The organism is Bacillus sp. L75, assembly GCF_003676355.1.
In the GTDB taxonomy this organism is placed as follows: Bacteria; Bacillota; Bacilli; order Bacillales; family Bacillaceae; genus Bacillus; species Bacillus velezensis.
This window is the reverse complement of the sequence record NZ_ML064903.1, coordinates 230355-345697: the sequence shown is the minus strand read 5'-3', so window position 1 is coordinate 345697 and position 115343 is coordinate 230355. Positions and strand designations below refer to the sequence as shown.

The following is a 115343-nucleotide window of genomic DNA, read 5'->3' as shown; positions in this document are numbered from 1 at the left end:
AAGTTGAAAAAGAAAATGACGGTGCTTGAAGAAGAATTGCTGGAAACCAACCTCGTGATCCGCAAAGCCAAAAGCAGCGGCATTAACCAAAAAATCGCCAAACAAATCATTTCAAAATATAACAACGGAATGTCTGCGGAAGCCATCGCAAAAGCGGAGCACGTGTCTGTCGAGGACGTCAATACCATTATTAAAGATAATGAGAAGGTGCTCGTATGACAAAACGGGGCATTCAGGCTTTTGCAGCAGGCATGATTTTAGCGACGGCCGTTCTCGCTGCTGTCTTCTATTTGACTGACCATGACCAGGCAGCCGCCGTTAAAACCGAAAAAACAGCATTGACAGAGAAAGAAGTAAACAGCTACCTCGACGATCAGCAAAAAGTCTCCGTCAACCGGGATGACTATCAAAAACTGCTTGATTCTAAAGAAAAATCGTTAAACAACGACCAAAACACAGACGCCAAAAAGAAAAAAGTAACATACAAACTGACGATTAAAGACGGAATGAGCACTGCTGATGTGTCATCCATTCTTGAAAAAGAAGGGATTATTCCTTCAGCGAAGGACTTTAATGATTACGTCATTGACGCAGGTTACCATAAAGAAATCCGCGCCGGCCATTTCAAAGTCGACTCAGATATGAGCTTTAAAAAAATCGTCAAAACATTAACCCGCTAAAAAAGCTTGCAGGCATCGTCCATTCAGATGGATATGGCCGGCAGGCTTTTTTAATAGGCAGTATAAAACGGACCCGGTCAATGGCCGGGCCCGTTTTTTTCATCCGAATTTTCCGGTGATATAATCATGTGTTTTTTGATGATCCGGTTGAGAAAATATTTTGCCCGTATCCCCCCACTCTACCAGTTCGCCCATATAGAAAAACGCGGTTTGATCAGAGACCCTCGCAGCCTGCTGCATGTTGTGCGTCACAATGACGATTGTATACTTTTCTTTCAATGTCAAAATCAGCTCTTCTATTTTCCGCGTGGACACGGGATCAAGAGCGGACGTCGGTTCATCCATCAGAAGGACGTCCGGTTTTGTGGCGAGCGCCCTTGCGATGCACAGCCGCTGCTGCTGACCGCCTGACAGTGAAAGCGCCTGCTGGTGAAGGCGATCTTTCACTTCATCCCAGAGCGCGGCGGCCTTTAAAGATTCCTCGGCGATTTCAAGCAGTTTCTTTTTATTTTTTTCGCCGTGAATTCTCGGACCGTACACGACATTCTCAAATATCGACTGCGGAAACGGATTGCCTTTTTGAAACACCATACCGATCTGTTTTCTTAATTCTGCCGCATCCGTCTTTTCTTTCAGCAGATTGCGTCCGTTATAGATCATGTCGCCTGTCACTTTGACATTCGGGGCCATTTGCAGCATTAAGTTTAATGTTTTAATAAAAGTGGATTTCCCGCAGCCGGACGGACCGATGATCGCAGTTACCTTCCGCTCCTCAAAACCGATCGTAATGTCTTTTAAAGCCTGGTGGGCTCCGTACCATACGTTCATGCCGTGAATATCAAATAAATTCTGTGTGTGCACCGCTTCCTTCACAAGGCTCACAGTCCTTCCCCCTATCCGAACTTTCCGTTAATGTAGTCATCTGTCTTTTGCGCTTTAGGACTCGTGAAAATTTGTTCTGTCTGCCCGTATTCCACCACTTCCCCGTTTAAAAAGAAAGCCGTTCGGTCAGACACCCTCAGCGCCTGCTGCATGTTATGCGTAACGATAATAATCGAATAATCTTTTTTCAGTTCTGTCAAAAGCGTCTCGATTCTGGCGTTTGAAATAGGGTCCAGAGCTGAGGCCGGTTCATCTAAAAGAAGTACGGCAGGTTTCATCGCAAGCGTACGGGCGATACAAAGACGCTGCTGCTGGCCGCCTGATAACGAAAGAGCCGATGAATGAAGCCGGTCTTTAACTTCATCCCAAAGCGCCGCCTTCGTTAAGCTTTCCTCGACCGCATCATCCAAAACGGCTTTCCTGCGTTCCCCCGCATACTTCAGCGCATGTGTGATGTTATTGTAAATGGATTTCGGGAACAGATTCGGTTTTTGAAACACCATACCGATCTCCCGTCTGAGAGACACGACATTAATCGCTTCCCCCAAAATATTCAGCCCCTCATAAAGGATCTCTCCCTCGCTTCTTGCAAAAGGGATGGCATCGTTCATTCTGTTAATCTGTCTCAAAAATGTTGATTTCCCGCAGCCGGACGGACCGATCAGAGCCGTCACCGCATGTTTTTCAATATCCATGTTTACATCTTTAACCGCTTGTTTGTCACCGTAATAAATTGATAAATGCTTCACTTCCAAAATTGAAGACTCCGGCGAACGCTTTGTCTGTTCCGCTTGTTCCCTGATGATGTGATCAATCATGTTTTCGCCTCTTTCCGATTAATTTGCCGTAAGCTTTTTATAAATGACAGATCCGAGCCATCTTGCACAAAGGTTAAACAAGAGCACCGAAATCACCAGCACCGCGGAGCCGCCGTTTGCAATCGCTTCGGCGTCAGGGATGATTCCCTGCGTATTGACACTCCATATATGAACCGCCAGCGTCTCAGCCGGCCTGAAAATGTTGAAAGGAGATGATTCAGAAAACGGGTTCAAATCCGTAAAATTCAGCCGCGGCGTTGTCAGTCCCGCTGTAAATAACAATGCGGCCGCTTCTCCGAATACTCTTCCTGATGCGAGAATGGCTCCGGTTAAAATCGAAGGAATCGCACTCGGAATCAGCACCGTTTTGACGGTATGCCATCTCGATACGCCTAAAGCGAGAGAAGCTTCTTTCAGCTCCTTAGGAACTGCAGTGAGCGCGCCTTCTGTCACCCGGACCATAACGGGAAGGTTAAAGACCGTTAATGCGAGCGCGCCTCCGATAATCGTGTAGCCCCATCCGGTCAGGTTTACAAACATCAGCATGCCGAACATCCCGATGACAATGGACGGAAGCGAAGACAGAACCTCAATACACGTTCTGATAAAATCAGTGATTTTATTTTGGGGCGCATATTCAGCCATAAAGACGCCGCCCCCCACACCAAGCGGTATCGTGATCAGCATGGTGATAAACAGAATGTAAAAGGAATTAAAAAGCTGATCCCGTATTCCGCCGCCTGACGCAATGGCGCTCGATTTTGACGTAAGAAAATGCAAGGAGATTTCAGAGACGCCGTGAATAAGAATGTACAAAAACAATCCTGCCAAAATCGCCGCAATTACAGCGGCGCATAACCCGAATACACCGGTGGCCAATTTATCCGTTATTTTCCGGTTCATTACACTTTCCTCCTAGACGACAAGTAGCGTATGAGCAATATAAACAGAAACGACATGATGAGAAGAACAAGCCCCATAGACCATAACGTATTATTTTCAATACTGCCGTATGTGGTATGGCCCATGTTTAACGTAATAATCGTCGTTAATGTTCCCGCCGTATCAAGCAGGCTTTCCGGCAGAAGCTTTGTATTTCCGATAACCATCTGTACGGCGAGTGCTTCTCCGAACGCTCTTGCCATCCCGAGCACGACAGCGGTCAGCAATGTCGGAAACGCCGCCGGGATAAGCACCTTTCTGATTGTCTGCCACCTCGTCGCACCAAGCGCATATGAACCGTCGCGAAGGTGTTTCGGAAGTGACGCAAGCGCATCAGCGGAAATCGATGTAACAGTCGGCAGAATCATTACCGAGAGTACGATCGTCCCCGCCAGAAGGCTGTGACCCGTTCCGCTTGATTTAAAAGAGCCGATAAACGGAACCAATACTGTAAGACCTATGAATCCATAAACGACGGACGGAATGCCGACAAGCAGCTCAATTACCGGCTGCAGCACCTTTTTTCCCCAAGTCGGCGCAATTTCCGTCATAAACACGGCACCCGCAATACCGAGGGGCGCTGCGATCAGAGCGGACAGAACCGTGACCGCAAATGATCCGAAAATAAAAGGCAGCGCGCCGAACTCAGGTTTTGCCTGGGTTGGATTCCAATTCAGACTTGTTAAGAACTCAATCGGGCTTACACCATTTACAAAAAAAGATTGCAGCCCCTTTATGCCGAGAAAAATTGTGATCGCCGCTGATGCCGCAATGATAATCGCGGCACACACAGACACAATCACCCTTCCGCGGACTTCATCCATTTGCCTGTTTTGTTTTGAGCTTATTAAGCGTTCGCTTACAGACTCTTTTTCTCTGTGATTTATCATTTGTTTACACTCCTATAAGGAAGAAGAGGCGGGGAGCCCGCCCTCCCCTCAGCTTTGCTTGCCGTTTGCGTCACGTGTGACTTTCATATCAGAGATCGGAATGTAACCTTGATCTTTTACGATACTTTTCTGTACTTCATCGCTGTTCATATAGTCAAGAAACGTTTTTGTAAGGCCTGACGCTTCACCTTTCGTATAAGAGTGCTCGTAAGCCCAAATCGGATACTCGCCTGTGACGACGTTTTTCTCTTCCGGTTTGATGCCTCCGATCGATAAAGGCGTTACTTTGTCATCGTTTATATAAGAGAATGCCAGATAACCGATTGCTCCCGGCGTTTCCGCAATGATTTTTTTGACTGTATTGGAGGAATCCTCTGTAATGCCCTCAGCAGGATCTGCTCCGTCAAGCGCGTATTTGACGAACGTAGCGCGTGTTCCTGATGAATCAGGACGGTTCACGAGTGTAATTTTTTGATCTTTACCGCCAAGCTCTTTCCAGTTTTTAATTTTTCCTGTAAAGACGTCTGTCAGCTGTTTTTTGGTTATATCCTTTACGCCCGCACCGGGGTTGACCGCAGCCGCCATCGCCACTACCGCTACTCGGTGGTCTTTTAGGGCTTTTGCATCAATGCCTTCTTTTTCTTCAGCAAAGACATCTGAGTTGCCGATTTGCACTGCCCCTTCAGACACTTGCGAAAGACCTGTTCCTGAACCTCCCGCTTGCACCTGCACATCAGCATCCGGATGTTTTTCCATAAACTTTTCCGCCGCTGCCAGTACTAACGGCTGCATGGCTGATGAACCAGAAATGGTTAAAGAACCTGATGCTTTTTTATCCGCACTTGCAGATTGACTGTCTGTCTTGCCGCTTTCCTTTGCATTTCCGCATGCTGCAGCAACAATCATAACAGCAGCCATCAGAAGCATAAGCATCCATTTGTTTTTTTTCATTTCCTGAATTCCCCCTGCATTTAATGTGTAATTTGTCCTACAGGTCTAGAGTAAAGGGTTCTTGTAAAATGCGTATAAATCAAGTGTTAAGGTTTTGTAAATCCGGATGTTTTTTTGTATAAAAAAAACGCTCACAGATTGTGAGCGTTTTTCTATTAGTTGTTTGTATTGCCGTTTTCAGCGTCTTCCTGAATTTTATCTTCGTTTTTCTGCTTCGTATTATTATCTTCTTGCTTCTTTTTCAGCTCAAAGTATTTGTCCAGAGCTGCTCTTCCTATATCATCCGTAATCGAATATCGATCGCTGTAATTAATATAGGCCCAAGGAACGACTACAGAAATAGCCACTTCCGGATTATCAGCAGGTGCATACGCGACAAGAGTCGTGTTATATGTTGCTTCACCCGTCTCTGATTTGTCAGGACCGTCATAGAAAGATTGCGCGGTACCCGTTTTACCGGCAGGACTGTAAGTCGCAGTCGCAAAATCAGTTGCGGCTGTCCCTTTTGTCATGACGCGTCTGAAACCTGCCTGCACTTCTTTAATGTCTGCATTATTCATATCAATCTTGTTCAGCACTTGGGGCTGAACAGACTCTACAACGGCTCCGATTCCTTTTTTCGAATCAGGCTGCCTGACCTCTTTTACAAGCTGAGGCTTCAAACGATAGCCTCCATTGGCGATTGTAGATACATACTGCGCCATTTGCAGCGGTGTAAACGTATCATACTGTCCGATGGCAAAGTCTAACAGAAGACCGGAAATTCGCTGTGACCCTTGGTACCCGGTCGCTTCATTCGGAAGATCAATCCCCGTCTTAACTCCGAGTCCGAACTGATTGAAGTAGTATCTGAAAGTATCGAATGCCTTCATATCAAGCGGCAGGGACTGGCCTTTTTTGTACTCCCCTTTACCGACGGCAATCGCCGTTTTGAACATGAACACGTTTGATGATTCCTGAAGCGCTTTTTGGATATCTACGGGACCTAAATTCGTCCATGATTTTTTCGGGTTTTTACTTCCCTTGAAATACATAGGTTCATCCTGGAAAACGGTGTTCAAATTAATCGCGCCCGTCTGCAGTCCGGTCAACACCGTCGCTCCTTTGACCGCCGATCCCATTGCGTAGGAGGAAGTCATTGCGCCGAGGGCATAATCATTAATTTTGTACTTTCCATGGTCATTCGTAATCTGTTTGCCGGCCATCGTCAGCACTTCTCCGTTTTTCGGGTTCATCATGACGACGAAGGCCCGATCAAGAAGCTTCGTGCTCGGTCTCGCTTTTGCCGATTTTAAATTTTTCTCAATGATTTTTTCAACGGATTTCTGCAGGTCCATATCAATGGATAAAACAAGGTCTTTGCCGGCCTGTCCTTTTGAAATCACTTTGCTGCCCGTGACATTTCCGGATGAGTCGGTTAAGTTCTGCACTTTCTCTTTTTGCCCCTGCAGCAGGCTTTCATATTGATATTCTAAATAGCTTTTTCCGACCCTGTCATTCCGGCTGTAGCCAAGTGACAGATAGTGATCCAGCAGGTTGGACGGAAGACCTTCGTTCGAACTGGATACACTGCCGAGCAATGTCCGGATCAGGCTTTTATAAGGATAAGACCGTTCCCAGTCAGACGTCACGTCAACTCCCGGCAGTTCATCCAAATGTTCGCTGACGACGGCCATTTCTTTTGCCGACACCCCTTCATTTTTGATGTATTGAGGCGTCAGTGAGTAGCCTGAATCCATCTGCCTTTTGATCGCAAGGATCTGCATATCTTTTGAAGTGAGCTCATTCAGCTGTTTGTCTGTGATACGTTTCAGCTGAAGCTGATATAAATCATCGTCAGACAGTTTTTTGTCTTCAGCTTTTTGCTTTTCTTCGGCCGTAATCAGTTTTTTCGCTTCATCAGGCCTCGTTAACATCCAATAGTCTTTTTTATCCCGCTCAGTCACCTTTTTGGTGCTTACCTTAATCATACCCGACAGTTTTTTTGCGATTTTCAAACGCTGCGCCTGGGTGGTTGAGGCTGAACGTGTATATGTAATCGCATTTAATGCTTTATTCGTTACGATGGGATTTAGGTTCCGGTCGTAAATTTTCCCTCTCGGAACCGCCGTGCTGACATCAGACTCCTCCTGCTTATTAGCGGCGTTTTTATAATCATCACCCTGAACGATCTGCTTGATGCCAAGCTCGACGATAATCCAAGTGAAAATAAGAAACGCAGCCAAAAACAAAAAATTAAGCCGGATCGGCAGTGATTTTTTCTTTTCTTTGTTTACAGCTATTTTCTTTTTATTTCTCCTCATGACATCACCTTTTCTTATTTACAGAAAGAAATGACACCTTCTGTTCAGGTGCCATTTTTCATTCTAAAGGTTTTTTCGATATTTTTCTACAGATAACCCTTTTATCTTTCTCCTTTTATAAAATTCGGTTCCGCCGCCCGTTTTTGTCGGTCTTCTTCCACTGTTTCATCAGAAGTTTCCGTGTCCAGTTTGATGTCTTTTATAAAGTAATAAATCAGCGGATGCCCGGCTCCGAGCAGCACGAGCGCCGCCGGTATTCCCACTTTTTCCTTGAACAATGTAACGATGACAAGGAAACAAAGGATGGAAACGATCCGGCCCGCATTTAAAAATAACTCCCTGAGCACAATGTATTCAATTCTGGCTTTTCTGGCAAGCCGCGCCCGGCCTATCACATCGTATGTAAGCGAGACATACGGCACGAGAAGAACTGGATAGCCGATCGCAATAAACACTCCGTACAAAAGGAGCGTCGTGAAGCTCATTTTAAAAATGATGAGAAACAGGGCGCCGTACAAGATCAATCCGCCGATAAGAATCGCCTTTTTCCGCGCTCTTTTTTTGATGAGCCTTGATGCAAAATAATAGGCAAAAAAAGAAACCGCGGAATTGACGAGACCGAATGTTCCGAGCGCCAGCTCACTGTTTGTCGCAATGAATACAAATACGCTGATTAAAAAAACAAAAATCCCTTCTCTCAAGCCTTGAAAAAAGTGCGCGTTGGTAATCCGGCGCCAATTCAGATTCGTGTGGCGCTCATCAAAAACTTTTTTCAGCATAAACCGGCCTTTCGACTCCCTCCGCTTCAGAAAAAAGCTCATGACCACGGCAAGGGCAAATAAGCCGAGCGACAGGCTGAAAATGATTGTATAACCCGTATTGTTTTCAAGTCTTGAAATGACATATCCGGCCACAATTGGACCGATCATGCCCGCCGATGAAGACAAAATGCCTAAAAACCCGTTAAAAAAATCTCTCGTTTCCGGTTCCGTGATTTCGAAAGTCAGCACATTAAAAGCCAGCCAGTAAAAGCCGTATCCAACTCCGAGCACGGCCCCTATCAAAACGAGACGGGAAGCCGCAGTTTCTCCGGCAAGCAGCACACTTAAATAAAAAGCGGCCAAAAAGATAACGCCGAACCTTAGAATAAACACCCTGTCAATTTTTTTAGCCAGCCGGCCCGCCAGCAGAAAGGTAACCGGCTGCATCGTTACGACCGACAAATTGTATATGGCCAAATCAATAAATTTTCCCGACTGCTTCCACAAATACACGTTGACAAATGTATTTGACAGCGCGATGCCCAATGAGTAAAGGCCGCCAATCGTCAATAACAGCAGCAGCCCTTTATTTATTTCGATGTCGCCGATAATTTTTTTTATTTTGCTCATCATTGACTCCCCTTTACTACACATTAGTTTGTCTCACTCAAACTGAGATATGTAAAAGGAATCAAAGTCAATAAAAAAACAAGGCCTCCCGCGGGAGACCTTGTGATCATTCAACTCAATTATTTTGCTTCGCTGTAAAGACGGGCAACTTCATCCCAGTTCACAACATTCCAGAAAGCTGAAATGTAATCAGGACGGCGGTTTTGGTAGTTCAGGTAGTACGCGTGCTCCCAAACATCAAGACCGAGAACAGGTGTTTTACCTTCTGAAAGCGGTGAATCTTGGTTTGGCGTGCTTGTAATTTCAAGTTTGCCGTTGTTTACAACGAGCCAAGCCCAGCCTGAACCGAAACGGCCTGCAGCTGCTGCGGCGAATTTTTCTTTAAATTGATCGAAGCTTCCGAACGTGCTTTTGATCTCTTCAGCAAGCTCACCAGTCGGTTCGCCTCCGCCGTTCGGAGATAAAAGAGTCCAGAATAAAGAGTGGTTTGCATGTCCGCCGCCATTGTTGCGGACTGCCGTGCGGATGTCCTCCGGCACTGCGTTCAAATCAGCAACAAGCTCATCTACAGATTTCTCTGCAAGCGCAGATCCTTCGATCGCTTTGTTGAGGTTTGTCACGTATGTGTTATGGTGCTTCGTATGGTGAATCGTCATCGTTTCCTTATCGATATGAGGTTCTAAAGCATCATAAGCGTAAGGCAATTCTGGAAGTTTGTAAGCCATAATTTTTTCCTCCTTTAAATATATGTACTGAAATGCCGCTTAACGCGAACTTTTCTAATCTCAATGTAACAAAAGAAAGCGTGGTAATCAATGAAAAAGCTCACAATCCGGCGATTCCAGCAGACATATTACACTTTATCCGTTCACGGCCGAAATTAAACCTTTCTAAAGCACCGTCCATAAGAAATACCCGATCATAAAGAGCTGAATGACGCCTTTTGCCGCCACGCTTGTTAAAAAGCCGATTAACGAGCCGAGCCCCACTTTTGCCGCGGACTTGATATCCTTTTGATGAACAAACACCTCAGCGCAGAGAGCACCGATAAACGGGCCTAATATAATGCCTGCCACGGGAATAACGAAGGGTCCGATCAATAATCCGATCGTGCTTCCCCAGATTGCCGCCCTGCTTCCTCCGTACCTTTTAACGCCAAGTAAATTTGACACATAGTCAGCTGCGAATAAAACGGCCGCAAATACCGCCTCAATGAGCCAAAACAGGTAAGAATAAGGACTGAAGGAAAACAAAAATCCGTAGAGAAGAAAACCGGCCACAATAAAAATAACGCTTGGAATCACCGGATATACAAGCCCGATAAAAGCAATGACGAAGACCGCAATGATAATCAGCCAATACAAAACACTCATGAAAAAAACACCCTCCTTTGTTTTGCGGGCGATCACCGCTTCCCGCTTTATCTTATTATGTATGATTCCTTATCACCGCTTTAAATACTCTCACTTGTGTTCATCCCCTGTGAACGATACAATAAGCAACATATACCAGTTTAGGCTAGGAAGTGAAGATGTTGAACATATTTACGGCTTTATTGAAAAGTACATACTCTCCGGCGGATATTGCAAAAACACGTTTTCAGGGGATAGGAAAAGCGATCCTTTATGTATTTTTGCTGTCTGTCCTTTTTACGCTGCCAAGCGCTTATTACCTTTCCTCAGGCACCGTAAACTCAATGAACGGTTTCAAAACCGTGTTAAAGAAAGATTTCCCTGATTTCAGCATTTCAAACGGAGAATTGCAGACGAAAGCATCCGCCTCTAAGGAAACGGAAGCGAACGGGTTCGTCATCGTGTTTGATCCGACAGATGCTTACGGCGCGAAACAAATAGCGGCGAAACAAAATGCGATCGGCATTTTGAAAAATAAAATGGTGCTTGCTGTAGACGGACAGGCGACAGAAATGAATTATTCGCTGATGCCAGCTGATATCACAAAAAAAGAAATCATATCAGCATTAAACCAAAATAAAACAATGATCGTCACTGTCCTGTCCATTTTGCTGTTCATCATGACAGCGGCCGGAAAATTCATTGAAGTATCATTTCTCGCCGTCATCGGCCTGATATTGAAAAATGCGCAAAGAAAGACATTGAATTACCAGCAGCTCTGGAAGCTTTCGGCTTATTCCATTACACTTTCGACCATATTCTTTACGATCATGCGCGCGCTTGTTATTACGGTGCCGAGTGAATTTTTAGTGAATTGGTTTGTAAACTTTATCATCCTTTTCCTCGTCTTAAAAGAGATACCGCCAAGAAAAACAGCTGTGTAACAAAGACTGCCCCCGGCGGTCTTCTTTTTTGTCATGAACAAAATGGGACAAGCATACAATGAAGTAAAAATGTATGCGGGAGGCGGTTGGAATGAAGCGGCTTACTTTTGTATTCGGCAGTTTATTTGTGATATTCATTATCTTTTACGATCTTAAAATCGGCACGATCCCTTCTCAAGACCTTCCAGCATACGCAGCGGCAGCACAGCCAGCCCGACAGGAATCTTCATACAGAACGGTTACGGTCAAAAAAGGCGATACGGTGATGTCGATAGTCGGCGCACATAAAGCGCCAGATGATATTGCGCAAGATTTTGAAGCGCTGAATCCGAATGTAAAAGCAAACGCAATTCAGGCAGGCACCGCTTATAAATTCCCCGTCTACCGCAATTAAACGTTAATTTCTTGTCAGTTCGGCAAATACACTGTTACAATATAACATGTAAATAGAAGTTGCCTGACATGTAAAAGGCTCAGCCTGCAAAAGCGGTAACTACAATTAAGGAGCGATTGACAAGTGAGTGAAATCACACATCGTACAAAAACGCGTCCCGTCAAAGTGGGACCTTTAACAATAGGCGGAAATAACGAAGTCGTCATTCAGAGTATGACGACGACCAAAACACACGACGTAGAAGCAACAGTTGCGGAAATCAACCGTTTAGCCGAAGCCGGCTGCCAAATTGTCCGGGTGGCATGTCCGGACGAACGCGCCGCTAACGCGATTGCCGACATCAAAAAACAAATTTCCATCCCTCTCGTTGTCGATATTCATTTTGACTACAAGCTTGCATTAAAAGCAATTGAGGGCGGGGCCGACAAAATCAGAATCAACCCGGGAAACATCGGCCGCCGCGAAAAAGTGGAAGCCGTCGTAAAAGCAGCGAAAGAAAAAGGAATTCCGATCCGGATCGGCGTAAACGCGGGTTCTTTGGAAAAACGCATTTTAGAAAAATACGGCTATCCGACTGCTGACGGAATGGTTGAGAGTGCGCTTCATCATATCAAAATCCTGGAAGACCTTGACTTTCACGACATCATCGTCAGCATGAAAGCGTCTGACGTCAATCTAGCCATAGAAGCATACGAAAAAGCATCAAAAGCATTTGATTATCCGCTCCACCTCGGAATTACAGAATCGGGCACGCTGTTTGCCGGAACGGTAAAAAGCGCGGCCGGACTCGGAGCGATTTTAAGCAAAGGAATCGGAAACACGCTCCGGATCTCTCTGAGCGCCGACCCGGTTGAAGAAGTAAAAGTAGCCAGAGAACTGCTGAAATCATTCGGTCTCGCTTCAAACGCGGCTACGCTTATTTCATGCCCGACATGCGGACGGATCGAAATTGATCTCATCAGCATCGCAAATGAAGTGGAAGAATACATTTCTAAAGTCAAAGCGCCGATTAAAGTAGCCGTTCTCGGATGTGCCGTTAACGGACCGGGCGAAGCAAGAGAAGCTGATATCGGGATTGCCGGCGCGCGCGGCGAAGGACTTCTTTTCCGCAAAGGCCAAATCGTCCGCAAAGTCCCTGAAGAAACCATGGTCGAAGAGCTGAAAAAAGAAATCGACAAGCTGGCAGAAGAACACTACGCAAAGCTTGAAGCGGAAAAAGCAAAAGCAGAACAAGAAACACAAAAAGCTTGACGGATATTCCGCCAAGCTTTTTTTGCGTTGTGTTAAAAAAACGGTGTAATGAAGATGCCGAGCACAAGGGAAACAATACCGATTCCCATCGCCCATCCGCCTAAAGCGCCTGCTCCTCTTCTTCTGGCGATATAGCCGACGATAATGCCGCATGCCCCTAATAAAACAGGGAGCACAAACAGGGAAATGATAGAAATAGCCAATGCTGCATACCCTATCCCCCGGCCTTCACTTACTCCGTCCCGATTATCATCACGGTCTGCTGCCCGGTCAGAAGCACGATATGGCTCTGAAATTTCGGCCGCTGTTTCTTCTGAATAAACATCACGCGTGATATCGGTTCCTTCCGATCCATGATCCACGTAGTAGTCGTTGCCTTTTCGATTTTCGTAATCGTATGCCACCTTCAATTCCCCCTTTTTCTTTTATGAAAGGAGCTTTTTTAGTTTCCGCGTTTTTTACGAATTCATGTTTGCTAAACTTTTCTGGTATTGTTAATTGTTTATGTTACACTTGAAGGGATGAATTTATAGGAGTGTGGACATGTTACGGTTAGGTATAGATATTGACGGCACAGTTACGGCACAGGATACATTTGTCCCTTATTTAAACCGCTCATTTCATCTTTCCATTACCTTGGATGATATGACTGATTATGATCTGACGAAGCTTTTGAACATTACAGACGAGGAATTTTGGGAATGGATGAACGTTCATGAAGCAGCCATATATAAAGAAGCGAAGCTCGCGGAATTTGCCAAGCAGGCACTGGACGGACTGAAAGAAGAGCACCGCCTGATCTACATTACGGCAAGACGCGGCCACTTAGAAGATGTTACGCTGGACTGGTTTGCAAACCGGGACATTCATTACGATCACATTGAGCTTGTCGGAGGCCATCACAAAGTGGAAGCCGTCAAAAAACACGGCATTGATTTATTTTTCGAAGATCACCACGGCAATGCGACAATGATCGCAAAAGAAGCAGGCATTCCGGTTATCCTTTTTAACTCCCCATATAATCAGCTCCCCATCGATTCCAATATTATCAGGGTGCAGAATTGGCTTGAAGCCGTCGCCTGGATTAATAAAAACAAACATAGCTTTCAGCATGTCAAAAGCTGAAAAAACCTCCTGTATAAGCAGGAGGTTTTTTATCGGCACGCCGGACAGGTGCCGTAAATTTCAAACTTATGGCCGCTGATTTCATACCCTTCCAAATCATCGTGCAGCTTATCCATCGGACAGGACTCAATTTCCTTCGTTTTCCCGCAGGTTAAACAGATAAAATGGTGATGATGATGGGTATAAGAGCATGTAAAACGGAACAGTTTTTCTCCGGAAAGCTCCGTCGTTTCCAAAATGCCGAGTTCTTCATATAACGAAAGATTTCTGTATATGGTATCAAAGCTCAGACCCGGATAGTCGTCATTTAATGCGGCAAGCACGTTTTTGGCGGTCAGATATTTATCAGAATCAGCAAAAAGCTGCAGCATGTCTTCTCGCTTACTCGTATATTTATACCCTTTTTCTTTCAGCAGGTTCAACGCTTCTTGTACGTTCATGAGGACCTCCCCTTTACAACACGGTATCGCTCCAAAAAGAAAATGGCAGCTGTCTGAACAGCAGGCCATTTTCTTATGATGTATCAAATTATACCTATAAAATGATGAAAAGTAAATGAAAGCCTAGTGAATCGCGGTTTTGAACTTACCGCCCCTCGTTTCATGGGTATTCATGATTGTAATAAAGGCGTTTTTATCAATTTCAAACACAATGGATTTCAATTTAGTCACTTCAAGCCTTGTCACGACCGCGTAAATGACTTCTTTGGTTTCATCCGTATATCCGCCTTTTCCCTGAAGCTTAGTGGTTCCCCGTCCAAGCCGGTGCAATATTGCATCTGAGATCTCAGCATATTGCTCTGCAACAATAATGACCGCTTTTGTTTCATCAAGCCCCTGGATGACCGCGTCAATCGTTTTCATGGCAATATAATAAGTCATGAAAGAATACATTGCCTGCTCCGGACCGAACACAAAACCGGCCCAAATGAAAATAAACACATTGATGAGCATAACGAATTCCCCGACTGAAAAGGGCAGCTTTTTCGTGAGAAGGATACCGAGGATTTCAGTACCGTCCATCGAGCCTCCGTTTCGGATGACAAGGCCTACCCCGAAACCGAGCAAAAGCCCCCCGAATACCGTCGCCAAAATAGGCTGGGTCGTAATGGCCTCCACATGGTGCAATGAGGATTCAATCAGCGCTAAACCGACGATTCCGATAACAGTAGAGATGAGAAATGTTTTTCCGATATATTTATATCCGAAAATCATAAATGGAATGTTGAGTAACACAACGAATAAGGCAAAATTGAGGAGGGGATTGGACATAAAGAGGTGGTCTAAAATTAATGAAACACCGATAATGCCTCCGTCGATAAAATTATTAGGGACCAGAAACAATTCAATACTTACGGCGGCTGAACCCGCCCCGATCAGAATCATAATGACCCTGAAGATAAAGTGTAAAAATGATTCTCTTTTATGCTGTTTATTTGGGGTCATAAAATCTCCTTTCCTATAATAACTATTTTAAACAGTAAGCAACTTTATTTTACCATTAAAAGCTGTAACATTTTAATGATCTGCTCAATACATTATGTCTAAAGAGGTGAAAGTATCGATGATTTTAATACAAAGAATTATTTTGCAGCGGCTCAATCAAGTCACTGCGGACGATCTGCTGAAATATTCCAAGCAATACGGGATCAGCATTACAAGAAGTCAAGCGGCTGAGGTAGCGGCTCTGATGCACGGAAAAAACATCAATATTTTTGATGAACAGGAGCGGCTGCGCCTGCTGAAAAAAGTGGAAACGATAACTTCAAAAGAAACGGCGCGGAAAGTTGACGAACTTTTCAATCAATTCTCAGGGTAAAAAAGGAGGGACACCCGCCCCTCCTTTCTTTCTTATTGAGCTGATATTTTTTCAAGAAGCTCCTTATCAAACTGCTTTTCTTTCAGCATTTCGATTTCAAAACGGTACGGCGGCTTCTTATTTTTCTTGTCTTCGCCTACATACGGTGTTTCGAGGATTTTCGGGATATCGGCAAGCTGCTCGTGATGAACGATGTACTGCAGAGCGTCAAAACCGATCTCTCCGAACCCGATATTTTCATGGCGGTCTTTCCGGGCGCCTTTGACATTTTTACTGTCGTTAACATGAAGGACTTTTATCCGATCGATGCCGACGATTTTATCAAACTCGTTAAGAACACCGTCAAAATCATTAGCGACATCATACCCGGCGTCATGGGTGTGGCAAGTGTCAAAGCAGACGGATAGATGTTCATTATGCGTGACTCCCGCAATGATCTCGGCCAGCTCTTCAAAGCTTCTCCCGCATTCTGATCCTTTGCCCGCCATTGTCTCCAGCGCAATCTGCACGTTTTGCCCGGGAACAATCACTTCGTTTAAACCTTCAATGATTTTTTTGATGCCCGTCTCAGCCCCGGCTCCGACATGCGCCCCTGGATGAAGCACGATCTGTCTCGCGCCGATCGCTGCCGTTCTTTCAATTTCAGAACGCAGAAAATCAACGCCCAGCTCAAATGTTGCCGGATTTGTCGTATTTCCAATGTTAATGATGTACGGCGCATGCACGACAATCTCATCGATGCCGTTTTCCTTCATATGGGCGCGGCCCTCTTCGATATTCAAGTCTTCAATTTTTTTGCGGCGCGTGTTTTGGGGAGCGCCTGTATAGATCATAAATGTATTCGCCCCGTACGAAACAGCTTCCTTGCTTGCGGCAAGGAGCATATGTTTTCCGCTCATTGAGACGTGTGAACCTATTTTCAGCAACCCGATTCCCCTACTTTCCTTTGTTAGATTTGTTTCTTCTCTGCTTTCTTTTTATCTTTTCCATTTCGTAGCTCATTTTCTTTTTATAGCCCGGCTTCACTTTTTTCGGTTTTTTCACGAGGCGCTTCGCCATTTGGTCAGCCTCATTCTCCGATTTTTTGCGTTTTTTGCGGCGGTGGCGGTCATCGCCTTTCTTCCATTCGCCGTTTACAAGCTCCGCATAGTCAAACACAATACCCATCTTTTCGAGTCTTACGAGCGCATCTTCGTCAGAAAGCTCATAAATGGTCAGTGCTTGGCCTGATGAACCCGCGCGTGCGGTTCTCCCGACGCGGTGAACATAAAAATCCAGATCGTCCGGAAGCTCATAGTTGATGACGTGGCTTACGCCTTTAATGTCAATTCCTCTTGCCGCAAGGTCTGTCGCAATGACATAAGTGAATTCCAGATCATTAATCTGCTTCATTACCTTCTTACGCTCACGCGGCGTTAATCCCCCGTGCAGAAGACCGATCCTCATGCCCTTTTCAGTCAGGTATTTCGCAATATGGTCAGCCGTGTTTTTCGTATTTGCAAACACAATGCCCAGATAAGGGTTCAGATGAGACATCATATCAAAAAGCAGTTTGTCTTTATCACGCTGTTTAGAAGGAACCAAAACATGTTCAATCTTTTCGGCTGTGATTCTTTTCGGCTCAACATGCGCGTACTTCGGATTTTCCATATACTTTTTCAAAAACGGCTTCAGCTTTTCCGGAATCGTAGCTGAGAACACAAGCATCTGAAGTTCTTCCGGCATACGCGATCCGATGTAATCAACGTCTTCTAAAAAGCCCATGTCAAGCATCAGATCAGCTTCGTCAATGACGAGAGACTGCGCTTTATAGACGTTCAATGCCTGCGCCTTAATCAGATCCGCGATCCGGCCCGGCGTTCCGACGACGAGATGAGGCTGTGTTTTCAGCTTATCAATTGATTTTTGCTTGTCCGTCCCGCCGATGAAGCATTTTGTCCGGATCGGCTCATCTTCCGCACCCTGTGTGATTTTGAGTGCTTCCTGATGAATCTGATTGGCAAGCTCTCTCGTCGGCGCCGTGATAACAGCCTGTACCGTATCAGAACCCGGATCAATCCGATTCAAAATTGGCAATAAATAGGCGTGGGTTTTCCCCGTCCCCGTCTGGGACTGCCCGATCACGCTTTCGTTTTTCAGTACGGCAGGTATCAGACGCTTTTGAATATCTGTCGGTTCATAAAAACCAAGGCGGTGAACTGCATCTATAATAAACGGTTTTAAGTTGTATCCATCAAATTTAGTTTCTTTCATTTTTCCCAGCTCCTTAAAGCGGCACATTCTGTGTCCATCATCACATTATAACCGATTTTACTTAAAAACACCATGTCTTGGGGGAATCCTGTTTTCGAGACAGAAAAGCAAATGCCCCCTCCGATGCATATTGTAATAGCAGAGAGACAGAAAGGAGGTACAAGTATGTTTCCACAGCAGCCGATGAGAAATATGGCGCAGCAGGGACGGCCGTTTATGAATCCGCGTATGATGATGGGAGGAAGACCGTCATTGCCGGGACGGCAGCTAATGCAGCAGGGCCGGCAGCTTTTCCCTCAGCAGCAGATTGCCGGAGCGGGCCTGAGAAACGCAGGCACGGGCGGCGGAGGGGGCTTAAAAGGTATGCTTTCCCGTTTTTTACCCGGTTCAGGAGGAGGAAGCGCTGCCGCGTCGGCACCGGCGGCGGCCAGCGGAGGAGCAGGTGCAGGACTGCAGGGAATACAGAACCTGGCAAGTCCGGCATCCCTGTCGAACATGCTCGGCAACGTTCAGAAGGTGCTCGGCGTGGCGCAGCAGGTTACGCCGATGATCCAGCAGTACGGTCCTTTAGTACGGAGTCTGCCCGCCATGATGAAGCTTTACAGCCAATTAAGCAGCAGTGATGACGAGAATGAATCTGACGAGACGAAAGAAACAGACGAACAGGACAAAAAGGATGAAGCTGAAAAAACAGATGAAACAGAAGATGAAAACAAATCAGACGCCTCATCCAAAACATCAAAGAAGACGTCTGAAAAAGCATCCGCTTCAAAAGAAAAAGACGCCGCACAGGCAGACTCAGCGGAACAGCCGCGTCCAAAAAGAACATCGGGCAGATCAAAGCCGAAATTATATATTTAACATTCTTTGATATCTCACGAAAGATTAGCTATAATGAGATCAGAAGAATGCAAGATTTGAGCCGTTTAACTACGGCTTTTTATATTGCCTCTACACTCACTTTTGATAGGAGGACATCTACATTGGACGTTATCAAAATATCGCCGCGCGGCTACTGTTACGGCGTTGTTGATGCCATGGTCATAGCCAAAAACGCGTCACTCGATAAAACACTGCCAAGACCTATATATATACTCGGAATGATTGTTCATAATAAGCATGTCACAGATGCGTTTGAGGAAGACGGCATTTACACGCTTGACGGCACAAACCGTCTGGAGATTTTAAAGCAGGTGGAAAAAGGAACCGTTATTTTCACGGCTCACGGGGTATCTCCGGAAGTAAGAAAAGCCGCTGAGGAAAAAGGGCTTGTTACGATTGACGCCACATGCCCGGACGTCACGAAAACACATGACTTAATCCGGAAAGTAAAAGCTGAAGGTTATCACGTCATATACATCGGTAAAAAAGGCCACCCCGAGCCTGAAGGAGCTGTCGGCGTCGCTCCTGAAATCGTTCATCTCGTTGAAACAGAGGAAGACGTGAGAAATCTCGATATTCAGGCTGAGAAATTAATCGTTACAAACCAAACGACAATGTCCCAGTGGGACGTCCACGATATTATGGAATCAGTCAAAGAAAAGTACCCGTACGTGGAATACCATCAGGAAATCTGCCTGGCCACACAGGTTCGTCAAGAAGCTGTATCAGAGCAGGCAAAAAAAGCGGACTTAACCATTGTTGTCGGTGATCCGAAAAGCAATAACTCCAACAGACTGGCGCAAGTGTCAGAAGAAATCGCCGGAACAAAAGCCTACCGAATCGGAGACATCAGTGAACTGAAGCTCGAATGGCTGAAAGACGTCAATACCGTCGCCGTTACCGCAGGCGCATCAACACCGACACCGATTACAAAGGAAGTCATCCGCTTTTTAGAGCAGTTTGACCACAACGATGAATCGACATGGCAGCTTGAACACAGTGTGCCGCTTAAAAAAATCCTTCCGAAAGTAAAAATAAAAGACTGAGGCCCGGGGCCTCAGTTTTTTTATAAGAAGGTAAATGGGTTTGTATCTGTTTCGGAAGCGAAAATGCGCACATCATAGTTTTTCTCTCCTGCCATTGCCGTAAGCTTCTCAGCCGTGCCTTTTCTCATGATCTTTTCAGCATAATGCCCCGGATCCACAACGTTTAATCCCATCATCATCGCATCATGCGCTACATGGAAATAAAGATCGCCCGTCACGTAAACATCTGCACCTTTCCGCTTTGCCTGATAAATATATTTATTTCCGTCACCGCCAAGAACCGCGACTTTTTTCACCTTGCTGTTTCGCTCTCCGACCATCCGGACTCCGTTAACGTCAAACTTTTCTTTCACAAACAGAGCAAACTCTTCAAGCGTCATGTCTTGCTGAAGTTTTCCGATGCGGCCGAGTCCTTTTTCAAGCGGAGACTGCTCCACCGGATAAATATCATATGCCACCTCTTCATACGGATGGCTTTTTTTCAGCGCTTTTACGACGGTTTTCTCCATACTTGCCGGAAAAACGGTCTCAAGTCTCACTTCATGGACGAGCTCCAGTTCTCCCGTCTGTCCGATAAACGGTTCTGCCCCGTCCAGCGGCTTAAAGCTGCCGATTCCCTCAGAGGAGAACGCGCAATGGCTGTAATTGCCGATATGTCCCGCTCCGGCGTTGCCAAGTGCGGTTCTTACAGCTTCTTCATAGTCTTTCGGAACATAGACGGCAAGCTTTTTCATCGGGTCCGAATATGTCGGGACAAGCACTTCTGTGTCTGTCAGGCCGAGAGCTTCGGCAAGCAGATCATTCACACCGCCGTCCGCCACATCAAGATTCGTATGAGCCGCATATACGGCAATATCATGCTTTATACATTTCTCAATCAGTCTTCCGCCAGGCTGATCAGTGGTGATCTGTTTAAGCGGCCGAAAAATCGGCGGATGGTGGGCGATAATTAAGTCAACTTTTTTCTCAATGGCTTCATCTACCGTTTGTTCCAGAACATCCAGTGTCACCATGACATTTTTCACCGGCTTATTCAATGTACCGATCTGCAGGCCGATTTTATCTCCTTCCACCGCAAAAGCCTTCGGTGAAAATTGTTCAAACAGCTGGATGATTTCCTGTCCGTTTACATGTTTAGGCATGTCCGATTACCTCCTTCAGCAGAGAAATCCGCTCTTTCAATTCAGCTAATTTTTCATGACTTTCATGCTTTGCGCTGCGGCTGATCTGTTCATAAATTTGTTCAGTATGCTTAAGTTCCTGGCTCCATTTCCGAAGAAACACTTCATTCCTCTCTTTTAATAAAAACGGACCCGCAAGCATTCCGGCAGCCATCGGCACGTCCCGATACGGCGCATCACGGTCGCCAGTTTCCGCAACGAGGATTTCATAACACTTTCCGTCTTCTTCGAGAATCACTTCATCAATCAGTTCATAGCCTTCCTGATACAGCCACTCTCTTATATGAACGGCATGAATATTCGGCTGCAGAATCAGCCGTTCACGCCCCGTCAATTTCGTTTTTCCGGACTCCAAAATATGAGCGATCAGCGCTCCGCCCATGCCAGCGATTGTAATGGCGCCGGCTTCTCCTTTTTCAAGGACGCTCAGCCCGTCACCTTTCCTTACGGAGATAAGAGTGCTTAAGTCCAGTTTTTCCACCTGCTGTTTGGCGGATAGAAACGGTCCGTCTGTAATTTCACCGGCGATTGCCCGGCTTGCCAAATGATTCAAAACGGCATAGCAAGGAAGATACGCGTGGTCCGACCCGATATCAGCAACCAGGGCACCCGGAGGGATATATTCCGCCACAGACTGCAATCTTTTAGATAACTTCATTTCATTCACAATATCACAACTTTTCTCAGGTTCTTTTTCCTTTACTATCATATAAAAAAACCGCCCGGAATCCAAGCGGCGGATAGAGTTTTTCATATGTCTTTTATATAGGGACCGGTAAAGCTTTATTTAATGTCAGAAACCCATTTTGCCATGTCATCCAGCTTTTCGGCCGGCACAAGGCCCGCGGGCATCCCGTTGCCGCCTTTTTCAATTTTTGTTTTAATCTCAGCGACATCTTTTCTTTTGCCGACGCCTTTTAAGTTCGGCCCTGATACACCTTCATAGTTTTCCCCGTGACAGGTGATGCAGTTCGCTTTATAAATCTCTTCAGGTGAAGCGTTTGCAGTTTCCTTCTCGGCATTTTTGCTTTCACCGCCGCTTGCGATCTGATGCGCATCTCCATTGCCTTTTACAGCTAAAAAGAAAGTCAGCCCTATTCCCAGCACTGCAATGAGCAAAAAAGGAATCAGCGGATTCCACTTCATATCTCCATCCCCCTTTTTCATTCTCCCCCTATGTAAACACTTCTAATTCTAACTTATTTTTACAAAAAGTAAATGGTCTTGCTCAGCAATTTCATTGATTTCACAATTTATACAAAAAGCAAAAATAACTGTTTTGTTTATCACAAAATTATCTTTATTCTATTGTATAATGAATTGTATACGCTTACAATAAAGAATATAAATAAACTTATCTCATTTTCCCCCTTTCAGGACATGCCGCATTTTTTCCAAACTCATTTGCAAAACATATGCTTATCCAGTAAAATAAAGGTATATTATCCATATATCTTATACATAAAAAAGAACGGATCAAAAAGACCCGTTCCATTCTATTCGAGAAAATCCTTCAGACGTTTGCTTCTGCTCGGATGTCTCAATTTGCGAAGCGCTTTTGCTTCAATTTGGCGAATACGCTCTCTCGTTACTCCAAACACTTTGCCTACTTCTTCCAAAGTTCTTGTGCGTCCGTCATCCAGACCGAAACGGAGACGCAGCACGTTTTCTTCACGATCTGTCAACGTATCCAGCACATCTTCCAGCTGTTCTTTTAAAAGCTCATATGCCGCATGATCCGACGGAGATGTCGCTTCCTGGTCTTCGATGAAATCACCGAGATGTGAGTCGTCCTCTTCACCGATCGGCGTTTCTAAAGAAACAGGCTCTTGAGCAATTTTTAATATTTCACGGACTTTTTCAGGCGTAAGATCCATGTCTTCAGCAATCTCTTCCGGTGTCGGCTCTCTGCCAAGATCCTGAAGAAGCTGACGCTGCACCCGGATTAATTTGTTGATGGTTTCCACCATGTGAACCGGGATACGGATTGTTCTCGCCTGGTCAGCGATGGCGCGTGTAATCGCCTGTCTGATCCACCAAGTCGCATACGTACTGAATTTATATCCTTTACGGTAGTCAAACTTCTCGACGGCTTTCATGAGACCCATGTTTCCTTCTTGGATCAAGTCTAAGAAAAGCATGCCGCGGCCGACATACCGTTTAGCAATGCTGACAACTAAACGAAGGTTTGCTTCAGCCAGTCTGCGTTTAGATTCCTCGTCACCCTCTTCAATTTTTTGAGCGTAGGTGATTTCTTCTTTAGCAGAAAGAAGATTTACCCGTCCGATTTCCTTAAGGTACATGCGGACTGGATCATTGATCTTTACGCCAGGCGGTACGCTGAGGTCATTAAGGTCAAATTCTTCTTCGGCTTTGGCAAGCTGTTGAATATTAGGATCTTCCGTTTCTTCATTTTCACTAATTAATTCAACACCTTGTTCTCCTAAAAATTCATAATACTCATCCATTTGGTCTGATTCAATTTCAAAGCTGGACATGCGTTCAGCAATTTCTTCATATGTTAAAACGCCACGTTTTTTTCCAGTTTCAGTAAGCTGCTCTTTTACCTGGTCTAATGTAAGTTCTGTTTCTGTTTCGTGGGTTTGTTTATCAGCCATTATGGATCCCTCCTTCCAAAGCTTGCAACGAATTCTAAAAGCGGTATGTTTCTTATCCGACCCGGAAGCCTTCTCTCTTTTTCAGCATGCAGGGCTGCGGATAATAAATGACAATTCATGATGAGGTTAAGCGATCTATTTGCTCCTCCGCAAGGAATCATTGCCAATCAGAACGCAAGCCTCTTTGTGGTGTTACTTTAATGATCGGTTCAATGCAACAATTTCTTGAGCCAGAGACGCAGCTTTCACGAAGTCTTTCTGCCTCTCCGCATCCGCTCTTTCTGCTTCTTTTTCCTTTATCATTGACCATTTTCGGTGATCCAACACTTTTTTTACGTAATCGGATAACTCGGCCTCTGAGAGCTCCTCGTTTACTTGGAGCATCCCTATATCTGAAAGCAGCTGGCTGATTTCCTCATCCTGCATTCTCGCCATAAGATGCTGCGGCGTCATGTCAGCGCCCTCTTCATAAACAGCGTACAGGTATGCTGCCAGCGCACGATGTCCGTCAATGTTAAATTCAAAGCCGACACGCTCAATCACTTTCTTTATGACGTTTCGGTCTCTCAGCATATGAGCGAGCAGAAGTCTTTCCGCGTTCTCATAGGCGGGACGGAGACGGCGCCGTTTCGCTTTTGTCGTCACCCGGGCCCGTCTTGTCTGCGGTTCGGCGTTTTTGTCGCCGGGGGCGTTTTGTCTGGCGTAGATGGAAAGCTGTTCAGTCAAAGATTCTACCGAAAGAGAAAATTCTGAGGCGAGCTGCTTCACATACATTTCCTGCTCAAGCGACCCGGAAAGAGCGCTGATTTCTTTCAGCACTTCTTTCATGTAAGCGAGCCGGTCTCCTTCGTCAGATAAGTTTTTCCCTTTGCGGAAATACTGCATTTTAAAAGCCATGACCGTAACGCTTGCATCAATGATATCGGTCCGGAATTTTTCTCCGCCCCGGGTTCTGATATAATCATCAGGATCAAGCCCGTCAGGCAGCATGCTTACTCTTACCTTACAATCGGCTTTCTGGAGCAGGCCGGCCGCTTTCAGCGTAGCTTCGTACCCGGCTTTATCCGAATCGTAGCAGAGAATGACCTCCTGAACATTTCTCCTGAGGATTTTCACATGTTCTTCGGTGAGCGACGTCCCCATTGTGGCGATACTTTCTTTTACGCCTGAGCTGACGGCGGATATGACGTCAGCGAAGCCTTCAAACAGAACGGCTCTCTCCTCTTTCCTGATCGGCAGGCGCGCCTTATGAAAGTTATACAGCAGCTTAGATTTATGAAACAGCGGCGTTTCCGGGCTGTTCATATATTTCGGCTGCTGGCTTCCGAGCGCCCTTCCTGAAAAAGCCGCCACGGCTCCGTGGTGATCATGAATGGGAAACATAATTCTGTTTCTGAAACGGTCAAAATACCCGCTGCCGTCTTCCCTTCTGATCAGCAGACCCGCTTTTTCCATCAGTTCTTCCTCAAAACCGCGCTTTTTCAAGAATTTCGTCATGAAATCCCAGGAATCCAGCGCGTAGCCGATTTCAAACTCATCTATGAGCTCTTTCGTAAAACCCCTTGATAAAAGGTAATCTAACGCTTCCTGGCCTTCCTTTGTATTTATTAGCAAATGATGGTAAAATTTCTTCAGAAGCTCGTGGGCTTCCGCCATCTTCTGCTCTCCGGAAGATTCCGGCCTGGATGCAGAGTGAATCGTTATATCATCAGGGAAATCAATCTGATATTTATCCGCAAGGTGAGAAACAGCTTCCGTAAATGAATAACCTTCCATCTGCCGTAAGAAAGAGAAAACGTTCCCGCCCGCACCGCATCCGAAGCAATGAAAGATCTGCTTATCGCTGGAGACGGAAAACGAGGGCGTGTTTTCCCCGTGAAACGGACAGAGCCCAAAGTAGTTGCGGCCTTGCTTTTTCAATTGGACATAATCACCTATGACTTCAACAATGTCTGCTGACTGCTGCACCTGATTAACTACTTCATCTGGTATGCGGTTTCCCATCTTATAACACTCCGTCGTACATTATTCGATGTTTTGATTTGAAATCCCTTCATCATTCGACAGGATTTTTTTAAGCAGGGTAACAAATCGATTCCGATCTTCTTTATTTAATTTTTTAGGTCCTTTGGAATGAATGCCGCTTCTTCTCATTTTGCCTGACATATGACGGCTCATCAGAGCGAAGTCAATCGTGTCTTCAGTATAAGAACGGCCCCTTTCCGATAAGACGGCAATATTTCTGTTCAGCAAAAGAGAGGCTAAACCGATATCCTGCGTGACTACGACGTCTCCCGATCTCACATAGTTTGCGATATATAAGTCTGCCGCTTCTTTATGAGGATCAACGTATACCCAGTTCTCGTCTTTGCTTCTGGAAAGCTGGTAGTGTTCAAATGATGCGACGAAAATAACCCGAACGCTGTATTGCGATGCAATGAGCATTATTTCCTCTTTTACGGGGCATGCGTCTGCATCGACAAAAATCGTCTTTTCTTTTTCATTTAGAAGACTAATTCTCCATCCCTCCATCAATCTCCTGCATAAAAACAAGCGAAATCGCATATGCTCCATGACTGCGGATCTATTTTGAGCTTTGTCGAAAAATTTCCGGGAGTTATTCTTGACATCTTACCCATAATAGTTTATTCGTATCACACGAAGCTTAAACCTAAAAATAAACATTTTATCACAATTTTTTATTATAATACAAACTTCGCAAAGATGCCATCCTTTTTGTTTATTCCCTATTTGCATACCCAAAAACCCAGGATAAAGCGTCCTGAGTTATCGGCCCTTTGTTTTGAGATGATGAATGATGTTCGCTGTTTCCTCGACCGCTTTATTCGAAACGTCAACGACTTGGCAGCCGATCCGGTCCACGATTTTCTCAAAATACTCCAGCTCTTCTTTAATTCTGTTGATATTGGCGTAAATGGCTTTGTCATTTAAGCCGAGAGATTTTAACCGTTCTTTTCGTATATGGTTCAGTTTATCAGGGCTGATTTTTAAGCCGATGCATTTTTTCGGATCAACGCTGAACAGTTCTTCCGGCGGATCGACCTCAGGAACGATCGGCACATTGGCCACTTTCAGACGCTTATGGGCAAGATATTGTGATAATGGGGTTTTAGACGTTCTGGATACTCCGAGCAGGATGATATCGGCTTTTAAAATGCCTCTTGGATCTCTGCCATCGTCATATTTGACGGCAAACTCGATCGCCTCGACCTTTTTGAAATAATCTTCATCAAGCTGGCGGACGCGGCCCGGTTCATATTTAGCGGTCAGACCGTAAGCCGATTCCATTTTATCGATGAGCGGACCGATAATATCGTAATACAGCACATTCGCTTTTTCCGCTTGTTCAACCAGGTATTTGCGCATTTCAGGAACAACGAGCGTAAAACAAATAATGCCGCCGTCCGCTTTGGCGAGAGACACGACTTCATTAATGGTGCCGATATCTTCCACATAAGGTATTCTTCTGATATGCGTATCATCGGCTGAGCCGTTAAACTGGCTGAGCGAGGCTTTTACAACGAGTTCGGCGGTTTCTCCGACTGAGTCTGATACTACATAAATGATGCGATTGTCCATGTTATCCCCCCGTTAGTTTTCAAGCTTATATGATTTCATTTTCTGATAAACTGACAAGTATCTTAGTCATATTCGTTTTGGTAAACCGGCCGATGACCTCAAAGCCTTTATCCGTATCTTTAATAACGGGCAGGGCATCGATCTGTTTTTCAATTAAATACTTGGCGATGTCCATCACATAATCGTCACGCCGGCAGACGGCGATATTCGGCATTCTTGTCATGATAATATGAACCGGTATTGAGGCAAGTTCCTGCTGGCCGATGCTCGCCCGCAGCAAATCTTTGCGTGACAGCACACCGACTAAGACAGCATCACGATCTACGACAAATAACGTGCCGACATCTTCTAAAAACATGGTGCAGATGGCATCGTATACCGAGACATTCTCATTGATGACAACAGGGATCGATTGAAAATCTTTCACTTGCAGCTTTTTCAATTTATCCGCAAGCAGCTGATTTCCCGTTTTCCCCGTATAAAAATAACCGACCCGCGGACGGGCCTCTAAGAAGCCTGACATGGTGAGTATGGCCAAGTCCGGCCGCAGCGTGGCCCTCGTTAAATTGAGCTGTTCTGCGATATGCTCTCCGGTAATCGGGCCGTTTTCCTTTACAATCTGTAAAATTTGTTCTTGCCGTTTATTTAATTCGATCGTACTCACCACCTTTATGGAAGGGTTTCTTTATCTATGTTTTCATTCTGTGATGTTTATGTAAAAGGGGAAAAGACGATTGCCGATCACACAGCAACCGTCTTTTTCTTTATTTTACAATAAGATGATTCATATTAGCAAAAGACTTGATCACATCTGCAAGAGCGGTCATTTGCGCTAAACGGTTGGTTTTTAATGCTTCATCGTCCGCATTTACCATCGTGTGATTAAAGTAGTCTTCAATCGGCTCCTTTAATCCGCTGAGCACGGCAAGCGCCTGTTCATAGTTTTTGGAGGCAAAGCTTTCCGCGACACTGTCTTTTGTTTTTTGATAAGCGTCATACAGCTTTTTCTCCTGTTCATTTTCAAACAGATCCGGCTTGACATCGCGGCTCTCGCCTTTTTTGCTGATGGAGATGACCCGGCCGAGTGATTCAGCCGTTTCTTTAAAGCCGGGTGTGCCGAGGTGCTTCTCAAGCACTCTTGCCTTATGAACGGCTGCATACGGCTCAAGCTCTGTGCTGTCCAGAACGGCTTCAATAACGTCATGACGGATGTCTTCAGCGTTTAAGACGTATTTCAGACGCTGTGTAAAGAAATCGAGGAGCTCATTTTCTTTTTCCGTTTCTGTCAATGACAGCAGCTCTTTAAACGAAATGCCCCAATTGCGGTCGATCAGAATGGAAACGATGCCGCTTGCCTGACGGCGCAATCCGTACGGATCCTGAGAACCTGTCGGAATTACGTCAATGCTGAAGAAGGAAGCAATCGTGTCCAGTTTATCAGCTAACGCCACGACCGCGCCGGTAAAGGTTGAAGGCACTTCTCCCCCGGCCGCTCTCGGCATATAGTGCTCATTGACAGCGGCAGCGACGGCATCATCTTCACCGAGCATGCGCGCATATTTTTCTCCCATTACGCCCTGAAGCTCAGGGAACTCATAGATCATATGTGTAACCAGGTCAAATTTAGAAATCTCTGCGGCGCGCTTCACAAGGTTTTGCGTCTGTTCATCCGCTTTCAGGCGGACGGCAAGTTTGCCCGCAATGGCGGCCGCTCTTCTTACTTTATCTTCAAGGGAGCCGAGCTCTTCATGGAAAACGATATTTTCCAGTTTCTTCACGTTTTCATCAATGTTCAGCTTTTGGTCTTCTTTGTAGAAGAACGCAGCATCTGAAAGCCTTGCTCTCAGCACTTTCTCGTTTCCGCGGGCAACATTTTCAATTGCATGGCTGTTCCCGTTTCTTACCGTAATAAAATGAGGCAGCAGATTCCCGTTTTCATCTTTTACCGGGAAGTAGCGCTGATGCTCTTTCATTGTTGTTACAAGTACTTCTTCAGGGATAGAAAGAAACTCGGATTCAAAAGATCCGTAAAGCGCCGTCGGGTATTCCACCAGATGGTTGACTTCGTTCAGCAGGTCCTCATCGATCGGAATGTTCCATTTCTTCTCGGCCGCAAGCGCGTCCAGCTGGCTTTGGATCATTTGTTTGCGTTCTTTCGGGTCAGCAATGACGCTTTGTTCTTTCAGCAGCTTTTCGTATGATGACGGTGCATCAACAGATACTTCTTGGCCGAGAAAGCGGTGTCCCTGCGTGTTCCGGCCCGTCTCGACATTTGTGATTTCAAACGGAATGACGTCTTTCCCAAAGAGAGCGATAATCCATTTGATCGGACGGATATAGCGCAGATCCTGCGTGCCCCAGCGCATGTTTTTCGGAAAATGCATTCCGGCAATCAAATTTTCCAGCTGCGGTAAAAGTGTCTTCGTCTCTTGTCCCGCCTGGAATTTTTGAACGAAGACATATTCCGTGCCGTTTACATCTTTTATATACAGATCATCCACTCCGGCGCCTTGGCCTTTTGAAAATCCGATAGCGGCTTTTGTCCAGTTTCCGTCAGCATCCAGAGCGATTTTTTTCGCAGGGCCTTTTGCTTCTTCCTGAATATCAGCCTGTTTTTCTGCTACGTCTTTTATATATACTGCCAGACGTCTCGGCGTATTAAAAAGTTTCACTTCGCCATGGGCGATATTTTTTTCAGCCAGCCAGTCGGTCAGCTTTTCACCGAGCTGCACCATGCTGTCATGTAAAAACCGCGCCGGCATTTCCTCGAGTCCGATCTCTAAAAGCAAGTCTTGTTTACTCATGGGAAGAGCCCTCCTCTTTAAGCATTGGGAACCCTAATTTTTCCCGTTCTTCATAATACGTTTTTGCCACTTTTCTCGCTAAGTTGCGGACACGGCCGATATAACCCGTCCGCTCCGTCACCGAGATCGCGCCTTTTGCATCGAGCAGATTAAATGTGTGAGAGCATTTCAGCACATAATCATAGGCCGGATGCACGAGCCCGTTATCCATTTGTCTGATCGCTTCTTTTTCATAGGTGCTGAACAAATGGAAAAGCATATCCACGTCAGATGTTTCAAAAGTATAAACGGAATGCTCATATTCAGCCATCATAAATAAATCTTTCACAGTAAATCCTGACGTCCATTCAAGATCAAAGACGTTTTCTTTATCCTGAATATATGACGCGAGACGTTCAATACCATACGTGATCTCAACGGATACCGGTTTACATTCAATTCCGCCCACCTGCTGGAAGTATGTAAACTGAGTAATTTCCATCCCGTCAAGCCATACTTCCCAGCCGAGACCTGCACAGCCTAAAGACGGGTTTTCCCAGTTGTCTTCTACGAAACGGATATCATGTTCAAGCGGGTCAATGCCGAGCGCACGCAATGAATCAAGGTAAAGCTCTTGAATGTTATCAGGCGACGGCTTGATAATGACTTGGAATTGATGATGCTGATAGAGCCTGTTCGGGTTTTCACCGTACCGTCCGTCCGCAGGCCGTCTGGACGGCTCAACGTAAGCCACTCTCCACGGTTCCGGCCCGATGCTTCGTAAAAATGTATACGGGCTCATTGTGCCTGCGCCTTTCTCCACATCATACGACTGCATGAGCACACAGCCTTCATTCGACCAGTGCTTCTGCAAGGTTAAAATCATATCTTGAATGTTCATTTCAAGCACCTCCACTTTCTCCATTCTTTTACAAGTGCGGCGGCAACCAAAAAACTCCCGTCTCTATGCTTGCCGGCCGCAAACATAGGGACGAGAGTTCTCCCGCGGTTCCACCCTAGTTGCTGAGGATGTGAATCACTCAGCCTCTTTTTAAAGGGTTGCTCGAGAATGCCTTTCGTTGCGCGCTCATCCTTAGCTTACACTGCCCTAAGGTCGCTTGTATGAGTTGGACGCAAGTACTTCTTTCTGTCACTGCAACATATTTTATAATAAATGATCATATAAAAAGATGGGCAGAATGTCAACTTTTGTTTTCATCCAAAAGGTTCTTCATGCTTTCCATCTGATCTAAAAACCGTTTTGACTTTAAATAAAGTCCTGAATATTCCTCGTAATACAGATCAATGACCCGTTTAATTTCGTTTTTGGTTTCCTGTTTTAACGAGACGCTGCCGAGCCTTCCGATATCAAAGTAATAAAAAAGCCTTAGCAGCCTTGCCGTTTGCGGCGAAATCGGAACTCTGTACGGATCCTTTTCAAAGCAGCGGTGGCAGATAAACCCGTTATCTCTTATCGAAAAATGAAACGTTCCTTCCCCGCTTTTGCAGTGGACACAATGATTCAGCTCCGGATACAGCCCCATGACGCCGAGCATTTTCATCTGCACGATGAAGGTGATCACGTCCGGGTCAGTCCCGTCATTCAGCCTCTTAAAGGATTCGAGAATCAATTCGAATAAATAGGGGTTCGGTTTCTTCTCTTCCGTTCCTTTGTCAGTGAGTTCAGCGATAAAAGCGGCATACGCCGTCAAAAATAAATCTTCTCTGATCGTTCTCATGCTGAGAATCATTTCACCCTGCTGGAGCGTGCCGAGTCCGGATGTTCTTTGCATTAAAAATGACCCGTACAAAAACGGCTGGCTGACTGCTGACAGCCGGCTGGCTGACTTCCTGGCGCCCCTTGCCATGACGCCGATTTTGCCGTGTTCCCTCGTCAGCAATGTCACGATTTTATTCGTCTCCCCGTAGTCATTCGTACGGAGCACGATTCCTTCACATTTAGTCAGCATTTCCGCACCTTCCAACAATGGGAGGGGCCAAGAGGTTTACAAAATTGGAAAATCAATTCGGGCTAGCTCATCTTCCGGTTCTTCGGGTCTTTCCAGGTTCTCTTTTTCCAGTTCTTTAAAAAGAAGGTACGTATCAACACTTCCTGTTTGAGAAAATACGTTCCAGGTAAAATTCAACACAAAAAACCCACCTTTCATCATTAAACTAGCTTGCAAATCCAAATTCTTACCCTTATCTTGACCTGATGTCCTCCTTTTCATGTTAAACAAATTTTGCTAACGAATCCCTGCTTCTGTGAGGTAATCTCACACCTCAGGCATGCGCCTTAGATGAATTAATATTCATCCTCTTTGAAGCCGAAATCACGCAGCTGAGACATTTTATTCCGCCAGTCCTTCTGCACCTTCACCCATAATTCCAGGTAAACGCGTGAGCCCAAAAGAGCTTCAATATCAGCCCGCGCTCTTTTGCCGACTTCTTTCAGAAGCGCTCCTTTTTTGCCGATGACGATGCCTTTTTGAGAATCCCGCTCGACCACAATGGTGGCAGCGACATGGACGGAGCCGTTTTCCTGCCCTTTAATGGACTCGATAGCGACAGCGATGCTGTGCGGCACTTCTTCCCTTGTCAGATGGAGCACCTTTTCTCTGATCAGTTCAGAAATAATGAACCGCTCGGGGTGGTCAGTCACCTGATCGCTCGGATAGAACTGAGGCCCTTCCGGTAAATACGCTTCAATCTGCGCGAGAAGGGTTTCGACGTTGTTCCCTTCCAAAGCTGAGATCGGCACGATTTCTTTAAACGGATAGCGCGTACGGTACTCATCAATTAAAAGAAGCAGCTGGTCAGGGTGGATCTTATCAATTTTGTTTACGATCAGAAAGACCGGTGTAGACGTCTGTCCGAGCTTTTCAATGATAAACTCGTCTCCTTTTCCGTACCCTTCTTCGGCGTTAATCATAAATAACACCAAGTCAACTTCTTTCAGCGTATTCTGCGCCACTTTCATCATAAAGTCGCCAAGCTTGTGCTTTGGTTTGTGAATGCCCGGTGTATCAATAAAAATGGTCTGCGACGTGCCGGTTGTCAGCACCCCTTGGACTTTATTTCTTGTCGTCTGGGGTTTGTCGCTCATGATGGCGATCTTTTGACCGATGACCCTGTTTAAAAAGGTAGACTTTCCTACATTCGGCCTTCCGATGATAGATACAAATCCTGATTTAAAGCTTTCGTTCGTCATGTAAATCCTCCGATGAAAATGCGCCCGGTAATAATTCTTCCGCAGTCATTTCTTTTATTTGTCCTTGTAAGTTGGTCAGAATAACAAGCATATCCTTTGAGCACAGCTCGGAAATTACTTGTCTGCAGGCTCCGCACGGCGAAACCGGTCCCGGAGTATCCGCAGCCACGGCGAGCATCGCAAATTCCGTATCCCCCTCGGAAACAGCTTTGAATATCGCCGTGCGTTCAGCACAGTTGCACATGCTGTATGCCGCATTTTCGATGTTGCAGCCTCTGTACACTTTTCCGTCTTTGGTAAGAAGAGCGGCTCCCACTCTGAAATTTGAATACGGCACATACGCTGTGTCCCGCGCTTTTAATGCTTCTGCAATCAATTCTTGTCTGTTCATGTGTACTTAATTCCTCTCTTACCTTTATCCTGTATGATACCGCTGTCACTTTTATTTTACATAATTATGATTGGTTTTTCACGCCCATTTTTGGCAATGTAAAATAATTGTAAGAATCTTCTGCTAACATATCTTCGGCAAGAAGATGAGTAAACCAATGATACACGATATCACGGCAAAGACGCAAACGGCTCCGGCGGCCGCGTCCTTTGCCGCTTTTGCGAGCGGGTGATACTGATCGGTAACTAAATCCACAACATGCTCTATCGCCGTATTTAAAAGCTCCAAAGCAAGCATCCCTCCGATCAGCACCAAAACAACGGCCCATTCGGCTGTGCTCAGCCCGGTGAGAAAACCGCAAACGATAACGGCGCAGGCCGCGGTAATATGAAATTGAAAATTCCGCTCTGACCGCGCCGTTTTCCAGATTCCCCTCCATGCATGGACAAAGCTCTTCAGGAACCTGCTCCACTCGTTTTTATGATCTCGTGAGTCCATACTCATCCAGCAAATCCTTTTGCTTTGAAAACATTTCTTCCTCTTCTTCTTTTGTCATGTGATCATAGCCAAGCAAATGCAAAAAGCCGTGCACGGCCAGAAAACCGAGCTCTCTCATAAACGAATGGCCGTACTCTTCCGCCTGCTCTTTCGTTCTGTCTGCGCTGATGATAATATCTCCTAAAACAGGCGGCATGTCGGCGCCTATGATTTCAACCTCGTCTTCGCCTTCTTCTTCAAGCGCAAACGAAATGACGTCAGTCGGAGTGTCTTTTCCCCGGTAGTCTCTGTTGATTTCTCTGATTTCCTCATTTGTCACAATCGTGACCGATACTTCAGCCTGGTCCTGAATGCCTTCTTTTTCCGCCGCGAATTGGAGCAGCTTCTCCACTTCTTGGAGCGCATCAGCTGAGACGCTGTTCGTTTCATCAACAATATCTATGAGTAAACTCATTTATTTCACCTTCTTCGTAGCCTCCGGATATTCAATCCGGGAGTGGAAAATTCCTTTTAAAGTCGCACATAGTGTTTTTGCGATCGTATCCAGTTCTCGGAACGTGAGATCACATTCTGAGAATTGTCCGTCCTGAAGCTTATCGGATATAATTCCCCGCACCAGTTTTTCGATCCGCTCGGGATTGGGATTATGCATGGAACGGACGGCGGCTTCAACGCTGTCGGCCACTGAGATAATAGCCGCTTCTTTCGATTGCGGCTTCGGCCCCGGGTAGCGGAACTCTTTCTCTGTAATCTGGTCGCCCTTTTCTTTCGCTTTATAATAAAAGAATTTTAAAAGGGACGTTCCGTGATGCTGCTCCGCGATATCCACAAGCTCTTTCGGAAACTTATAGCTTCTGAGCATATTCGCACCGTCTGTCGTATGTGCAATAATGATATTTTTGCTGAGCTGAGGAGACAGCTTGTCATGCGGATTATCCATATTCATCTGATTTTCAATAAAATATTGCGGACGTTTCGTTTTGCCGAGATCGTGATAATACGCTCCGACCCGTGCTAAAAGACCGTTTGCCCCTACGGCTTCACAAGCCGCTTCCGACAGATTTGCCACCATGACGCTGTGATGATATGTACCGGGTGTTTCCGTTAAAATCTTTCGAAGCAGGGGATGATTCGGATTAGACAGTTCAATCAGCCTCATTGTTGAAAGAATGCCGAATCCCGTCTCAAAAAACGGCATCAGACCGATAATCAAAACGGATGAAGCAAGTCCCGAGACGACCCCCATCAGCATCAGCGTTCCGATTTCAACCGGTGACAGCGCCGTATTTTGTATTAATAAAAGCGACAGCACGATAATCATATTAATAAATGAGACGAACAGTCCCGTCTGCAATATTTTTGATCTCGCATTATGTTTTCCCAAAAACAGAATGCCTGAAATGCTGCTGATTAAATAGTAAATGCCGATGACGTAATTAAATGTTCCCGTCACACCCTGATTAAACATCATACTGCCGCAGATCGCCAGAATGATGCTTCCTAAAATGGCGAGCCTTTCATTGAGCAGCAGCCTGATTAAAATCGCGCCGGCGGCGATCGGCACAAGATAGCCGATATTGGTGTATTCAATCTTCTGAAAGAGACTGACGACTTCCATAATGACGAGAATAAGCGTTGTAATGATAGAAAACAGCAAAAGAGATTTATTTTTCAGCTTAAGCTCCTGCTGCTGTTTCTCAAAATAGTAGACAAGCGTGGCAATAAACAGGCCGATCATCAGAAGGAGACCGCTGATCGGTTTTAACAGGTTGGAATTATTCAAAAGACCCGTCAGTTCAAGCTTCCTGTATACTTCCCGGTCAATCAGGTCATTCTCTTCCACGAGAACCTGTCCCTGTTTGATCTGTACCGGCTGGACGCTGTCTGACGCTTCCTGGCGTTTTTCATCGGTCGCTTTCGGATCAAAAACGTAATTCGGGATGACCGCGTATTTTCCGATTTCAGTCGCAGCCGCTAAATATTTTGACGGCACAGAAGCGCTTTTCAGCTCTTTTGCGACCTTATCCTTCGCTTCAGCAAGCTTTTCAGAAGGAATTTCACTGCTCATCACCGTATTCACCGCGGTAATGACGGAATCCCTCACAAATGAGAAATCTTCATTGTTTGCATGGAGAAGCGATTTAATGGCATCTTCCGAGACAGATTCATTGACATCCTGTGTCAGCTTGTTTTTCACCGATTTTACCAGTGATTTTTCCGAAGGTGACTTTTTGTCTTTTTCCGCATCTTTTTTCACTTCGCCGATGCTGTCAAAAATGGAAGTAATCAGGTCAAGCCGATTGTCGGTATAGCCTTTTTTCAGAGTGTATTGATCTTCCACCGCATCTTCGGCCGCCTGTTTTTTCGATTCCGTCGCCTGCTGATCTTCCACTGTGGCGGGCGCGTAAATCGTCTTATCACTGACTGCAAACAAATCCAAATTAAGTGATTCAGGTTTTACATGAATAAAGAGCAAACCAAACATGATCGCTGAAAGCAGCAGGTACAGCAGCACATGGGCTGAGCGGGCATGTCTGAAACTGCGGAACCGTTCCCGGGCGCTTTTGCCCTTTCCCTTCTTTTTCAAAACAAGAACCTCCTCCCTGAAACATCAGGAACACATCATATAAAAATGACCCGATAACGGGAGATCGGGTCATTTTTGCATTACTTTTGCTTATCATAAGCTTCAATAATTTTTGCAACAAGCGGATGCCTGACCACATCTGTCTGGTCAAGTTCAATCACGGAGATGCCGTTTACGTCCTTCAGCATGTCCTTCGCTACTGCAAGTCCCGATGTGACGCCTTTCGGCAGGTCAATTTGGCTTACGTCGCCCGTAATGATCATTTTAGAGCCAAAACCCAATCTCGTCAAAAACATTTTCATTTGAGCGGGAGTGGTATTCTGGGCTTCATCAAGAATCACATACGCGTCGTCAAGCGTCCGCCCTCTCATATAGGCAAGCGGGGCGATTTCGATAACCCCTCTTTCCATAAGACGCTCCGTATGGTCGCTTCCGAGCACATCATGGAGCGCATCATACAGCGGGCGCAGATAAGGATCTACTTTTTCCTTTAAATCTCCGGGCAGAAAACCGAGGCTCTCGCCGGCTTCCACAGCGGGTCTTGTTAAAATGATTTTTTTAATGTGGCCGTTTTTTAAAGCATGCACCGCTTTTACGACCGCCAAATAAGTTTTGCCGGTTCCCGCCGGCCCGATGCCGAACACCATGTCGTTTTTCTTCATCGCCGCCACATATTCTCTTTGGCCGATGGTTTTGACACGGATCGGTTTGCCTTTTGCCGTTTTCGTTATTTCCTCTTCATACATGCTTTCAAAATAGTCCAGTTCATCTTTTTTTGCCATTTTCACGGCATACAGCACATCACGTTCCGAAATCTCGATCCCCTTGCGAATTAAAGTAAGGAGCGAGCCCAATAATCTGTCAGCGATCTCAAATGTTTCATCATTCCCGGAAACGTAAATGGTTTCACCGCGTGTGATGAGGCTAATGCCCAGATCCCTCTCCATTAAATGTAAAAAAGCATCTTGGCTGCCGAACAAAGAAAGTGCTTCGTCCGGGCTTTTCAGTTTGTGATTAATCGCAAGTAAATGTTCTGCCATTCTTTAGTCTCCCTGAACAATAGGTGTGGTTTGAACGATATCTTCTATAACTTGGTAGAGAATAATCAACTTTACTTTACCATTCTCAACGGATTGGTGCAAAACTTTTTCACTTTCCACCTCTCCGCTGCCGTTTAATCGCTTTTCTACATCTTGTCTTCCCATTTTGATACCGGCCTGAACCGCTTCGCCTTTCGTATAAGTCCGCACGGATGTTTCACTTTCTCTTGTCTGTTCTGAAACGTAAGAAACCGGAAGCTTCATCCCCAGAAATTGAAACGGATGCTTTTCTTCCTCTGTTTTCGGATGTTTCAGCGGCTCCTCATTAAACCCGAAGCCCCAAAAAGGCACGCCCCATGATCCGAAAGACAGCTTGTGCTTCGTCCTTACTTTACCCGTATATAGCGTAAATGATGTTTCAAGGGGCACGGTTACTTCTGACTTGTACCATGTTTCTCCGTAAATTTCCGCTTTTGAGGCGACTTTCCGGTCTTCATTTCCGATCAGTCCTGAGACGAGGAGCTGTCCTTTGTCAACATGATCGTTCACAAAAGCCATCGGCTGCCCCTTTTGCACGAACATCCTTTTGATGACCGCCTTCTTTTTGGCAACGATATGGCGGGGGCTCACGTACTTTTCTTTTGTCGGTTCGTTCTTTTCGACCACTTTCATATGAAGGGCTGTCCCGTTCAATTCCACACCGACCCACGTAATATTATCGATGCCGTTTGTTAATGATTTTTGAATTTTTTCCGGCGTCATCATTAAAAATTGCAAACGGCCTTTTTTCACACCGATTTCTTCAAGGTGCTTTACCATCTGATGCTCGGTTTCTGGCTTGGCCCCTTTAATATCAATTTCCCAAATCATGTTGGACAAAAGAAACAATATAACAAAAAATATCACAAATCCCGCAGTGAAGCCCAGATTTAATTTTGATTTGAGAAGCAGAAAGGGAAGACCCTTTCTTTTTGTAAAGCTTGCTTTGCATTCATGTTTTCTGATGACTCTTCTGAAAGCATGTACATCTTGAAGCTGAATCATCAGCAGAACACAGTCTTGCTTTTTTTTCACCGCAAAGATGGCGATTCCGTTTCTCGTGCATTCATTCAGCAGCCGTTCAATCCCTTTTCCTTTGACTTCCATTTGGACTTTACCCGAAAAAAATGACAGCCATTTGTTTTTCACATTATTCCCCCCCGGCTTTATGAATCGACATATCGTACGTGATCTATCGTGCCTTCCAAAAGGATTTCCTCAGGAAGGATTGCCTTAATGACCAAGTTTTTTCCTGATATGATACACTGCCCCTGCTTGAGCATCAGCCTGACTTCTTCTTCACTGAACAGCAGGAGGCCTCTGTGATTCTCTATGTAGATATGAAGTCTGCCGACCATCGTAATACGAGGCAGATCCATCATAACGTCCGGGGGAATTTCCAATGCTCTTGTCAGCCATGCCTTTACACGATTCTTTCTTTGCCCCATAAAAAAAGAACCCCCTTTCATCTCATATGTATGATTTGAAAAGGGGTTCTAACACTTTATTTTTTACCGATGTTCCGCATGGTCCGGTGCGGTTTTTTTGCACGGGGCGGACCCAAAACCTCACTGAATATAATGCCTTGGACCGCAGTTTCTTTATTTATTTTGAGGGCTGATTTCTTCAGAGACGCGTTTCGTGCGCGTGCGGATGTCAGCTTATGTTCGAGCCCGTTAAACATCTGCTCCGTCTCCGCTAGGCGCTTTTCAGCTTCCCTTCTTTTTTGCTCAAAAGGGTTCTCTTCTGAAACGGCAGGCAATTCTTCCGCTTCCGGCTTATGCTCTTTCTGCGGCTGTTTTTGATCCTGCTTTTTTGCCTGATTTCCGGGACGTGTACCCGGCGGACGTTTTTCATCTTTGTTTTTCTTGCCGAATATTGCCGATATAATGCCGATGACGGCGGCAATGACGAGCGGATTTGTCAGAATCTCGTGCATATAGCGGCTCCCTCCTTAATAGAGAGGTTATTGTTGGTCTTCATCTTGCTGGTCATTCGTCAGCTTGCCGATAGAATCCCTCATGTCCGTATCCGCGTCGATATTTTTTATGTTCATATAGTCCATGACGCCGATGTTTCCTTCACGCAACGCTTCTGCCATCGCAAGCGGCACTTCGGCTTCTGCTTCCACGACTTTTGCACGCATTTCTTCTACGCGAGCGCGCATTTCCTGCTCTTGGGCGACCGCCATGGCGCGGCGCTCTTCGGCTTTGGCCTGCGCAATGTTTTTGTCTGCTTCTGCCTGATCCGTCTGAAGAATCGCTCCGATGTTTTTGCCGATATCCACGTCGGCGATGTCAATCGAAAGAATTTCAAATGCGGTGCCTGAATCCAGCCCTTTGCCAAGTACGGTCTGCGAAATCATATCAGGGTTTTCAAGCACTTTTTTATGATTGTGTGAAGAACCGATTGTCGAGACAATCCCTTCTCCGACACGGGCGACAACCGTCTCTTCTCCCGCTCCTCCGACAAGGCGCTCAATATTGGCTCTAACCGTGATTCTGGCTTTTGCTTTTACTTCAATTCCGTCCATGGCGACACCCGCGATAAACGGTGTTTCAATGACCTTCGGATTAACGCTCATCTGTACGGCTTCCAATACGTCACGCCCGGCCAGGTCAATGGCTGCGCAGCGTTCAAATGACAGCTCAATATTGGCGCGCTGTGCCGCAATCAGGGCATTGACCACCCTGTCGACATTACCTCCGGCCAGATAATGGCTTTCGAGCTGATTTGTTGTTGCGGATAGGCCGGCTTTGTGCGCTTTAATTAACGGATTGACAACGCGGCTTGGTATGACGCGCCGCAGCCTCATCCCGACCAAAGTGAAAATGCTGATTCTGACTCCTGCCGCAAGCGCCGAAATCCATAGCATCACCGGTACAAAGGTGAAGAATATGGCTAACACAATAATGGCAGCAGCAACTAATGCTAAAATCGCCAAACTTGACAGTTCCATCTAATTCCTCCTCAAGGTTATCATCTATATTTCTCTCACGACAATGCGTGAGCCTTCCGCTTTCACTACTTTCACCTGTCTGTCTTTTTCAGTGAATGATCCTTCCGAGACGACATCCAGACGTTCATCATCAATAATGACGGTGCCTGACGGTCTGAGGGCTGTAGCGGTAACGCCGACTTTTCCCAACAGCTCCGTCCGGTTCTGATTTGAAACATAACCGCTCTCCGTGCTTGTTGAATCAGTTAATATTAATTTTTTAAAGAATTTCATTCGTTTCCCCAACACCCTTGTTAATATGATAAAGGCTGTAATAGACACAGCAATGGCGATCAAGAGAGAAACCGCCATGACGGTAAAGCTGCCCGCAGCGAGAAAGAGGCTCGCGATGACGCCTGCAATACCGATAAGACCGATTATGCCTCCGGGCAGAAATATCTCTAAAAGGATAAAAACCAAGCCCGCGCAAAATAAGAATACGCTGTCATAGCCGGCGAATCCGGCAGCGATATGCCCCGTGAAAAACAGCAGCATGGCCGTCAGTCCGACGGCACCCGGTATCCCGAGGCCCGGCGAGAACAATTCAATGGTCAAACCAAGCAAAGCAAGCGTTAATAAGACGGGGACAACAAACGGATTTGTCAGCCATCTGCCCAGTTTGCCGATGAAACCTTCTTTTGCATGGTGAACATCCGCTTTGTCAAAACCGAGCTTTGTATATAAAGCATCAAGGTCTGAAACCGTGCCCTCCGAATATCCGACTTCCTTGGCTTTTTCAGCTGTCAGTGTCAGCAGTTTTCCCTTTGGGGCGCCCGCTTCCTTTGCATTAATGGCGGGATCTGCCATGGCTAGGGCGTATTTCGGATTTCGGTTGTTTTTAACCGCTGCGTCCTCCATTTCTGCATGCCACAGTGATTGGGCCTTTTTGTCTGCCGCGTTTCCCTTTCCGTCGATGATGGCTGCGGCACCCATTTTTCCGCCCGGCGCCATATAGATTTCATCTGCCTGAAGCGCTATATACGCTCCGGCAGAAAGCGCCCGTTTATTAACGTAAGCGGTAACAGGCACATCCGCGCGGCCGATGATATCCGCAATATCCAAGGCTGATTGAACGGCGCCTCCCGGTGTATTGATGTCAAGAATAATGTGTGACGCGCCGGACTCCTTCGCTTCTTTGAAAGAACGCGATAAAAACGAGGCGAGCCCCTGTTCGACATTTTTCTCAACCGGGATGACATAAACCGATGGGTGATCAGCTTTCGCGTTCAATTGAACCCCTAATAAAGATAATACAAATAAGCCCAATAGAGCAACAGCAATTCCGTTTTTTTTTCGGAACAAGGCAAATATACCCTCCTTCCCATTTCGTTCTTCTTTATATACGTAACAAATGTACTTTAGTTTCATTTTTTTATGTATAAAAAAAGACATCTCTCAAGGAAAGATGTCTTTTTTGTCAATTAAGATAATTGACTGCTGACAAGTCTGTTAATTACGCTGCCGTCAGCTTTACCTTTTACTTTAGGCATAATAGCACTCATCACTTTGCCCATGTCCGCTTTGGAGCTCGCACCGACTTCAGCGATGGTTTCATTTACGATTGTCTGCAGCTCTTCTTCAGAAAGCTGCTTCGGTAAATAAACTTCTAAAATGTCCAGCTCTTTTTGAACTTTATCTACTAAATCTAAACGATTAGCGTTTGAAAATTCATGGAGGGAGTCTTTACGTTGCTTAAGTTCACGAGATAGGACAGTAAGTTCCTCATCCTCGGTCAAACTGTCTTTCTTAAGCTTAATTGCTTCGTTTTGAAGTGAAGCTTTCACCATTCGAACGACAGTCAGTTTGTCTTTCTCACGGCTTTTCATATACAGCTTCATATCTTGGTTAAGTCGCTCAAGAAGACTCATAAATCCACCCTCTTTTAGAATTTGCGTTTTCTAGCAGCTTCTGACTTTTTCTTGCGCTTTACGCTAGGTTTTTCATAAAATTCGCGCTTTCTTGCTTCTTGCAAAGTACCTGTCTTTGATACACTGCGTTTGAAGCGACGAAGAGCATCTTCAAGCGATTCGTTTTTTCTAACGACCGTTTTTGACATTCTCTTTCCCTCCCTCCGAATACACCAATCGACTACCTTTAAAAAGATACATATATAAACATGTACTTTGACATTATAATATAAGCCATCAGTCAGGTCAACTAAGCGAGCTCACTTTTCCGTCATGAATAAGGCTGCTTGTCTATATAATGATGGAAAGGGGTGTTTCGTTTGATGATACTGATTCTCTTTACCGCACTTATCCTGGTTTTTTTACTCGGAATGAGCCTGCTCAGGCAGGGCCTGATCGCCTTAACGTATTCAAAAATTGAGAAGAGCCTGCTCTTATTTACCGACCACCCTTTGAAAGCTTTTCTCATAAGCATCGTATTCACCGGTTTTCTTCAGAGCAGCTCAGCCTTCATGGTCATTGTCATCGGCTTTGTCAGCGCAGGCGCTTTATCTTTTAAACGGACCATTCCGATGATTCTCGGCACGAATGTCGGCTCCACGTTTACGACGGAGTTTTTAGCCATAAAGATGGATGTGCTCATTTGGGTGCTTTTTATCGGAGGCCTTGTGTTTATCCTCCTCCGTAAATATCCGTTCAGGCAGATCGGCATAAGCTTCCTCGGTCTCGGCATCATCTTTTTTTGCATCACATGCTTCAGCCGGCTCGCCGTTCCGCTGACAGAAATGAAGGCGGGGGCGGAGGTATTGCGACATGTGAATGATTCGAGCTGGTCCGCTCTTTTTATCGGTATGATATTGACGGCAATCATTCATTCAAGCTCCGTCTGCATCGGCATTTTGATGAGTTTTATGAACGAAGGGGTGATCGGCATTGAACAAGCGGTCAGCGTCGTTCTGGGATCTAATATCGGGACATGCGTCACGGCCGTCATGGCTGCTGTTTCAGGCGGTTATGCCGCCAGACAGACCGCCGGTGCTCACGTTGTGTTTAATATTCTCGGCGTGCTGCTCGTATTTCCCTTCCTGTCCGCATCAGCAGGTTTTACGGAGCGCCTGTCTGATGATCCCGCGCAGATGATTGCGCATTTCAGCCTGTTATTTAACGTAGTCACCGCCTTATTGTTTCTGCCGTTCACACATTTGTTTTACCGGCTGATTGACAGGCTGATTCCTCCGAAACCGTAAAAAAACCGATGCGGGAAGGCACCGGTTTTTTTATCAGTTATGAAGACATGCGCATGTTTCGGGTCATTTCATCCTCAACGACGCGGACGAATTGTCCTTCGTTATACGGATAGCCCGCTTTTTGAATTTTGACTTTGACAAGTTTGCCGATTACATCTTCCGTGCCTTTGAAGACGACTTTCATGTAATTGTCCGTATAGCCGACGAACATGCCCTCCTCATCAGACTCTTTAAACGCCTCTTCCGGAATGATTTCCAGAACCTCTCCTTCATAATCGGAGGCGTATTCTTTTGCAAGCTGGTCAGACAGCGCGATCAGCTTATGCACCCGTTCGTTTTTCACGTTCTCGTCAACCTGGTCTTCCATTCTGGCTGCAGGTGTTCCGGTGCGTTTGCTGTAAGGGAATACGTGAAGCTCTGAAAACTTATGTTCTTTAATGAACCGGTATGTTTCCATAAATTCTTCTTCCGTTTCTCCCGGGAAACCGACGATGACATCAGATGTGACGGCCAGACCCGGCAGCGCTTCTTTCAGCTTATTTAAACGGTCCGCGAAAAATTCCATCGTATATTTGCGTCTCATCCGTTTCAGAACGGTGTTTGATCCTGACTGAATCGGGATATGAAGGTGACGGACGATTTTATCAGACGCATCCAGCACTTCAATCACTTCATCAGTGATTTGGCTTGCTTCAATAGATGAAATTCTGATCCGCTTCAATCCTTCTACACGTGTATCAAGCTCGCGGAGAAGCTTGGCGAAATTATAATCTTTCATATCTTCGCCGTAGCCGCCCGTATGAATCCCCGTCAGGACGATTTCTTTATAGCCGGCATCCACCAGCTGCTGCGCCTGTTTAATGACTTCTTCCGGATCGCGGGAACGAAGCAGGCCGCGCGCCCAAGGGATAATGCAGAACGTACAGAAGTTGTTGCAGCCCTCTTGGATTTTTAACGACGCTCTTGTGCGGTCAGTAAAAGCGGGAACATCCAGCTCTTCAAACACGCGTGCTTTCATAATATTGCCGACGCCGTTGATCGGCTGGCGCTCTTCCCTGTACTGCTCAATGTAACCGAGCATTTTTTCACGATCCTGCGTGCCGACGACGATGTCAACACCCGGGATGGCCATAATTTCTGCCGGAGAGGTTTGCGCATAGCACCCTGTTACGCAGATGACGCCGTCAGGATTTTGGCGGATCGCCCGTCTGATGACTTGACGGCTTTTTTTATCTCCCGTGTTTGTTACCGTACATGTATTAATGACATATACATCTGCTGTCTGTTCGAATTCTTTTCGTTCATAACCCGCATCTTTAAACAGCTGCCAGATTGCTTCTGTTTCATAATGGTTGACCTTGCAGCCAAGGGTATGAAAAGCAACAGTTGCCATTACTGATCACCTCTTAATAACTCTGTATGATAGGAAACTGCGCTTAACGCGTAAAGAGGCGCAGTTTCAGTCCGTAAAATTCTCGGTCCGAGGCCGCATAAGACGGCGCCTTTTTCTGAAAGCTGATGAACTTCAGACTCAGTCAGACCGCCTTCAGGGCCGAATACGATTAAAAGAGACGAACCTTGCGGAAGGCTTTTGAGCTCCGCAGCGAAAGCGCCCGTTTCTCCCTGCTTTGATGACTCCTCGTATGCAACGACACATTTATCGACATTCTCCGCCATTTCAAGCAGCTGCCGGAACGTATGAACGGTTTTCACTTCGGGAATTTCATTGCGGTACGATTGCTCCGCCGCTTCCTTCGCGATTTTCGCCCATCTCTCCCGCTTTTTCTTTGCCTTTTTGTCGTCTAGCTTAACGACGGATCTGGCGCCTTGAAAAGGGATGAACATACTTGCCCCCAGCTCGGTCCCTTTTTGGATAATCCATTCAAGCTTATCGCCTTTCGGGAGGCCGCTTGCGATCCTGATCTTCAAAGGCAGTTCACGGTTTTCACCCGTCCATTCAGCAATGCTGCATGATATATGATCTTTAGAAACCTCTTTTAGCAGGCATAACGCTTCATGGCCGTCTTTCGAACAGCAGATAATCCGGCCGCCCGCACTCATTCTCATGACGTTCGCTATATGGTGGACGTCTTCCCCCGTGATTTGAAAATCGGGAGTTTCGTCCATCTCCTGCTTCGTGAGCTCGATAAAATATCGTTGCATACGCTGTGACACCTACTAACTGTTATTTTTTCGCGATGATGCTGACCCAATCTTCCATAGACAGAATTTCTATGATGGTAAAGCCGGCTTTTTCCAACGCTTCTTTTACTTCCTGTTTTTTCTGGCCGATAATGCCTGAAGTAATAAAATGGCCTCCGTCTTTGAGCAGGTCGTACGCCTGTGATGTAAAGCGGAGAATCACTTCCGCCAAAATATTTGCGACAATGACATCATGTTCGCCCGTGATGCCGTCTAACAAATTGTTCTGCTTCACTTCGGCCGTATCACTCACTTTGTTCAATTTCACATTCAGACGCGCACTTTCAACAGCGACCGGATCAAGGTCATACGCATGAACCGACTCGGCCTCAAGCATGGCGGCCGCGATGCTTAAAATTCCTGAACCGGTGCCGACATCAATTATACGGTCGCCTTTTTGAACGATACGCTCAAGCGCCTGAATGCACAGAACCGTTGTCGGATGCGTTCCCGTACCGAATGCCATACCCGGATCCATTTCGATAATCAGTTCATCTGTATGAACAGGTGTGTACGTTTCCCAAGTGGGAACGATCGTGAACTTTTCAGAAATTTTCACAGGATGATAATACTTTTTCCAAGCTGTCGCCCATTCTTCTTCATTAACTTCAGAAATGGTGATTGTGTTTCTGCCCAAATCAATGTCGTACAAAAGCAGATTATTAATCGTCTCTTTAATGCCGTCCACCGTTTCGCCGAGGAAACTGTTGATCGGCAGATACGCTTTGACAATGACACCCTCATCGGGGTAATCATTGGGGTCGAGCTGGTAGATTTCCCCGTAAACATTCTCACGCTCTTTCATTAAATCAAGCGGATCTTCGATGACAACCCCGCTCGCACCAGCTTCATGCAAAATATTTGAGATGGGTTCGACCGCTTCATGTGTTGTGTGAATGCTGATTTCGGACCATTTCAAAACTACCAACTCCTATCCAATCATTACTCGCCTTTAAATGCGCGTTTTACTTTGTCAAAGAAACTCATTTCTTGTTCATCCGGCAGGTTTCCGCTGACTTCAGCGAACTCGCGGATGATGTCTTTTTGTTTGTCTGTCAGATTCGTCGGTGTGACGACGCGGACGACAATGTGCTGGTCGCCTTGTCCGTAGCCCCGGACGTTCTGAACGCCTTTGCCTCTTAATCTGAATTTCGTGCCTGTTTGTGTGCCGGCAGGTATTTTCAATTTCACTTTTCCGTGAAGCGTCGGCACTTCCACTTCGTCTCCGAGTGCCGCTTGGGCAAACGTTAACGGCATTTCGCAATAAATATCGTCTCCGTCGCGCTCAAAGAACTCGTGGGCGCGCACATGGAATACGACAAACAGATCTCCCGCCGGCCCTCCGTTTACGCCCGGTTCACCTTGGCCCGGAACGCGCAGCTGCTGTCCGTCATCCACACCGGCAGGAATCGTGACATTGATTTTTTTCCGTTTTTTCACTTTGCCCGTGCCGCCGCAGTCAGAACACTTGTTTTTGATGATTTTTCCTGTTCCTTCACAGTGGTGGCAGACTCTTCGGTTAACCACTTTGCCAAACGGCGTGTTCTGTTCGACGTTCAGCTGGCCAGAACCTCCGCAGTGCGAGCACGTATCCGGCTTTGTTCCCGGCTTCGCGCCAGACCCTTTACATGTTTCGCAATTCTCTTCGCGCGGAATTTCAATGATCGTTTCTTTCCCGAAAGCCGCGTCTTCAAATGACAGGGTCATTGTATACTGCAGATCCGCGCCTTGCCGCGGCGCATTCGGGTCACGGCGTCTCGTGCCGCCTCCGAAGATGCTTGAGAAGATGTCATCGAAACCGAAGCCGCCGAAGTCTCCGCCGCCTCCGAAACCGCCGCCGAATCCCTGGTTAGGGTCTGTATGGCCGAATTGGTCATATTGAGCGCGTTTTTGGTCGTCTGAGAGCGCTTCGTACGCTTCTTTTACCTCTTTGAATTTTTCATCTGCTCCGGATTCTTTATTGATATCAGGATGATATTTTTTTGAAAGCTTCCGATAGGCTTTTTTGATTTCATCCTTTGAAGCGCTCTTACTTACCCCAAGCACTTCATAGTAATCACGCTTACTCATCTCGCTTCACTCTCCCGAATTTCTCACATAAATTAGATTGTATCATTTTGAATTATGTTTTTTCAATTCCTTTTATCCCGGGCAAGAAAAAAAGTCAAAGCCAAGAGATGCCTGACTTTGACTTTCTGTCTGTTGAATCAGAATATGATGTGTGTTCTTCCGCCTATAGCCATGCGGGACAGAACTTATTTTTTCGTTTCGTCGTCTTTTACTTCTTCGTATTCCGCATCGACAACGTTGTCATCCGCTTTTTTGCCTTCAGCGTTTGCTCCGCCTTCAGCCTGCTGCGCTTTCGCCGCTTCTTCGTAAAGCTTCATAGAAAGCTCTTGAACGATTGTTTGAAGCTCATCTTTTTTCGCTTTGATGTCTTCAATTTCGTTTTTCTCGATAGCGGCTTTCAGCGCGTCTTTCGCGTCGTTTGCTTTTTTCACTTGCTCTTCGTCCACTTTGCCTTCCAGATCTTTTAATGTTTTTTCCGTTTGGAACACAAGCTGGTCAGCTTCGTTGCGGACTTCGATTTCTTCTTTTCTCTTCGCATCAGCGTCAGCGTTTTCTTCCGCTTCTTTTACCATGCGTTCGATCTCATCATCAGAAAGACCTGAAGAAGATTTGATAGTAATGTTTTGTTCTTTTCCTGTGCCTAAATCTTTCGCTCTTACGTTTACGATACCGTTTTTGTCAATATCGAAAGAAACTTCGATTTGCGGTACGCCGCGCGGTGCAGGCGGGATATCAGTAAGCTGGAAGCGGCCGAGCGTTTTGTTGTCGGCAGACATCGGGCGCTCACCTTGAAGCACGTGAATGTCAACAGCCGTTTGGTTGTCAGCTGCAGTTGAGAATACTTGAGACTTGCTCGTCGGAATTGTCGTGTTGCGATCGATCAGTTTTGTGAACACGCCGCCCATTGTTTCAATACCAAGAGAAAGCGGTGTAACGTCAAGAAGAACAACGTCTTTTACGTCTCCCGTGATGACGCCGCCTTGAATCGCTGCACCCAGCGCTACAACTTCATCAGGGTTTACGCCTTTATGCGCTTCTTTACCCGTTTCTTTTTTGATTGCTTCCTGTACGGCAGGAATACGTGTTGAACCGCCGACAAGGATAACTTTGTCGATTTCGCTCGCAGAAAGATCCGCATCTTGAAGAGCCTGACGGACAGGAGCCATTGTGCGCTCAACAAGGTGAGCGGAAAGCTCTTCGAATTTAGCGCGGGTCAGTGTCAGCTCAAGGTGAAGAGGACCTGCTTCTCCCGCTGTGATAAATGGTAAAGAAATTTGTGTAGATGAAACGCCGGAAAGATCTTTTTTCGCTTTCTCAGCCGCATCTTTCAAACGCTGAAGCGCCATTTTGTCTTTTGAAAGATCAATGCCGTTTTCTTTTTTGAATTCTGCTACGAGATGATCGATGATGACTTGGTCAAAGTCGTCCCCGCCAAGACGGTTGTCACCGGCAGTTGAACGGACTTCAAACACGCCGTCGCCAAGTTCAAGAACAGATACGTCAAACGTACCGCCGCCAAGGTCGTAAACAAGAATTGTTTGGTCTTCGTCCGTTTTATCAAGTCCGTATGCAAGCGCTGCTGCAGTCGGCTCGTTGATAATACGCTCTACTTCAAGACCGGCGATTTTACCGGCATCTTTTGTCGCTTGGCGCTCTGCATCGTTGAAGTATGCAGGAACCGTGATAACGGCTTTTGAAACTGTTTCGCCGAGGTAGCTTTCAGCATATGCTTTCAGATGCTGAAGGATAATAGCTGACACTTCTTGAGGCGTGTAGTCTTTTCCTTCGATTTCCACTTTATAGTCAGTACCCATATGGCGTTTGACAGACATGATTGTGTTAGGGTTTGTGATGGATTGGCGTTTTGCCACTTCCCCTACTTGGCGCTCGCCGTTTTTAAATGCAACGACTGACGGAGTCGTACGGTTTCCTTCAGCGTTGGCGATAACTGTAGGCTCTCCGCCTTCAAGCACTGCCACACATGAGTTTGTCGTACCCAAGTCAATTCCGATTACTTTACTCACTTTGAATTACCTCCTGCTATGTAGTTATTGATTCACTTTTACCATTGAAGGACGAATGACGCGATCCTTCAGTTTGTAGCCTTTTTGCAGTTCTTCGATAACAATATTGCTGCCGAAGTTTTCATCTTCCACCTGCATGACGGCTTGGTGAAGGTTCGGATCAAATTCCTGGCCGACAGCTTCGATGGCTTGAACGCCTTCTTTTTCAAGTGCGTCCATCAGCTGGCGGCGGACCATTTCCATACCTTGCAGCAAGCTTTTTGTCTGCTCGCTTTCAGCTTCTACCTGTAACGCCCGTTCAAAGTTGTCGAGCGCCGGAAGGATTTCCGTTACGACGTTTTGAGAACGGTATTTCTGAGCAGCTTCCATTTCAAGGCGGCTGCGTCGTTTATAGTTTTCAAAGTCTGCTTGAACACGCAAAAGCTTGTTTTCTTTTTCATCAAGCAAACCCTGCAATTCATCAATTTGGTGCTGAAGGGCTTCTTCCTGACCTGCCGTTTCTTCATGCTGCTCTTGTGAAGCGGCTTGTTCTGCCTGTTCTGTCACTTCTTCTTGTTCTGCTGCTTCAACCTGTTCTGCGGTTTGTTTTTCTTCTGACATTGTGTTCACCTCCCTCAAATGCTGTAAAAAGATGACTGAAAATGATTGCCAAAATTCCCTTATTCATCATACAAACTTGTGAATGCTTTTGACAAGTCCGAAGTCACGTGCTGCAGCAGGCTGACGACTCTTGAATAATTCATGCGCGTCGGCCCGATAATGGCGATTGATCCGATCTGTTTCGTATCAACTGTATAGGTGGCCGTGATTAAGCTGCAGTTTTCCATTTCTTCGTAGTCGTTTTCTTTCCCGATTTTGATTGAAATCCCGGCTTTTGATGACTGAAACAGCTTCAGAACATCCTGCTCTTTTTCAATTAAAGATAAGAGCGAGCGGACCCTTTCAATATCATGGAACTCCGGCTGATTCAGCATGTTGATCTTTCCGCCGAAAAACAATTTCTCAACGTGGGCCGCCGGATGGAATGTGGAGCGGAGCGATTCAAGTATGCTGTCATAGTTGGCGATATGCTGCCTTAAATATGTGACAACCTCTTTGAAAATGCGCTCATTCAGTTCGTCCATCGGCACGCCCGCTAATCGATCGTTTAGTATATTGACCAGTTTTTCAATATCGGCCAAATCCACTTTAGCCGGGAAATTGATGGTGCGGTTTTCGACATGCCCCGTGTTCGTGACGAGAATGGCGACCGCCTTATCCGGCTGGATCGGTACGATTTGAATCTGTTTAAGATAGTTCTCGCTCAGCGTCGGCCCGAGGACAATCGATGTGTAGTTTGTCAGGTCGGACAGGATTTGCGCTGATTTTTGGACTGTTTTTTCCAGCTCGAAGATTTTTTCTTTAAATATCGAGTGAATTAAATCCAGATCGGTTTTTGTCAGCTTGACGGGTGACAGCAAATGATCGACATAATACCTGTACCCTTTTTCCGACGGAATCCGTCCTGAGGATGAATGGGTTTTTTCAATAAAGCCCAATTCCTCCAAGTCAGCCATCTCGTTTCTGATCGTTGCAGAGCTGAATGTAATCTCGTCTTTTTTTGAAAGAGTTCTTGATCCTACAGGCTGCGCTGATTGTATAAAATCATTAATAATCACTTGCAGGATCAACAGCTGACGATTTGTTAACATCATCATCACCCCTGTTAGCACTCAAGGTCAGCGAGTGCTAATTCTATATCAAAAGTAACAAACCAAAAGAAAAATGTCAATTATAACTCACCCAAAAAAGCGCCAAAAACCTCATTTCCTAATAATTTGCCCTCATGCGTTAATGCAACCGATTCTTTCGTGTCACAAATCAGGCCTTTTTCGGTTAAATCTTTGAGAACATCGGGAAACAGTTCGTCGACCGAGCGTCCGAATTTATCGAGAAAAGCTTGCTTTTGTACGCCGGACATTTTTCTGAGACCGAGGAACATTTCTTCTTCAATCTGCTCCTCACGTGTCACCTCGTGCGTGTCACGGTAAGGCAGCCCCTTTTCTTCGATGAGCTGCATGTAATGTTTCACAGGCCCGGCGTTGACGGTGCGCGTGCCGCTGATATATCCGTGAGCGCCTGCGCCAAAACCGAAATACTCTTCATTGCTCCAATACGTCAGATTATGCCGCGACTCGTATCCGGGCTTTGCAAAGTTACTGATCTCGTATTGAAGGATGCCCGCTTCACTCATCTGCCTCATGACCGTTTCATACATCTCGGCCTCTTGTTCTTGCGCCGGGAGATGCAGGCGGCCTTTTTGCATTAAATTATAAAACACCGTTTTCGGCTCTACGATCAGCGAGTAAACGGAATAGTGCTCTGCATCAAGAGACAAAGCCGTTTTGACGGAATTGTCAAGATCGGCCAGCGTCTGACCCGGCAGGCCGAACATCAAATCGAGACTGATGTTGTCGAAGCCGAGAGCCCTCGCACGTTCAAAGGAAGTGAATACGTCCTTTTGTTTATGCACTCTGCCGATTTTTTGTAAAAGCTCATCTTCAAAGGTTTGAACACCGAAGCTCAGCCGGTTGACACCGGCATTTTTCAGGATTTTTAATTTTTCCGGAGACAAATCATCCGGATTCGCTTCCGCGGCAAATTCTATGAGTCCGTCAGAAGGCTTCAGCACGCGGTGAATGGAATCCATCAATTTTTCCAGCTGGACGGGTGAGAGCGATGTCGGCGTGCCTCCCCCGATAAAAATCGTGCGGAGATCAGGGCGTCCCGTCCGTTCTATTGTATTTATCATTTCCTTTTCGAGTGAGTTTAAGTACTCATCGACAGGCTGGCTCTGAATAAAATATTTATTGAAATCGCAATAGTGGCAGATATGCTCACAAAACGGAATATGAATATAAGCTGATTTCATTTTGAAACACCTTCTTCTTTACAGAAAGAAGCCGCAGCGCGGGACTGCGGCGGCTTCCGTTATTTTTTCGGGCTGTCATCCATTTTAAGAACGGCCATAAACGCTTCCTGCGGCACTTCTACTGAGCCGACCTGCTTCATCCGGCGTTTTCCTTCTTTTTGTTTTTCAAGAAGCTTCCGTTTCCGCGAGATGTCTCCTCCGTAACATTTTGCAAGGACGTTTTTCCGCATGGCCTTAATGGTTGAGCGGGCCACGATTTTCTGTCCGATCGCCGCTTGAATCGGTACTTCAAAGTGCTGACGCGGAATAAGCTCTTTCAGTTTTTCCACAATTACTTTTCCGCGTTCGTACGCGTAATCGCGATGCACAATAAATGAAAGGGCGTCGATTTTTTCTCCGTTCAGCATAATGTCCATCTTGACAAGTTTAGACGGTTTGTAGCCGATCAGCTCGTAATCGAAAGAGGCGTATCCTTTCGTGCTGGATTTCAGCTGATCAAAAAATTCATATACGATTTCCGCAAGAGGCATCTCATATACAATGCTGACCCGGTTGGCGTCTAAGTACTGCATATCGATAAAGTTGCCCCGTTTCCCCTGACAAAGCTCCATAACCGCTCCGACGTAATCGTTCGGAACCATCATCGTCGCTTTGACATAAGGTTCTTCCACCCGCTCTATTTTTTGCGGGTCAGGCATGTTTGACGGGTTATCCACGATGATCTTTTCGCCGTCCGTCATATAAACGTCATAAATAACGCTCGGTGCGGTCGTGATAAGGTCAATTTTAAATTCCCGTTCAATCCGCTCTTGAATGATTTCCATGTGAAGCATTCCTAAAAAACCGCAGCGGAAGCCGAAGCCGAGGGCTTGTGACGTCTCCGCCTCGTATTGAAGAGATGAATCGTTCAATTCAAGTTTTTCCAGAGCCTCGCGCAAATCATTATATTTGGCTGTGTCAATCGGATAAAGTCCGCAGTATACCATCGGATTGAGTTTGCGGTAGCCCGGAAGCGCTTCTGCCGCAGGCTTAACCGCGCTCGTGATCGTATCACCGACACGGGTGTCGCCGACGTTTTTGATTGCGGCTGTCAAATAGCCTACGTCACCGACTGTCAATTCGTCAGCCGGCTGCGCTTTCGGCGTGAAGACGCCGACTTCGATGACTTCAAACTCTTTTCCGGTTGCCATCATTTTAATTTTCTGGCCCGGTTTGACCGTTCCTTCTACGACTCTGATATACGCGACGACTCCGCGGTACGCGTCATAAAGCGAGTCAAAGATGAGCGCTTTCAGCGGAGCTTCCGGATCTCCCGCGGGAGCCGGCACTTTTTCTACGATCTGTTCTAAAATGTCTTCGATGCCGATGCCCGCTTTCGCTGAAGCGAGGACGGCGTCTGAAGCGTCAAGGCCGATAACGTCCTCAACCTCTTGACGCACACGTTCTGGCTCTGCGCTCGGGAGATCGATTTTATTAATGACAGGAAGAATCTCAAGATCATTATCAAGCGCCAGATAGACGTTCGCCAATGTCTGCGCTTCTATTCCCTGAGCCGCATCAACAACGAGAATCGCGCCTTCACAGGCAGCCAGGCTTCGCGAAACTTCATATGTAAAGTCGACGTGTCCGGGCGTGTCGATGAGATGAAATATATATTCTTCTCCGTCTTTTGCTTTGTATTTCAGCTGAACGGAATTTAATTTGATGGTAATTCCCCGTTCGCGTTCAAGGTCCATTGAATCAAGCAATTGTTCTTTCATTTCCCGCTGGGTGATCGCCGATGTTTTTTCTAAAATCCGATCCGCCAAGGTCGATTTGCCGTGGTCTATGTGGGCGATGATGGAGAAATTCCGGATTCTTGACTGCCTCTCTAAACGCTTTTCTTTATCTGTCACAATCTATCACTCCTACTATTAAACGCAAAATACACTAGCTTAGATTATATCAATAGGATTGTAAACATTCAATTAAAACAAGAAAGAGAAAAGCTTCCTTTAAGGAATCATCCGCTTTTCTCTTCATCAATGCTAACGGTTCAGTTTCGAAACCCACTCATACATCGCCTGCGCCGAGTCCGTCACGGTATTTGAAAGGGTTTCTCCGGCTTTTGAAAACAGGTTGAAGGTTTCCGCCTGTTCCAGCTGTTTTTGTTTTTCTTCCAGATCTTTCGCCGTAACGGTTTGCCCCAAAATGGAAGCTTCTTTTTCCTGTCCTTCTCCGCCGCCGAGCGTGAATGCTCCTTTTAAGGAGGGATCTTTGTATCCTTTCATATCAAGCATTCCGCTGTTTGCCTGCTGCATGCCGAACAAAACGCCGAAAAACATGACAATGGCGATCAGCAGGCATTTGCCGGTAAAACGGATCATTCGAATCACCTGATTTCTATTGTTTTTTCTTCTCTCCTGATTGCGAGCTGACCTTTTCTGCATCCCAGTACAGTTCGCTGAACACATCGGCCACGGCATCTGATGCACGCCTCAGTTCTTCAAGATTGTTATCCACGCCCCCGAATTCCAGCAGAAGCGACCGGTCGTTTAAATCCTGGTTGTATACTCCATTATCTCCCGGAGAGCCTTTTGATAAAACACCGACGCTTAAGCCGGGGTATTTTTTCTCCATGAGCTTATGAAGTTCACTTGCGAGTTTATAGTTTTCTTCAAAATTAGCGCTTTTTTTGCCGACGACGATGGCGACTCTGGCATAGCTTTTTCCTTTGATGTCGGCTGTCGTATTTTTCTTGCGGCGGGAATCCCGGTGAATGTCTATGGTATATTGCAGGTTTTTATTTTTGGCGAGCGCGCTTTTTACGACCGGCCTTGATTCGTCGTAGCTTCGCGCATAATTTAAACCGTCTTTGTTCAGACGGGCCTGAATGTCGGTTTTATCTACGGTCGCTCCTACACCTTGCGCTTCAAGCGCTTTTCCGAACATATCTCCGACAAGTGTGACATTGGCCTTCGAATGGCGGGCGTTATCCGGATTTGTTTCCCCCTTTAACAGAGGAAGATAGGATTCAGTATTATGAGTGTGGTAAATAAAAACGACTTTTTTGCTGCCTGTTGAATGTTTCGGCGGCGCCGTTTCTTCTTTTTTCGTTTTGTTTTCGATTTCTGCCAGGTTCACTTCTTTTTCTTTTTCCATCACCTTTGACGGCGGCGGAGATTCAGCCGGCATATTCGTATAATCCGTCCCCTGCCCCGCCAGAAGGATCTCCGTATCGTATTGGGCAAATCCCGGCAGCTCACGTCCCAAGAAACTCCGCGGGTCTTCCATATTAATGCTTGTCGCCAGTTTTAAGGAAAGCCGGGACAGCTGAAAAGAGTCTTTTTCAGGAAGCTCTGAGGCGAAATAATGATTTTCCATGCCGAGGAGGTGTGCAAACGCGTCACCCGGAAGTTCTCCGGCAATCCCGTGAAGAGAATCCGAAGAAAGCCTCAGTTCAGGGCGAAGCGATGTGAGCACACCCGATAATACGAAAATAACGATAAGGCTTGTCATAAACAAAAACATGCCCTTGAGCGCATTTCCACCGTTTACTGCAACGACAATTTGACGGTTTCTGCGTTTTTTTCTCATGATTTGAATCCCTCCAGCGCTTGTCTAGTAATTACTCTATGAACAAGCTAGAGGAGGTAGAACTCATTTTAATGATTATAAGAACCTTTGTTATCTTGTGACACTTTTTCATGAAGGGCGGTGTTTAACCCGTTTGCAAGTACGTTCGCCATATCATCAATAAAGGTGTCAATCTCCTTCGGCGTGACCATCAGATTATGGCCGAGCGGAGAAAGCACTTCGTGAATCAGCTGGCGTTTTTCGTTTTCGTCCAGCGTGCCGACAATACCGAGAAAGGATTGGCGTTCTTTTTCTCCCGGAAGGTCTTCGTCTGTCAGCACCTTCTTTTTGCCGAAGTTCATTCCGGCGGGCACCAGAGATCTTGACGGGCTGTCATCTTTCATCTCTCTTCCGAAATGTTTTAATATATAATCCACCGTATCGCTTGCGATCGTAACCGCGTCAACAACAGTCGGTACCCCGATTGCGATGACGGGAATGCCGAGCGTTTCCTTGCTTAATTCTTTTCTCTTATTGCCGACGCCTGATCCCGGGTGAATGCCAGTATCAGAAAATTGGATGGTCGTGTTCACCCTTTCAACGGCTCTTGCCGCAAGAGCGTCTACCGCGATCACAAAATCCGGCTTTGATTCTTTGATCACACCTTGAATAATATCGCTCGTTTCAATTCCCGTTAATCCCATCACACCGGGAGCAAGCGCGCTGACCGGCCTGTACCCTTCCTGCACGTTTTCCGGCTGAAGCCTGAACAGATGCCTTGTCACAAGAAGGTTTTCGGTCACGAGAGGGCCGAGCGCATCCGGCGTCACATTCCAGTTGCCCAGACCGACGATCAAACAGCTTGCATCCTTTGGAATCTTTAATGCCGACAGATAGGCGGAAAATTCCTCGGCAAACACTTCCGTTACTTTTTCCTGCATGTCAGAGTCGTGTTCCCGGACCCCTTGAGCCTCGATCGTGACATAGCGTCCCTGCTTTTTCCCCGATAGCTCGGCGCCTTCTTTGGTAATATCGACGGTTCTGACTTTAATGCCGCCCTTGTCGCGTTCTTTTTCAATAAACCCGTTTATTTCTTTTTTCTGACCGGCTTGTCCGTCTTTTACCGCCTGTTTCGTTTCTACCGCTAAATCCGTCCGTATCAGAAATTGATTGACATCCAGTTCGTTGTTTTTCACAGGGAAGACCTCCTTCAATCATCGTGGTACATAGTGTGGCCATTTACAAAACGAATCATGCGAATTTACCCATCAACGAAAAATACTTTACATTTATATTGCAATCTAAAGTTCTGTTTGATAGAATACAATTTGTTCTATTGTGAAGAAGATTTAACCTTAAGACACTGTGCTACAGGTTGTATCTTAGGAGGTGAAACACATGCCAAACATTAAATCAGCGATTAAACGTACAAAAACAAACAACGAACGCCGCGCTCATAACGCGACAATCAAATCTGCTATGCGTACTGCAATCAAACAAGTTGAAGCTTCTGTTGCTAACAACGAAGCGGATAAAGCGAAAACTGCTCTTTCTGAAGCAGCGAAACGCATTGATAAAGCAGTGAAAACAGGTCTTGTACACAAAAATGCCGCAGCTCGATACAAATCTAGACTTGCGAAACAAGTGAACGGACTTTCTGCATAATACAAAAACGATCCCTTTAACGGGGATCGTTTTTTTCATTCAGTGCGGAGAAGCTCAAGGAGAAAGAGCTCCAGCAAGAGCTGCTTGTCCTTTTTCCCCGTTTTCATTTCATAGTCCATCACTGCGAGTCTTTCTATAATACGCCGCAGCTCTTCTTCTGAAAAAAGCCTCGCCTGATCCATCGCCAACTTTACCCGGAAGGGGTGCACCTTTAAGTTGGAAGCGATTTGCTTTTGGCCGTATCCTTGTCCCGCAAAATACTTCGTCTGCATAATCAGACGGAATTGGTTGGCGATCAGCGCCATAATTTTGATCGGTTCTTCGTTTTGTTTTAAAAGATCATAAAATATTTGAAGACTTTCCGTCCGTTTTCGGTTCACGATTTTGTTGATCAGCTCAAAAATATTCTGCTCCAAACTTCTTGCGACAAGCTCCCGGACATCTTCAAGCGTGATCTCATGTCTGTCACCGGTGTAGGCGGAGAGTTTTTGTATTTCCTGATATATGGAAGACAGATGACCGTTTGCAAGCAGAACCAAATGCTCGGCAGCTTCTGTATCCATCGTTTTATTTTCGGATTTCGCCAGATTAATCGTAAAATCAGTCGTCTCCTTTGCATTCAGCTCCTTAGCTTCAATCATAAGGGCTTTTTGCTTCAGCGCTTTCGTCAGCTTTTTCCGTTCGTCCAGCTTCTCGTACGGAGCCACAATCACAAAGACCGTATAAGGTGCAGGCTCCTTCAGATAAGTCTCCAGAGCGGCTGTATTATGCTCTATTTTTTCTTTCTTTTTTTCCCCTGTTAAAAAAGACGGATTTTTTACGATGACCAGCCGCTTCTCCCCCATAAACGGAAACGTTTCCGCATCGGTTACGGCCTGGTCAAGCGGATCTTCTTCAAGATCAAAAACAGACAGGTTAAAATCCTTTGTCTCCTCATCAACGACAGCTTGTCTGATCCGGCTGACAGTTTCTTGGAGCAGATACGTTTCTTTTCCGTATAAACAATAAACGGAGCGGACATCCCCTTTTTTCAGGGCTTTCCAAACATCAAATACCATGATCGTATGACTTCCTCTCTTTCTTGATCCCCTTCTATCCTAAATTGAGTTCGGCAATTAGTAAAGAGGAAGCTTTAAGGACAGCTTCCTCATTTATAATAAACGCCTGATTCACAAGCTCCCGGGTCTGCTTGTAAAAAGGCGATAATCACAAGAACAGAAAACGTTACCATCACTTCTAGATTTTTCAAAACAATTCCAGTATACTTAGGGAAGTCAGGAGGGATGAAATTGAATGATTTTGAAAAAAACGTTCAAAGCAAACGAAATGATGCTGTTGACTCAGCTGTCGGTTTTGTCGTGTCCTTCGGATTTTTCGCCTTTTTGTTCGTGATGGCAACAGCCATCCATCTTATCGGCTCTTAGCCGCATTCCGGGCTGCTGTCAATCGGCAGTCTTTTTTACTTCTTGCGCCCTGGTTTCTTCTATATCATATGGAGGGAAGACGGAAAACGTTCCGGCGCCTTTTTTAAATCTGTATTGAATCGTTCCGCTGATATCGGTGCGAAGCACATTTACAGAGTACGCCTTCAAACGATCCAGCACTTCTTCATGCGGATGATGGTATCGATTCTCTTTTCCTGCTGAAATCAGCGCTGCTTCCGGCTGAAGCTGCTTCAAAAAGGCTTCACTCGTTGAGCTTTTGCTGCCGTGATGACCCGCCTTCAATATATCAGCCTTCAGATTCGGATACGTTTTCAGCACTTCTGTTTCGCCGTCCGATTCTAAATCTCCCGTCAAAAGCCAGCTCACTCCGCCAAAAACCGTCCAAAGCACCAGTGACGAATCATTTTTACTCCTTCTGTCAGACGACTCCGGAGACAGCACCTGAAACTGAAGATCACCGGCTGTAATGGTGTCGCCCCGCTTTGCTTCGGCAACGGGAATGTTATTTTCTTTCGCCATATTTAATATGTTCTGATCTTTCGGTTCTTTTACGAATCCTACGGGGACAATTAACCGTTTGACTCTATGATTTTTGATTAACACTCCGGCTTCCCCGATGTGATCTTGATCCGCATGGGTTAAAATCAGTGCATCCAGCTTTTTCACCCCTTTTCCGTTTAAAAATGGAATCAAAACCTTCTCGCCGATAGAATACGGGTGACGTTTTTCTTTCCATGATTCTCCGGGATAAGCAATCACTCCCCCTGTATCAACCATTACGGTCCCTTTGCGGTGCGGCGCGCTTATAAACAGTGAGTCTCCCTGCCCGATATCAAGCATATCCGCTTCTCCCCATGGACTGAAATACGGACGGCATATTAAATAAGCCAAAACCGCGCAGAAAAAAAGAGCCGACTTCCTGAGTTTTAAAAAACCTCCCTTTTCCAAAGCCGCAAAAAGCGTAAAAACGGAAACCGCAAGCAGCAGAAGGGAAAGAAAGTCAGGCTTTGACACAATCATAGTAAATAAATCAACGGATGCCGCATATGTAATGAAATCATGCACAGGCTTCATCACAAGGTCAAACATATCAAACAAACATTCTCCCACCTGCCTTGAGAGTAAAAGAAGAAGGAAACCGATGACAGAAACCGGAATGACAAATAACGTATAAAATGGCACCATCACCATATTCATCGGAAAACTGACAAGTGAAATCTGCTGAAAATGATAGAGAAGAAACGGAAGTGAGCTGAGCTCTGCAATCAATGAAGCCATCGCAAGCCCGGCAAGTCTGCTTTTCCCTGCTTTCTTTAAAATGGAGGATGACAGAATTAAAGAGGCGCTTACCGCAAAGGAAAGCTGGAAGCCCGCCTGCCAAAGGAAGTAAGGATTAAACAGCAGAAGCAGCAGATAAGACAGGGACAATGCAGCAGAGGAATGAATGCCGCGTTTAACAAGAGTTCCGGCGATATAAAACCCCAGCATGAGGGATGCGCGCAATACGGATGGGGCGGCACCGCTCAGCAGCGTATACACCGGCAAAAACAGCAGCAGCAAAATTCCCGCCTTTTCTCTTGTCAGCCCGATTCTGATCAGAGCATAAAATAATCCCGCCGTAATAAGACCGACATGCATTCCGGAAATCGCCATTAAATGAACGACTCCCAAATTTTGATACGCACTCAGTATATCGTCCTCTATAGAAAATCTTTCACCTAAGGTCAGCGCTTCAACAATTCCGGCGGAAGATTCAGGCACGTGATTCCGAATGATCGAAATCAAATTTTTTCTGATGTTCAGCAGTTTAAACAGCGGCTGTTTGGATTTTTCACACTGCTCAATGGAAGTCACGGAAAATAACCAGTGAATCTGCTGAGAGTAAAGATATTCCTTATAATCAAAACCTCCGGGAACCGTCGCATGTGCAGGCTGTTCCAGAGAGCCTGTAAACGTGCAGCGCATCCCCGGTTCAAGCTGTTCAATGAGTCTTTTTTCCTCAAGAGAACGGATTTTGTACGAAGCCGCCCATTTTTCCTTGTCATGTGTACGGATAACAGCTGACATTTTCGCTCCGTCAACCTTCGGAATATTAGTGATGACGGCCTGTTCAGTATAACTGCCGGCCTGATAGCGCGTTACATTCGCAGCGTCACAAACCGTATAAAGAAAGAAATAAAGACAAAAAGAAACGAGGCAGACGATAACCGGAGCATACTGCTTTGTTTTTACAATAATAAAGAGAAGATACAGAAGAAAAAGGAGCAGAACCCAGAAGACATGAGCGGCGGCAATTCCCGCAGTTGCAGAAACCGCCGCCAGAGGCAGAAGAAGGTATTTATATTTCATTTATACGTAACTGGTAAACAGCTCATTGGCCTGTTCATGAATTTTTTTCAGTTCATCTGCCTTAACCCCCGCATCAGATAATTGCTGAATCAGACCTGCTACAAAAGACAATTTTTCACGGTTTTTCAGATCGATGATCATCTCATCAAGTTCGACCTGCTCCACCTTGACTCCGGCTTGGCTGAACAGCTCTTTTGCATAAGGCTGTGTTTTGTAATCTTCGGCATAATAGACCGTTTTGATGCCTGCCTGGATAATTGATTTGCAGCATTGAATACAAGGATAATGCGTCACATAAATTTCGGCGCCCTCCGTCGGAACACCGAACTTAGAACATTGCAGAATCGCATTCATCTCTGCATGTATGGTCCTCTGGCAATGATTATCTATTAAAAGGCATCCTTCATCAGCGCAATGGACGCCGCCGGCAATTGAGCCGTTGTATCCGCCGGCAATCATCCGCTTGTCTCTGACTACGGTTGCCCCGACTGACAGTCTCGGACATGTGCTTCTCAGCGCCAGCAAATGGCTTTGCGCCATAAAATATTGATTCCATGAGATTCGTTCCACAAGTGTTCCCTCCAAAAAGTCTTGTTGCTTTTCTAAGTTTACATAGATTTAAGCAAAACCGTCAATTCACTTTACCGTAATGGAAGTTTTTATCCGCTCAAATGACTTCTCTCCAAAGCCTGATACATTCATCAAATCTTCAGCAGTCTGAAACTGTCCGTTTTCTTCTCGGTAGGCGATAATCGCTTCCGCTTTTTTCTGCCCCACCCCAGAAATCGCCTGAAGTTCGTCCAGAGATGCCGTATTGATATTGACAGCTGCATTCTCCTTTTCACCCGCCGCTGTTTTCGGGCGATTCTCCTCTTCGCCTTCACTCGGAATATAAACAATCGTCCCGTCCTGCAGCTGCTCTGCTAAATTAACATTCAATTCATCCGCCTTTTTCTTCAGGCCGCCGGCTTTTTCAATGGCTTGCGTCACCCTGTCTCCCGCTTTCATTTCATACACGCCGGGATTTCGGACCGCACCTTTCACATCAATCATAATCTTATCGGCTGCGGTGTCTTTTTTGTCCGCGACGGATGCTGAGGCTGTTTGGCCGAGCACGGACTGCTGTTTGACCGGCTCTTCCTTTTCAGAACGAAACAGCCAAATACAGATAAAAACCGCCCCTGCCGCAAGACAAGCGCCCAGAATTTTCAGGTTCCGCCGCAGCCGCTCCGTCATCATCGCTTTCGTCATATTGCATTGCCTCCCCGCATAAGGTTTAGAGGATTAAGGGAAAAAGGAGGGGAATTCATTGAAAATAGGCTTTATCGGCACCGGAAACATGGGAACGATCCTGATTGAATCGTTTATCGAATCAAACGCTGCCGATCCCTCACATATCACCATCACAAACAGAACAATCGAAAAAGCATTAAAACTAGAAGAACGTTTCAGCGGCATCCATGTCACCGAGGATCAGGAAAAGCTCGTACAGGATAATGAAATAATATTCATTTGTGTAAAACCGCTGGATATATATCCTTTGCTGAAAAAACTCACACCGCATTTACGGAAAGATCACATTTTAATCTCCATTACCAGCCCCGTTCAGACGGATCAGATTGAACATACGGTTCCGTGTCAGACGGCCCGCGTCATTCCGAGCATTACGAACCGCGCCTTGGCCGGCGTCTCGCTTGTTACGTTCGGCAAAAGCTGCAGCGAGTCTGCAAAAGCGGATATTCAAACGCTGTTCACTCATATTTCAAAACCTGTGGAAATCAGCAGCGGCATTACAAGAGCGGCGTCAGACATTGTCAGCTGCGGGCCCGCTTTTATGAGTTATCTCGTTCAGCGCTTTATTGACGCGGCAGTGGAAGAAACGGACATCACCAAAGAAGAAGCCGTGATTATGTCGACGGAGATGCTTGTCGGTCTCGGAAAGCTTCTGGAAACAGGGCATTACACGCTTCCCGCCTTGCAGGAAAAAGTATGCGTAAAAGGCGGCGTCACCGGGGAAGGACTGAAGGCTCTCGAAAGCGGTGTTCAGGATATGTTCAACCGTGTCTTTCAGCGTACACATGACAAATACGATGAAGATATATCGTTAGTGAAGAAGCAATTTCACGTGTAACTGAGTATGCCATAAAGTGCTTTATCGCGCCAATCGCAAAAAATGCATTTTAAAAACCATCGTTCCGTTTAAACGATGGTTTTTGGTTTGCCTGCCGTAAAGAAAAGACGTTCAGACTCTGTTGAAGGAGGCCGGTCTGTAAAATCAGCCGTCACCTTCTTCAGTTCAAATCCGGTCTCTGCAAGCATTTGTTCATATTCTTCAATGTAAAATGTTTTTTGCTCATGCGTCTCGTCATAACGGTCATAAGATTGTCCGTTCCATACGAAAAAGGACATATCATGGATGACAGAAAGCTCTTCATCGCCGGCAAAGCTTTGCCAGATATAGCTGATCTGCTCATCCTGATCCGCATGGGTGCTGTCCGGAAAAAGCTCCGTCATTTTAAATGGAGAATGGACGTCAAACAGAAGCAGGCCGCCCTCCTTCAAAACTTGAAAAACACTTTTGAAGGTGCTTAAGACATCACTTTTCGTTTTTAAGTAATTTAGGGAATCACAGCAGATGACAACGGCATCAAACTGTTCTTCAAAACCGGAAAGCTCTCTCATATCCTGTTGGAGAAAAAGAATCGGCTTTCCCGTTTTTTTCTGCTGGGCACAGCTCAGCATATCTTCACTCAAATCAATCCCCGTGACTTCGCAGCCTTTTTCAGCAAGCCTGATGGATATTTCTCCGGTTCCGCAGGCAAGATCAAGCACCCTTCCCTTTTCCGGAAGAGACGCTTCGATCCAGCCCGCCCATTCATCATACGGCGCATGTGACATTAACTCGTCATATACGCCGGCGAAGCCTTGGTAAATCATGAGTTCAAGCCGAGTTCAAGCTCTGCGAGCGGCGCGTCGCCCCATAGCTTTTCAAGATTGTAGTAGCTTCTTTCATCTTTATGGAAAACGTGGACAATGACGTCGCCGAGATCAACTAAAATCCAGCGGGCCTCATCAAACCCTTCCATCTTTTTGACATCAATGCCGTTTTCTTCTGCCTGATCTTTAATTTCACGCGCAATTGCCTGAACCTGCTTATCAGAATTCCCGTGGCAGATTAAAAAGTAATCCGCTATAAGTGAGATTCCTTCCATGTCCAGCGCTAAAATATCTTCTGCACGTTTATCGTCGCATGCTTTTGCCGCGATTTTTAATACGGAAGCTTGATTCATTTCCATATTCCTCCTGTCAATTTTGAGACACCAGCCAGTTATAGGTTGCAAACGTCTCCGGAAAGACCGGCTGGTTTTTTTTCATCAGAAATATCATTGTATTTTTCATCGCTTGTATGAGCGCTTCGTTCAGATCCGTTTCCGCCAGACGGCGCACCTCTTCCACTCCGGGGAAATGGCGTCCGGGTTCAATGTAATCCGCAACGTAAATGACTTTGTCTAAAAGGGTCATTCCGGGACGCCCTGACGTGTGATAACGGATTGCATCCAAGATCTCAGGATCAGTGATCCCCGCTTCTTTCTCAGCCAAATACGCTCCCACAGGGGCATGCCACAGCTCGGCATTGTAATCCAAGAGCTCAGCCGGCATTTTTTCCCGCACGATGATCTGCTTCATTTCTTCTTTCGGCCGGAATTTCGCATAATCATGAAAAATAGCCGCCATTTCCGCTTTTTTCGGGTCTGCTCCGAACCGGCCTGCGAGAATAACCGCCGTATCTGTCACGCCGATTGTGTGGATGTAGCGATGCTCGGTCAGCTGCTCTTTGACGCAGGCAAGTGCTTCCTCACGATTCATATAAATCATTCTCCTCTATATACTGCCTCACTTTATCCGGCATTAAGTATTGCGTCGGCTTTTTTGCTTTGAGACGTTCTCTCAGCATCGTTGACGAAACGTCAAATTCCGGAACGTCGGCAAAAAGCAGCGGGTACGGGGTCTCAATATGATACCCCGGGCGCCGCACTCCGATAAATTGAATGAGCGTGAGCAGTTTGTCCAGTTTGTACCATTTCGGCAGATATTCAATCATATCCGCCCCGATAATAAAGAAAAGCTTGTCGTTCGGGTGCCGCTCCTTCAGTAAACGGACGGTATCATAGGTATAAGAAGGGCCTTTCCGGTCCATTTCCGCAAGCTCAAGCTTAAAGCCGGAATTAGAGCTGATGGCAAGCTTCAGCATCTCCACCCGGTGCCGGCTGTCTGTAAAGTCTTCATTCTGCTTATGCGGAGGGATTTTATTGGGCATAAACCAAATCTCATCGAGCTCCGCCTGATGAAGGACTTCATTAGCCATCAGAAGATGTCCGTTGTGCGGAGGGTCAAATGTGCCCCCGAATATTCCGATTTTCTTCATGTCAACCACCTTACGGAAGCTCGATTTGTTTATTTTCCTTTGATTCCTTATACAATACGATCGTATTTCCGATCGTCTGCACCAATTGTGAGCGGGTGCCTTTCACAAGGGCTTCTGCGACATCATTTTTATCGTCTTCGCAGTTTTGAAGCACGCTGACTTTAATCAGCTCTCTTGCTTCTAAAGCCTCGGCAATCTGTTTCACCATGTTTTCGTTGACTCCGCCTTTTCCCACTTGAAAAATAGGCGTTAAATGATGCGCTTTTGAACGCAAAAACCGTTTTTGTTTTCCTGTTAACATTGTGTTCCTCCTAGTTTTCCTTCAACAATCGCTCTCATTAAGCCGCTGTCAGGCTCTTGTTCCGTCCACAGCTTGAAAGACAGTGCGGCCTGTTCCACAAACATGCCGACACCGTCAAGGGTTGTTAAACCTCTTTTTTCAGCTTCTTTTAAGAACGCCGTTTGAATCGGGTTGTATACGATATCACAAACGATGGCGCCCGTTTTGGCCCGTTCCAATGAGAGCGGCACGGCATCCGTTTTCGGATACATGCCGACAGATGTTGTATGAATAATGACGTCATATTGTTCAAGCTGATTTTCAGCTTCTTTTAAAGTAAGGGCGCGTTTCTGCTGAAAAGAGGGAGCAGCCGCAATCAGGCTTTCCGCTTTTTCCGGCGTGCGGTTGCAAACGTCAAATTGTTTCGGCTCTCCGCGGACGATCGTCGTAAAAATCGCTCTTGCCGCTCCTCCCGCCCCAATCATGAGGATAGAGAGCTCTGATATCGGTTTGTCCAATACTTTGACTAAGGATTTATAAAACCCATCTCCGTCAGTATTATACCCGATGAGCCTGTCTCCCTCTCTTTTGACGGTATTTACGGCCCCAAGTACTTTCGCGCTTTCATGTATTTCATCCAGATGCTCCATGATCGCGACTTTATGCGGGACTGTGACGTTCACTCCGCAGATGCCAAGCGCCTTGATTCCGTTAACGGCGTCCTTGAGATGATGAGGTTCCACCTGAAACGCAAAATACTGCCCGTTGATGTTCTTATCTTGCAAAGCCGCGTTATGAATATCGGGTGACATTGAATGCCCGATCGGATTTCCGATTACTCCGTACAATTGTTTCATGCTCCCTCTCCCCTTCTCTCTATATTAATGAACGGCGGACAAATACGTGTACGCCTTTCGGAGCGTATGCCGTTATTTTTTTATCTTCTTGCTGCACCGTGACCCAGCCGAGACCGGAAAAAACGATATCCGTCTTTCCTTCTTTAATCGTAAACGTGTGGGGCGTAAGCTCCGGAAATTCATCCAAATGATCTTTTCCGGGCGGGGTAAGCAGTTCTCCCGCATGCTTTTCGTATAAGGCATCAGCATTTTCAAGCTTTGTTCTGTGAATCATCAATTCATTCGGCATATAGCAGACAAACGCCGTTTTATCGCCTGATACATAGTCAAACCGGGCAAGCCCGCCGAAATAAAGCGTTTGTTTTTCATTCAGCTGAAAAGTGCGCGGCTTCAGTTCTTTTTTCGGTGTCAGCACCTTTAAGTCACGCTTGTCCACGTAATGCGCCATCTGGTGATGGTTAATGATTCCCGGCGTATCATAAAGCGCAGATCCGTCATCGAGCGGGATTTCAATCGCGTCAAGCGTCGTGCCCGGAAATTGAGAGGTGGTAATAATATTCTCTTCCCCTGAGACCTCTTTAATAATCCGGTTGATAAATGTGGATTTGCCGACATTGGTACAGCCCACCACATACACATCGCGCCCTTCGCGGTAATGTTCAATGGCGTCAATGACTTCCTTCATCCCTTGTCCGCGGGAAGCGCTGATTAAAAAGACATCAAGGGGTTTTAAGCCGTATTCTTTCGCTTCGCGTTTCATCCATTGAACGAGCCGTTCCCGTTTTACGGATTTCGGCAGGATATCGGCCTTATTACCGACAAGAATGATCGGATTACCGCCGACAAAGCGGTTCAGCCCGTTTATCCAGCTTCCGTTAAAATCAAAAATATCAACGACTTTGACAATAAGAGAGTCAGTATCGCCGATTGTGTGCAAGATATTTAAAAAGTCATCATCCGTTAATGAAACATCTTGAATTTCATTGTAATTTTTCAGTCTGAAGCAGCGCTGGCAGATGACATTCTCTTTCGTGAGCGATGCCTTTGGCGCGTATCCGAGACCTTGTTTATCCTCGGTCTGGATCGTTACTCCGCAGCCGATGCAAACAACCTTTTCCATTTCTAATCCTCCCACTGAATATGGCCTTTACGTTTCAAAGAACTCAATATTCTCCGTTCAATCCGGCGGTTAAAGCGCGTCATGACTCCGTCAGAGGAAGCGACAGGCACGACGAGGATCGTATGATACCCGTTTCTGTTTCCGCCGAGAACATCAGTAAGCAGCTGATCGCCGATGACCACACAGTCTTCTTTTTTCAGATCCATGCTGCTGACGGCTCTTTTAAAGGCGCGTCCCATCGGTTTTCTTGCCTTATAAATAAACGGTATGCCAAGCGGCTCCGAGAATAATTTCACTCTTCGTTCATTATTATTGGAGACGATCGTGACTTTAATGCCGTGCTCCTTCATTTCTTCAAACCACTCGATTAATCGAGGTGTCGCACTCGGTCTGTCCCACTCCACAAGCGTGTTGTCAAGGTCTGTAATAATCCCTTTCACATTGCGTTCTTTGAGCTTTTCCGGTGTGATATGAAATATATTTTTCACAAATTCGTCAGGTAAAAAAAACTTTTTTAACAAAACCCGCACCCTTCCTTTTCTTTCTACCATCTATATGTCGAAACCTGTCAGATTTAAAAACAAAGTCGGACTCAGTAAAAAAATTTCGACAAAAATTGGGTTTCTTCACCAGTTGTGGATAAAATTACACACATTATCCACTCTTATTACATCCGGATTTATCCAGATTATAAACAAGATACTAACAGGTTATCCACTTACGAGTGTGGATAACAGAACGATTGTTCTTATTTGTATTTCATGGTAGATTAAAGATAACCTCACCATGATTGAAACGCAACCTTCCATCATATGCTTGCGTCTGATGATTGATTACAATTGTAAGGAGGTGCCACTCCCATTAATTGGGTCCCCGGCATGAGAAAGCTTTCTGATGAATTACTAATAGAATCTTATTTCAAAGCCAATGAAATGAATTTGAGCCGTGAATTTATCGAGTTAATTGAAAGCGAAATTAAAAGAAGATCGCTCGGACACATTATTTCCGTTTCTTCTTAAACAGAAAAAAGTTCCCGGGCGAATTTCCTTTTTTTACTCAGATGACTGATATTATATCACTTCGGTTATGCGCATTACTACCACTTTCAACAAAAAACACCCCTAAAATAGAGGTGTTTAAGAGGACAGCTGCTATATATTGAACCAATACAGACCGCCCAGGACGAGAATGACGACGAGCAGCACAACAAAAAATGCGTACCAGTACCCCGCATTCACCCGAGGAGGCGGGCATACAGGATATTGCGGAGGGAAACCGCGGTTCATAGCAATCGCCTCCAAAAAGATGTTTTTTCTACAGCCTATGAAGCAGAAGCAAAACGGTTTAGGCAGCTGACGGCGTCAGCGTTCCAAAACCCGCCCATTTTTTATGCCTTCAATTAAGATTCTGGCGCCTTTTGGCGTCATATGATTTCCGGAGGGATCTATCAGTCCGGATTGAATCAGCGCCCGGTCTGTATCTTTGCCGCCGTCCGCGCGTATAAAGTGTTTCCAGTTATCCACCAGCGGCACTTTCAACTCAGCTGCAACCTGCCTCGTAACGCCGTTATAGGAATTATGCCATTTTCTCGCGCCGCCTTTTTCTTTAAAGGCTGAGGCTTTATATCTCGAATAGTAATAGAGATGATGCGTTCCGTTTCCTTCTATAACCGGGATGCACGTCATTAAAATCGGCTTTATGCCGTGATTTCTGCTTTCGTTTATGAAATAAGTCAGGTTTTCTTTAAACCGTTTCTTTGATACCCGCGGCTGATCGCCCGTCAAAATGCCCGCATCATTTGTTCCGAACATGATAAATAAATATTGGGGCTTACGGTCCAGCACGTCGCTTTGAAAACGCAGGCGCGCATCCTCAGTCGTCTGGCCGCCTATTCCCGCATTTATAACCGTAAGACGGCCGCGTTCCGCTGTTTTTAAAATGTTTACCCACTGCTGCGCCTTCGGATAATCACGATAATCCCAGTTGGAACCGCGCGTATTGCTGTCGCCGAACGCGACAACACTTTTTTCTTTGCCCGCGGCGCATCCTGATAACAGACAGATTATCGTAATAAAAAGAACAGCAAACTTCATTTTCTCTCCCCCCAAACCTTACCTCCTATGGTACACATCTCTTTGGCGGCTTTCAACGCGGCGCTCTCTTTACTGGATATGAAAAGGACCGGAATCCTGTCCGATCAAATCCGAAACCTTAACAAACGTGTAGCCCTGCTTTTTCAGCTTTGGAATGATTTCTTTCAAAGCCTCAACCGTCTGGCGCCGGTTTCCTCCGCCGTCATGCAGAAGAACGATATCTCCATCTCTGGCATGTGAAACAACGTGCCTGACGATTTTTCCTTTCCCTGGCCTTTTCCAGTCCCTCGGATCTTGGTTCCATGACCACATGATGATATGATAGCCCTCTTTTAAGATGCTTTTGAAAGCCGTATGATTCAGCGACCCTCCCGGCGGGCGGAATAACTTGTCCCCTTCCGGCTGTAGCGATGTGATATGATGCGCTGAGCTGTGAAGCTCTTGTAAAATGTCTTTGCGTTTCAGTCGGTGAAAATAAACATGGTTCATCGTATGGTTGCCGATTTCATGCCCTTCTTCAACGATGCGTTTTGCCGTTATGGGGTATTTGTCTATACGGCTCCCGACACAAAAAAAGGTTGCTTTAACATTGTGCTGTTTCAGCACGTCTAACACAGCCTCCGTATAGACAGGATGGGGGCCGTCATCGAAGGTTAAAGATAGTTTCTTTTTTTCAGACCTTTTATCCCAGTACACGTTTCCCGTTTTCTCCATGTCACTTCTTTTTAAAGATTTCGCATCGGCGGACACGGCAGTGAGACTCGTGAGGACGCATATCATGATGATCAGATGAAAGCATCTCAACGTTTACACCTCCAGTAAACACTACTGTTAACGTGTCCCCTTTTATAAAAAATCATTCTCTGCATCAAATGATGCACATCACCCGCTTGTTTTTGTCCAAATCCGGGTGCAGCCGTTTCTCATCAAACGGCAAATGCTGATAAATCAAATACGCTTATCGGACAGCTTATTTTAATAGAAGGAGATAGATTTGTGCTGTATACTAATTGAAAAGAGGTGAACGTGCAGATGATAAAAAAGGGATTCAGTCTTGCCGTCATCATTGCTGTCGTGATGATCGGCTTTTTGCAAAAAGACGTCTGGCTCAGCATGATTCGCGCGGGCGGCATGTACGCCGTGCTTATGAGTATCCTTCTGGTCGCAGCTGACGTATTTTTTCCGATTGTTCCATTCGCCATTATCGCGGCCTTAAACGGAGCGGTTTTCGGGATTGTAAACGGGGTGTGGATTACATTGTCAGGCGCGATGCTCGGAACAATGGCGTTGTTTTTTCTCGTTCGGTACGGATTCAGAGACTGGGCCAGAAAAAAGCTGCTGGCTTACCCGGCAGCGGCCCAATATGAAGATTCATTTCATCAGCACGCGTTTACGGCGGTGCTTTTCGGGCGGCTGATTCCGATTATACCGTCGCTTGCCATGAATACCGTCTGCGGGCTGAGTAATATCCGATGGCCGATCTTTTTTTCTGCGTCGGTGCTCGGCAAAATTCCGAACATTGTGATCGTGACCGTCGCAGGCGCTTCATTTACAAGCAACAAACTGCTGTCTTTCGGGATTTACGGAATGTATATGCTCGTCTTAATGGCGGTCATTTATAAGAAGTTTCCCGGCCTTTTAAAAACAACGAAAAAATGAAGCGCGTACCGCCCCCTATTCCGGCGGTACGGCTCCTCTCATTCTGAGAACTTTTCCGTTACATTCTGAACCGATCACTTCCATGTTTTTCTTTCTGTAAAATGACAGAGCCGCTTCATTGCTCGGCGAAACTCTCAGGTGATATTCCGAAACACCGTTCGCTCTGAAAAACTGATTCGCGTATTGATGCGGTTTCGTTCCGCACCCCCTTCCCCTCTGCTTCTCAGTCATATAGTAAAGGTGCACATAACCGATTTTTTGGCTGCGGTAAAATTTGATGGAAGCTTCTAGCTGTCCGATCGGCTGTCCGTTATGAAAAAGCAGCATAAAACCGTCGGGAAAGCATTTGATTTGGGATGACAGCCACCTGAGATATTCATCCCTATTAAAATGATCCGCCGTGCCAAAGCTGACGAAAAACGAATCCTCACCAAACGAAACGGCCGTCTCTTTATGTTTGTTTAAATTGATCCGCTTGAAATACATCAGGAGTCCTCCTTCTTGCGGCCGCAAATAAGAACGAGCATAAAACGGCTGCCAACGCCAGCATAACAGCAGCGCCTGCGATGACGATGCCGCGGACGGAAGAACTGACAGAAGCCGCTCCGAAAACCGCCGTTACTACTATAATGAAGACGGCTTCGACTAATGAATAAAAGCTCCCCACTCTCCCCATGATGTCCACCGGAACATTCTTTTGATAAAACGTCAGAAAGCCTGTATTGGCAAACGCCAGAAAAAAAGCGAGAAGGAAAAATCCGAAAGCAGCCGTCCAAAAAACGTCAGAAAACGCATAAATCATATATCCGGCCGCTGTGAATAAAGAGCCCATTCCCATCAATAAAGAAGCCGGCATTTTTTTATTAAAGAACACATTGACAAGCGCTCCCGCAATAATGCCTGCCCCTGAGACACTGACGAGAAAACCATAATCGGCATCAGTCAGCTGAAGAACTTCTTTTGCAAAAGCGGCTTCAAGCGAATCAAGCGCGGATGGCATAACGGTCATGACCAGACTGAATAAAAAATAAATGATCATGACGTTTCGCGCCGTTCGGCTGAAGCGATAGACGAGCTTCCAATCTTCTTTGCACACTGCCAAAGAAAGCTTCTGTCTGGGAGAATGTACGTGAGGCTCATTTTCAAGGTTCGGCAGCATCATCGTGATGAAACCGGACAGCACTAAAGCCGCCGCATTCACCCAAATCGCAAAAATCGGCGTGCCGGCGATAAAAAGCAGTCCGGCCGCAGCCGGCCCGAGGAGAAAAGCCCCTGATTCCGACAAAGCCCTTAGTGAATTGAATCGTTTTCTCCTTTCAGCCGGGATAAGCATCGTCACATACGCCATGGAACACGGACGAAACATCGCATTGGCCATATGAATCAAAAACACGATACAATAAACGGAAAATAAAGACCGTGCAGTAACCATCAGCGGCAGAACGGCAATGAATGCAGCCCGGGTGAAATCAAGCGACATCATCATATTCCGTTTGTTACACCGGTCGATGATGCTGCCCGCCCAGCCATTTGTCATCAAAACAGCCGCAGGCCTGATTAAATAAAGGATGGAAACCGCAAAAGCAGACCCCGTTTCTTTTAAGACAATAAGATTAAGAGACAAAAAATAGATCCATTCACCAATATTTGCTATCCCGATTCCGGTTAACAGAAGCAACGGGTACCGCCAAGACTTCAGGTTTTTCATCTTATCCCTCCCTTAGAAATAAAAAACGCCCTCAAGACAATAAAGTCTTGAGGACGGGAAACAGCCCGCTATGCCACCTCAATTCGGTTTGGTGCCGGCCTTGCCGGGTACAAAGCTTACTCGGTAACAGGAGTATCCGCCGCATCATCGTCGGGTTGCATGATTCCGATGCGAAGCTAAGAGGTTTGTTTCAACACATCCATTCATACTCCTTCACAGCTCCCGGAGCTCTCTGTCATGAATGATATCTGTCTACTCGTCTCTTCAGCGCTTTTCGGTTATATTGTTTTCACCCTTACTTTTTTAAAAAATATACAGGCTCAATCATCAAAAATCAAGAGGCTGTAAGAAATAAAACCCGATTTTGATTAATTTCCCTGTACAGACACAAACAGCCCTACCTCCACATACAGTTACATATAGGCGATTGCCTACATAACTTTGTGGAGGTGAGGACGGTGACAGGTGTTTTTGCAGCGCTCGGGTTTATTGTGAAAGAACTTGTGTTCTTAGTATCATACGTGAAAAATAATGCCTTTCCACAACCGCTCTCAAATAATGAGGAGAAAAAATACTTAGACCTTATGGCTGAAGGAGATGAACACGCCCGCAACATGCTGATCGAACATAATCTCCGTTTAGTCGCCCATATTGTGAAAAAATTCGAAAACACGGGAGAGGACGCGGAAGATCTGATCTCCATCGGTACAATCGGGCTGATTAAAGGAATTGAAAGCTACTCAGCCGGAAAAGGCACGAAGCTTGCCACATATGCCGCACGATGTATTGAGAATGAGATTTTAATGCATCTGCGCGCATTGAAAAAAACGAAAAAAGACGTCTCCCTTCATGATCCGATCGGCCAGGATAAAGAAGGGAATGAAATAAGCCTGATCGATGTCCTCAAGTCGGAAAGCGAAGATGTGATCGACACCATTCAGCTCAACATGGAACTTGAAAAGGTCAAAAAATATATCGATATTTTAGACGACCGCGAAAAAGAAGTCATCGTCGGCCGCTTCGGGCTTGATTTAAAAAAAGAAAAAACGCAGCGCGAGATCGCAAAGGAGCTCGGCATTTCAAGGAGTTATGTGTCGCGGATTGAAAAACGCGCATTGATGAAGATGTTTCATGAGTTTTATCGGGCGGAGAAGGAGAAGCGGAAGAAGAAGGGAAAGTGAGCGAAAAGCCGGATCTGACATCCCGGCTTTTTCTGCATTTTAGGACATTGCTCTTCAAGTATAACTTCAGGATTTAAAAATAAAACATAACAAATGAATAGAATTGGTACAATCGTTAACCTTTTTAATAATTTTTTATTGATATTTAACCCCTTCAACATAGCCCTCTCTTTTTAACAATCCATTTCATTTGGGCTACACCCCCATCATTGAATGTATTTCCTATGAAAAATGATTTTGAACCTCATAGGAACCCTTACATGACAGGGTTTTTGTTGTTTTTTCATTGTTTATCAAGACCTAAAGCAAAAGAACTTGCTAATTCTCAAATACATCCACCAAATTTTCAATGTTAGTTTGTTTTTCATACATACTAATAATAAAAATAAAACCTAGTTGAAACTTTACAAGACAAGCTGAATGGACTATAGTCTAATTAGACTAAAATATTGATGTAAAGAAGTGAAAAATTAGATGATAAAGTCTTTTTTAATGTTGGGGCAGTCGAATATGGCGGGCCGTGGATTTTTGAATGAAGTAGACCCTATCTATAATGAAAAAATTAAAATGCTGCGCAATGGACAGTGGCAGATGATGACAGAGCCGATTAATTACGACCGTCCGGTTTCAGGCGTTGGCCTGGCCGCATCTTTTGCAGATGCATGGTCGAAAGCTCATCCCGATGAAGAAATTGGCTTGATCCCGTGTGCGGAAGGCGGCAGTTCATTGAATGACTGGCATCCGGAAGGCATCCTTTTTCAGCATGCTTTGTCCGAAGCCCGCTTCGCCCTCCGATCCAGTCAAATTTGTGGAATCCTTTGGCATCAAGGTGAGAGTGACAGTTATCGTTCGCTGCATGAAACTTATTACGAGAAATTAACTCTTATCATCGAGACGCTAAGAAACGAGTTGGAATTAGATGAGCTACCGTTGATTATTGGAGGGCTTGGTGACTTTCTTGGGAAGACTGGTTTTGGACAGCACGCGACTGAATTTCGACAGGTTAATGAACAATTGCTGCGTTTTGCTAATGAACAACAGAATTGTTATTTTGTTACTGCGGCAGGTTTGACTGCGAATCCTGATGGCATTCATTTAGACGCAGCTTCACAACGCAAATTCGGTTATCGCTATTTCGAGGCTTTTTCGAAAAAGCACCATATCCTGAAACCCATTTCGGGAGAGGAGCAATCACTGAAAGTGAATGGTGACTATTCTAAAACAGAACAGATTTACCTTCATAGTATGGATTTGGCTTCGGGTAAAATCACGTACGCGGAATTTGAGGCGCGGATGGCGAAGGTGATGAAACCATGATTCCCTTACTTATCCTTGGCTTGCTCATCCAAAACCCCGGAGCTCACGGCTATGAACTTCTGGCCTTAATGGAAAAACGTCATTACAAGTACATCGTTAACTTCACGAAAGGTTCATTTTATTACAATCTGCAGCAACTTGAAGAAAAGTGTTTGATTGAACAGATTCAGCAGAAACCCTCAACCAGCGGGCGTGAAATCCGTAACTTTAACGTCACAGAATCGGGAAGGGCAGAATTCGAGAAATTAATGATCAAATACGGCACTAAATCGGAATATGTGAACCTGCAATTTTATGGGGCGTTACTCTTTGCCGATGAATTCGACAAAAATAAATTACTGGATCTGATCCAATCACAAATCGATCAGACTAAAACTCGAATCGAGCTCCTTGACGAATACCTGTCCATCACTCAAGAAATTCCCGGCACAATCAATTACTTTCGCCGCATGAATGAAAATTCCCGTTCACATCACTTGGTTAATTTAGAGTGGTTCGAAAAATTGAAAGCAGAAATAGAGTGAACTATTGCATAATAAAAAATGCAATGTTACATATATAGGAATATTAGTTACCTGCATATAAAACCTGTGTCGCAGATATCGAGTAACACCATTGATACAGGTTTTATACCCCTTCTTTTAATTAAACCAGTAATGGGGTTGTCAACACTTGCCCCAAACAAGAGCAAGTGAATCTGCTGCGTGTTCTTCTTTTTCAATCCGTATGAATAACCACTTTTTACACCTATTTAGTATTCAAGTAAGTCAACTGATTTTTCTCCATCTTCCGCTAAACTGCTGCTTTCGTCGAATAAGAAAAAGTGATCTCCCTTAAGGAAGAATCACTTCCTCTAATTGAACAAGCAGTGAAGGTGAACACCGTTCTCGACATTTTATCTACCTCTGCGTAAGCAACTTTCAATTGATTGATAGTAAACCCCTCCAACAAGAAAACTCCGTCTTTTTCTGTTTTCTTTTCAATATAAAACAATGATAACTTCTTTCATCTTATGAAACCCAAGCAGTTATTAGGTGGTTTTCTTTATCTGTACAAATACAGGTGAATCACTTAATTTATTACATATAAGTTATCCTGCAAAACTGTGCACGAAATGTCGGGCAGATACATTTCGCTCCTGTTATTCTTTTGTTAAAGGAGGTCAAATAAATGGATTCGCTTAAAAGGATGAATAGCGCATTAACGTATATTGAAGAAAACCTCACGAACGATATTGATTTCAAAGAAGCAGCAAGGCTTGCTTTCTGCTCTGAATATCATTTTAAAAGGATGTTTTCCTTCCTTACAGGTATTTCATTATCGGAATATATTCGTCGACGACGTCTTACTCTTGCAGCTTTTGAACTTAAAGACAGCAGCGTAAAGGTGATTGATCTTGCAATAAAATACGGTTATCACTCACCAGATTCTTTTGCACGAGCATTTCAAAATCTGCATGGCATAAGCCCATCAGCAGCTAAACATAATGGCCATTCACTTAAAGCTTATCCGCGAATGACCTTCCAGTTATCAATCAAAGGAGGAAATGAAATGAACTATCGCATTGAAGAAAAAAAGGCATTTCGCATCGTCGGCATTAAAAAAAGAGTCCCTATTTTATTCAAAGGCGTGAATCCTGACATTGCATCGATGTGGGAAAGTTTAGATGAAACAGCAATCAAACAACTAAAAGAGCTTTCTAATGTAGCGCCTGTAGGACTCATCAGTGCATCCACGAACTTTTCTGAAGGCCGGACAGAGGAAAACGGTGAGCTTGATCACTATATTGGCGCAGCCACAACGAAACATTGCCCAAATCACCTATCACAGCTTGAAGTCCCTGCCTCAACGTGGGCTGTATTCGAAGCAGCCGGATCATTTCCGGATGCACTGCAGGAAGTATGGGGGCGGATTTATTCTGAATGGTTTCCATCGTCACATTATGAACAAATTGAAGGCCCAGAAATCCTGTGGAATGAGCATAAAGATGTAACATCGCCATCTTTTAAAAGTGAAATTTGGATACCCATTTCAAAAAAGTAATATATCTTACAATGAAATTAGAGGAATTGAAGGTGTTAAGGAAGGGGTCTCATCCCTTCCTCTTTAAGTTACTAACCCGATCTGCAGCATTATTGATGCCATTAATCTACGAATTGAGTTTTTTAATGAGCAGAGCCGTTCTTACTGAAAATCTAAATTGAGGTGTCCTATTGCGTTTTGATGATCTGCTTCTCACCTCTTATTTTCCGCCTTAACATCCGATCCTTTCTGCAATTGCTTCTGCAAAGTCTGACGTTGATGATTGACCGCTAAGATCTCCCATTTTGATTCCTGCCTTCACGGTTTCCCGAAGTGAGTTTTCTATTAATTCCGCTGCTTCTTTCAGTTTTTTATCACGATACTGTGTACTGAGCATTCAAACAACATAGCAGTTGAAAGTATAATACCGATAGGATTCGCAATATTTTCCCTGCAATGTCAGGTGCCGAACCGTGAGCAGCCTAGGCCATTGCCTGCTTTCCCATTTGTATTAATTGACAGTGCAAGCCCCAAGCTGCCGACGAACTAAATGTACCGTCATTGCATCAATATGATAATCATCCACTTCAGGGTATTGTTCCGGCATTTCTCGGCACGTATTCAAAAAGAGTCCCGAGCCATGTAACCTTCTTACGGCGTTCCATCGCACTTTGAAAGGCTGCATGCGCAATACGTGTAATCGCCTTTTTAGTGAAAACTCCAGTCAATACAGCCACTTCCAGGGTTACCTGCCATACATATTTCGGCCAGCGTAAAAGCCTTCCGTATTTTCACGGTAAATGACCAAATTAGCTTTCCCTGCAATACTTTTCATTCCAGGTATTGTCTTTGCCGGCGGCAATTGCTTTTCACTCAATGGTAACCAGCTTAAACGCTGGCTGGACAGGTTTCAGGGTGTATCTATTCATTGGAGTTCCGTTTCTTGCAACTTAACCAAAAACTTCCTCACGAAGAACAAATCACTTCTCTATTGTAGGATGCTGCCGAAAATAAATCACTTCACAACAGAGAAACAGAAAGCGGTATAAAAAAACAGCTCCGTTAAAATGGCCGGAACTGTCTTTGAATTTTGGATTTTGCAGTTATCTCCATCCGTTAGTTTAATTAAAATTCAGATAATCCAAGACACGATCAACTCTTTCATTTACTGAGTAATCTCCTTCAATTTTTAGCAATGGACAAGATAAATCTGCCATCCAATATTCGTGTAAAGCTTTGCTTCTAACTTCCATTCCGGCATTATCATATAAAGAAGCCCACTCTAAAAATGTTTTTGATTGTTCATATTTACTGCCGCCGGCTAACACTTCGTTTCCATAACGCTGAAATTCCCTATGCCTTAACCTCTCAAGCCGTATATCCTGCGGAATCCATAAGAAGATGACAAGGTCAAAATAACTTTTTAGATCATCGCCCCAGCCGCACACTGCGCCAGAAAGAATCCATTTCTCATTTATTGTCAAGTCTTTTTCAAGCAACTCTCTCCTTTCAGAAATTTCTCTTTTTTTAGTGAATTTATCTGTCCAATAGTAATCATCAGTATCAAGATGCGTATGAGGCAAATGCTTTGATAATGCAACTCCCAATGTTGAAGTTCCGACTCCGGAGGCTCCCAGTATGTGAATCTTATTTTTCATAGATCCCTCTCCTTATGAAGCAACGAAACTCCCTGTCCGCTGCACAAGGTTCTTACTATTATTTTAACATAAATCCCCAAAAACCTTTACTTTGTCAGGGGAATCCAGATGCGTGTTAAAACCATACTGCTTACGAACTTCATGGTCATTTTCAAACAGAATGATTAACTTTCTCTCCGGCCTATTTTAATATCCTCAAACACTTTCTCAAAAGTCCCGATTGGCAGTGAACTCCCCTTTCATTGATCGACAAAAGCTTCCGGAATAAGGAATCTCCTCAAAAAAGGATCAAAACTTTTATCAAGTTTGATCCTTTTCCCTTTTTAGTCATTTCTTTGCGAACGTTTATAGACATTCATGGTTACCAGCCAGCTCATAACAACGATTCCTGCAAAAAGAATGAGCATATTACTGTACAAATAAGCGGAATGATCAGCATTAACAGGCAGCAGCCTTTGATCCAGCAAGCGGATCGATAATAAACCGCCTGCAATTGCAATGCCTGTTCCCTCTGATAAAAAGCTCGTAAAATTAAGCAGACTCATTCCGGCGCCGGCTTCCTTTTGTTTCAAACTGCCAGACACAATTGTAGATATAACCGTTTTTGTGAAGGAGAGCCCCCCAAAAACAAAAACGATGATAACGGTCATGAGCCAAGGTGCCGCATCTATGAAAAAGGCATCGATTAAAAAGCTGGAAGACATTAATACAATCCCAATGGTCAGCACATATAAAGAACCTTTCCGATCAACAAGCCATCCTCCAATGTAACCGAAGATGATGACGCTCATCGTCCCGGGAAACATAATCCCGCTTCCAATTGCCGCAGTACTTAAATGGTGAACATCTTTCATCATATAAGGAACCATAGACACAAATCCTGCTGCAGTGCCGAATATCAGGCCTCCGCAAAGGGCGCCCATCATAAACAAGGCATTTTTCCCCAGCGCAGGGTCAACAAAGGGATCTTGAGTTTTCCTAATATGTTTCACAAATATCAGGAAAGCTAGAATACTGATGATCAGAAAAGACATTCTATATGACGTTGTAAACAGCAGAAAAAATACGATGCCTGCAGACATTAATATAATCCCCGCCATATCAAAGCGCCCGCTGATTCTTTCTTCCTTTTCCAGCAGTTTCATCAGGAATGGAACGGTGATAACTGTTGCTGTCGGAATAAGCAGCAAATATGACCAGTGAATATAATGAGCGATCATTCCGCCAATAGCTGGTCCGGCACCTTCCCCCATTGCCACCAGCGACCCGATCAGACCAAATGCTTTACCCCTGTTTTCTTTCGGAATATAGCGTACTACTGCAACCATCACAAGAGCCGGGAATGCGGCTGCACCAGCCCCTTGAATAAATCGGGCCAGAATGAGTACAGGAAAGACAGAGTGTCCGACAAATCCGATGATCGACCCGAAGCCATTTACCATAATTCCAAATAGGAGCAGCTTTTTGATCCCCAGCTGATCTGATAACTTTCCATACAGAGCAGTTCCGATGGAAAAGGTTAACATAAAGGCCGTGTTCACCCAGTTTGCACTCGCTGGCAGTTTATGAAAATCGTTGGCGATATCAGGTAATGATACGTTCAAAACCATTTCATTTAATGCGCTGAAAAATGACAGAACACAAAGCCAAATGAACACTTGGTTGTGCCGTAAAGCTGACTGTGAATAAGGCGTATTCACAAATTTCCCTCCATTAATGAGGGCAGACGCAGTTTATAGGGCCATTGATACGCTTCCCTCTTTTAATTGGACCCTGTTCATTTTTTTGCACTTCATACATAACTCCCCCTGCATTGATTGATATACCTTATTATAAATCCTCAAGCCGATGTTTTGAATGCTTTGCGACACACACCCGCAAATGACGAAACATCAAATACTGTTATATTTAAAATTTACAGTACCAAAAAACCGCAATTTCATTTGCTGTTGAAAAATTGGAATAAAGCATTGTATCGACCGCTCCTATGACAAAGTTATTTTTGGCATAAAAATGACAAGCTGAAACATTAATATCTTGTGTTTCAAGCATAAGACCGCATAAATGATTCTCCTTTGCCCACTCAATCACTTTATGCAATAAAGCCGTCCCGACACCATTTTTTCTATAATCTTTTGCAACGGCAATGTCTTCAATCAGTGCGTATCCATTCCAATTAGAACGAAGCTTACTCCGGCCGACACAGTCGTTCTCTGCGTAATAAAAAAAGACAACTTTATCCTCTTCTTCAATATAACTGACATCAATGTCTTCATCGTCATATTTTTTGACATAAGGCTCAGCAAATTTCTCCTCTGTATATGTCCAAACATTGTCCTCAAATGAAGGGATGATTCTCCCTGAAACTACGAAAGGTTCGTTTGGTTTATTGAAGTCTTTCATATTGAATCGCGTCATTTTAGTTATCATCATAATCACCTTTCTGCATTTATTGACCTTAATTTACATCTATTGAACTGTTGATTCGTCTGCATGTCATGGATACCGGTTTAATCACTCTAAGACTAAAACAAAAAAGATACCAACATCGATTGGTATCATCTATTCTTTCGAGCCCTTACAACAATATCCTATTTCGGAGCTTCCAAACCGAATTTAATCCATTCCTCTTTTGCCGGACCGTAAATACCCGGAACAGGTAAACCTGCTTGTCTCATAAGGACAGTCATTTGTCCTCGATGATGGTTTTGATGTTGAATTAAAAACATCAAAAGTGAACCATTTGGCAATTGCTGACCAATAAAGTTGACACATTCTTGAAGTGTATCGTCAGTCCATTGCGTTTTTAACGCCTGTACAAATGCATTACTGGCTTGATGATAACTCTCAGCAATAAACCGCGCCGATGCAGGAACAGGATAATCTTCGGCCGGAGCGTGAAACGTTAAATCTGTGTTTGAGGTAATGATGTGAATGGCAGCGACAGTATGCCAAGCAATACGGCCTAAAGTCCAATGTTCTGAAGTGATTTCTTGTTTAAGTGATTCATCAGTCAGATGATTCAGCAGTTTTTGTGTCGCATCGGCTTCGAATTCCCAAGATTTCAAAAAATGGTCTAAAGTTTGAAACATAAAAATCCTCCTTATCCTTTTTTGTTTTTCTATGTATCTGCAGTTCAATTATAGTGCTCCGTTTAGTTAAAAAAGAACAAAACGATAGACAGACATTTTTAACAGAAAGCCCGAACTGACAACAACAGACAAAATATAAGAACATAACGGATACCTCTATACTTCTTTTTCTTCAATCGACAAAAAAAGGATAGCTGTTCAAACAGGATTCTTCTGTCTAATATTTTCTCTTTGCAAAAGTCCATATCGTCTTAGTGATTGAACCGGAGACAAAACAGCTCCCCGTCATCATAGCCACCCAAATGAAAAATGTCGGTTCGGCACCTATTACAATAAACATGAATATCAAGGACAAAATGAAGACAATAACAACCATCATCCATACTTTTTTAAAGATGAAATATCCTAAAATCCCTAACAGAAAAGAAGCTGCCGGAAGAAAAATAAGAATGATATACGCGGGGCTCAACAGCGGGCTAATACAAACACCTCCCAATTTCAAAACGAGGCAGTTCCTACTTTTTGTCTGATATGAAGTGATTTTTTTCATCTTGATATTACACCGCTTCATTCATTTTATACATATTATACCAATACCATCGAGTCAAATATAGATATTTATTCATTTTTAACATACTTTAGGAAAATCAGGAGTGAATTAAAGTCTGAGGATAGCCCGCTTTTTCTATCCCTAGTAAGTCATGCCGCATTGATTTTAGCCCATCATTGTTTTTGCAGCGCTAATATTCTCATAATCGTGTGCATGACGCTGCTTTCCTCATTTGATTTGATGACAAAGTGCGCCGCATCTTTTATTTCGTCAATGGCATTCTTAACCGCAAAGCTGTAGGATGCCGCTTCCATCAATTCTTTGTCATTGCGGCCGTCTCCGAACGCCATTGTTTCATCAGCCGAAACCCCTAATAATCGCTGCAGTTCTTGTACTGTTGATCCTTTATGTATTCCGATATTTGATATGTCCATCCAGGTATCCTCTGATGCTACGATATATAATTGGTGAAAAAATTCATGCAGCTTTTCTCTCGTTTCCGGACAGTTGGCGTCGGGGTCATGAACCGTAATCTTGATAAAATCGTCTTTTATCTCAGTAAAATCAGTTATTTTCGTTACATGTGCATAAGAGGCATTTACATATTTCATTTCACTTTCAGACAGATTTTCTTTTACGATCGCGCCTTTTTTTGTGCACGCGATAATGGTGTGCCCGCAGCTGATTTTTTCTAAAGCGCCTATAATTGACAGTCCGGCTTTATTGCTGATCAAAGATTCATATACGAACTTGCCGCTCTTTTTCATACGTGCGGCACTGTCTCCTAAAATCCAAAAATCTTTCGCGTCTTCTCCGAATAAGGCTTCCACCCTTTCACACTGTTTCCCGGTGCAGATGGCGAAAGCGACATGCTGTTCCTCCATTACTCGTTTTGTCTTTTCAAATAACGTTCTGTCAAAATCGCCTTGATTATTTAAAAATGTGCCGTCTAAATCCGTAATCACTAATTTAATCATCGTTCAGCACCTCCGCAGTTAAAATGTCTTTTTCAGACAAAGGGTTTTTCACATTTGAGGATGGAATCAATCGCATTTAAGACCCCTTCTTCATTGTTTGATTGCGTGATATGCGCCGCAGCCTGTTTAATGCTTGCCTGCGCATTATCCATGGCGACCCCGTATTTCACGGCGGACACCATCTCCAGATCATTGCCGCTGTCTCCGAAGGCCGCACACTCTTCATCACCCATCCCCCATTGTTTCTGGAGAAGCTTAATCCCGCTTGCTTTATGAAGCCCCGGTATGATCAGATCTATGTCACCGTGCCCGCTTGATACAGGCGTGACGAAAGACCCGATGGCGTTTTTCAAATGGCTCAGAAGTGCGGAACAATGTTCGGCGGGAAAGCTGATGGAAAATTTTAAAATGTCATCATCGATGTTTTCAAAATGCGGCACCCTTTTTAACACATAATAATACTTACTGGCATGCAGATATTCATCTTCACCGGCCTTTTCATGAATATACGCGCTTTTTTTTCCGCAGACAATGACGTTTTTCACCTCATACTGCTCTAAAGCAAGGATCACTGCTTTTATAGTGTTTTCAGACATGCTACCCGCGAATAATTCTTCTCCGGCATTCACGACGAAAGCGCCATTCTCAGCAACGAAAGCGATTTCACTTTTGATTTCCGGAAAGAAGGATGTAAGCTGCGCATATTGGTTTCCGCTTGCTACGGCAAATTTAATCCCCCGCGATTTTAATTCACGATACTGATTCATAAAACGCTCTTTATTATATGCCATTTCATCATTCAAAAACGTTCCGTCCATATCAACCGCTATCAGTTTGATACTCATATTGTCCTCCTTTTTTCGGCCGCTTTTGTCAGAGACCCTTGAAGAGATCATGCATAAAGCGTATGAACGAATTATATCCGCAGTTGTTTTGCGCCGTAAATCATTGGCTGACGTCTTGTTTTGAATGACACAAAAAGTGATTTGTCACATAAATATAACACTATGTTTCTTTTAAAAATGATATGTTACGATTAGATGTACATTCACCATTCTCATAAAAAGGAGAATCCCCCTGCATGTTCACACACGAAATGATTGCTTCATTTAACGAGCTTGAAACTTCTTTATACAACTACATCTCCCAAAATAGCGAGAAAGTCGTCTATATGCGAATCCGTGAATTGGCAAATGAAACCCATGTATCTACGGCTTCTATTTTACGTTTCTGCAAAAAAATAAACTGTGAAGGGTTTTCGGAGTTTAAGGTGAAGCTGAAAATGTATACGGAGGCAAATAAAAAAACGATTTTAAAGAGTCCCCATCATTCCGTTGCCGAGTTTTTTGAAAGAACAGTAAGCGGAGAGATGGAAGAAAAGCTGAAGGAAGCAGCAGCCCTTGCGGCCGATGCAGAAAGCGTCATTTTTATCGGAGTGGGAAGTTCAGGAATTCTCGCCGAATACGGGGCCAGATATTTTTCGTGCTTAGGGAAACTTTCAATGTATATTAAAGATCCTTACTTTCCGGCCCATTCCCATTTCCGTCATAACAGCATCACAATCGCATTATCGGTTTCAGGTGAAGGAGATTCTACGGTGACTCATCTGAATCAGCTGAAACAAGAAGGCAGCCGGGTCATCAGTATTACAAATCATAAACATTCAACCATTGCCAAAATGTCCGATGTGAATATTTCATATTACGTGACGGAAGAATGGGTTGAAAATGCGAATGTCACCACCCAAATCCCCGCTATGTACATACTTGAATCAATGGCTCGGGAGATATACAAATTGAGAGAATAAATTCAGGAACGAAAACACTGATACACTGGAAATTCCGTCCTTTTTGTAAAAATAATAAAAAACCCTTCTCTGATGCTAGAGAAGGGTTTTGAGGATCACAGATGAGACACAATACAATTTGCATGGCCTGCCAGTTTATATTCTCCCAAACCGGAAGGCAGGAGAATATGATCTCCTTTTCTAAAGGGATATTCATGTCCGCCTGCACTCATTATTCCGTCTCCTTCGATCACGCTGACAAGAAGGAAGGGATGATGCTGGAATAGATTTGCTTCACCTTTTACAACCCACTTTTCGACTGAAAAATAAGGACATTCTATTAAAACAGCTGCCAGCAGATCATCTGTTTGTTTATATTGAACGGTCGGCCGTTCACGGACAGAGGGAACTTCTATCACTTCTATACTTTTTTCCAAATGGAGCTCGCGCAGCCTGCCGTCCGCATCTTTTCTTCCGTAATCATACAATCTGTAAGTCGTATCTGAATTTTGCTGCGTCTCTAAAATAAGTGTGCCCTTTCCAATCGCGTGAACGGTGCCGCTTGGGACAAAGAAGAAATCTCCCGGCTTTACCTTAACTCTGTTCAGGAGCCCGCCCCATTCTCCGCGCTCAATCATGGATATCAGTTCTTCTCTTGTTGTTGCGTTGTGGCCGAAAATGATCTCCGCATCTTTTGCACAATCAATGATATACCAGCATTCGGTTTTTCCAAGTTCCCCGTTTTCATGCATTTTGGCAAAGTCATCATTCGGATGCACCTGAACGGACAGGTCTTGGTCCGCGTCCAAAATTTTTGTAAGAAGAGGAAAACGGTCTCCTTCAAGGTTTCCGAATAAATCTCTGTGATGCTCCCACAATTCACCGAGCGTACATCCTTTATACATGCCGTTTTGAACTGTGCTCTGTCCATTTTGATGAGCGGCGAAGGCCCAGCACTCCCCTGTCCGCTCGGACGGAATATTATAGTGAAAATCACGCAGGGCGGCGCCTCCCCAAATTCTTTCTTTGAAAACCGGATTGAAAAATATCGGTTCAGTAGACATGATCATCCCCCGCTTTATTCGATTTCTTCCAGAAGCTCATACGCCTCTTCTTTTGTCTGAACGGAGAGCAGCCTTTCCCGATAGCTGTCATCCATCAGTTTTCGGGATAACATCTGCAATATTTTCAGATGCTGATTTCCGCCGCTTTCCTTCGGTACGGCAATCATAAAAATCAGTTTTGCATCAGAACCATCAAGGCTGTTCCAGTCAACACCCGAGCGTCTTATTCCGAATGCGACACCCGGCGTTTTGACGGCTTCAGACTTTCCGTGCGGAATGGCGATATTCATACCTATCGCCGTGGTTCCCTGCTGTTCCCGGCTCAAAATGGCCTGCTTAAATCCGCTGTCAGACAGCAGCATACCTTTACGGGACATTTTCTCGATCATTTCGTCGACAATGTCATCCCTCGTTTCGCCGGATAAATGCGGTTCAATCAAGTCCGTACTGATAATGTCAGTCAGTTTTTTGATTTCGGTCATCCCGGCTTTTCGGCTGTCAGCCTGAGATGGTTCCTTTGTTTCTTTTGCCGCTGCAGCTTCATTTGGTGCGGCAGACTGCAGCACCTCGCCGGGCGCGGGGGATTTCGCCATATCTTTCTTCAGTACATTAACCAACAGAGCGGTGACAAGAGAGCCTGCTGTTACAGCGATAAAAAACATCAGTACATGATCTACTGCTCCAAGTACAGCAACGATGGGGCCGCCGTGTGCCACTCTGTCCCCCACATGGCCGATCATCGCTATCACCGATCCGGTCATAGAACCCGCCATAATACTCGGGATCACACGAAGGGGGTCTTGGGCCGCAAATGGAATGGCTCCTTCCGTGATACCGAAAAGGCCCATCGTAAATGATGCTTTTCCCATTTCTCTTTCTGCGGCGGCGAATTTTCTTTTTCCTAAAAACGTTGCAATCCCAAGCCCTATCGGCGGTATACAAATGGAAACGGCAATCGGGCCCATGATTTCATAATTTCCTTCTCCGATCATTGCCGATCCGAAAAGAAAGGCCACCTTGTTTACGGGTCCTCCCATATCAAAGGAGATCATCGCTCCTAAAATCAATGCCAGAAGAATTGAGCTCGAACCTTTCATTCCCGCAAGCCAAACCGTTAATGATGCGAAAATATGAGCGACGGGGGCGCCGATCAGAAAGACAAACGCCAAACCGACGATCAGTGAGGCAAACACCGGAATAATAATAATCGGCATAATCGGCTGTATTGCTTTAGGAACTTTACATTTTTTGATTCCAAGCGCCGCATATCCCGCCAAAAATCCCGCAATGATTCCTCCAAGAAATCCTGCGCCGCTTGCACTGTCGTAAAAGCTGCCGGATGCCGCAATATATCCGCCGATCATTCCGGGGACAAGACCCGGCTTATCAGCGATGCTGAACGCGATGTACCCGGCTAAAATCGGGATCATGAATGAAAAAGAAGCACTGCCGATCTGTTCAATCGTTTTCCAAAAAGACTCGTCCGGAATGACTAACCCCTTTGGTGTTTTTTCTCCTCCAAGCGTCAATGCAACCGCTATCAATAATCCGCCGACGACAATGAAAGGAACCATAAAAGAAACGCCGTTCATTAAATGACGGTAAATCGGGTTTTGTTTTTTGCCCTGCTGACTTGCGGATTCAGCTTTTGAAGCAGATTGATAGACCGGCACTTCACCGCTAAGCGCTTTTTGAATTAATTCTTCCGGTTTGCGGATGCCTTCCTGAACCCCGACGGCCAGCAGCTTTTTTCCCGCGAATCGGTCTTTGTTCACCGAGCGGTCCGCCGCGATAATGATTGCGTCTGCTTCCCGGATTTCCTCTTCGGTCAGCCTATTTTCCACCCCGATTCCGCCTTGGGTTTCCACTTTGATCTCAACGCCTAATCTGCCGGCTGCTTTTTGTAAATTTTCAGCAGCCATATACGTATGGGCAATGCCGTTCGGACATGATGTAATCGCTAACAGTTTCATATAAATCCTCCTTTGCAGTCTGAATTTCAAGATCTTGTCTCAACTTTATACTGAAATCAGCCTGTGATAAGCGCGTTTTTTTACCATAAGTTCCGGAAATAACGGCATTTTTCCCTATAAACAGAAAAAAAGCAGGGAGATATTCCCTGCTTTTAATAGTTTAAATACGATAAAAACGTCATCACATTTTTTTCTTCCGTCAGTTTTTGAATAAATACCGGCTGCTCGCTAAGATAGGAAAGCTCACTGAATAATTGCTTTACCTTGTTTTGATCTTCGTGTTTAACGGCAAGCATAAAAACGAGCGACACCTTTTCTGTCCCCCATTCAATCGGCTCTTTTAAGGTGGCGATTGCAATGGCTGATTGTTTGATATATTTAGAGTTCGCGTGAGGGATGGCAATACCCGCCCCGATATTTGTCGCCGACATTTTTTCTCTCATTACTGCATGAATGCCATACTCTTTTTCTACATAGCCTTTTTCATACAAAGCCTGCGCCAGCTTTTCAATGACCTGATAACGATGCTCTGTCTCTTGCTGTAAAAAAACGAGAAACGGAGTCGTATCGTTCAGCATTTTAAACGTTTTTTGCTCCCGGCGGTGTGATATATCAAGCTGTTGCAGAAATGCGCTGAGCTTCTTTTCATCAGCAGACTCCAAAAGCGGTGATACGACAATATGAGGGATCGTTACATTTCCAAGCCCTATCGTAGAAATGACGAAATCTATATCTTTATGCTTTTTGATATACTCTGTCAGCTCCGCTTTTGCGATACAGTCTTTTACCGTAATGTGATGAAATTTGCGTTCAATTTTAGTCCGCAGCAATTGTGACATGCCAATGCCCATATGGCAGACGATGATCGTCCTTTTAGGGTTATGCCTGCTTCGGCGCAGCCGTTCGATCGCTGCCTGAAAATGCAGCGTCAAATAGGCCGCCTCTTCTTCAGGAATATAAAGATCAAATGTTTGATTGATGTCTTCTAAAACGTCAATGATAAGATGAAACAAATAAGGGTACATTTTTTTGATGTCGTGAAGCATGGGGTTTGAAACAGAGAGATCATAGCTCAGCCGCTTCAACACCGGATCGAGATGAATGTTCAATCCGTTGATCAGTTCCTGGTCTTTATGAAAATCCAGCATTTTCAGTTCTGAAACACGATTGATCAAATGCCTGACGACTTTGGAAAGCTCAGAATCTTCAAGATCAAGCTTCTTTTCTTGCTGCGATGGATAGCGGACTTTCCCGCCTATTATATGTAAAGTTAAATAGACGGCTTCTTCCTCAGGAAACCGGATGGCAAATACCGGCTCAAGCCGTTTTAAACAAGCCAGTGTCCATTCATATTCTTTCTTCTTTTTTACCGCGTCCAGCTGTCTTGCAGAAATGGCGACCGGCTGTTTCATTTTGATACGGCGGATAGTCAGCAATGTATGCAGCAGCAAACTTTCAAATGTTTCATCCGTAAAATAGATAGAATGTTTTTTTTGTAATAACTTGATTTCTTTTCTCACAAAGTCCGCTTCATAACTTAAAAACTTACTTTTTATAAATTGGCTTGTAAATTCCGCATTATCAATCAAATCTGAAATTCGCGCCAATGCTTTTCTTTTGTTTTTTTCGTCCCCTTCAATCTTTAAGCCGAGCCGCTGTTTAGAAACCAGCGTGAGATCAAATCGCTTCAGCCACTCTTCAACCGCACTTACATCCTTTTTAATGGAAGCTCTGTTTACAAAATGCTGTGCGGCAATTTCTTTTGCGGAAACGGGCTTTGAATTCATTAATAAATCATAAGCGATGTGAAGTATTCTTTCTTCATCGGTCTTGTGCCTGCACGTAAAGTGCTCATTATAAATTTGCCGGATTAACCGTGACCTTTCCTGTTCAGATATATGTAAATAGACGCCTAATCCCGGTTTGCGGATCAGCTGAGCTTGAGCATGTTCATTCAGGAAATCTTCAATCGTTTTCAAATCATTCCTGATCGTTTTTTCAGAACAGCGGACCCTGTCTGCGAAATCTTGCACAACTAAGTAGTCATCAGGTTCAGATAACAACAGATACAAAATCTTTTTCTGCCTTGAATTCATGTATTTCATCTGTTTTTCTATCCTTCCTGTCCGTTTCTGCTGGAGCAATTGTGATAGGTTAAATATACTACACATACGAAACCGTTTTCATTTTATAATGAAACAAAAGAGTAAAAAGTTTTGTTTTTTACCGCAGATTCCGGAAAAATCATGTTTTATACTAAAGCTGTTCACCTTTGGTTGACAACAAAACACCAACCGTTTTTAAACGATTGGTGTCGGCAGCGAAAACCTGCTGTTACAGCCAAAATGTTTCGCCAAGCGCTAATGCTTTCAGGTTTTCAGGAGGTAATGCAAGCCGATCCCACTCGCCGTGCAGTCTGCTTAGTGCTTCCGGGCCTGTATCATCAGCAAGCCGGAATGCCCCGTAATGCATGGGAATGAAGCTGTCAGCCTTCAGCTCCAAAAACGCTTTCACGGCGTCTTCCGGATTGATATGTGACACTTGCATAAACCATTCCGGTTCGTATGCTCCGATCGGCATCAGAGCCGCCTTAATACGAAACCTCTCTCCGATTTCTTTAAAGCCTTCAAAATAGCCTGTATCTCCTGCAAAATAGATGGACTCGCCGTTTTTGCTTTCTATGACCCAGCCTCCCCAATGAGAGGTATCGGTATCCCAAAGCGTTCTCCGTGTCCAGTGCTGGGCCGGAACAAATGATATGTTCACCCCCCGCATCTCAAAACGATCCCACCAATTCATTTCATGGACCTTTTTGCGGTCTTTTTTGTTGAACAGCTTTTTCAGTCCCGCAGGCACGTAAAAATCCGGGTTTCCTCTCAGTTTTTTTATACTCGGAAAATCAAGATGGTCATAATGCCCATGTGAGATGAGCACGGCATCAATGTCAGGCAGTTCGCTCAATTCATATCCCGGCTCTGTCAGCCGTTTTTGAAAACCCATCCTCCGCGCCCATACAGGGTCGGTCATTATGTTAAACCCCTGTATTTGGATCAGAAATGAAGAATGGCCGATCCATGTTATGGCGGTTTCCGTCCGATTGACGGCAACATCACGGACATCCCTTGTGACCGCTTTCGGAATGTTCTCGCTTAAGTCTTTACTTTTTTCTCTTCGTTCTTTCATCCATTTCCACATGTCCCTGAATCCATGTTCATTCTTCACGCCATTCAAGTTTTCATATCTTTTTTTCATTATCATTCTCCTTGACACGTGTTCCATTAGATTCATCGGACATTTATACAATGTCTGTAAATACCGCCCCGCTTGCTTCGGCTAAATCTTGAGGCGCTGCTTTCAGCTGCATTCCGATTTTCCCCGCACTGACAATCATAAACTCCAGTGTTTCAGCGGATCTATCAATAAAAGTCGGAAACCTTTTTTTCATGCCGATCGGAGAGCAGCCGCCGCGCATATAGCCGGTTACTCCCAAAAGGTCCTTCATGGCAATCATTTCTATTTTCTTCTCACCTGCCGCCTTCGCAGCTTTTTTCAGATTCAGTTCTTTTGCAACGGGAACGACAAAGACGTAATAACGATCAGTTCCTGCAGATGCCACTAAGGTTTTATAAACATATTCGGCAGCGTATCCGATTTTTTGTGAAACGGAAAGACCGTCTGCGGGCTGTCCCCCTTCTGTTTTGTAACCTAATAGCTCATAGGGAATGTTTTGCTGCTCAATGATACGGACAGCATTTGTTTTCACTGTTTTTTTCGCCATGGTTTTCCTCCGTTTTCTGTATTTCTTTCTGCTTTATTTTCAACTTCGATTTTAATAAAATGACCGCTCAGTTGCGTGCTTTGTAATACTCAAGTGCAAACTGTTTAAAACGCTCAGCAGCGGGAGAGAGAGCATGGTTTTTCAGCTGGGCTAACGCTATGGTGCGTTCGCATTGGTAATCTGCAACCGGAAGAAAAACGACCGGAAAGTATGAATGCTCCGCGGTTTTCGGCAGCACTGCAGCCCCCAGACCCGCGGCGGTCAGTCCTAATATGGTTGACACTTCCTCTCCTTCAAATGCGAGATGCGGGTGTATATTCAAATCCCGGCACATCAGATCAAACATATACCTCAGCCCGTATCCCGGTTTAAAACCCACAAAATCCTCGTCCTGCATCTCTTTCATTTGAATGCTTTTATTTCCTGCAAGCGGGTGGTTCTCAGGTAGCACCGCATAAAGAGGCTCTTTCTCCAGCACTGTCCATTGTAAAAGCTCGCTGGGAAGCGGCGGAGAGCTGAGACAGATATCCGCATCTCCCGTTTCCACCATTTTGCGAAGCGTTTCATTTGCGCCTTGATAAAGCCGGAAGGTCACGTTTGGGTATAGCTTTTTAAATTCGGCAATCAGCTGAGGCATTAAGCGCAGCCCGAGCGTATGAAGAAAAGATACAGATATTTCGCCGTGCTCCAGGCTCATATTCTTTTTCACTTGTTCAACGCCTTCATTTAAAGCTCGTCTCGCTTGTTTTGCTTTTATTAAGAACTGCTCTCCGTGCCTTGTCAGCCGGACGGCTTTTGTCTCTCTGTAAAATAACGGCGCGCCTAATTCTTCTTCGAGCCTGATAATCGATCGGCTTAATGCCGGCTGAGAAATCATTCTTTCTTTTGCCGCATTTGTGAAATGCTGATGAGCTGCCGCCGCAATGAAGTTGTCAATTTGATGAAGCTCCATTTTCTCCTTCTCCCCTTTCTTCATAACCTACACGCATTAATTCTATAGTTATTATAAATTAGACACATTGAAATGAAAAGCGTACGATACATATATAACCAACAGTGAGAAAAGAGGGACATTCATGACGTTTATTCAGCCTCACACAAAGGCTTACAGAAAGGCCAGCTTGGCTCTGTTTATCAGCGGCTTTGTGACCTTCGCCACGCTTTACACGACACAGCCGCTTATGCCTTTGTTTTCGGAAGAGTTTCATATTTCCGCTGCGGCTGCCAGCTTAACTTTATCCATCTCAACAGCCGTTTTGGCATTTTCATTATTGGCCGCCGCTTCGTTGTCTGACGGATTCGGCAGAAAAAAATTAATGGTGCTGTCGTTAACAGCTACTTCTGTTTTAGGTCTATTAACAGCGTTCAGTCCGGCCTTTCCGGCGCTTTTGGCGATGAGGGCGCTGCTCGGTATTTTCCTGGCAGGAGTTCCGGCTGTCGCTATGACATATGTAGGCGAGGAGTTTGATCCGAAGGGCCTCGGGAAAATGATGGGCTTGTATATCAGCGGCACAAGCATCGGGGGAATGAGCGGCAGGCTGTTAACGGGGCTTCTGACCGATGTATTCGGCTGGCGGCCGGCGCTTGCCATCATCGGCATTCTTTCTATTGTATTAAGCTATTTGTTTTGGCGTTTTCTTCCGGCTCCGCGCCATTCATCTCAGCGGCATGCGGGCGTAAAAGCGGCATGTAAGGAATACGGAGCGGTCCTGCACCGCAAACGGCTGCTTTTGTTAATATCTCTGGGATTTATATTAATGGGGAGTTTTGTGACATTATATAATTATATCGGCTTTCATTTAATGGCGGCTCCTTATCATTTGTCGCAGACTGTGATCGGTTTTATTTTTATTGTCTATCTCGCGGGAACGTTCAGCTCGGTCTATATGGGGAAAAAAGCAGATCTTTTCGGAAGCGGAAAAATGATTAAGATTGCGATTTTTGTTATGCTTGCCGGCGCAGCGGTGACACTTTTGCCCCAGCTTGCGCTCAAAATCGCGGGGATTGCCGTCTTTACCTTCGGCTTTTTCGGCGCTCATTCGATCGCAAGCGCCTGGGTCGGCCGCGCAGCCGGTGATCAGCGCGCGCAAGCCTCTTCATTATATCTGCTTGCATACTATATCGGTTCAAGCGTGGCCGGGTCTTGCGGCGGTTTCTTTTGGACGCATTTTCATTGGATCGGTATCATTTCATTTATTTCGGTTTTGCTATTGCTGTCTTATCCGGTTTTATTTCTGGCGGAATTCAGAAAAAAGGGACATAGCCGCCTGCATGTAAATCAATAAAAACATTAAAGATTTGTGCCTTTTGTCCGATACTAAAGATAAGGCCGGCACGATACTCCCTATAACTATTCCTTTTGATTCAGTAGATTTCAAATATCGTGCCGGCTTTCTTCAATTAAAAAACATTCTTCAGTTGTCTCACTCTTCTGTTACATACCTGCCCAAACATCTTTCGCATATCTTCCTTCCGCCTGCAGCTGTTCAAGCCACTCCAAGGAAACTTTTGAATCGGTGTTATGCACCTTTTCATACGCCTGAAGCAGTACATTTTCGACAGCCGGAGCCATTTTGCTTCCGTCACCGCATATATAGAGATGGCCGCCTTGGTCAAGAAGGGCAATAATTTGTGCAGCCTCGCGAAGCAGAACATCCTGTACATATACTTTACAGTCCTGATCTAACCTGGAATACGCCCGATGCACGGTGACAAGGCCGTTTTTCTCCGCATGGTCGAATTCATCTTTGTACAGATCGTCTTCTTCAGGATGCCGGCAGCCGAAGTATAAATGAGCTTCACCCAGGCTGTTACCGGACATTTTTTCGGCAGCCCGCGCCTGGATAAATCCCCTGAACGGCGCAATTCCTGTGCCTGCTCCGACCATAATGAGAGGCGTTTTCGGATTTTCAGGCAATGCGAAACCCGACTGCGGCGAGCGGATGAAACAGACGGCAGAATCGCCTTTTTGTAATCCGGCTAAATAGTTCGAAGCCACGCCCCGGTATTCCCCACGGCCGCTCCATGCCGGAGCCGTCACAACGCCGACCGTGATACTGAGCTCCCCGCTGGTTGCCTTCGGTGAGCTTGAGATTGAATAATAGCGCGCCTTTAAGGACGGCAGAAGTTCTAAAAAGCGCTCAAACGGCAGTTCACATGCAGGATAATCTTCCAGCAGGTCCAGCATGGTCATTCGTTTTTTCAGCACGTTTTCTTTATATGCCGCATCATCAGAATAAAGATGCTCCAATTCTTTTTGGTGCGGCGGGCACACGGTATGTGCGGCAAGTTCGCGAAGCTGGGCTCTCGTTGCCGGCTCCTGCAGCTCTACATAGGACGCCAAAAGCTCCGGCGCATTAACCGGCCGGTCCATCGGCAGATGAGGCAGCTGCCGGCCCTTGATCTTAAAGTGCTGGTTCGGATCAAGACCGAATCGGCGAATGACACGGCTGATCAGTTCCCCGCTGTTTTGCGGAAGCACCCCGAGATGATCTCCTTCCTGATACGTTTCTGTTTCGGGGAGACGCAGCTCAATATGCCGGACTGAGCGCTTGCTGCTTTCGGTATGAAGCTCTTTGTTCGTGATGACCTCCGCCTCAAATGCTTTGTACGTTTTGGCAATCGGCGTCTCGGCTGCTTCACTTACGTATTCGATTGATAACTGTGATTTGTTTGTCTGTTTTGGAGCGGCCTCTATATGAAAAGCCTTCATGATGTCCTTCCAGAATGAGTCTTCCCAGGCTTCCTGACTGTACTCAAAATCATCGGCATTGTCGCCCTCCCCGATAGAGGTCAGCCGTTTTGCCCCTTTTTCTTCAAGCACTTTGTCTATCAGGCGGGGGATCCTTTGGTAAGTGGCGGCCCAGTTGCGGTCTCCGCAGCCGAAGACGGCGTAAGAAACACCCTTTAATTCCTGATCTTCAAGGGTTTCCATCCATTTCACAAAACCCGCTGCATTATCAGGCGGCGCCCCGTTATAAGAAGCCGTAACAATAACGACCGCGCCTTTTACAGGCAGTTTCCCGGCATAATCATCGAGCGGGCCGGTTTCAGTTGAAAATCCTTTGCTTCTTCCGATATCAGCCAGCTCTTCCGCGATTCCTTCCGCAGTTCCCAAATTTGAACCGTAAAGAATGAGAAGCGGCGTTCCGTGGGACGGGATTTCTTTCGTTTCTTCTTTGTGACCGCTGCCTTCAGCTTTATGGTTTTGTACGGGCTGATGATTGGACACGTCCTTGTTTTTCACACGGATTTTAAAATCACCGGGCTTAATGGTTAGAGCTTCTTTAATCGTAAGCTCATAATCAGTATGATCAATCAGTTCAAAATGTTTCAGGACAAGGCCGAGCACCATTGTCGCTTCCTGCAGGGCAAACTGCATCCCGATGCATGCGCGCTGTCCGTTTCCGAACGGCTTATACGCATCAGCCGGAATTGCCGCGGGATCACTGAACCTTTCCGGACGGAATAACTCGGCATCTTCTCCCCACGCGCTTTTATCCCGGTGCAGCTGCGGAGTCAGAATCGTCACCGGCTGTCCCTTCGCAATCGGATATTTCCCGCCGAGAACCGTATCTTCCTTCGCGTACAGAGAAAATGCCGGGGCAGTCGGATACAGCCGCAAAGTCTCATTTAGCACCATGCGGATATATGTCAGCTGCTGAATCTGCTTATATTCAGGGGTCTCTCCCGTCAGCACCCGCTCGGCTTCCTGAACGGCTTTTTTCAATTTATCTTTATTTTTCAGCAGGCAGTATATCGCAAAAGAAAGCAGCCCGCTTGTGGTTTCATGCCCAGCGATCAAAAAGGTAATGATTTGATAACGGATATTTTCATCATCCAGCCTTTCCCCTGTTACAGGGTCTTTCGCTTCAAGCATCAATGCTAAAAGGTCAGACAGATTCTCATCCGGATTTTCCCTCCGCTCAGCGATGATCCGGTCTACAAGCGAATTCATCTCTTCAATATCCTGCTGGAACTGATGTCTCGTTTTGATCATCAGCTTGTCCTGCAGGCTGTGTCTCTGCGATTGGCGCATTGCCTCCTGCAGCGCACGAAGCATACTTGTGATAAAAGGATGCTGTGTGTCGCGGTAAAAGCTGTTAAAGCGGTAATGAAATCCGCACAGGCCGATTGTATCCAGCGTCAGGCGCGTCATATCTTCGGCAACATCAATTTCTTCATTCGGATTTAATCTGCTCCACTTCTGCACGAGCTGCATGGCAATATCCAGCATCATTGAATGATAGCCTTTCATCGCCTTCTGGCTGAAGCTCGGCAATAAAATCCGATGCGCTTTCTGCCAATTCTTTTCGTGAGTCCAGCTCGTAAATAGTCCGTCACCGCCAAACTCACGGACTTTCAGCAGGGCTTTGCTGAGATTTTTGTCAAATCGCTTTTCATCACAGACTTCTGCCGCGAGCTCGCGGCCTGATACGAAGACCCCGACAGAGCTCGGAAATTCAAAACGAAAGATCGGGCCGTATTCTTCGGCAATTTTCCAGAGCGATTGTGACAGTTTTTCTTTTTCCAAGTGAGGGAGATTTTTCAGAGGTCCGTATGTTTTCGGCTGCGGTATAGCGCTTAGCTGTTTCATATCGATCTTCCTTCCTTCGGCGAATAATTAATGAGTTCTGATGGCATCCCAAGAACATTGTTCCAATTCTTTCAGAAACGGTTTTGTTATTTCGACGCTTCCCGTCCGGACAAGCTGATAGAGTTTGAGATATGCCCCGAGCAGCAGCGCTATCAGCACATTGGACGGCAGATTGCGGAGCACGCCTTCAGACTTGCCGCGCTGAAAAAAGACGTCAAGCATCTGTGTTATTTCATCAAGAAGCTTACGGCTCGTTTCATTCAGAAAGTAGGCGTCCTTATTCGTTTCAAGAAAAAACAATGCATACTCACTTTCCTTCGTAAAATCAATCAGACAATAAAACAGGTGATGAAACCCTTCTCTTACAGATATCCCCTGAAAGTCCGTTTTGACTTTTTTCATAAAACGCTGCGCACTTTCCTGATACAGTACGTTCACAAGTGTCTCTTTACTGTCAAAGTAACGGTAAATTGTGCCGGTTCCGACATCGGCCTGAGCGGCAATCATCGGAATCGTCGTGGCGTCAAATCCTCTATCTGTAAACAAAGTAAGCGACGCTTTCATAATGAGTTCAACCTTATTTGAAGCTGTCATTTCATCCCCCTTTCTAAACGCGGAATGAATATTCATTCCGTTTGTTCAAAATATTTAAAATGTACGGTCATCTGATTACCATTGTATAAGAAAAAAACTTTTTTTAATATAAAATATATGTGAAATAACCAAAAATAAGGAAATATGCCCAATTTCACAAAAAGAGCTGCAGTGACTTAAGCAGCTCTTTTTATTTCCCAAGAAATATTCTATTTAATGGCAGTAATAAAATGGAATGAATCTCTGCTGACAACTGAAATGTCTCTGAAATGCTGATCATAGAGCACCTCAATCACATCCTTTTCACTCATCCGCGAAGGTTTCAAAACCATATAGAAACACCCGTCAATTTGAAGAACGCGGTACACTTCTTTACATGCCGTCCGGTAATCGCTGACTGTTTCAGCAGTATGTAATGAGAAGACTTTATGAAAGCTGCGGTCGCGGAACGGTATGCTTTCCGGCCTCCCCTGCTGAATGTTTCCGAGCCCGGCTTTTATAACCGAACGGTTTGCGCGCTGTGTTTTCCGTATTTTACGTTTCGATGTTTCTATGCTTTTAAGACTGCCCTTTTCAAGCTGTCCGATGATTTGTTTAAACATTGAGCCGTTTCCGGTCCCGATTTCCAAAATGCGGTCGTATTCCTGTATGTCCATCAAGATTTGCTGAATGACTGACTCTGCCGGTTCTGATGCAGCAAAGTATTTCGCGCGCATTCGTTTTAATGCTGAAGATGTATGTTGCAACATTGTATAACACCCGCTTTTCCATTCCTGTGATTTATTATTCAGAAATAATATTACCTCGTATTAGTATGAGGTACTAACTAGACGCACTTCTCTTCATGAACGTTTCGATTTATTTGAAATTTATATTTGTTTTCATAAAAAAAAAGACGGAAAACGTAGGTTTTCCGCCTGCTCTAGTACCAATAATACGGTGCTATATATCTTGTCTGCCGGGAAAGCGCCGCCATTCTCTGCCGGCGATACGGGTTGCCGTAGCCGTGCTTAAATGAATGGGGCATTGACGCATACCCGTGCCCGATGGATGGAATTCTGTTCTGACCGCCTTGCATGCTATCACCCGCTTACCAATTTTTCTTTCTTTACCATGGTATGCAGGCCGTCTGCGACGTGACAGCAACATCCTCGCTAAACCTGGTCCTTCTCCATTGTGTAATGATTCAGCAGTTCAATTCTGAACATGATAATCTCCTCCTTCTCCTCCGTTTTGGCCCTTCGTGTCCGTTAGTTCATATAAAAGTGTTTCAGCTGGCGTTCTTTCGCTTCATTATAAAACTCTTCGACCTGCTGTTCTCGTTCATACTCTTCCGCACTTTTAAAACGCTTTGAAATGGTCAGTGTTACAAAGAAAAGATTAATGGTCATTATCGCTCACCCCCTTTCAATATCCGCACAAGCGAAAATAACCCGCAGCAAAGTTCATATGCGCTGCGGGCAGACTAAATCCGCAGACAAAAGAAGACTGTGCTTCTTTCCCTGCGGGGAGCTGCGAATGTCCTGATACTCCGAAATTAACGTACTTGACAGGCAGAGGTTAAGGAAGGACACGAACTCTTCCACAGGCTGAATCGGTTCAATTGTAGATTTTGATTGCCGTTTAACGTCGTCATGTGATTCAACCTCCCTTTGCTTTTTTCTTACTTTGTAAGTATATCCATCAGCTTCCATTTTGTAAACATTTTTTTCAAGATTTGGACGGAAAATGTGCTGGCATTCCGCTTCAATTGTCCGTGTTTTCCGGCATCTTTCTTACCTCAGGAAACTCTTTTCATCCCTTGCTTTTTCTGATCTTTTTTTGAATATGCAATAAAATAAATAAGGCCGACAAACACTGCCCCGCCGATGACATTGCCGATAAAGGCCGGAATGAGATTGCCAATCAGATCACCCCACGAAAAAGAGCCTGCAAATATCGCAGCCGGGATGATAAACATATTGGCTACAACGTGCTGAAAACCAATTGCGACAAACGCCATAATAGGAAACCATATACCCGCGATTTTTCCGGCTCCGTCTTCTGCCCCGAAAGAAAGCCAGACGGCCAAACAGACAAGCCAGTTACAGCCGATCGCCGAAACAATGACTTTTCCAAACGGCATATCCAATTTGCCTTGTGCGACCGCAATTGTTTTTTCCAAGTAAGGTCCTGTTTCGGTTAATCCGACAACATGTCCGAAAAAGTAAGCGACAAACAGTGCGCCGACAAGATTCATCAACGTCACGATCACCCAATTTTTCACCAATGCACCGGCGGATATTCTTCTGGAAAACAGCGCCATGGATACCGACATCATATTTCCCGTAATCAGCTCCGCGCCGGCAAGAACGACGAGCACCAATCCGATGGGAAACACGGACGCCCCGATTAAACTCGACAGGCTTCCCCATTCTTTCGGAAGGTCGCCGATGACACGGATATCAAGCAAATAACCGAGTGCGATAAACGCTCCTCCCAAAAATCCTAATACAATCAGTGCTGAAAGCGGTGAATGCACCTTTTTTACCCCTGATTCGACCGCAAGCTCCGCTATTTCGTCCGGTTTACGAAAAGCCATAATAACCCCTCCATTTATCATTTCAGCCCGCAGTTTCCAAAGACGCCTAACAAAAAAGGCAGCATTCAACTAACCCGTCTGAAAAAACGGGGTTTGAATGCTGCCTAACTTGTATGCATACCCATACAACAATATCAAGCAGAATGAAAATATGCGGTATAGAATATGTACAGATCATGCACACATTCCATAAAAAATCGTCCTTAGGCCACTGCTGGCAGTTCATATCATATCAAATGTGACAATTTCGTGTCAATTGAATATTGTCAGCTTTTGATTTCTTCTTTATGCTCTTCAATTGAGCGGTCAAAGACAAACACCGATACAGCAATATTTTCCTCTATTTTAATATCTGAAAACAGATGCACAAGCTTTGCTCCGATGAGCTCTTCCATTCCGTCAGGCGTTTGTTTTGAATACAGCTCCTGAATTAAGCTGGTTCGCGCCGCATGAACCATTTCTCTTCCTTCAGGCGTGCGTGCGATAAACTGCTCACTTGCGCTTAGATTGCCGTAAAGTGTAGATACCGCCATGTTATCCACAAAAACGGTGTGAATTCGTTCAGGCCCCTTTCCAAATAATTCTTTGCGCAATTTCCGGATAATATCGTTAAATTCATGAATTTTTTTAGACATATTGTCCCCTCCGATTTTAGCCTATGAAAGACATTCCCGGTTCCCCTTTGTGACATTTCACTTGGTTAAAGTTTTCCTTTCGTATTGTATTATAATAAATATCACCTTATAATAAAAGCAGTGAAGATGGATTTGTAATAGGAAACGTGTTATGAGTCTATCGTTTTATACAAATAGGATTGGTCTGTTAGTAAGACTTGCTAGTGAACTATTCCGCCATGCGTATTTATACCGTTCTCCGGACAGGAGGCCGGTATCTATGTGCATGGCTTTTTTCGAGTTTAAAAGATGGAGGGGAATTGGAAGTGACAGACGTTCAGTCTATCCGTGTCAAAATTGACGGCACGGAGTATGAAGCACCAGAGGGGTCTAAGATTTTAGATATTTTAAACCAAAACGGAATTGAGATTCCGCAAATTTGCCATGTACCGGAAGTGGATCCGATTCAAACATGTGACACCTGTATTGTTGAAGTAAACGGGAAATTGAAGCGCTCTTGTTCCACGGCTGCAGAAAACGGGATGTCCATCTCGCTTACGTCGGGAAGGGTAAAAGAGGCTCAGACAGAGGCCATGGACCGCCTGCTCGAGAATCACCTGCTTTACTGTACGGTATGCGATAACAACAACGGCAATTGCACACTCCATAATACAGCGGAAATGATGGGGATTGAGCATCAGAAATATCCGTATACGCCGAAAGATGATTCAAAGTGCGCGGTTGATATGTCTCACCCGTTTTACCGCTATGATCCGAACCAATGCATCGCCTGCGGCCAATGTGTGGAAGTGTGTCAAAACCTTCAGGTGAATGAGACCCTTTCAATTGATTGGGAGCGCGACCGCCCGCGGGTCATTTGGGATGAAGGCGTCGCCATTAATGAATCTTCCTGCGTCAGCTGCGGCCAGTGTGTCACTGTCTGTCCTTGTAACGCACTGATGGAAAAATCAATGATCGGCCAAGCCGGATTTATGACAGGAATAAAAGAAGATGTCATGGAACCGATGATTGATTTAGTGAAAAATGTTGAACCCGACTATACAAGCATCTTCGCCGTGTCTGAAGTGGAAGCGGCTATGCGCGATAAACGGACGAAAAAAACAAAAACAGTCTGCACGTTCTGCGGCGTCGGATGCTCTTTTGAAGTATGGACAAAAGGACGTGACATCCTTAAAATTCAGCCTGTTTCCGATGCTCCGGTTAACGCGATTTCCACTTGTGTGAAAGGGAAATTCGGCTGGGACTTCGTGAATTCGGAAGAACGAATTACAAAACCGCTTATCCGGAAAAACGGCGCATTTGTTGAATCGTCATGGGAAGAAGCTCTTGATCTTGTCGCTTCAAGACTCGGTTCGATCAAGGCCGAACACGGAAATGGTTCTGTCGGTTTTATTTCTTCTTCTAAAATTACGAATGAAGACAACTACGTCATCCAAAAATTAGCGCGCCAAGTATTTGAAACCAACAACGTGGATAACTGCTCACGCTACTGCCAGTCACCGGCAACGGACGGCTTATTCCGCACCGTCGGTATGGGCGGAGACGCTGGCACAATTAAAGATATCGCAAAAGCGGGCCTCGTGCTCATCGTCGGCGCCAATCCGGCGGAAGGACATCCGGTTCTGGCCACACGCGTGAAACGCGCCCATAAACTGCACGGCCAAAAACTGATTGTTGCCGATCTGCGCAGAAATGAAATGGCTGAACGGTCCGACCTCTTTATCAGCCCAAAACAAGGGACTGACCAGGTCTGGCTCATGGCAGTAACGAAATATATGATTGACCAAGGCTGGCACGATCAAGCGTTTATTGATGAAAATGTCAACTACTTTGATGATTATAAAGAAACGCTGGAAAAATACACATTGGAATATGCGGAGCGCATCACCGGACTTTCTCAGGATACAATCATCCGCATTGCCGAAATGATTCGTGATGCAGACGGCACTTGTGTTCTTTGGGGCATGGGCGTTACTCAAAATACAGGCGGCTCTGATACATCAGCGGCGATTTCAAACCTGCTGCTTGCCACAGGAAACTACCGCCGTCCGGGCGCCGGAGCCTATCCGCTGCGGGGACATAACAACGTTCAAGGCGCTTGCGATATGGGAACTCTTCCAGGCTGGCTTCCGGGGTATCAGCATATTACCGATGATGCGGCACGCGCTAAATTCGAAAAAGCTTACGGTGTTGAAATTGACGGCAAGCCGGGTCTTGATAATATCGAAATGCTCCATGCGATTGAAGAAGGAAACATGAAAGCCATGTATCTCGTCGGTGAAGATATGGCGCTCGTCGATTCAAACGCCAACCATGTTCATAACATTTTATCCAGCCTTGATTTCTTTGTTGTGCAGGATATTTTCCTTTCAAGAACGGCGCAATACGCGGATGTCATCCTGCCTGCGGTTCCATCTCTTGAAAAAGACGGAACATTTACAAACACAGAGCGGCGTGTGCAAAGATTGTATCAGGCGCTTCCGACACTCGGCGATGCAAAACCCGACTGGTGGATTATTCAGGAAGTCGCCAATCGTTTAGGCGCTGATTGGAATTACACGCATCCTAGCGACATTTTCTCAGAAATGGCGAGCCTTTCTCCGCTGTTCGGAAAAGCAAGCTACGACGTTCTTAGCGGCTGGAACAGCTTCTTGTGGGGAAGCTTTACGGGAGAAAGCACTCCGCTTCTTTATGAAGACGGCTTTAACTTCCCGGACAAAAAAGCCCGTTTTGCGCTGAGCGATTGGGTGGAGCCTGCTGTATTCCCTGAAGAATATGACCTGCATATTAACAACGGACGGATGCTTGAACATTTCCACGAAGGAAACATGACAAACAAGTCAAAAGGCATTCAGTCTAAAGTTCCGGATGTATTTGTTGAAGTATCGCCGGAGCTCGCGGCTGAACGCGGAATTTGCGACGGGACAATGATCCGGCTCGTCTCTCCTTTTGGGGCGGTTAAATTGAACGCGCTTGTGACAGACCGCGTCCGCGCGAATGAGCTTTATCTGCCGATGAACTCTACAGATAAAGATTCTGCGATTAATTTCCTGACCGGGCCTGCGTATGATTCACGGACACATACACCTGCCTATAAGCAGACAAAAGTCCGCATGGAAGTGCTTGGTTCCTGTGATACTCCGCCGCTTCCGAAAACGAATCCGCGGAACAAAAAACGTCATCCGCAAAACGGTGTGGAAGCTCAGCGAAAATGGAACCGTCCGGGCTATGTGCACTTAACTGATTAAGGAAAGGAGGAAACATTATGGCAAGCCCAATTACTGAAATTCAAAAAGAAACGAAAACAGAGGAACAGCTGAAAGCTGAAAAACTAGAAGAGCTGAAGACGCTTCTCGCAGAAAATGAAGAAGCCGTCGCGAAAACGATGTCCATCATGGCAGAGCTGAATAGCTTGGGCATTTTTGATGCCGCCGGCTATATGCTCCAGGCAAAAGAGGAGATTGCCAAAATCGCACTCGGACAGATTTCCCGGGAACCTGTCACCAATCTCCTGAATACGATGATGGCCGCGGGAGGCGCGCTGTCAAAAGCTGATCCCGAATTTATGGGCAGACTTTTAGAAAGCGCCATGGCCGGGACGGATCAGGCGCAAAGATTTTTAAAAGAGGACAGGAAAGTCAGTATGTTTGAACTGATGAAAGCCCTCGGTGATCCTGATATTAACCGCGCGCTCGGCTTCGGGCTGCAGTTTTTAAAAGGAATGGGAAAAGAATTACGCGAAACCCCGTCTGAATAAGAAACGAAAAAGCCATTGTCAAAAGACAATGGCTTTTTTTTATTCTTCGGCCTCTTCCAGCCTCTTTTTATAAATAAGTGAACGGTCAACGCAGAAATAAGCGCCCGCTAAAAATACACAATCCGTTACAAACATCAGCATTTTCTGGCCCGCAGTCAGCCCTTGTCCGGGAAGAACCGCGCCGATATAAATGAAGGTGCTGACTGCAAGCAGAATAAATGCGTAATGCTTAAAATCTTCTATTAATGATTTCAGTCTTTTCTTCTCCATATAAGGTCACCTGCCAGTTTTATAGTCTACCAACATTATAATACAAGCTGACAGCCGACAGAGAATGTAAATCTATCCATTCTTTATAAAAGTGAATCAAGCGCCTGTTTCACATCCGCCGTTAAATCCTCAGTATCCTCAATACCGACTGAGATCCGCACGAGCCCGTCGGTAATGCCAAGCGCAAGCCGGCGGTCGCGCGGGATCGAAGCGTGCGTCATTCTGGACGGCACGGAGATTAAGCTTTCAACCGCTCCTAAACTTTCCGCGATCGTAAACAGGTTCAATTTTTCTAAAAACGCGTCGACGCGTTCGCTGCTGCCGACATCAAAGGAAATCATTCCGCCGAAACCGGAGCTTTGCGCTTTTGTCAGCTCATGGCCCGGATGTTTCGCTGATCCCGGATAGTAAAGCGTCTGAACGGCATCATGCGCTTCAAGCAGCCCGGCGATTTTTCCGGCGCTGTGATTGATGGCATCCATTCTGAGTCCCAGTGTTTTAATGCCTCTCATCAAAAGCCATGAATCCTGCGGTCCTAAAACGCCGCCTGTTGAGTTTTGCACATAATGAAGCTTTTCGCCCAGTTCTTTATCAGCCGTGACGACTAAGCCGCCGACGACATCGCTGTGGCCGCCGAGATATTTTGTCGCGCTGTGCAGCACGATGTCAGCGCCGAAGCTGAGCGGCTGCTGGAAATACGGCGTGTAAAACGTATTATCGACGATAAGCAATACGCCCGCTTCTTTTGCGATGTCAGACATCAGTTTGAGGTCAGTCACTTTCAATAGCGGGTTTGTCGGTGTTTCGATATAAATGGCTTTCGTATTCGGGCGAATGGCCTTTTTGACTTTTTCTTCACTGCTCGTATCGACAAAGTCCGCTTCAATGCCGAAGCGGTTCAGCACGCCTGTCATCACCCGGTAAGTGCCGCCGTATACATCATCCGTCAAAATAACATGATCGCCGCTGTCAAACAGCATCATGACGGCAGTAATCGCAGCCATGCCTGAGCCGAACGCATATCCCGCCGCGCCGCCTTCAAGCTCTGCAATTAAGCTTTCAAGCGCCGTCCGCGTCGGATTGGCCGTTCTTGAATATTCATAACCCGTGTGCTCGCCCGCTTTCGGCTGCCGGTACGTGCTTACTTGATAAATCGGTACGGAAACCGCTCCTGTTTTTTCATCTCCCGTAATTCCTCCGTGCACCATCAGCGTTTTTTTCTTCATCTTACTGACCTCCTTGAAAAATGTTTTTGCTTATATATCGATCGCTGCCGTCAGGGAAAATGGTGACGATATTTGATCCGGCGGGCGCTTTTTTCGCTTCTTCAAGCGCTGCATAAAGAGCCGCCCCTGAAGAGCTTCCGATTAAGAGGCCTTCTTTCTCGGCCGCTTCTCTGACAAGCGAAAACGCCGTATCGTCCTCCACCGTGTAAATGGCGTCAAAATGGTTCTCGTCCATATAATCCGGGATAAACTCCATGCCGATGCCTTCCGTTTTATGGGCATGCGGCTCTCCTCCGTTCAGGATCGAGCCTTCCGGTTCAACGATCACCGTTTTGACGGCAGGATTTTTCTCCTTTAAATAAGCTGCCGTACCGGCAAAGGTGCCGCCGGAACCCGCTCCTGCGACAAAAGCGTGGATATCCCCGCCGAGCGCGTTCCATATTTCGGGTCCGATCGTTTTATAGTAAGTCAATGGATTTACTCGGTTTTTAAATTGCAGAACGGCATAAGAATTATTAATCTCTCTCTCCAGTTCAAGCGCTTTTCGGATGGCTCCCCGCATGCCTTCTTCTCTCGGCGTATGCACGATGTCCGCTCCGAGAGCTTTCATAATTTGCTGCTTTTCTCTGCTGAAATGCTCCGGGACGCAAAAAATGGCGCGAAGCTGATGCTTTCTGGCGCACAGAGCGAGTCCGATCCCGGTGTTTCCGGCAGTCGCCTCAATGATAACGCCGCCCGGTTTCACCTTTCCCGTGCGAAGCGCATCTTCAATGAGCATCCCGCCCAGCCTGTCTTTAATGCTTCCGCCCGGATTCATCATCTCAAGCTTAGCATAAACCGCTGTTCCCTCCGGTAGATCAAAATGCTTGAGACGGAGCAGCGGTGTATTTCCGATCAGTTCTGTAATATCTGTTATCACGTTCAATATATGTCCTCCTCCTGGAAAAGCGGAGGAGAACGAGAATCCCCCGCTTAGTGAATTCGTTTGATGACATTCAGGACAAGCTCAGTTGAATGAACGGCAGCCTGTTCTAAAAATTTATCAAATGAAACGTCAGATTCTTTTCCGGCAATATCAGATAAAGCTCTGATGACAACAAAAGGCGTTTTGAACTGGTGGCACACCTGTGCGACAGCCGCAGCTTCCATTTCAACCGCGTACAAATCCGCAAATTTGGCGCGTACGTCTTCAACCCGCTTCGGATCATTCATAAAAGAATCTCCCGTAGCGATTGTGCCTTTGGCGACTTGAATGCCGTTCAGTTCAGAAACCGCTTCCTCAGTAATACTGATCAGCTTTTCATCAGCTTTGTATGCTGCCGGAAGACCCGGCACCTGTCCGTATTCATAGTCAAACGCCGTCACATCTACGTCATGATGGCGGACATCTGTTGAGATGACGACGTCGCCTACATTCAATGTATGATGAAAACCGCCCGCTGAGCCTGTGTTAATCACATAATCAGGTTTGAAACGGTCAAGCAGAAGCGTCGTGCTGATCGCCGCGTTGACTTTCCCGATACCTGATTTCAGCAAGATGACTTCGACGCCTTCATAGCTGCCAGTTGTAAACTCACAGTGAGCGATCATCTCTTGTTTTGCGTCTTTCAGTTTGCTTCTTAAAATCGTAACTTCCTCTTCCATTGCTCCGATGACTGCCAGTTTCATTTATACACAATCCCTTCGATTTACCGTTTAATCGCCTCCATTATCCAGACAAAGTCATTTTGCTGCGTAAACCGCGCGGCAAATCCCTCTTCTGAAAAGATGTTTTTCATTGTCCCGAGTGTCGGATAATGTTCCGTCTTTAAATCGTCCGCTAATTGATGATAGCCGTTTCGGATTGCTTTTTTAATGGCTACATCATAAGCTTCATGATCTTTAAAGACTGTATCGGCAAACACTATTTTATCATGCTTCTGAAGGATTGCGCCATACTGCTTTACAGCCGTTCGCTTTTCTTCATCGGTTAAATGATGAAAGGCGTACGAGCTGACGATGGTATCTATTTGAAAAGGCGGAGCGGGAAACTCCAGAAAATCTCCGTCACTGAACACGGCTTTGTCAGAAAGCTTGTCAGCCGCCAGTTTTCTCATTGACGGAGACGGTTCTACACCAAACACCTTTTTGTTCGCGGCGGCTAATTTCGCCGTTAAATTCCCCGTTCCCGGTCCGAACTCTAAAACGTTTGAACCTGAAAGTGCGACAATGCTGTCAAGAATGCTGTCATATCCTTTAAAAACAGCGGCATATTGTTTGTCAGCCCCGTGCACTGTGGCGTCATAAGTCGCTGCCCAATCTTCAAATAAAGGAATAAATTCACGGCCCATATTTTTCACTCTCCATAATTTATAATTCCTATGAGTATAGTATGGATTAATCGTGGAACAGTTCCTATCCTATCACAAAAAAGAATGGAAGGGTACTAAAATACTTTGGGATTATTGCGCAATTACGGCAGAAAGGCTTATACTTTCATTGACTCAGAAGAAAAATCAGGAGGATCTGTACTGATGAATTTTCAATTGGATTTAATCAAAGATAAAGTAGAATTTTTCGAAGCGGCATCTTTGCAGGAGCTTGAAAAGAAAATAAACGTTCAGATTGAAAACAACCAGGCGATTATGCTTCGCGTCCGTTCCGTATCCCATCAGGTGACGGCCGTTGACGGCAGAATCCTTTACAGCGCGTCGGTGCATTTTTCAGCTGACGTATGACAGAAAAAAGCAGCTGAATAATCAGCTGCTTTTTTGCGGTTATTTTAAGGTTTCTACTTTTGTCGGCTTCCAGCCTTTTTTGTCTTTCCAAGTGATGGTGACCTGATACTTTTTGCCGTTCGTTTTGTCTAAAACTTTCCCCTTCGCATCTTGCGGGCTTCCATTGTTTCCGAGCCACAGCACTGTCATATGATCTTTTGACACGCCTGTTGCGTAAGAGATGGCGTCAAGCATTTCGGACCAGTCTTCAGAGCTTGAGTCATACGTCGCCGTATGTTCTCCCGTCTGCTTTGTGCCGACCGCTTTCCATTTTGGGTTAACAATTGTTTTCTCGACATCGCTTGATGAGCCGCCCTCTGTTATTTTTGCGCCTTTAAAAGGATCGCTTGAATCAGAGTCTTTTTTGCTGCTGTCATCACTTTTCGATGAATCATCTTCTTTTTTGCTGTCAGAGTCTGAAGATGAATCAGATGTGTCCTTATCCTGTTTATCTTTTTTGTCATCGTCTGATGCCGTATCTTTTTTGCTGTCTTTTATGTCTTCATCGGATGTCTGCTTCGTCTTGCCTGATGCAGGTGTTTCCTGCTTCTGGCTCGTGTCCGCTTTTTCGCTCACGTCGCTCGACGGACTGTTGATGAAGAGGCTGACGGCAACGACGACAATAAGAATAGATACGATAGCAATTAAAATGTTAAGCACCATATTTGCTTTTCTGCGCTTATCACGGTTTTCAAAACGAGATTGTTTATTGCTCAATCATTCTGCACTCCTTTATCCCTCTTGCTCAGCATATATTTTAACATGGGCTGAGCGGTTGTTCTATGTCTGATTTATTTCATTTTCATGTACCTTTTTAACAATATCATAAAACACTGTATTTGTCAGAGCCTTATCCCCCGGCGTGTCCATGTGCAGCACCACCAGAGCGTATTTCGGCTTGTCCGCGGGAAAGTATCCCGCAAACCATTTGTGGTAAAGCGTCTGTTTATCTTTTGTGAACATTCCCGTCTGGGCCGTTCCCGATTTGCCTGCTATCTCATACGGCAGGTCCTGAAACCTTCGGCCGGTTCCTTTCGGTGAGGTGACGACTTCTCTGAGAATTTTTTGAAGCTGCTGCGCCGTATATTTGTCGATGTTTTCCCCTTTTAACGGCTGATCTTTGAATGACGCCATCGTCGTTTTGTTTTTGTATTCAATTTTGTCCGCGATTTTGACTTGTTTTTTTTCACCGCCGCGCGCGATCGCCGCCATCATATTGGCGACTTCAAGAGGCGTGACTTTCACGTTTTTTTGCCCGATCGCCGTCTGTGCGACGGCTTTTTTTACGGTTTTGTCTTTGTCATCTCCCCAAATGACCCCGCTTTTTTCATTATACAGCTGCCTGAATCCGTCTTCCCGGTACAGCTTGCCTTCCCACCCCGCCCGCTGGGTGAGACCAAGTTTTTCCGCCATGTTTTCAATAACGGAATCATCTTTTTTGATCAATTTTTCCGCAAGGCTTGTAAACGTATAATTGCAGCTTTGGGCAAAGCTTTCTCCAAAACTGAGCGTGCCTTTGTCATCCCCCGGCTCTCCGTACAGGTTGAGATTGCAGTTAAAGGATGTGCCCGGCTTCACTTCGTTTTGTTCTATTGCGGCTGCGGCGATCACCGTTTTAAACACTGATCCCGGATAAATCGGCGTCAGCATGTAATTTTGCAGTGTCTGCTGCTTTGACATGTCGGCGTCAGGCTTTGATACCATTCCGAGCACACTGCTTTTTTCAATGTCTAAAAGGACGGCTCCCCCCTTTTTTAACCCGCGGTCTTTCAATACATCTTCCATTGCTTTTTGAATATTGCGGTCGATGGAGGTTTTGACTTGCAGCGGATAAAACGCGTTTGCTTCAGCCGTATATTTGACGTCCATTCCGAATAAAGGGTTTCCCCTTCCGTCGACATGATACAAAAGTTTTGTGTCCTGATCCGCCAGTAAAAACTCATCAAACGTCCGCTCCATCCCGCTTGTCCCGATTTTTGCCGTGATCGGCAGTTCCTTCCTGCCGGGGTATTTCTTTTTCAAAAGCTCAGGGTCCTGGTTTGTCGCGCCCAACAGATGAGCGGCTATGTTTGTTTCTTTGCTGTCTTTCATATATACGCCGTAAATGCCGGGATATTTCAAAGAATTGATATTTGACACGGATTGTTTCGTCAAATGTTTTATTTTTCTGCTGTTCAGGATCACCGGTTTTTTCGCTTCCGTGAGCAGCTGCCTGAGCTCCCCCTGTTTCATTCCGAGAATGTCAGATACCCGGTCAACCGGCCAATCCTGCGTCACGAGGAAGGGAAACAGTATGACGGCAGGCTGCTTTTTTCCGGTCAGTTCTTTGCCGTTCCGATCAAGAAAAGAGCCGCGTCCGTCTGAAATAAGGACTTCTTCCGTCCGCTGCTTGACGCTTTCCTGAATCAGATTAATATTGGATTTTGAAAAAGATTCTGTAAAAAACAGCTGAATTTCAGCCAGCCTCGCAAGCAGAAAGAAAAACACGAGCAGAAAACAAATCACGGCCGCTTTCAGCCTTTTTGATACGATCATAAAAAAACACCTCATCCACATTTTGGACGAGGTGTTTCAATGTTAAACGGATCTTATGAAATTTTCACAATTTTCACGAGCATTTCTCCGCCCGGCGTCTGAACTGTCACTTCTTCGTCCACTTTTCTGCCGAGCAGGCTTTTGGCGATTGGCGAGTCGTTTGAAATTTTCCCTTCAAACGGATCAGCTTCAGCGCTTCCGACAATCGTGTAAGATTCTTCTTCACCGTCCGGCAATTCGATGAATGATACGGTTTTTCCCAAACCGACTACATTTGAACCGCCGTCGTCCTCGATGATTTTCGCATTGCGGATCATGTTTTCAAGCGTCGTGATGCGCCCTTCCACAAATGCCTGTTCTTCTTTTGCAGAATCATACTCAGAGTTCTCTGACAGATCTCCGAAGCTTCTTGCGATTTTAATGCGTTCTACTACTTCTTTGCGTTTAACCGTTTTCAATTGCTCTAATTCTTGTTCAAGTTTTTGTTTTCCTTCGTGAGTCATCGGAAAAACTTTTTCTTGTGCCATGTTCCTTCACTCCTTGGTGGTTGTCCCTCAACAATAACGTGTGATTATGTATGAGAGCATAAACGAAAAAATCAAGAATGAGAACACAGGGCAGTCCTCGTTCTTCTCTCCCATATAGGTACTGTTTATCTTAAACTGAATGTGTGTTTTCTGCAAATGTTTCGGTTTATAAACAGGGAAAGAAGGGAACTGTCTCATTCCCTTCCAGCCTATACATAATATGGTCTGAGTTATTTATGTCTATGCTATGGTATTACAAAATTGCATTTTGTTCAAGGATCGTTTGAATCTTCGTGACCATCAGATCAATCGCGACGTGGTTTTGTCCGCCTTCCGGAATAATGATGTCCGCGTAGCGTTTTGTCGGTTCAACAAACTGATTGTGCATCGGTCTGACGACGGACACATACTGCTCAATGACAGAATCGATTGAACGGCCTCTTTCGTTAATATCTCTCATAATCCGTCTGATGATACGGAGATCCGCGTCCGTGTCGACATAAAGTTTCATATCCATGAGGTCGCGAAGCCTTTTATCTTCGAGAACGAGAATGCCTTCCAGAATAATGACATCCTTCGGCTCAACCGGAATGGTTTCCTCAGAACGCGTATGCAGTTTATAATCATAAATCGGCTTTTCTATCGGCCGGTAATTCAAAAGCTCTTGAATATGCTCGATTAAATAGTCATTATCAAATGCGAGCGGGTGATCATAGTTTGTGTTCAGCCTTTCTTCAAACGGAAGATGGCTTTGGTCTTTATAATAAAGGTCTTGCTGGATCATTAAAATCGAGTGTCCTTTAAACTGTTCATAGATGGAACGGGTGACGCTTGTTTTTCCTGATCCGGAACCTCCTGCGATGCCTATAACTACAGGACTCTTACCCATTGGTGATTACTTCCCCTTTCTCATCATGTTGCTCGGATAAATCTTTTTGTCTACTTTAAATGTAACGATTTGCAGGGGATGGCGGGCAGCATCAAGCTCGTTTCCGTCTTCGTCCCAAATAGTGCCGATTGTGAATGTGAAATTGTCGATTTCAGGACCGAAAAATTCCAATTCGTCACCTTGTTTAAAGAAA

At 45.3% G+C, this 115343-nt stretch carries 121 protein-coding genes and 3 pseudogenes (2 of these 124 cut by a window edge); 24 read left to right on the top strand and 100 right to left on the bottom strand.

Annotated elements, in window-relative coordinates; all coding sequences use genetic code 11:
- Both D5S11_RS07930 and D5S11_RS07925 read left to right on the top strand, forming a co-directional pair.
- On the top strand, positions 1-219 hold the 3' portion of the coding sequence (locus D5S11_RS07930) for a hypothetical protein (RefSeq protein ID WP_003153047.1). 135 nt of this gene lie to the left of the window's left edge; the window shows 219 of its 354 coding nt (coding positions 136-354); the start codon falls outside the window, past its left edge; it ends in the stop codon at positions 217-219.
- A complete protein-coding gene (locus D5S11_RS07925) occupies positions 216-680 on the top strand; it encodes an endolytic transglycosylase MltG (RefSeq protein ID WP_007408308.1) in 465 nt (154 codons plus the stop codon). Before D5S11_RS07930 ends, D5S11_RS07925 begins: the two co-directional genes overlap by 4 nt.
- Positions 681-779: 99 nt before the next feature.
- Here D5S11_RS07925 and pstB (D5S11_RS07920) read toward each other — a convergent pair whose 3' ends face one another.
- From pstB (D5S11_RS07920) to D5S11_RS07880, 9 genes are all read right to left on the bottom strand, one after another.
- Positions 780-1562: a phosphate ABC transporter ATP-binding protein PstB gene (gene pstB, locus D5S11_RS07920; RefSeq protein WP_003153040.1), complete on the bottom strand. Its 783-nt coding sequence runs from the start codon at positions 1560-1562 to the stop codon at positions 780-782.
- 11 nt (positions 1563-1573) lie between these two features.
- Entirely contained in the window at positions 1574-2380 is an 807-nt protein-coding gene (gene pstB / locus D5S11_RS07915; protein ID WP_032866444.1) for a phosphate ABC transporter ATP-binding protein PstB, read from the bottom strand.
- Between the two features lie 18 nt (positions 2381-2398).
- Positions 2399-3283: a phosphate ABC transporter permease PstA gene (gene pstA / locus D5S11_RS07910; RefSeq protein WP_007408306.1), complete on the bottom strand. Its 885-nt coding sequence runs from the start codon at positions 3281-3283 to the stop codon at positions 2399-2401.
- Positions 3283-4212 (bottom strand): phosphate ABC transporter permease subunit PstC, encoded by a 930-nt coding sequence (gene pstC, locus D5S11_RS07905; protein ID WP_012117997.1) that lies wholly within the window; start codon positions 4210-4212, stop codon positions 3283-3285. The genes pstA and pstC overlap by 1 nt, the downstream gene beginning before the upstream one ends.
- A gap of 48 nt (positions 4213-4260) precedes the next feature.
- Entirely contained in the window at positions 4261-5163 is a 903-nt protein-coding gene (locus D5S11_RS07900; RefSeq protein WP_108724817.1) for a phosphate ABC transporter substrate-binding protein, read from the bottom strand.
- A gap of 155 nt (positions 5164-5318) precedes the next feature.
- Positions 5319-7466 (bottom strand): penicillin-binding protein 2A, encoded by a 2148-nt coding sequence (gene pbpA / locus D5S11_RS07895; RefSeq protein ID WP_020956086.1) that lies wholly within the window; start codon positions 7464-7466, stop codon positions 5319-5321.
- A gap of 101 nt (positions 7467-7567) precedes the next feature.
- Positions 7568-8857, bottom strand: coding sequence for an MFS transporter (locus D5S11_RS07890; protein WP_007408302.1), 1290 nt, complete (start codon positions 8855-8857; stop codon positions 7568-7570).
- Between the two features lie 119 nt (positions 8858-8976).
- Positions 8977-9582, bottom strand: a complete 606-nt coding sequence (gene sodA, locus D5S11_RS07885) for a superoxide dismutase SodA (RefSeq protein WP_003153025.1) — start codon at positions 9580-9582, stop codon at positions 8977-8979.
- Between the two features lie 165 nt (positions 9583-9747).
- A complete protein-coding gene (locus tag D5S11_RS07880; protein WP_015240226.1) occupies positions 9748-10230 on the bottom strand; it encodes a DUF456 domain-containing protein in 483 nt (160 codons plus the stop codon).
- 158 nt (positions 10231-10388) lie between these two features.
- On the opposite strand from D5S11_RS07880, the gene D5S11_RS07875 reads away from it, so the two are divergent.
- From D5S11_RS07875 to ispG, 3 genes are all read left to right on the top strand, one after another.
- A complete protein-coding gene (locus D5S11_RS07875) occupies positions 10389-11153 on the top strand; it encodes a DUF1189 domain-containing protein (protein WP_108724816.1) in 765 nt (254 codons plus the stop codon).
- 91 nt (positions 11154-11244) lie between these two features.
- Positions 11245-11547 carry a LysM peptidoglycan-binding domain-containing protein gene (locus D5S11_RS07870; RefSeq protein ID WP_007408299.1) on the top strand — a complete coding sequence of 101 codons (303 nt, stop codon included), beginning with the start codon at positions 11245-11247 and terminating at the stop codon, positions 11545-11547.
- Between the two features lie 132 nt (positions 11548-11679).
- On the top strand, positions 11680-12798 hold the full coding sequence (gene ispG / locus D5S11_RS07865) for a flavodoxin-dependent (E)-4-hydroxy-3-methylbut-2-enyl-diphosphate synthase (protein WP_169510269.1): 1119 nt from the start codon (positions 11680-11682) through the stop codon (positions 12796-12798).
- 32 nt (positions 12799-12830) lie between these two features.
- On the opposite strand, the gene D5S11_RS07860 is transcribed toward ispG, so the two are convergent.
- Positions 12831-13208 (bottom strand): DUF308 domain-containing protein, encoded by a 378-nt coding sequence (locus D5S11_RS07860; RefSeq protein WP_087920773.1) that lies wholly within the window; start codon positions 13206-13208, stop codon positions 12831-12833.
- A gap of 133 nt (positions 13209-13341) precedes the next feature.
- Between D5S11_RS07860 and D5S11_RS07855 the strand changes: the two genes are divergently transcribed.
- Complete coding sequence (locus tag D5S11_RS07855; protein WP_007408297.1) at positions 13342-13923, top strand: nucleotidase; 582 nt, start codon at positions 13342-13344, stop codon at positions 13921-13923.
- Between the two features lie 29 nt (positions 13924-13952).
- On the opposite strand, the gene zur is transcribed toward D5S11_RS07855, so the two are convergent.
- Complete coding sequence (zur, locus tag D5S11_RS07850; RefSeq protein WP_003153018.1) at positions 13953-14363, bottom strand: zinc uptake transcriptional repressor Zur; 411 nt, start codon at positions 14361-14363, stop codon at positions 13953-13955.
- A gap of 123 nt (positions 14364-14486) precedes the next feature.
- Entirely contained in the window at positions 14487-15368 is an 882-nt protein-coding gene (locus D5S11_RS07845; protein ID WP_007408296.1) for a YitT family protein, read from the bottom strand.
- A 118-nt stretch (positions 15369-15486) separates the two neighbouring features.
- On the opposite strand from D5S11_RS07845, the gene D5S11_RS07840 reads away from it, so the two are divergent.
- Complete coding sequence (locus D5S11_RS07840) at positions 15487-15741, top strand: DUF2624 domain-containing protein (RefSeq protein ID WP_003153013.1); 255 nt, start codon at positions 15487-15489, stop codon at positions 15739-15741.
- Positions 15742-15773: 32 nt separating this feature from the next.
- On the opposite strand, the gene D5S11_RS07835 is transcribed toward D5S11_RS07840, so the two are convergent.
- Positions 15774-16667, bottom strand: a complete 894-nt coding sequence (locus tag D5S11_RS07835; protein WP_007408295.1) for a deoxyribonuclease IV — start codon at positions 16665-16667, stop codon at positions 15774-15776.
- A 10-nt stretch (positions 16668-16677) separates the two neighbouring features.
- Positions 16678-17994 carry a DEAD/DEAH box helicase gene (locus D5S11_RS07830; protein ID WP_003153010.1) on the bottom strand — a complete coding sequence of 439 codons (1317 nt, stop codon included), beginning with the start codon at positions 17992-17994 and terminating at the stop codon, positions 16678-16680.
- Between the two features lie 165 nt (positions 17995-18159).
- Here D5S11_RS07830 and vrrA point away from each other — a divergent pair, with 165 nt between their 5' ends.
- Together vrrA and D5S11_RS07820 are read left to right on the top strand one after the other, a co-directional pair.
- Positions 18160-18855, top strand: a complete 696-nt coding sequence (vrrA, locus tag D5S11_RS07825; RefSeq protein WP_007408294.1) for a VrrA/YqfQ family protein — start codon at positions 18160-18162, stop codon at positions 18853-18855.
- 122 nt (positions 18856-18977) lie between these two features.
- Entirely contained in the window at positions 18978-19922 is a 945-nt protein-coding gene (locus D5S11_RS07820) for a 4-hydroxy-3-methylbut-2-enyl diphosphate reductase (RefSeq protein ID WP_007408293.1), read from the top strand.
- Positions 19923-19942: 20 nt separating this feature from the next.
- Here D5S11_RS07820 and D5S11_RS07815 read toward each other — a convergent pair whose 3' ends face one another.
- The 25 genes and pseudogenes from D5S11_RS07815 to rpsU all read right to left on the bottom strand — a co-directional run bounded on the left by D5S11_RS07815 (position 19943) and on the right by rpsU (position 42924).
- Positions 19943-21064 (bottom strand): Nif3-like dinuclear metal center hexameric protein, encoded by a 1122-nt coding sequence (locus D5S11_RS07815; RefSeq protein WP_007408292.1) that lies wholly within the window; start codon positions 21062-21064, stop codon positions 19943-19945.
- Positions 21057-21761: a tRNA (adenine(22)-N(1))-methyltransferase gene (locus D5S11_RS07810; protein WP_032866478.1), complete on the bottom strand. Its 705-nt coding sequence runs from the start codon at positions 21759-21761 to the stop codon at positions 21057-21059. The genes D5S11_RS07815 and D5S11_RS07810 overlap by 8 nt, the downstream gene beginning before the upstream one ends.
- 125 nt (positions 21762-21886) lie before the next feature.
- Positions 21887-22249 carry a cytochrome c550 gene (gene cccA / locus D5S11_RS07805; protein ID WP_003152999.1) on the bottom strand — a complete coding sequence of 121 codons (363 nt, stop codon included), beginning with the start codon at positions 22247-22249 and terminating at the stop codon, positions 21887-21889.
- 350 nt (positions 22250-22599) lie between these two features.
- Positions 22600-23721, bottom strand: a complete 1122-nt coding sequence (gene rpoD, locus D5S11_RS07800; RefSeq protein ID WP_003152998.1) for an RNA polymerase sigma factor RpoD — start codon at positions 23719-23721, stop codon at positions 22600-22602.
- Positions 23722-23913: 192 nt separating this feature from the next.
- Positions 23914-25725 (bottom strand): DNA primase, encoded by a 1812-nt coding sequence (dnaG, locus tag D5S11_RS07795; protein ID WP_007408290.1) that lies wholly within the window; start codon positions 25723-25725, stop codon positions 23914-23916.
- Between the two features lie 21 nt (positions 25726-25746).
- A complete protein-coding gene (locus D5S11_RS07790) occupies positions 25747-26253 on the bottom strand; it encodes a YaiI/YqxD family protein (protein WP_108724815.1) in 507 nt (168 codons plus the stop codon).
- Between the two features lie 255 nt (positions 26254-26508).
- Positions 26509-27321 carry a pyruvate, water dikinase regulatory protein gene (locus D5S11_RS07785; protein ID WP_003152991.1) on the bottom strand — a complete coding sequence of 271 codons (813 nt, stop codon included), beginning with the start codon at positions 27319-27321 and terminating at the stop codon, positions 26509-26511.
- A 25-nt stretch (positions 27322-27346) separates the two neighbouring features.
- Positions 27347-27985 carry a transcriptional regulator CcpN gene (gene ccpN, locus D5S11_RS07780; protein ID WP_003152989.1) on the bottom strand — a complete coding sequence of 213 codons (639 nt, stop codon included), beginning with the start codon at positions 27983-27985 and terminating at the stop codon, positions 27347-27349.
- A 100-nt stretch (positions 27986-28085) separates the two neighbouring features.
- A complete protein-coding gene (gene glyS / locus D5S11_RS07775) occupies positions 28086-30125 on the bottom strand; it encodes a glycine--tRNA ligase subunit beta (RefSeq protein WP_108724814.1) in 2040 nt (679 codons plus the stop codon).
- A complete protein-coding gene (gene glyQ / locus D5S11_RS07770) occupies positions 30118-31005 on the bottom strand; it encodes a glycine--tRNA ligase subunit alpha (protein WP_003152984.1) in 888 nt (295 codons plus the stop codon). Before glyQ ends, glyS begins: the two co-directional genes overlap by 8 nt.
- A 301-nt stretch (positions 31006-31306) precedes the next feature.
- Entirely contained in the window at positions 31307-32074 is a 768-nt protein-coding gene (recO, locus tag D5S11_RS07765; protein ID WP_007408287.1) for a DNA repair protein RecO, read from the bottom strand.
- A 36-nt stretch (positions 32075-32110) separates the two neighbouring features.
- Complete coding sequence (locus tag D5S11_RS07760; RefSeq protein ID WP_007408286.1) at positions 32111-32254, bottom strand: YqzL family protein; 144 nt, start codon at positions 32252-32254, stop codon at positions 32111-32113.
- A 155-nt stretch (positions 32255-32409) separates the two neighbouring features.
- The gene (gene era, locus D5S11_RS07755) at positions 32410-33315 is read right to left on the bottom strand and encodes a GTPase Era (RefSeq protein ID WP_007408285.1); all 906 of its coding nucleotides are present in this window, start codon (positions 33313-33315) and stop codon (positions 32410-32412) included.
- Positions 33296-33706, bottom strand: a complete 411-nt coding sequence (locus D5S11_RS07750; protein ID WP_003152976.1) for a cytidine deaminase — start codon at positions 33704-33706, stop codon at positions 33296-33298. Before D5S11_RS07750 ends, era begins: the two co-directional genes overlap by 20 nt.
- Positions 33707-33829: 123 nt before the next feature.
- A complete protein-coding gene (locus D5S11_RS07745) occupies positions 33830-34204 on the bottom strand; it encodes a diacylglycerol kinase family protein (protein ID WP_003152974.1) in 375 nt (124 codons plus the stop codon).
- Entirely contained in the window at positions 34185-34658 is a 474-nt protein-coding gene (gene ybeY / locus D5S11_RS07740; protein WP_020956091.1) for an rRNA maturation RNase YbeY, read from the bottom strand. Before ybeY ends, D5S11_RS07745 begins: the two co-directional genes overlap by 20 nt.
- Entirely contained in the window at positions 34659-36791 is a 2133-nt protein-coding gene (locus tag D5S11_RS07735) for an HD family phosphohydrolase (protein WP_007408284.1), read from the bottom strand. It lies immediately after the preceding gene.
- An 80-nt stretch (positions 36792-36871) separates the two neighbouring features.
- On the bottom strand, positions 36872-37831 hold the full coding sequence (locus D5S11_RS07730; RefSeq protein WP_047935964.1) for a PhoH family protein: 960 nt from the start codon (positions 37829-37831) through the stop codon (positions 36872-36874).
- Positions 37795-39019: pseudogene (gene yqfD / locus D5S11_RS07725) on the bottom strand (sporulation protein YqfD). Before yqfD ends, D5S11_RS07730 begins: the two are co-directional and overlap by 37 nt.
- Positions 39020-39036: 17 nt before the next feature.
- On the bottom strand, positions 39037-39318 hold the full coding sequence (gene yqfC, locus D5S11_RS07720; protein WP_003152966.1) for a sporulation protein YqfC: 282 nt from the start codon (positions 39316-39318) through the stop codon (positions 39037-39039).
- A 56-nt stretch (positions 39319-39374) separates the two neighbouring features.
- Positions 39375-39809, bottom strand: coding sequence for a hypothetical protein (locus D5S11_RS07715; protein WP_007408281.1), 435 nt, complete (start codon positions 39807-39809; stop codon positions 39375-39377).
- A 27-nt stretch (positions 39810-39836) separates the two neighbouring features.
- Positions 39837-40829 (bottom strand): flotillin-like protein FloA, encoded by a 993-nt coding sequence (gene floA, locus D5S11_RS07710; RefSeq protein ID WP_007408280.1) that lies wholly within the window; start codon positions 40827-40829, stop codon positions 39837-39839.
- A gap of 24 nt (positions 40830-40853) precedes the next feature.
- Positions 40854-42170: an NfeD family protein gene (locus D5S11_RS07705; protein WP_053103975.1), complete on the bottom strand. Its 1317-nt coding sequence runs from the start codon at positions 42168-42170 to the stop codon at positions 40854-40856.
- A 119-nt stretch (positions 42171-42289) separates the two neighbouring features.
- Positions 42290-42736, bottom strand: a complete 447-nt coding sequence (locus D5S11_RS07700) for a GatB/YqeY domain-containing protein (RefSeq protein WP_007408278.1) — start codon at positions 42734-42736, stop codon at positions 42290-42292.
- Between the two features lie 14 nt (positions 42737-42750).
- A complete protein-coding gene (rpsU, locus tag D5S11_RS07695) occupies positions 42751-42924 on the bottom strand; it encodes a 30S ribosomal protein S21 (protein ID WP_003152957.1) in 174 nt (57 codons plus the stop codon).
- Between the two features lie 171 nt (positions 42925-43095).
- On the opposite strand from rpsU, the gene D5S11_RS07690 reads away from it, so the two are divergent.
- Positions 43096-44022 (top strand): Na/Pi symporter, encoded by a 927-nt coding sequence (locus D5S11_RS07690; RefSeq protein WP_007408277.1) that lies wholly within the window; start codon positions 43096-43098, stop codon positions 44020-44022.
- Positions 44023-44059: 37 nt separating this feature from the next.
- Here D5S11_RS07690 and mtaB read toward each other — a convergent pair whose 3' ends face one another.
- The 12 genes from mtaB to gpr all read right to left on the bottom strand — a co-directional run bounded on the left by mtaB (position 44060) and on the right by gpr (position 57980).
- Positions 44060-45415 (bottom strand): tRNA (N(6)-L-threonylcarbamoyladenosine(37)-C(2))-methylthiotransferase MtaB, encoded by a 1356-nt coding sequence (gene mtaB / locus D5S11_RS07685; RefSeq protein ID WP_007408276.1) that lies wholly within the window; start codon positions 45413-45415, stop codon positions 44060-44062.
- Positions 45415-46185, bottom strand: a complete 771-nt coding sequence (locus D5S11_RS07680; RefSeq protein ID WP_015417848.1) for a 16S rRNA (uracil(1498)-N(3))-methyltransferase — start codon at positions 46183-46185, stop codon at positions 45415-45417. The genes mtaB and D5S11_RS07680 overlap by 1 nt, the downstream gene beginning before the upstream one ends.
- Positions 46186-46207: 22 nt before the next feature.
- On the bottom strand, positions 46208-47143 hold the full coding sequence (gene prmA / locus D5S11_RS07675) for a 50S ribosomal protein L11 methyltransferase (RefSeq protein WP_015240238.1): 936 nt from the start codon (positions 47141-47143) through the stop codon (positions 46208-46210).
- Between the two features lie 23 nt (positions 47144-47166).
- Positions 47167-48294 carry a molecular chaperone DnaJ gene (gene dnaJ / locus D5S11_RS07670; RefSeq protein WP_003152895.1) on the bottom strand — a complete coding sequence of 376 codons (1128 nt, stop codon included), beginning with the start codon at positions 48292-48294 and terminating at the stop codon, positions 47167-47169.
- A gap of 185 nt (positions 48295-48479) precedes the next feature.
- Positions 48480-50318, bottom strand: coding sequence for a molecular chaperone DnaK (gene dnaK, locus D5S11_RS07665; protein ID WP_007408273.1), 1839 nt, complete (start codon positions 50316-50318; stop codon positions 48480-48482).
- Positions 50319-50342: 24 nt separating this feature from the next.
- On the bottom strand, positions 50343-50918 hold the full coding sequence (grpE, locus tag D5S11_RS07660) for a nucleotide exchange factor GrpE (RefSeq protein WP_020956094.1): 576 nt from the start codon (positions 50916-50918) through the stop codon (positions 50343-50345).
- A gap of 59 nt (positions 50919-50977) precedes the next feature.
- Entirely contained in the window at positions 50978-52009 is a 1032-nt protein-coding gene (hrcA, locus tag D5S11_RS07655; protein WP_003152889.1) for a heat-inducible transcriptional repressor HrcA, read from the bottom strand.
- Positions 52010-52089: 80 nt separating this feature from the next.
- Complete coding sequence (gene hemW / locus D5S11_RS07650) at positions 52090-53229, bottom strand: radical SAM family heme chaperone HemW (RefSeq protein ID WP_108724813.1); 1140 nt, start codon at positions 53227-53229, stop codon at positions 52090-52092.
- A 59-nt stretch (positions 53230-53288) separates the two neighbouring features.
- Positions 53289-55124 (bottom strand): translation elongation factor 4, encoded by a 1836-nt coding sequence (lepA, locus tag D5S11_RS07645; RefSeq protein WP_012118023.1) that lies wholly within the window; start codon positions 55122-55124, stop codon positions 53289-53291.
- 132 nt (positions 55125-55256) lie between these two features.
- Positions 55257-55595, bottom strand: coding sequence for a YqxA family protein (locus D5S11_RS07640; RefSeq protein WP_007408270.1), 339 nt, complete (start codon positions 55593-55595; stop codon positions 55257-55259).
- A gap of 16 nt (positions 55596-55611) precedes the next feature.
- Positions 55612-56805, bottom strand: coding sequence for a stage II sporulation protein P (gene spoIIP, locus D5S11_RS07635; protein WP_007612673.1), 1194 nt, complete (start codon positions 56803-56805; stop codon positions 55612-55614).
- Between the two features lie 68 nt (positions 56806-56873).
- Positions 56874-57980, bottom strand: coding sequence for a GPR endopeptidase (gene gpr / locus D5S11_RS07630; protein WP_007408268.1), 1107 nt, complete (start codon positions 57978-57980; stop codon positions 56874-56876).
- A gap of 202 nt (positions 57981-58182) precedes the next feature.
- Between gpr and rpsT the strand changes: the two genes are divergently transcribed.
- The gene (gene rpsT / locus D5S11_RS07625; protein ID WP_003152876.1) at positions 58183-58449 is read left to right on the top strand and encodes a 30S ribosomal protein S20; all 267 of its coding nucleotides are present in this window, start codon (positions 58183-58185) and stop codon (positions 58447-58449) included.
- A gap of 16 nt (positions 58450-58465) precedes the next feature.
- Here the strand turns inward: rpsT and holA are convergent.
- Both holA and D5S11_RS07615 read right to left on the bottom strand, forming a co-directional pair.
- Positions 58466-59507: pseudogene (gene holA / locus D5S11_RS07620) on the bottom strand (DNA polymerase III subunit delta).
- A 34-nt stretch (positions 59508-59541) separates the two neighbouring features.
- Positions 59542-59698 (bottom strand): annotated as a pseudogene (locus tag D5S11_RS07615) (hypothetical protein).
- A gap of 40 nt (positions 59699-59738) precedes the next feature.
- Between D5S11_RS07615 and D5S11_RS07610 the strand changes: the two are divergent.
- Positions 59739-59873, top strand: coding sequence for a YqzM family protein (locus tag D5S11_RS07610; protein ID WP_003152870.1), 135 nt, complete (start codon positions 59739-59741; stop codon positions 59871-59873).
- An 18-nt stretch (positions 59874-59891) separates the two neighbouring features.
- Here D5S11_RS07610 and D5S11_RS07605 read toward each other — a convergent pair whose 3' ends face one another.
- From D5S11_RS07605 to D5S11_RS07595, 3 genes are all read right to left on the bottom strand, one after another.
- Positions 59892-62243 (bottom strand): DNA internalization-related competence protein ComEC/Rec2, encoded by a 2352-nt coding sequence (locus D5S11_RS07605; RefSeq protein ID WP_108724812.1) that lies wholly within the window; start codon positions 62241-62243, stop codon positions 59892-59894.
- A complete protein-coding gene (locus D5S11_RS07600; RefSeq protein ID WP_003152868.1) occupies positions 62244-62813 on the bottom strand; it encodes a ComE operon protein 2 in 570 nt (189 codons plus the stop codon). It abuts the gene before it with no gap.
- 66 nt (positions 62814-62879) lie between these two features.
- Positions 62880-63494 (bottom strand): helix-hairpin-helix domain-containing protein, encoded by a 615-nt coding sequence (locus tag D5S11_RS07595; protein ID WP_108724811.1) that lies wholly within the window; start codon positions 63492-63494, stop codon positions 62880-62882.
- Between the two features lie 58 nt (positions 63495-63552).
- Here D5S11_RS07595 and comER point away from each other — a divergent pair, with 58 nt between their 5' ends.
- Positions 63553-64374, top strand: a complete 822-nt coding sequence (gene comER, locus D5S11_RS07590; RefSeq protein ID WP_053103971.1) for a late competence protein ComER — start codon at positions 63553-63555, stop codon at positions 64372-64374.
- 68 nt (positions 64375-64442) lie between these two features.
- On the opposite strand, the gene D5S11_RS07585 is transcribed toward comER, so the two are convergent.
- Genes D5S11_RS07585 through D5S11_RS07550 form a run of 8 tightly spaced genes read right to left on the bottom strand, consistent with a single transcriptional unit; the run spans position 64443 to position 69447 of the window.
- Positions 64443-65180 carry a class I SAM-dependent DNA methyltransferase gene (locus D5S11_RS07585; protein WP_015240247.1) on the bottom strand — a complete coding sequence of 246 codons (738 nt, stop codon included), beginning with the start codon at positions 65178-65180 and terminating at the stop codon, positions 64443-64445.
- Positions 65177-65533, bottom strand: a complete 357-nt coding sequence (gene rsfS, locus D5S11_RS07580) for a ribosome silencing factor (RefSeq protein WP_007408260.1) — start codon at positions 65531-65533, stop codon at positions 65177-65179. The genes D5S11_RS07585 and rsfS overlap by 4 nt, the downstream gene beginning before the upstream one ends.
- Before the next feature lie 16 nt (positions 65534-65549).
- A complete protein-coding gene (gene yqeK / locus D5S11_RS07575) occupies positions 65550-66110 on the bottom strand; it encodes a bis(5'-nucleosyl)-tetraphosphatase (symmetrical) YqeK (RefSeq protein WP_014418422.1) in 561 nt (186 codons plus the stop codon).
- Positions 66100-66669, bottom strand: a complete 570-nt coding sequence (locus D5S11_RS07570) for a nicotinate-nucleotide adenylyltransferase (protein ID WP_042635364.1) — start codon at positions 66667-66669, stop codon at positions 66100-66102. Before D5S11_RS07570 ends, yqeK begins: the two co-directional genes overlap by 11 nt.
- A 10-nt stretch (positions 66670-66679) precedes the next feature.
- Complete coding sequence (gene yhbY, locus D5S11_RS07565; protein ID WP_007408257.1) at positions 66680-66970, bottom strand: ribosome assembly RNA-binding protein YhbY; 291 nt, start codon at positions 66968-66970, stop codon at positions 66680-66682.
- Positions 66964-67806, bottom strand: coding sequence for a shikimate dehydrogenase (gene aroE, locus D5S11_RS07560; protein WP_059368084.1), 843 nt, complete (start codon positions 67804-67806; stop codon positions 66964-66966). The genes yhbY and aroE overlap by 7 nt, the downstream gene beginning before the upstream one ends.
- Before the next feature lie 19 nt (positions 67807-67825).
- Positions 67826-68926 (bottom strand): ribosome biogenesis GTPase YqeH, encoded by a 1101-nt coding sequence (gene yqeH, locus D5S11_RS07555; protein WP_032866684.1) that lies wholly within the window; start codon positions 68924-68926, stop codon positions 67826-67828.
- 2 nt (positions 68927-68928) lie between these two features.
- Positions 68929-69447 carry a YqeG family HAD IIIA-type phosphatase gene (locus D5S11_RS07550; RefSeq protein WP_007408254.1) on the bottom strand — a complete coding sequence of 173 codons (519 nt, stop codon included), beginning with the start codon at positions 69445-69447 and terminating at the stop codon, positions 68929-68931.
- Between the two features lie 357 nt (positions 69448-69804).
- Between D5S11_RS07550 and sda the strand changes: the two genes are divergently transcribed.
- A complete protein-coding gene (gene sda, locus D5S11_RS07545; RefSeq protein WP_108724810.1) occupies positions 69805-69945 on the top strand; it encodes a sporulation histidine kinase inhibitor Sda in 141 nt (46 codons plus the stop codon).
- A gap of 132 nt (positions 69946-70077) precedes the next feature.
- On the opposite strand, the gene D5S11_RS20350 is transcribed toward sda, so the two are convergent.
- From D5S11_RS20350 to D5S11_RS07535, 3 genes are all read right to left on the bottom strand, one after another.
- Complete coding sequence (locus tag D5S11_RS20350; protein WP_003152848.1) at positions 70078-70212, bottom strand: hypothetical protein; 135 nt, start codon at positions 70210-70212, stop codon at positions 70078-70080.
- A gap of 75 nt (positions 70213-70287) precedes the next feature.
- Positions 70288-71019, bottom strand: a complete 732-nt coding sequence (locus D5S11_RS07540) for an SGNH/GDSL hydrolase family protein (protein ID WP_007408253.1) — start codon at positions 71017-71019, stop codon at positions 70288-70290.
- 69 nt (positions 71020-71088) lie between these two features.
- Positions 71089-71823 carry a polysaccharide deacetylase family protein gene (locus tag D5S11_RS07535; RefSeq protein WP_007408252.1) on the bottom strand — a complete coding sequence of 245 codons (735 nt, stop codon included), beginning with the start codon at positions 71821-71823 and terminating at the stop codon, positions 71089-71091.
- Between the two features lie 228 nt (positions 71824-72051).
- Between D5S11_RS07535 and D5S11_RS07530 the strand changes: the two genes are divergently transcribed.
- Positions 72052-72678 (top strand): TVP38/TMEM64 family protein, encoded by a 627-nt coding sequence (locus D5S11_RS07530; RefSeq protein ID WP_007408251.1) that lies wholly within the window; start codon positions 72052-72054, stop codon positions 72676-72678.
- Between the two features lie 15 nt (positions 72679-72693).
- Here the strand turns inward: D5S11_RS07530 and D5S11_RS07525 are convergent, their stop codons facing one another.
- Positions 72694-73164, bottom strand: coding sequence for a GNAT family N-acetyltransferase (locus tag D5S11_RS07525; RefSeq protein WP_108724809.1), 471 nt, complete (start codon positions 73162-73164; stop codon positions 72694-72696).
- On the bottom strand, positions 73130-74386 hold the full coding sequence (locus D5S11_RS07520; protein ID WP_108724808.1) for an MFS transporter: 1257 nt from the start codon (positions 74384-74386) through the stop codon (positions 73130-73132). The genes D5S11_RS07525 and D5S11_RS07520 overlap by 35 nt, the downstream gene beginning before the upstream one ends.
- Positions 74387-74844: 458 nt before the next feature.
- Between D5S11_RS07520 and sigK the strand changes: the two genes are divergently transcribed.
- From sigK to D5S11_RS07495, 4 genes are all read left to right on the top strand, one after another.
- The gene (sigK, locus tag D5S11_RS07515) at positions 74845-75567 is read left to right on the top strand and encodes an RNA polymerase sporulation sigma factor SigK (protein ID WP_007408248.1); all 723 of its coding nucleotides are present in this window, start codon (positions 74845-74847) and stop codon (positions 75565-75567) included.
- Positions 75568-76041: 474 nt separating this feature from the next.
- Positions 76042-76884, top strand: a complete 843-nt coding sequence (locus tag D5S11_RS07505; RefSeq protein ID WP_007408247.1) for a sialate O-acetylesterase — start codon at positions 76042-76044, stop codon at positions 76882-76884.
- Positions 76881-77408, top strand: a complete 528-nt coding sequence (locus D5S11_RS07500) for a PadR family transcriptional regulator (protein ID WP_007408246.1) — start codon at positions 76881-76883, stop codon at positions 77406-77408. Before D5S11_RS07505 ends, D5S11_RS07500 begins: the two co-directional genes overlap by 4 nt.
- Positions 77409-78054: 646 nt before the next feature.
- Positions 78055-78927 carry an AraC family transcriptional regulator gene (locus D5S11_RS07495; RefSeq protein ID WP_007408245.1) on the top strand — a complete coding sequence of 291 codons (873 nt, stop codon included), beginning with the start codon at positions 78055-78057 and terminating at the stop codon, positions 78925-78927.
- Positions 78928-80027: 1100 nt separating this feature from the next.
- Here the strand turns inward: D5S11_RS07495 and D5S11_RS07485 are convergent.
- The 8 genes from D5S11_RS07485 to D5S11_RS07450 form a co-directional block, all read right to left on the bottom strand.
- Positions 80028-80564 carry an ATP-binding protein gene (locus tag D5S11_RS07485; protein WP_108724807.1) on the bottom strand — a complete coding sequence of 179 codons (537 nt, stop codon included), beginning with the start codon at positions 80562-80564 and terminating at the stop codon, positions 80028-80030.
- A gap of 323 nt (positions 80565-80887) precedes the next feature.
- The gene (tet, locus tag D5S11_RS07480; RefSeq protein ID WP_108724806.1) at positions 80888-82264 is read right to left on the bottom strand and encodes a Tet(L)/Tet(K)/Tet(45) family tetracycline efflux MFS transporter; all 1377 of its coding nucleotides are present in this window, start codon (positions 82262-82264) and stop codon (positions 80888-80890) included.
- Positions 82265-82297: 33 nt separating this feature from the next.
- The gene (locus D5S11_RS20460; protein WP_134816631.1) at positions 82298-82360 is read right to left on the bottom strand and encodes a tetracycline resistance efflux system leader peptide; all 63 of its coding nucleotides are present in this window, start codon (positions 82358-82360) and stop codon (positions 82298-82300) included.
- A 112-nt stretch (positions 82361-82472) separates the two neighbouring features.
- Complete coding sequence (satA, locus tag D5S11_RS07470; RefSeq protein WP_032870506.1) at positions 82473-82994, bottom strand: streptothricin N-acetyltransferase SatA; 522 nt, start codon at positions 82992-82994, stop codon at positions 82473-82475.
- Between the two features lie 161 nt (positions 82995-83155).
- Entirely contained in the window at positions 83156-83656 is a 501-nt protein-coding gene (locus D5S11_RS07465) for a DinB family protein (protein WP_007408241.1), read from the bottom strand.
- Positions 83657-83873: 217 nt separating this feature from the next.
- The gene (locus tag D5S11_RS07460) at positions 83874-84206 is read right to left on the bottom strand and encodes a DUF2651 family protein (RefSeq protein WP_079892032.1); all 333 of its coding nucleotides are present in this window, start codon (positions 84204-84206) and stop codon (positions 83874-83876) included.
- Positions 84207-84379: 173 nt separating this feature from the next.
- Positions 84380-85183: an HAD-IIB family hydrolase gene (locus tag D5S11_RS07455; RefSeq protein ID WP_108724805.1), complete on the bottom strand. Its 804-nt coding sequence runs from the start codon at positions 85181-85183 to the stop codon at positions 84380-84382.
- 32 nt (positions 85184-85215) lie between these two features.
- On the bottom strand, positions 85216-86028 hold the full coding sequence (locus D5S11_RS07450; protein ID WP_039063339.1) for a Cof-type HAD-IIB family hydrolase: 813 nt from the start codon (positions 86026-86028) through the stop codon (positions 85216-85218).
- Positions 86029-86264: 236 nt separating this feature from the next.
- Between D5S11_RS07450 and D5S11_RS07445 the strand changes: the two genes are divergently transcribed.
- Positions 86265-86990, top strand: coding sequence for a MurR/RpiR family transcriptional regulator (locus D5S11_RS07445; protein WP_007408237.1), 726 nt, complete (start codon positions 86265-86267; stop codon positions 86988-86990).
- A gap of 95 nt (positions 86991-87085) precedes the next feature.
- On the opposite strand, the gene manA is transcribed toward D5S11_RS07445, so the two are convergent.
- From manA to D5S11_RS07415, 6 genes are all read right to left on the bottom strand, one after another.
- On the bottom strand, positions 87086-88033 hold the full coding sequence (gene manA / locus D5S11_RS07440; protein WP_108724804.1) for a mannose-6-phosphate isomerase, class I: 948 nt from the start codon (positions 88031-88033) through the stop codon (positions 87086-87088).
- A gap of 14 nt (positions 88034-88047) precedes the next feature.
- Positions 88048-90006 carry a fructose-specific PTS transporter subunit EIIC gene (locus D5S11_RS07435; RefSeq protein WP_007408235.1) on the bottom strand — a complete coding sequence of 653 codons (1959 nt, stop codon included), beginning with the start codon at positions 90004-90006 and terminating at the stop codon, positions 88048-88050.
- A 152-nt stretch (positions 90007-90158) separates the two neighbouring features.
- The gene (manR, locus tag D5S11_RS07430) at positions 90159-92111 is read right to left on the bottom strand and encodes a mannose transport/utilization transcriptional regulator ManR (protein ID WP_108724803.1); all 1953 of its coding nucleotides are present in this window, start codon (positions 92109-92111) and stop codon (positions 90159-90161) included.
- Positions 92112-92340: 229 nt separating this feature from the next.
- Positions 92341-93258 (bottom strand): MBL fold metallo-hydrolase, encoded by a 918-nt coding sequence (locus D5S11_RS07425; RefSeq protein ID WP_020956130.1) that lies wholly within the window; start codon positions 93256-93258, stop codon positions 92341-92343.
- Between the two features lie 43 nt (positions 93259-93301).
- Positions 93302-93784 carry a Cys-tRNA(Pro) deacylase gene (gene ybaK / locus D5S11_RS07420; RefSeq protein WP_012118054.1) on the bottom strand — a complete coding sequence of 161 codons (483 nt, stop codon included), beginning with the start codon at positions 93782-93784 and terminating at the stop codon, positions 93302-93304.
- A gap of 67 nt (positions 93785-93851) precedes the next feature.
- The gene (locus D5S11_RS07415; RefSeq protein ID WP_015240269.1) at positions 93852-94736 is read right to left on the bottom strand and encodes a LysR family transcriptional regulator; all 885 of its coding nucleotides are present in this window, start codon (positions 94734-94736) and stop codon (positions 93852-93854) included.
- Between the two features lie 124 nt (positions 94737-94860).
- On the opposite strand from D5S11_RS07415, the gene D5S11_RS07410 reads away from it, so the two are divergent.
- The gene (locus D5S11_RS07410; RefSeq protein WP_007408230.1) at positions 94861-96069 is read left to right on the top strand and encodes an MFS transporter; all 1209 of its coding nucleotides are present in this window, start codon (positions 94861-94863) and stop codon (positions 96067-96069) included.
- A gap of 149 nt (positions 96070-96218) precedes the next feature.
- On the opposite strand, the gene D5S11_RS07405 is transcribed toward D5S11_RS07410, so the two are convergent.
- The 7 genes from D5S11_RS07405 to D5S11_RS07375 form a co-directional block, all read right to left on the bottom strand.
- Entirely contained in the window at positions 96219-99380 is a 3162-nt protein-coding gene (locus D5S11_RS07405) for a bifunctional cytochrome P450/NADPH--P450 reductase (RefSeq protein ID WP_042635378.1), read from the bottom strand.
- A gap of 27 nt (positions 99381-99407) precedes the next feature.
- Positions 99408-99974, bottom strand: a complete 567-nt coding sequence (locus D5S11_RS07400; protein ID WP_039063345.1) for a TetR/AcrR family transcriptional regulator — start codon at positions 99972-99974, stop codon at positions 99408-99410.
- A gap of 209 nt (positions 99975-100183) precedes the next feature.
- Positions 100184-100723, bottom strand: a complete 540-nt coding sequence (locus D5S11_RS07395) for a class I SAM-dependent methyltransferase (protein WP_007408228.1) — start codon at positions 100721-100723, stop codon at positions 100184-100186.
- Positions 100724-100896: 173 nt separating this feature from the next.
- Positions 100897-101052 carry a hypothetical protein gene (locus D5S11_RS19840; protein WP_007408227.1) on the bottom strand — a complete coding sequence of 52 codons (156 nt, stop codon included), beginning with the start codon at positions 101050-101052 and terminating at the stop codon, positions 100897-100899.
- 172 nt (positions 101053-101224) lie between these two features.
- Positions 101225-101365 (bottom strand): YrzI family small protein, encoded by a 141-nt coding sequence (locus D5S11_RS07390; RefSeq protein WP_076983477.1) that lies wholly within the window; start codon positions 101363-101365, stop codon positions 101225-101227.
- 389 nt (positions 101366-101754) lie between these two features.
- Positions 101755-102555, bottom strand: a complete 801-nt coding sequence (locus tag D5S11_RS07380) for a formate/nitrite transporter family protein (protein ID WP_007408225.1) — start codon at positions 102553-102555, stop codon at positions 101755-101757.
- Positions 102556-102821: 266 nt separating this feature from the next.
- Positions 102822-103190, bottom strand: a complete 369-nt coding sequence (locus D5S11_RS07375) for a Na-translocating system protein MpsC family protein (RefSeq protein ID WP_007408224.1) — start codon at positions 103188-103190, stop codon at positions 102822-102824.
- A 305-nt stretch (positions 103191-103495) separates the two neighbouring features.
- On the opposite strand from D5S11_RS07375, the gene fdhF reads away from it, so the two are divergent.
- Together fdhF and D5S11_RS07365 are read left to right on the top strand one after the other, a co-directional pair.
- Entirely contained in the window at positions 103496-106438 is a 2943-nt protein-coding gene (gene fdhF, locus D5S11_RS07370; RefSeq protein ID WP_108725291.1) for a formate dehydrogenase subunit alpha, read from the top strand.
- A 17-nt stretch (positions 106439-106455) separates the two neighbouring features.
- On the top strand, positions 106456-106947 hold the full coding sequence (locus D5S11_RS07365) for a helical membrane plugin domain-containing protein (protein ID WP_053103962.1): 492 nt from the start codon (positions 106456-106458) through the stop codon (positions 106945-106947).
- 39 nt (positions 106948-106986) lie between these two features.
- Here D5S11_RS07365 and D5S11_RS07360 read toward each other — a convergent pair whose 3' ends face one another.
- The 5 genes from D5S11_RS07360 to D5S11_RS07340 all read right to left on the bottom strand — a co-directional run bounded on the left by D5S11_RS07360 (position 106987) and on the right by D5S11_RS07340 (position 110773).
- Positions 106987-107217 carry a YrhC family protein gene (locus D5S11_RS07360; protein ID WP_007408222.1) on the bottom strand — a complete coding sequence of 77 codons (231 nt, stop codon included), beginning with the start codon at positions 107215-107217 and terminating at the stop codon, positions 106987-106989.
- An 83-nt stretch (positions 107218-107300) separates the two neighbouring features.
- On the bottom strand, positions 107301-108443 hold the full coding sequence (locus D5S11_RS07355; RefSeq protein ID WP_007408221.1) for a bifunctional cystathionine gamma-lyase/homocysteine desulfhydrase: 1143 nt from the start codon (positions 108441-108443) through the stop codon (positions 107301-107303).
- Between the two features lies 1 nt (position 108444).
- On the bottom strand, positions 108445-109368 hold the full coding sequence (locus D5S11_RS07350; RefSeq protein WP_053103961.1) for an O-acetylserine dependent cystathionine beta-synthase: 924 nt from the start codon (positions 109366-109368) through the stop codon (positions 108445-108447).
- A 47-nt stretch (positions 109369-109415) separates the two neighbouring features.
- Positions 109416-110111 carry a 5'-methylthioadenosine/S-adenosylhomocysteine nucleosidase gene (mtnN, locus tag D5S11_RS07345; RefSeq protein WP_003152774.1) on the bottom strand — a complete coding sequence of 232 codons (696 nt, stop codon included), beginning with the start codon at positions 110109-110111 and terminating at the stop codon, positions 109416-109418.
- Between the two features lie 20 nt (positions 110112-110131).
- Positions 110132-110773, bottom strand: coding sequence for a class I SAM-dependent methyltransferase (locus D5S11_RS07340; RefSeq protein WP_020956135.1), 642 nt, complete (start codon positions 110771-110773; stop codon positions 110132-110134).
- A 183-nt stretch (positions 110774-110956) separates the two neighbouring features.
- Between D5S11_RS07340 and D5S11_RS07335 the strand changes: the two genes are divergently transcribed.
- A complete protein-coding gene (locus tag D5S11_RS07335) occupies positions 110957-111160 on the top strand; it encodes a YrzA family protein (protein WP_003152771.1) in 204 nt (67 codons plus the stop codon).
- A 39-nt stretch (positions 111161-111199) separates the two neighbouring features.
- Here the strand turns inward: D5S11_RS07335 and D5S11_RS07330 are convergent, their stop codons facing one another.
- The 5 genes from D5S11_RS07330 to D5S11_RS07310 form a co-directional block, all read right to left on the bottom strand.
- A complete protein-coding gene (locus D5S11_RS07330) occupies positions 111200-111916 on the bottom strand; it encodes a YrrS family protein (RefSeq protein ID WP_015240279.1) in 717 nt (238 codons plus the stop codon).
- A gap of 63 nt (positions 111917-111979) precedes the next feature.
- Complete coding sequence (locus D5S11_RS07325) at positions 111980-113734, bottom strand: peptidoglycan D,D-transpeptidase FtsI family protein (protein ID WP_053103960.1); 1755 nt, start codon at positions 113732-113734, stop codon at positions 111980-111982.
- A gap of 53 nt (positions 113735-113787) precedes the next feature.
- The gene (gene greA, locus D5S11_RS07320) at positions 113788-114261 is read right to left on the bottom strand and encodes a transcription elongation factor GreA (protein ID WP_003152766.1); all 474 of its coding nucleotides are present in this window, start codon (positions 114259-114261) and stop codon (positions 113788-113790) included.
- 253 nt (positions 114262-114514) lie between these two features.
- Positions 114515-115150 carry a uridine kinase gene (udk, locus tag D5S11_RS07315; protein ID WP_003152763.1) on the bottom strand — a complete coding sequence of 212 codons (636 nt, stop codon included), beginning with the start codon at positions 115148-115150 and terminating at the stop codon, positions 114515-114517.
- A gap of 6 nt (positions 115151-115156) precedes the next feature.
- Positions 115157-115343, bottom strand: partial view of a peptidase U32 family protein gene (locus D5S11_RS07310; RefSeq protein ID WP_053103959.1) — the end only. It continues 1082 nt past the right edge of the window; the window shows 187 of its 1269 coding nt (coding positions 1083-1269); its start codon lies off the right edge, out of view; the stop codon is at positions 115157-115159.

Excerpts from the sequence above, each read along its gene's own strand:
- D5S11_RS07390 (WP_076983477.1), bottom strand. The coding sequence starts at position 101,365 with ATGACCATTAATCTTTTCTTTGTAACACTGACCATTTCAAAGCGTTTT.
- D5S11_RS07445 (WP_007408237.1), top strand. The coding sequence starts at position 86,265 with ATGTTCACACACGAAATGATTGCTTCATTTAACGAGCTTGAAACTTCT.
- rpoD (WP_003152998.1), bottom strand. The coding sequence starts at position 23,721 with ATGGCTGATAAACAAACCCACGAAACAGAAACAGAACTTACATTAGAC.
- D5S11_RS07415 (WP_015240269.1), bottom strand. The coding sequence starts at position 94,736 with ATGGAGCTTCATCAAATTGACAACTTCATTGCGGCGGCAGCTCATCAG.
- D5S11_RS07815 (WP_007408292.1), bottom strand. The coding sequence starts at position 21,064 with ATGCCTAAACATGTAAACGGACAGGAAATCATCCAGCTGTTTGAACAA.
- D5S11_RS07595 (WP_108724811.1), bottom strand. The coding sequence starts at position 63,494 with ATGACGAAAGCGATGATGACGGAGCGGCTGCGGCGGAACCTGAAAATT.
- D5S11_RS07730 (WP_047935964.1), bottom strand. The coding sequence starts at position 37,831 with ATGGCAGAACATTTACTTGCGATTAATCACAAACTGAAAAGCCCGGAC.
- D5S11_RS07505 (WP_007408247.1), top strand. The coding sequence starts at position 76,042 with ATGATAAAGTCTTTTTTAATGTTGGGGCAGTCGAATATGGCGGGCCGT.
- D5S11_RS07400 (WP_039063345.1), bottom strand. The coding sequence starts at position 99,974 with ATGACAGCTTCAAATAAGGTTGAACTCATTATGAAAGCGTCGCTTACT.
- D5S11_RS07855 (WP_007408297.1), top strand. The coding sequence starts at position 13,342 with ATGTTACGGTTAGGTATAGATATTGACGGCACAGTTACGGCACAGGAT.
- pstB (WP_032866444.1), bottom strand. The coding sequence starts at position 2,380 with ATGATTGATCACATCATCAGGGAACAAGCGGAACAGACAAAGCGTTCG.
- greA (WP_003152766.1), bottom strand. The coding sequence starts at position 114,261 with ATGGCACAAGAAAAAGTTTTTCCGATGACTCACGAAGGAAAACAAAAA.
- D5S11_RS07830 (WP_003153010.1), bottom strand. The coding sequence starts at position 17,994 with ATGAAAGAAACTAAATTTGATGGATACAACTTAAAACCGTTTATTATA.
- rsfS (WP_007408260.1), bottom strand. The coding sequence starts at position 65,533 with ATGAATCAAGCTTCCGTATTAAAAATCGCGGCAAAAGCATGCGACGAT.
- D5S11_RS07485 (WP_108724807.1), bottom strand. The coding sequence starts at position 80,564 with ATGAAAAATAAGATTCACATACTGGGAGCCTCCGGAGTCGGAACTTCA.
- D5S11_RS07405 (WP_042635378.1), bottom strand. The coding sequence starts at position 99,380 with ATGAAACAGCTAAGCGCTATACCGCAGCCGAAAACATACGGACCTCTG.
- D5S11_RS07745 (WP_003152974.1), bottom strand. The coding sequence starts at position 34,204 with ATGGACTCACGAGATCATAAAAACGAGTGGAGCAGGTTCCTGAAGAGC.
- D5S11_RS07365 (WP_053103962.1), top strand. The coding sequence starts at position 106,456 with ATGGCAAGCCCAATTACTGAAATTCAAAAAGAAACGAAAACAGAGGAA.
- D5S11_RS19840 (WP_007408227.1), bottom strand. The coding sequence starts at position 101,052 with ATGCAAGGCGGTCAGAACAGAATTCCATCCATCGGGCACGGGTATGCG.
- ybaK (WP_012118054.1), bottom strand. The coding sequence starts at position 93,784 with ATGGCGAAAAAAACAGTGAAAACAAATGCTGTCCGTATCATTGAGCAG.
- ybeY (WP_020956091.1), bottom strand. The coding sequence starts at position 34,658 with ATGAGTTTACTCATAGATATTGTTGATGAAACGAACAGCGTCTCAGCT.
- D5S11_RS07520 (WP_108724808.1), bottom strand. The coding sequence starts at position 74,386 with ATGAAAAACCTGAAGTCTTGGCGGTACCCGTTGCTTCTGTTAACCGGA.
- aroE (WP_059368084.1), bottom strand. The coding sequence starts at position 67,806 with ATGAAACAATTGTACGGAGTAATCGGAAATCCGATCGGGCATTCAATG.
- D5S11_RS07410 (WP_007408230.1), top strand. The coding sequence starts at position 94,861 with ATGACGTTTATTCAGCCTCACACAAAGGCTTACAGAAAGGCCAGCTTG.
- D5S11_RS07375 (WP_007408224.1), bottom strand. The coding sequence starts at position 103,190 with ATGTCTAAAAAAATTCATGAATTTAACGATATTATCCGGAAATTGCGC.
- D5S11_RS07845 (WP_007408296.1), bottom strand. The coding sequence starts at position 15,368 with ATGACCCCAAATAAACAGCATAAAAGAGAATCATTTTTACACTTTATC.
- pstC (WP_012117997.1), bottom strand. The coding sequence starts at position 4,212 with ATGATAAATCACAGAGAAAAAGAGTCTGTAAGCGAACGCTTAATAAGC.
- dnaJ (WP_003152895.1), bottom strand. The coding sequence starts at position 48,294 with ATGAGTAAGCGTGATTACTATGAAGTGCTTGGGGTAAGTAAGAGCGCT.
- D5S11_RS07700 (WP_007408278.1), bottom strand. The coding sequence starts at position 42,736 with ATGAGTCTTCTTGAGCGACTTAACCAAGATATGAAGCTGTATATGAAA.
- recO (WP_007408287.1), bottom strand. The coding sequence starts at position 32,074 with ATGCTGACTAAATGTGAAGGAATCGTGCTCCGTACGAATGACTACGGG.
- D5S11_RS07435 (WP_007408235.1), bottom strand. The coding sequence starts at position 90,006 with ATGAAACTGTTAGCGATTACATCATGTCCGAACGGCATTGCCCATACG.
- spoIIP (WP_007612673.1), bottom strand. The coding sequence starts at position 56,805 with ATGAGAAAAAAACGCAGAAACCGTCAAATTGTCGTTGCAGTAAACGGT.
- yqfC (WP_003152966.1), bottom strand. The coding sequence starts at position 39,318 with ATGGGGCAAAGAAAGAATCGTGTAAAGGCATGGCTGACAAGAGCATTG.
- D5S11_RS07680 (WP_015417848.1), bottom strand. The coding sequence starts at position 46,185 with ATGCAACGATATTTTATCGAGCTCACGAAGCAGGAGATGGACGAAACT.
- D5S11_RS07455 (WP_108724805.1), bottom strand. The coding sequence starts at position 85,183 with ATGATTAAATTAGTGATTACGGATTTAGACGGCACATTTTTAAATAAT.
- dnaG (WP_007408290.1), bottom strand. The coding sequence starts at position 25,725 with ATGGGAAACCGCATACCAGATGAAGTAGTTAATCAGGTGCAGCAGTCA.
- D5S11_RS07585 (WP_015240247.1), bottom strand. The coding sequence starts at position 65,180 with ATGATTTACCAAGGCTTCGCCGGCGTATATGACGAGTTAATGTCACAT.
- D5S11_RS07340 (WP_020956135.1), bottom strand. The coding sequence starts at position 110,773 with ATGGGCCGTGAATTTATTCCTTTATTTGAAGATTGGGCAGCGACTTAT.
- mtaB (WP_007408276.1), bottom strand. The coding sequence starts at position 45,415 with ATGGCAACTGTTGCTTTTCATACCCTTGGCTGCAAGGTCAACCATTAT.
- glyQ (WP_003152984.1), bottom strand. The coding sequence starts at position 31,005 with ATGAACATTCAAGATATGATTTTAACCTTGCAGAAGCACTGGTCGAAT.
- udk (WP_003152763.1), bottom strand. The coding sequence starts at position 115,150 with ATGGGTAAGAGTCCTGTAGTTATAGGCATCGCAGGAGGTTCCGGATCA.
- D5S11_RS07500 (WP_007408246.1), top strand. The coding sequence starts at position 76,881 with ATGATTCCCTTACTTATCCTTGGCTTGCTCATCCAAAACCCCGGAGCT.
- manR (WP_108724803.1), bottom strand. The coding sequence starts at position 92,111 with ATGAAATACATGAATTCAAGGCAGAAAAAGATTTTGTATCTGTTGTTA.
- D5S11_RS07880 (WP_015240226.1), bottom strand. The coding sequence starts at position 10,230 with ATGAGTGTTTTGTATTGGCTGATTATCATTGCGGTCTTCGTCATTGCT.
- D5S11_RS07540 (WP_007408253.1), bottom strand. The coding sequence starts at position 71,019 with ATGAAGTTTGCTGTTCTTTTTATTACGATAATCTGTCTGTTATCAGGA.
- hemW (WP_108724813.1), bottom strand. The coding sequence starts at position 53,229 with ATGAAATCAGCTTATATTCATATTCCGTTTTGTGAGCATATCTGCCAC.
- D5S11_RS07495 (WP_007408245.1), top strand. The coding sequence starts at position 78,055 with ATGGATTCGCTTAAAAGGATGAATAGCGCATTAACGTATATTGAAGAA.
- zur (WP_003153018.1), bottom strand. The coding sequence starts at position 14,363 with ATGAACGTACAAGAAGCGTTGAACCTGCTGAAAGAAAAAGGGTATAAA.
- D5S11_RS07605 (WP_108724812.1), bottom strand. The coding sequence starts at position 62,243 with ATGAAATATAAATACCTTCTTCTGCCTCTGGCGGCGGTTTCTGCAACT.
- pstA (WP_007408306.1), bottom strand. The coding sequence starts at position 3,283 with ATGAACCGGAAAATAACGGATAAATTGGCCACCGGTGTATTCGGGTTA.
- rpsT (WP_003152876.1), top strand. The coding sequence starts at position 58,183 with ATGCCAAACATTAAATCAGCGATTAAACGTACAAAAACAAACAACGAA.
- D5S11_RS07525 (WP_108724809.1), bottom strand. The coding sequence starts at position 73,164 with ATGTATTTCAAGCGGATCAATTTAAACAAACATAAAGAGACGGCCGTT.
- floA (WP_007408280.1), bottom strand. The coding sequence starts at position 40,829 with ATGGAACTGTCAAGTTTGGCGATTTTAGCATTAGTTGCTGCTGCCATT.
- D5S11_RS07785 (WP_003152991.1), bottom strand. The coding sequence starts at position 27,321 with ATGGACAATCGCATCATTTATGTAGTATCAGACTCAGTCGGAGAAACC.
- D5S11_RS07380 (WP_007408225.1), bottom strand. The coding sequence starts at position 102,555 with ATGGCTTTTCGTAAACCGGACGAAATAGCGGAGCTTGCGGTCGAATCA.
- D5S11_RS07335 (WP_003152771.1), top strand. The coding sequence starts at position 110,957 with ATGAATTTTCAATTGGATTTAATCAAAGATAAAGTAGAATTTTTCGAA.
- D5S11_RS07890 (WP_007408302.1), bottom strand. The coding sequence starts at position 8,857 with ATGAGCAAAATAAAAAAAATTATCGGCGACATCGAAATAAATAAAGGG.
- yqeK (WP_014418422.1), bottom strand. The coding sequence starts at position 66,110 with ATGAATCGTGAGGAAGCACTTGCCTGCGTCAAAGAGCAGCTGACCGAG.
- D5S11_RS07395 (WP_007408228.1), bottom strand. The coding sequence starts at position 100,723 with ATGTTGCAACATACATCTTCAGCATTAAAACGAATGCGCGCGAAATAC.
- grpE (WP_020956094.1), bottom strand. The coding sequence starts at position 50,918 with ATGTCAGAAGAAAAACAAACCGCAGAACAGGTTGAAGCAGCAGAACAA.
- glyS (WP_108724814.1), bottom strand. The coding sequence starts at position 30,125 with ATGAGTAAACAAGACTTGCTTTTAGAGATCGGACTCGAGGAAATGCCG.
- cccA (WP_003152999.1), bottom strand. The coding sequence starts at position 22,249 with ATGAAGTGGAATCCGCTGATTCCTTTTTTGCTCATTGCAGTGCTGGGA.
- D5S11_RS07810 (WP_032866478.1), bottom strand. The coding sequence starts at position 21,761 with ATGAAGTTATCTAAAAGATTGCAGTCTGTGGCGGAATATATCCCTCCG.
- satA (WP_032870506.1), bottom strand. The coding sequence starts at position 82,994 with ATGATAACTAAAATGACGCGATTCAATATGAAAGACTTCAATAAACCA.
- D5S11_RS07360 (WP_007408222.1), bottom strand. The coding sequence starts at position 107,217 with ATGGAGAAGAAAAGACTGAAATCATTAATAGAAGATTTTAAGCATTAC.
- pbpA (WP_020956086.1), bottom strand. The coding sequence starts at position 7,466 with ATGAGGAGAAATAAAAAGAAAATAGCTGTAAACAAAGAAAAGAAAAAA.
- D5S11_RS07870 (WP_007408299.1), top strand. The coding sequence starts at position 11,245 with ATGAAGCGGCTTACTTTTGTATTCGGCAGTTTATTTGTGATATTCATT.
- yqeH (WP_032866684.1), bottom strand. The coding sequence starts at position 68,926 with ATGGAAAAGGTTGTTTGCATCGGCTGCGGAGTAACGATCCAGACCGAG.
- yhbY (WP_007408257.1), bottom strand. The coding sequence starts at position 66,970 with ATGTTAACAGGAAAACAAAAACGGTTTTTGCGTTCAAAAGCGCATCAT.
- D5S11_RS07450 (WP_039063339.1), bottom strand. The coding sequence starts at position 86,028 with ATGAGTATCAAACTGATAGCGGTTGATATGGACGGAACGTTTTTGAAT.
- D5S11_RS07715 (WP_007408281.1), bottom strand. The coding sequence starts at position 39,809 with ATGCACGAGATTCTGACAAATCCGCTCGTCATTGCCGCCGTCATCGGC.
- D5S11_RS07465 (WP_007408241.1), bottom strand. The coding sequence starts at position 83,656 with ATGTTTCAAACTTTAGACCATTTTTTGAAATCTTGGGAATTCGAAGCC.
- D5S11_RS20350 (WP_003152848.1), bottom strand. The coding sequence starts at position 70,212 with ATGAACCGCGGTTTCCCTCCGCAATATCCTGTATGCCCGCCTCCTCGG.
- D5S11_RS07570 (WP_042635364.1), bottom strand. The coding sequence starts at position 66,669 with ATGAAGAAAATCGGAATATTCGGGGGCACATTTGACCCTCCGCACAAC.
- D5S11_RS07790 (WP_108724815.1), bottom strand. The coding sequence starts at position 26,253 with ATGGAGGGATGGAGAATTAGTCTTCTAAATGAAAAAGAAAAGACGATT.
- D5S11_RS07925 (WP_007408308.1), top strand. The coding sequence starts at position 216 with ATGACAAAACGGGGCATTCAGGCTTTTGCAGCAGGCATGATTTTAGCG.
- D5S11_RS07530 (WP_007408251.1), top strand. The coding sequence starts at position 72,052 with ATGATAAAAAAGGGATTCAGTCTTGCCGTCATCATTGCTGTCGTGATG.
- rpsU (WP_003152957.1), bottom strand. The coding sequence starts at position 42,924 with ATGTCAAAAACGGTCGTTAGAAAAAACGAATCGCTTGAAGATGCTCTT.
- mtnN (WP_003152774.1), bottom strand. The coding sequence starts at position 110,111 with ATGAAACTGGCAGTCATCGGAGCAATGGAAGAGGAAGTTACGATTTTA.
- sodA (WP_003153025.1), bottom strand. The coding sequence starts at position 9,582 with ATGGCTTACAAACTTCCAGAATTGCCTTACGCTTATGATGCTTTAGAA.
- D5S11_RS07325 (WP_053103960.1), bottom strand. The coding sequence starts at position 113,734 with ATGATCGTATCAAAAAGGCTGAAAGCGGCCGTGATTTGTTTTCTGCTC.
- D5S11_RS07900 (WP_108724817.1), bottom strand. The coding sequence starts at position 5,163 with ATGAAAAAAAACAAATGGATGCTTATGCTTCTGATGGCTGCTGTTATG.
- D5S11_RS07460 (WP_079892032.1), bottom strand. The coding sequence starts at position 84,206 with ATGAAAAAAATCACTTCATATCAGACAAAAAGTAGGAACTGCCTCGTT.
- sda (WP_108724810.1), top strand. The coding sequence starts at position 69,805 with ATGAGAAAGCTTTCTGATGAATTACTAATAGAATCTTATTTCAAAGCC.
- era (WP_007408285.1), bottom strand. The coding sequence starts at position 33,315 with ATGACGAACGAAAGCTTTAAATCAGGATTTGTATCTATCATCGGAAGG.
- D5S11_RS07840 (WP_003153013.1), top strand. The coding sequence starts at position 15,487 with ATGATTTTAATACAAAGAATTATTTTGCAGCGGCTCAATCAAGTCACT.
- vrrA (WP_007408294.1), top strand. The coding sequence starts at position 18,160 with ATGTTTCCACAGCAGCCGATGAGAAATATGGCGCAGCAGGGACGGCCG.
- D5S11_RS07355 (WP_007408221.1), bottom strand. The coding sequence starts at position 108,443 with ATGAAGAAAAAAACGCTGATGGTGCACGGAGGAATTACGGGAGATGAA.
- D5S11_RS07425 (WP_020956130.1), bottom strand. The coding sequence starts at position 93,258 with ATGAAAAAAAGATATGAAAACTTGAATGGCGTGAAGAATGAACATGGA.
- D5S11_RS07640 (WP_007408270.1), bottom strand. The coding sequence starts at position 55,595 with ATGATCCGTTTTACCGGCAAATGCCTGCTGATCGCCATTGTCATGTTT.
- manA (WP_108724804.1), bottom strand. The coding sequence starts at position 88,033 with ATGTCTACTGAACCGATATTTTTCAATCCGGTTTTCAAAGAAAGAATT.
- D5S11_RS07750 (WP_003152976.1), bottom strand. The coding sequence starts at position 33,706 with ATGAACAGACAAGAATTGATTGCAGAAGCATTAAAAGCGCGGGACACA.
- hrcA (WP_003152889.1), bottom strand. The coding sequence starts at position 52,009 with ATGTTAACAAATCGTCAGCTGTTGATCCTGCAAGTGATTATTAATGAT.
- D5S11_RS07875 (WP_108724816.1), top strand. The coding sequence starts at position 10,389 with ATGTTGAACATATTTACGGCTTTATTGAAAAGTACATACTCTCCGGCG.